This window comes from Indolivaga macrotermitis (genome assembly GCF_900128985.1).
GTDB classification, from domain to species: Bacteria; Bacteroidota; Bacteroidia; order Bacteroidales; family Dysgonomonadaceae; genus Dysgonomonas_A; species Dysgonomonas_A macrotermitis.
The window spans coordinates 1-115,343 of the sequence record NZ_FQUC01000012.1 but is presented as its reverse complement, the minus strand read 5'-3'; the positions used below and the strand labels follow the sequence as shown (position 1 = coordinate 115,343).

Annotated in this window: 104 protein-coding genes, 1 pseudogene and 1 riboswitch; of the genes and pseudogenes, 66 read left to right on the top strand and 39 right to left on the bottom strand. The window is 39.3% G+C overall.

Translation table 11 applies throughout. The features are described from left to right. Positions 1-447: 447 nt before the first annotated feature. Positions 448-1,329 (bottom strand): bifunctional methylenetetrahydrofolate dehydrogenase/methenyltetrahydrofolate cyclohydrolase FolD, encoded by an 882-nt coding sequence (gene folD, locus BUC12_RS14815; RefSeq protein WP_062180700.1) that lies wholly within the window; start codon positions 1,327-1,329, stop codon positions 448-450. Between the two features lie 74 nt (positions 1,330-1,403). Beyond that, positions 1,404-2,738: a signal recognition particle protein gene (ffh, locus tag BUC12_RS14810; RefSeq protein ID WP_062180703.1), complete on the bottom strand. Its 1,335-nt coding sequence runs from the start codon at positions 2,736-2,738 to the stop codon at positions 1,404-1,406. Between the two features lie 200 nt (positions 2,739-2,938). Here ffh and BUC12_RS14805 point away from each other — a divergent pair, with 200 nt between their 5' ends. The 14 genes from BUC12_RS14805 to BUC12_RS14740 all read left to right on the top strand — a co-directional run bounded on the left by BUC12_RS14805 (position 2,939) and on the right by BUC12_RS14740 (position 18,863). Further along, entirely contained in the window at positions 2,939-3,406 is a 468-nt protein-coding gene (locus BUC12_RS14805; RefSeq protein ID WP_062180706.1) for a MaoC family dehydratase, read from the top strand. Positions 3,407-3,487: 81 nt separating this feature from the next. Next, entirely contained in the window at positions 3,488-4,480 is a 993-nt protein-coding gene (locus tag BUC12_RS14800; protein WP_062180709.1) for a coiled-coil domain-containing protein, read from the top strand. Continuing rightward, positions 4,477-5,226 carry a hypothetical protein gene (locus BUC12_RS14795; protein ID WP_062180711.1) on the top strand — a complete coding sequence of 250 codons (750 nt, stop codon included), beginning with the start codon at positions 4,477-4,479 and terminating at the stop codon, positions 5,224-5,226. The genes BUC12_RS14800 and BUC12_RS14795 overlap by 4 nt, the downstream gene beginning before the upstream one ends. 31 nt (positions 5,227-5,257) lie before the next feature. Continuing rightward, a complete protein-coding gene (locus BUC12_RS14790; RefSeq protein ID WP_062180714.1) occupies positions 5,258-6,352 on the top strand; it encodes a Nif3-like dinuclear metal center hexameric protein in 1,095 nt (364 codons plus the stop codon). A 177-nt stretch (positions 6,353-6,529) separates the two neighbouring features. After that, positions 6,530-7,288: a zinc ribbon domain-containing protein gene (locus BUC12_RS14785; RefSeq protein WP_062180717.1), complete on the top strand. Its 759-nt coding sequence runs from the start codon at positions 6,530-6,532 to the stop codon at positions 7,286-7,288. A gap of 159 nt (positions 7,289-7,447) precedes the next feature. Beyond that, the gene (locus tag BUC12_RS14780) at positions 7,448-8,221 is read left to right on the top strand and encodes a polysaccharide biosynthesis/export family protein (RefSeq protein WP_070808595.1); all 774 of its coding nucleotides are present in this window, start codon (positions 7,448-7,450) and stop codon (positions 8,219-8,221) included. Between the two features lie 25 nt (positions 8,222-8,246). Continuing rightward, a complete protein-coding gene (locus BUC12_RS14775; protein ID WP_062180724.1) occupies positions 8,247-10,565 on the top strand; it encodes a GumC family protein in 2,319 nt (772 codons plus the stop codon). Positions 10,566-10,574: 9 nt separating this feature from the next. Then, positions 10,575-11,981 carry an O-unit flippase-like protein gene (gene wzx, locus BUC12_RS14770; RefSeq protein ID WP_062180727.1) on the top strand — a complete coding sequence of 469 codons (1,407 nt, stop codon included), beginning with the start codon at positions 10,575-10,577 and terminating at the stop codon, positions 11,979-11,981. Continuing rightward, positions 11,978-13,102, top strand: coding sequence for a hypothetical protein (locus BUC12_RS14765; RefSeq protein WP_062180730.1), 1,125 nt, complete (start codon positions 11,978-11,980; stop codon positions 13,100-13,102). Before wzx ends, BUC12_RS14765 begins: the two co-directional genes overlap by 4 nt. Beyond that, on the top strand, positions 13,099-14,256 hold the full coding sequence (locus BUC12_RS14760) for a glycosyltransferase family 4 protein (RefSeq protein ID WP_062180733.1): 1,158 nt from the start codon (positions 13,099-13,101) through the stop codon (positions 14,254-14,256). Before BUC12_RS14765 ends, BUC12_RS14760 begins: the two co-directional genes overlap by 4 nt. Continuing rightward, on the top strand, positions 14,249-15,361 hold the full coding sequence (locus tag BUC12_RS14755) for a glycosyltransferase (protein ID WP_062180736.1): 1,113 nt from the start codon (positions 14,249-14,251) through the stop codon (positions 15,359-15,361). Before BUC12_RS14760 ends, BUC12_RS14755 begins: the two co-directional genes overlap by 8 nt. 6 nt (positions 15,362-15,367) lie before the next feature. Then, entirely contained in the window at positions 15,368-16,498 is a 1,131-nt protein-coding gene (locus BUC12_RS14750) for a radical SAM protein (RefSeq protein WP_082141915.1), read from the top strand. Positions 16,499-16,500: 2 nt separating this feature from the next. Continuing rightward, a complete protein-coding gene (locus tag BUC12_RS14745; protein ID WP_062180741.1) occupies positions 16,501-17,595 on the top strand; it encodes a glycosyltransferase family 4 protein in 1,095 nt (364 codons plus the stop codon). A 179-nt stretch (positions 17,596-17,774) separates the two neighbouring features. Then, positions 17,775-18,863 (top strand): HU domain-containing protein, encoded by a 1,089-nt coding sequence (locus BUC12_RS14740; RefSeq protein WP_062180744.1) that lies wholly within the window; start codon positions 17,775-17,777, stop codon positions 18,861-18,863. A gap of 186 nt (positions 18,864-19,049) precedes the next feature. Here the strand turns inward: BUC12_RS14740 and BUC12_RS14735 are convergent, their stop codons facing one another. The 5 genes from BUC12_RS14735 to lpdA form a co-directional block, all read right to left on the bottom strand. Then, a complete protein-coding gene (locus tag BUC12_RS14735) occupies positions 19,050-19,559 on the bottom strand; it encodes a flavodoxin (RefSeq protein ID WP_062180748.1) in 510 nt (169 codons plus the stop codon). A 93-nt stretch (positions 19,560-19,652) separates the two neighbouring features. After that, the gene (locus BUC12_RS14730) at positions 19,653-21,686 is read right to left on the bottom strand and encodes an alpha-ketoacid dehydrogenase subunit alpha/beta (protein WP_062180751.1); all 2,034 of its coding nucleotides are present in this window, start codon (positions 21,684-21,686) and stop codon (positions 19,653-19,655) included. A 49-nt stretch (positions 21,687-21,735) separates the two neighbouring features. Beyond that, on the bottom strand, positions 21,736-23,055 hold the full coding sequence (locus BUC12_RS14725) for a dihydrolipoamide acetyltransferase family protein (RefSeq protein ID WP_062180754.1): 1,320 nt from the start codon (positions 23,053-23,055) through the stop codon (positions 21,736-21,738). A 40-nt stretch (positions 23,056-23,095) separates the two neighbouring features. Further along, positions 23,096-23,872: a lipoate--protein ligase family protein gene (locus BUC12_RS14720; protein ID WP_062180757.1), complete on the bottom strand. Its 777-nt coding sequence runs from the start codon at positions 23,870-23,872 to the stop codon at positions 23,096-23,098. A gap of 13 nt (positions 23,873-23,885) precedes the next feature. After that, the gene (gene lpdA / locus BUC12_RS14715; RefSeq protein WP_062180759.1) at positions 23,886-25,235 is read right to left on the bottom strand and encodes a dihydrolipoyl dehydrogenase; all 1,350 of its coding nucleotides are present in this window, start codon (positions 25,233-25,235) and stop codon (positions 23,886-23,888) included. Positions 25,236-25,519: 284 nt separating this feature from the next. On the opposite strand from lpdA, the gene BUC12_RS14710 reads away from it, so the two are divergent. After that, a complete protein-coding gene (locus BUC12_RS14710) occupies positions 25,520-27,061 on the top strand; it encodes a S41 family peptidase (protein WP_062180763.1) in 1,542 nt (513 codons plus the stop codon). Positions 27,062-27,122: 61 nt separating this feature from the next. Here BUC12_RS14710 and BUC12_RS14705 read toward each other — a convergent pair whose 3' ends face one another. After that, the gene (locus tag BUC12_RS14705; protein WP_062180766.1) at positions 27,123-27,659 is read right to left on the bottom strand and encodes an HDIG domain-containing metalloprotein; all 537 of its coding nucleotides are present in this window, start codon (positions 27,657-27,659) and stop codon (positions 27,123-27,125) included. An 89-nt stretch (positions 27,660-27,748) separates the two neighbouring features. Here BUC12_RS14705 and BUC12_RS14700 point away from each other — a divergent pair, with 89 nt between their 5' ends. The 5 genes from BUC12_RS14700 (at position 27,749) to BUC12_RS20105 (ending at position 31,272) form a co-directional block, all read left to right on the top strand. Continuing rightward, on the top strand, positions 27,749-28,915 hold the full coding sequence (locus BUC12_RS14700) for an exo-beta-N-acetylmuramidase NamZ family protein (protein ID WP_062180769.1): 1,167 nt from the start codon (positions 27,749-27,751) through the stop codon (positions 28,913-28,915). Positions 28,916-28,938: 23 nt separating this feature from the next. Next, positions 28,939-30,084, top strand: coding sequence for a hypothetical protein (locus BUC12_RS14695; RefSeq protein ID WP_062180772.1), 1,146 nt, complete (start codon positions 28,939-28,941; stop codon positions 30,082-30,084). Next, the gene (locus BUC12_RS14690; RefSeq protein ID WP_062180775.1) at positions 30,059-30,427 is read left to right on the top strand and encodes a nuclear transport factor 2 family protein; all 369 of its coding nucleotides are present in this window, start codon (positions 30,059-30,061) and stop codon (positions 30,425-30,427) included. Before BUC12_RS14695 ends, BUC12_RS14690 begins: the two co-directional genes overlap by 26 nt. Positions 30,428-30,712: 285 nt before the next feature. Beyond that, positions 30,713-31,117, top strand: a complete 405-nt coding sequence (locus tag BUC12_RS14685; protein WP_157257531.1) for a CPBP family glutamic-type intramembrane protease — start codon at positions 30,713-30,715, stop codon at positions 31,115-31,117. Positions 31,118-31,134: 17 nt separating this feature from the next. Continuing rightward, complete coding sequence (locus BUC12_RS20105) at positions 31,135-31,272, top strand: hypothetical protein (protein WP_157257533.1); 138 nt, start codon at positions 31,135-31,137, stop codon at positions 31,270-31,272. Between the two features lie 74 nt (positions 31,273-31,346). Here the strand turns inward: BUC12_RS20105 and galE are convergent, their stop codons facing one another. The 4 genes from galE to BUC12_RS14665 all read right to left on the bottom strand — a co-directional run bounded on the left by galE (position 31,347) and on the right by BUC12_RS14665 (position 35,126). Then, positions 31,347-32,381, bottom strand: a complete 1,035-nt coding sequence (gene galE / locus BUC12_RS14680; protein WP_062180781.1) for a UDP-glucose 4-epimerase GalE — start codon at positions 32,379-32,381, stop codon at positions 31,347-31,349. A 32-nt stretch (positions 32,382-32,413) separates the two neighbouring features. Beyond that, positions 32,414-32,875: a GNAT family N-acetyltransferase gene (locus BUC12_RS14675; protein ID WP_062180784.1), complete on the bottom strand. Its 462-nt coding sequence runs from the start codon at positions 32,873-32,875 to the stop codon at positions 32,414-32,416. Positions 32,876-33,074: 199 nt separating this feature from the next. Further along, on the bottom strand, positions 33,075-34,529 hold the full coding sequence (locus BUC12_RS14670; RefSeq protein WP_062180787.1) for a DUF3868 domain-containing protein: 1,455 nt from the start codon (positions 34,527-34,529) through the stop codon (positions 33,075-33,077). 15 nt (positions 34,530-34,544) lie between these two features. Then, the gene (locus BUC12_RS14665; RefSeq protein ID WP_062180789.1) at positions 34,545-35,126 is read right to left on the bottom strand and encodes a DUF3575 domain-containing protein; all 582 of its coding nucleotides are present in this window, start codon (positions 35,124-35,126) and stop codon (positions 34,545-34,547) included. A 215-nt stretch (positions 35,127-35,341) separates the two neighbouring features. On the opposite strand from BUC12_RS14665, the gene BUC12_RS14660 reads away from it, so the two are divergent. From BUC12_RS14660 to BUC12_RS14650, 3 genes are all read left to right on the top strand, one after another. Then, positions 35,342-35,914, top strand: coding sequence for a Crp/Fnr family transcriptional regulator (locus BUC12_RS14660; protein ID WP_062180792.1), 573 nt, complete (start codon positions 35,342-35,344; stop codon positions 35,912-35,914). A gap of 98 nt (positions 35,915-36,012) precedes the next feature. Next, positions 36,013-36,402, top strand: a complete 390-nt coding sequence (locus BUC12_RS14655; RefSeq protein WP_062180795.1) for a pyridoxamine 5'-phosphate oxidase family protein — start codon at positions 36,013-36,015, stop codon at positions 36,400-36,402. Between the two features lie 337 nt (positions 36,403-36,739). Next, positions 36,740-37,723, top strand: a complete 984-nt coding sequence (locus BUC12_RS14650) for a ketoacyl-ACP synthase III (RefSeq protein WP_062180798.1) — start codon at positions 36,740-36,742, stop codon at positions 37,721-37,723. A 61-nt stretch (positions 37,724-37,784) separates the two neighbouring features. Here BUC12_RS14650 and BUC12_RS14645 read toward each other — a convergent pair whose 3' ends face one another. The 6 genes from BUC12_RS14645 to BUC12_RS14620 are packed head-to-tail and all read right to left on the bottom strand — an operon-like array spanning position 37,785 to position 42,064. Further along, positions 37,785-38,201, bottom strand: coding sequence for a hypothetical protein (locus BUC12_RS14645; RefSeq protein ID WP_062180801.1), 417 nt, complete (start codon positions 38,199-38,201; stop codon positions 37,785-37,787). Between the two features lie 16 nt (positions 38,202-38,217). Further along, on the bottom strand, positions 38,218-38,745 hold the full coding sequence (locus BUC12_RS14640; RefSeq protein WP_139262072.1) for a hypothetical protein: 528 nt from the start codon (positions 38,743-38,745) through the stop codon (positions 38,218-38,220). A 59-nt stretch (positions 38,746-38,804) separates the two neighbouring features. Continuing rightward, on the bottom strand, positions 38,805-39,233 hold the full coding sequence (locus BUC12_RS14635; protein WP_062180807.1) for a hypothetical protein: 429 nt from the start codon (positions 39,231-39,233) through the stop codon (positions 38,805-38,807). Between the two features lie 13 nt (positions 39,234-39,246). After that, on the bottom strand, positions 39,247-40,026 hold the full coding sequence (locus BUC12_RS19750) for a DUF6973 domain-containing protein (RefSeq protein WP_062180810.1): 780 nt from the start codon (positions 40,024-40,026) through the stop codon (positions 39,247-39,249). A 4-nt stretch (positions 40,027-40,030) separates the two neighbouring features. Further along, complete coding sequence (locus tag BUC12_RS14625; protein ID WP_062180813.1) at positions 40,031-41,413, bottom strand: T9SS type A sorting domain-containing protein; 1,383 nt, start codon at positions 41,411-41,413, stop codon at positions 40,031-40,033. 60 nt (positions 41,414-41,473) lie between these two features. Then, positions 41,474-42,064, bottom strand: coding sequence for a hypothetical protein (locus BUC12_RS14620; RefSeq protein WP_139262070.1), 591 nt, complete (start codon positions 42,062-42,064; stop codon positions 41,474-41,476). 451 nt (positions 42,065-42,515) lie between these two features. Between BUC12_RS14620 and rnpA the strand changes: the two genes are divergently transcribed. The 7 genes from rnpA (at position 42,516) to gcvH (ending at position 46,852) form a co-directional block, all read left to right on the top strand. After that, positions 42,516-42,935: a ribonuclease P protein component gene (gene rnpA / locus BUC12_RS14610; RefSeq protein ID WP_062180822.1), complete on the top strand. Its 420-nt coding sequence runs from the start codon at positions 42,516-42,518 to the stop codon at positions 42,933-42,935. Continuing rightward, the gene (gene yidD, locus BUC12_RS14605) at positions 42,928-43,149 is read left to right on the top strand and encodes a membrane protein insertion efficiency factor YidD (RefSeq protein ID WP_087880259.1); all 222 of its coding nucleotides are present in this window, start codon (positions 42,928-42,930) and stop codon (positions 43,147-43,149) included. Before rnpA ends, yidD begins: the two co-directional genes overlap by 8 nt. 33 nt (positions 43,150-43,182) lie before the next feature. Further along, a complete protein-coding gene (locus BUC12_RS14600) occupies positions 43,183-43,683 on the top strand; it encodes a pyridoxamine 5'-phosphate oxidase family protein (protein WP_062180829.1) in 501 nt (166 codons plus the stop codon). Further along, positions 43,611-44,327, top strand: a complete 717-nt coding sequence (locus BUC12_RS14595; protein WP_157257535.1) for a hypothetical protein — start codon at positions 43,611-43,613, stop codon at positions 44,325-44,327. The genes BUC12_RS14600 and BUC12_RS14595 overlap by 73 nt, the downstream gene beginning before the upstream one ends. Before the next feature lie 119 nt (positions 44,328-44,446). After that, positions 44,447-45,298: a deoxyribonuclease IV gene (locus tag BUC12_RS14590; RefSeq protein WP_062180836.1), complete on the top strand. Its 852-nt coding sequence runs from the start codon at positions 44,447-44,449 to the stop codon at positions 45,296-45,298. Positions 45,299-45,374: 76 nt separating this feature from the next. Then, entirely contained in the window at positions 45,375-46,349 is a 975-nt protein-coding gene (locus BUC12_RS14585) for a lipoate--protein ligase (protein ID WP_062180839.1), read from the top strand. Positions 46,350-46,471: 122 nt separating this feature from the next. Beyond that, entirely contained in the window at positions 46,472-46,852 is a 381-nt protein-coding gene (gcvH, locus tag BUC12_RS14580; RefSeq protein ID WP_062180842.1) for a glycine cleavage system protein GcvH, read from the top strand. A 56-nt stretch (positions 46,853-46,908) separates the two neighbouring features. On the opposite strand, the gene BUC12_RS14575 is transcribed toward gcvH, so the two are convergent. Next, on the bottom strand, positions 46,909-47,562 hold the full coding sequence (locus tag BUC12_RS14575; RefSeq protein ID WP_062180845.1) for a metal-dependent transcriptional regulator: 654 nt from the start codon (positions 47,560-47,562) through the stop codon (positions 46,909-46,911). A gap of 110 nt (positions 47,563-47,672) precedes the next feature. Here BUC12_RS14575 and BUC12_RS14570 point away from each other — a divergent pair, with 110 nt between their 5' ends. From BUC12_RS14570 to feoB, 3 genes and pseudogenes are all read left to right on the top strand, one after another. Continuing rightward, a complete protein-coding gene (locus BUC12_RS14570; RefSeq protein ID WP_062180847.1) occupies positions 47,673-49,931 on the top strand; it encodes a TonB-dependent receptor in 2,259 nt (752 codons plus the stop codon). Between the two features lie 11 nt (positions 49,932-49,942). Beyond that, complete coding sequence (locus BUC12_RS14565) at positions 49,943-50,176, top strand: FeoA family protein (protein ID WP_062180999.1); 234 nt, start codon at positions 49,943-49,945, stop codon at positions 50,174-50,176. Between the two features lie 2 nt (positions 50,177-50,178). Further along, positions 50,179-52,359, top strand: a pseudogene (gene feoB / locus BUC12_RS14560) (ferrous iron transport protein B). A gap of 6 nt (positions 52,360-52,365) precedes the next feature. Here the strand turns inward: feoB and BUC12_RS14555 are convergent. Next, on the bottom strand, positions 52,366-53,295 hold the full coding sequence (locus BUC12_RS14555; protein ID WP_062180856.1) for a LysR family transcriptional regulator: 930 nt from the start codon (positions 53,293-53,295) through the stop codon (positions 52,366-52,368). Between the two features lie 106 nt (positions 53,296-53,401). Here BUC12_RS14555 and BUC12_RS14550 point away from each other — a divergent pair, with 106 nt between their 5' ends. The 4 genes from BUC12_RS14550 to BUC12_RS14535 all read left to right on the top strand — a co-directional run bounded on the left by BUC12_RS14550 (position 53,402) and on the right by BUC12_RS14535 (position 57,803). Further along, positions 53,402-53,992: an NAD(P)H-dependent oxidoreductase gene (locus BUC12_RS14550; protein ID WP_062180860.1), complete on the top strand. Its 591-nt coding sequence runs from the start codon at positions 53,402-53,404 to the stop codon at positions 53,990-53,992. A gap of 138 nt (positions 53,993-54,130) precedes the next feature. Further along, positions 54,131-54,952, top strand: a complete 822-nt coding sequence (locus BUC12_RS14545; RefSeq protein WP_062180863.1) for an aldo/keto reductase — start codon at positions 54,131-54,133, stop codon at positions 54,950-54,952. Between the two features lie 206 nt (positions 54,953-55,158). Continuing rightward, positions 55,159-56,454 carry a cobyrinate a,c-diamide synthase gene (locus BUC12_RS14540; protein WP_062180866.1) on the top strand — a complete coding sequence of 432 codons (1,296 nt, stop codon included), beginning with the start codon at positions 55,159-55,161 and terminating at the stop codon, positions 56,452-56,454. Between the two features lie 134 nt (positions 56,455-56,588). Continuing rightward, entirely contained in the window at positions 56,589-57,803 is a 1,215-nt protein-coding gene (locus BUC12_RS14535; protein WP_062180868.1) for a DUF6051 family protein, read from the top strand. Positions 57,804-57,862: 59 nt separating this feature from the next. Here the strand turns inward: BUC12_RS14535 and BUC12_RS14530 are convergent, their stop codons facing one another. Further along, on the bottom strand, positions 57,863-59,794 hold the full coding sequence (locus BUC12_RS14530; protein WP_062180871.1) for a heavy metal translocating P-type ATPase: 1,932 nt from the start codon (positions 59,792-59,794) through the stop codon (positions 57,863-57,865). Between the two features lie 165 nt (positions 59,795-59,959). Between BUC12_RS14530 and BUC12_RS14525 the strand changes: the two genes are divergently transcribed. From BUC12_RS14525 to BUC12_RS14510, 4 genes are read left to right on the top strand one after another with little or no spacing between them, the layout of a single operon-like run. After that, the gene (locus tag BUC12_RS14525; RefSeq protein WP_062180874.1) at positions 59,960-60,670 is read left to right on the top strand and encodes a hypothetical protein; all 711 of its coding nucleotides are present in this window, start codon (positions 59,960-59,962) and stop codon (positions 60,668-60,670) included. A 6-nt stretch (positions 60,671-60,676) separates the two neighbouring features. Beyond that, positions 60,677-63,667: an ankyrin repeat domain-containing protein gene (locus tag BUC12_RS14520; RefSeq protein ID WP_062180876.1), complete on the top strand. Its 2,991-nt coding sequence runs from the start codon at positions 60,677-60,679 to the stop codon at positions 63,665-63,667. Further along, positions 63,664-65,346, top strand: coding sequence for an ankyrin repeat domain-containing protein (locus BUC12_RS14515; RefSeq protein ID WP_062180879.1), 1,683 nt, complete (start codon positions 63,664-63,666; stop codon positions 65,344-65,346). Before BUC12_RS14520 ends, BUC12_RS14515 begins: the two co-directional genes overlap by 4 nt. Next, positions 65,343-66,851, top strand: coding sequence for an ankyrin repeat domain-containing protein (locus BUC12_RS14510; protein ID WP_062180882.1), 1,509 nt, complete (start codon positions 65,343-65,345; stop codon positions 66,849-66,851). Before BUC12_RS14515 ends, BUC12_RS14510 begins: the two co-directional genes overlap by 4 nt. Positions 66,852-66,865: 14 nt before the next feature. On the opposite strand, the gene BUC12_RS14505 is transcribed toward BUC12_RS14510, so the two are convergent. Continuing rightward, positions 66,866-67,192: a hypothetical protein gene (locus BUC12_RS14505; RefSeq protein ID WP_073357325.1), complete on the bottom strand. Its 327-nt coding sequence runs from the start codon at positions 67,190-67,192 to the stop codon at positions 66,866-66,868. 83 nt (positions 67,193-67,275) lie between these two features. Between BUC12_RS14505 and BUC12_RS14500 the strand changes: the two genes are divergently transcribed. Then, positions 67,276-68,058, top strand: coding sequence for a HipA family kinase (locus BUC12_RS14500; protein WP_062180888.1), 783 nt, complete (start codon positions 67,276-67,278; stop codon positions 68,056-68,058). Continuing rightward, positions 68,036-68,419 (top strand): DUF3037 domain-containing protein, encoded by a 384-nt coding sequence (locus BUC12_RS14495; protein WP_062180891.1) that lies wholly within the window; start codon positions 68,036-68,038, stop codon positions 68,417-68,419. Before BUC12_RS14500 ends, BUC12_RS14495 begins: the two co-directional genes overlap by 23 nt. A 50-nt stretch (positions 68,420-68,469) precedes the next feature. Here BUC12_RS14495 and cobT read toward each other — a convergent pair whose 3' ends face one another. Continuing rightward, positions 68,470-69,507 (bottom strand): nicotinate-nucleotide--dimethylbenzimidazole phosphoribosyltransferase, encoded by a 1,038-nt coding sequence (gene cobT / locus BUC12_RS14490; protein ID WP_062180894.1) that lies wholly within the window; start codon positions 69,505-69,507, stop codon positions 68,470-68,472. A 458-nt stretch (positions 69,508-69,965) separates the two neighbouring features. On the opposite strand from cobT, the gene BUC12_RS14485 reads away from it, so the two are divergent. Together BUC12_RS14485 and BUC12_RS14480 are read left to right on the top strand one after the other, a co-directional pair. Then, positions 69,966-70,838: a helix-turn-helix domain-containing protein gene (locus BUC12_RS14485; RefSeq protein ID WP_062180897.1), complete on the top strand. Its 873-nt coding sequence runs from the start codon at positions 69,966-69,968 to the stop codon at positions 70,836-70,838. Positions 70,839-71,333: 495 nt separating this feature from the next. Further along, positions 71,334-71,615 carry a putative quinol monooxygenase gene (locus BUC12_RS14480; RefSeq protein ID WP_062180900.1) on the top strand — a complete coding sequence of 94 codons (282 nt, stop codon included), beginning with the start codon at positions 71,334-71,336 and terminating at the stop codon, positions 71,613-71,615. Positions 71,616-71,648: 33 nt separating this feature from the next. On the opposite strand, the gene BUC12_RS14475 is transcribed toward BUC12_RS14480, so the two are convergent. The 5 genes from BUC12_RS14475 to BUC12_RS14455 form a co-directional block, all read right to left on the bottom strand. After that, positions 71,649-72,074: a C-GCAxxG-C-C family protein gene (locus BUC12_RS14475; RefSeq protein WP_062180903.1), complete on the bottom strand. Its 426-nt coding sequence runs from the start codon at positions 72,072-72,074 to the stop codon at positions 71,649-71,651. A 185-nt stretch (positions 72,075-72,259) separates the two neighbouring features. Further along, entirely contained in the window at positions 72,260-73,744 is a 1,485-nt protein-coding gene (locus tag BUC12_RS14470; RefSeq protein WP_062180906.1) for a phage tail sheath family protein, read from the bottom strand. A gap of 217 nt (positions 73,745-73,961) precedes the next feature. Continuing rightward, positions 73,962-74,732, bottom strand: coding sequence for a hypothetical protein (locus BUC12_RS14465; RefSeq protein WP_062180910.1), 771 nt, complete (start codon positions 74,730-74,732; stop codon positions 73,962-73,964). 95 nt (positions 74,733-74,827) lie between these two features. Continuing rightward, entirely contained in the window at positions 74,828-75,754 is a 927-nt protein-coding gene (locus tag BUC12_RS14460) for an amidohydrolase family protein (RefSeq protein WP_157257537.1), read from the bottom strand. A 46-nt stretch (positions 75,755-75,800) separates the two neighbouring features. After that, entirely contained in the window at positions 75,801-76,967 is a 1,167-nt protein-coding gene (locus BUC12_RS14455; protein WP_073357324.1) for an MFS transporter, read from the bottom strand. A gap of 861 nt (positions 76,968-77,828) precedes the next feature. On the opposite strand from BUC12_RS14455, the gene BUC12_RS14450 reads away from it, so the two are divergent. The 8 genes from BUC12_RS14450 (at position 77,829) to nadC (ending at position 90,939) form a co-directional block, all read left to right on the top strand. After that, entirely contained in the window at positions 77,829-80,621 is a 2,793-nt protein-coding gene (locus BUC12_RS14450; protein WP_236689397.1) for a TonB-dependent receptor, read from the top strand. A 59-nt stretch (positions 80,622-80,680) separates the two neighbouring features. Continuing rightward, complete coding sequence (locus BUC12_RS14445; protein WP_073357328.1) at positions 80,681-82,183, top strand: hypothetical protein; 1,503 nt, start codon at positions 80,681-80,683, stop codon at positions 82,181-82,183. A 267-nt stretch (positions 82,184-82,450) separates the two neighbouring features. Next, on the top strand, positions 82,451-84,844 hold the full coding sequence (locus BUC12_RS14440; RefSeq protein ID WP_062181002.1) for a TonB-dependent receptor: 2,394 nt from the start codon (positions 82,451-82,453) through the stop codon (positions 84,842-84,844). Between the two features lie 28 nt (positions 84,845-84,872). Next, a complete protein-coding gene (locus BUC12_RS14435; RefSeq protein WP_062180926.1) occupies positions 84,873-86,096 on the top strand; it encodes a DUF4374 domain-containing protein in 1,224 nt (407 codons plus the stop codon). Between the two features lie 700 nt (positions 86,097-86,796). Next, positions 86,797-87,801, top strand: a complete 1,005-nt coding sequence (nadA, locus tag BUC12_RS14430; RefSeq protein ID WP_062180929.1) for a quinolinate synthase NadA — start codon at positions 86,797-86,799, stop codon at positions 87,799-87,801. Continuing rightward, on the top strand, positions 87,798-88,430 hold the full coding sequence (locus BUC12_RS14425; protein ID WP_062180932.1) for a hypothetical protein: 633 nt from the start codon (positions 87,798-87,800) through the stop codon (positions 88,428-88,430). Before nadA ends, BUC12_RS14425 begins: the two co-directional genes overlap by 4 nt. 55 nt (positions 88,431-88,485) lie before the next feature. Next, complete coding sequence (gene nadB / locus BUC12_RS14420) at positions 88,486-90,075, top strand: L-aspartate oxidase (protein WP_062180935.1); 1,590 nt, start codon at positions 88,486-88,488, stop codon at positions 90,073-90,075. A gap of 3 nt (positions 90,076-90,078) precedes the next feature. Continuing rightward, positions 90,079-90,939 carry a carboxylating nicotinate-nucleotide diphosphorylase gene (gene nadC / locus BUC12_RS14415; protein WP_062180937.1) on the top strand — a complete coding sequence of 287 codons (861 nt, stop codon included), beginning with the start codon at positions 90,079-90,081 and terminating at the stop codon, positions 90,937-90,939. A 20-nt stretch (positions 90,940-90,959) separates the two neighbouring features. Here nadC and BUC12_RS14410 read toward each other — a convergent pair whose 3' ends face one another. Both BUC12_RS14410 and BUC12_RS14405 read right to left on the bottom strand, forming a co-directional pair. Next, positions 90,960-91,670: a DUF4919 domain-containing protein gene (locus BUC12_RS14410; RefSeq protein WP_062180938.1), complete on the bottom strand. Its 711-nt coding sequence runs from the start codon at positions 91,668-91,670 to the stop codon at positions 90,960-90,962. Positions 91,671-91,992: 322 nt separating this feature from the next. Continuing rightward, on the bottom strand, positions 91,993-93,030 hold the full coding sequence (locus BUC12_RS14405; protein ID WP_062180939.1) for a bifunctional transcriptional activator/DNA repair enzyme AdaA: 1,038 nt from the start codon (positions 93,028-93,030) through the stop codon (positions 91,993-91,995). A gap of 395 nt (positions 93,031-93,425) precedes the next feature. On the opposite strand from BUC12_RS14405, the gene BUC12_RS14400 reads away from it, so the two are divergent. The 3 genes from BUC12_RS14400 to BUC12_RS14390 all read left to right on the top strand — a co-directional run bounded on the left by BUC12_RS14400 (position 93,426) and on the right by BUC12_RS14390 (position 96,028). Beyond that, on the top strand, positions 93,426-94,007 hold the full coding sequence (locus BUC12_RS14400; RefSeq protein ID WP_062180940.1) for a hypothetical protein: 582 nt from the start codon (positions 93,426-93,428) through the stop codon (positions 94,005-94,007). Between the two features lie 142 nt (positions 94,008-94,149). Beyond that, a complete protein-coding gene (locus tag BUC12_RS14395) occupies positions 94,150-95,286 on the top strand; it encodes a sensor histidine kinase (RefSeq protein ID WP_062180943.1) in 1,137 nt (378 codons plus the stop codon). Positions 95,287-95,302: 16 nt separating this feature from the next. Then, positions 95,303-96,028, top strand: coding sequence for a LytR/AlgR family response regulator transcription factor (locus BUC12_RS14390; RefSeq protein ID WP_062180946.1), 726 nt, complete (start codon positions 95,303-95,305; stop codon positions 96,026-96,028). Between the two features lie 232 nt (positions 96,029-96,260). Here the strand turns inward: BUC12_RS14390 and BUC12_RS20100 are convergent, their stop codons facing one another. The 3 genes from BUC12_RS20100 to BUC12_RS14380 form a co-directional block, all read right to left on the bottom strand. Further along, positions 96,261-96,413 (bottom strand): hypothetical protein, encoded by a 153-nt coding sequence (locus tag BUC12_RS20100; protein WP_157257539.1) that lies wholly within the window; start codon positions 96,411-96,413, stop codon positions 96,261-96,263. 332 nt (positions 96,414-96,745) lie between these two features. Continuing rightward, on the bottom strand, positions 96,746-97,255 hold the full coding sequence (locus BUC12_RS14385; protein ID WP_062180949.1) for a hypothetical protein: 510 nt from the start codon (positions 97,253-97,255) through the stop codon (positions 96,746-96,748). Between the two features lie 39 nt (positions 97,256-97,294). Continuing rightward, complete coding sequence (locus BUC12_RS14380) at positions 97,295-98,701, bottom strand: B12-binding domain-containing radical SAM protein (RefSeq protein WP_062180952.1); 1,407 nt, start codon at positions 98,699-98,701, stop codon at positions 97,295-97,297. Positions 98,702-98,987: 286 nt separating this feature from the next. Here BUC12_RS14380 and BUC12_RS14375 point away from each other — a divergent pair, with 286 nt between their 5' ends. Together BUC12_RS14375 and BUC12_RS14370 are read left to right on the top strand one after the other, a co-directional pair. Further along, positions 98,988-100,079, top strand: a complete 1,092-nt coding sequence (locus BUC12_RS14375) for a type I restriction endonuclease (protein WP_062180955.1) — start codon at positions 98,988-98,990, stop codon at positions 100,077-100,079. A gap of 309 nt (positions 100,080-100,388) precedes the next feature. Then, positions 100,389-100,598: riboswitch (cobalamin riboswitch) on the bottom strand. A 451-nt stretch (positions 100,599-101,049) separates the two neighbouring features. Then, on the top strand, positions 101,050-101,967 hold the full coding sequence (locus BUC12_RS14370) for a PfkB family carbohydrate kinase (protein WP_062180959.1): 918 nt from the start codon (positions 101,050-101,052) through the stop codon (positions 101,965-101,967). Between the two features lie 85 nt (positions 101,968-102,052). Here the strand turns inward: BUC12_RS14370 and BUC12_RS14365 are convergent, their stop codons facing one another. Next, on the bottom strand, positions 102,053-102,475 hold the full coding sequence (locus BUC12_RS14365; protein ID WP_062180962.1) for a helix-turn-helix domain-containing protein: 423 nt from the start codon (positions 102,473-102,475) through the stop codon (positions 102,053-102,055). A 454-nt stretch (positions 102,476-102,929) separates the two neighbouring features. Continuing rightward, on the bottom strand, positions 102,930-104,114 hold the full coding sequence (locus BUC12_RS14360; protein ID WP_175552635.1) for an MFS transporter: 1,185 nt from the start codon (positions 104,112-104,114) through the stop codon (positions 102,930-102,932). Between the two features lie 1,309 nt (positions 104,115-105,423). Between BUC12_RS14360 and BUC12_RS14355 the strand changes: the two genes are divergently transcribed. Next, the gene (locus BUC12_RS14355) at positions 105,424-106,293 is read left to right on the top strand and encodes a cation diffusion facilitator family transporter (RefSeq protein ID WP_062180969.1); all 870 of its coding nucleotides are present in this window, start codon (positions 105,424-105,426) and stop codon (positions 106,291-106,293) included. Positions 106,294-106,350: 57 nt separating this feature from the next. On the opposite strand, the gene BUC12_RS14350 is transcribed toward BUC12_RS14355, so the two are convergent. Next, positions 106,351-107,151 (bottom strand): hypothetical protein, encoded by an 801-nt coding sequence (locus BUC12_RS14350; RefSeq protein WP_062180972.1) that lies wholly within the window; start codon positions 107,149-107,151, stop codon positions 106,351-106,353. A 148-nt stretch (positions 107,152-107,299) separates the two neighbouring features. On the opposite strand from BUC12_RS14350, the gene cobS reads away from it, so the two are divergent. From cobS to BUC12_RS19890, 4 genes are read left to right on the top strand one after another with little or no spacing between them, the layout of a single operon-like run. After that, entirely contained in the window at positions 107,300-108,061 is a 762-nt protein-coding gene (gene cobS / locus BUC12_RS14345; protein ID WP_062181005.1) for an adenosylcobinamide-GDP ribazoletransferase, read from the top strand. Positions 108,062-108,095: 34 nt separating this feature from the next. Beyond that, complete coding sequence (gene cobC / locus BUC12_RS14340; RefSeq protein WP_062180975.1) at positions 108,096-108,626, top strand: alpha-ribazole phosphatase; 531 nt, start codon at positions 108,096-108,098, stop codon at positions 108,624-108,626. A 39-nt stretch (positions 108,627-108,665) separates the two neighbouring features. Then, positions 108,666-109,241, top strand: coding sequence for a rhomboid family intramembrane serine protease (locus BUC12_RS14335; RefSeq protein ID WP_062180978.1), 576 nt, complete (start codon positions 108,666-108,668; stop codon positions 109,239-109,241). A 15-nt stretch (positions 109,242-109,256) separates the two neighbouring features. After that, on the top strand, positions 109,257-109,718 hold the full coding sequence (locus tag BUC12_RS19890; RefSeq protein WP_074877042.1) for a hypothetical protein: 462 nt from the start codon (positions 109,257-109,259) through the stop codon (positions 109,716-109,718). Here the strand turns inward: BUC12_RS19890 and BUC12_RS14325 are convergent. Next, entirely contained in the window at positions 109,684-110,733 is a 1,050-nt protein-coding gene (locus BUC12_RS14325; protein ID WP_062180981.1) for a DKNYY domain-containing protein, read from the bottom strand. The genes BUC12_RS19890 and BUC12_RS14325 overlap by 35 nt on opposite strands. Positions 110,734-110,960: 227 nt before the next feature. On the opposite strand from BUC12_RS14325, the gene BUC12_RS14320 reads away from it, so the two are divergent. The 3 genes from BUC12_RS14320 (at position 110,961) to BUC12_RS14310 (ending at position 114,010) form a co-directional block, all read left to right on the top strand. Further along, the gene (locus BUC12_RS14320; protein WP_244893475.1) at positions 110,961-112,085 is read left to right on the top strand and encodes a phage portal family protein; all 1,125 of its coding nucleotides are present in this window, start codon (positions 110,961-110,963) and stop codon (positions 112,083-112,085) included. Positions 112,086-112,099: 14 nt separating this feature from the next. Further along, positions 112,100-112,630 carry a DUF6712 family protein gene (locus BUC12_RS14315; RefSeq protein WP_062180987.1) on the top strand — a complete coding sequence of 177 codons (531 nt, stop codon included), beginning with the start codon at positions 112,100-112,102 and terminating at the stop codon, positions 112,628-112,630. 138 nt (positions 112,631-112,768) lie between these two features. Beyond that, positions 112,769-114,010, top strand: coding sequence for an MFS transporter (locus tag BUC12_RS14310; RefSeq protein WP_062180990.1), 1,242 nt, complete (start codon positions 112,769-112,771; stop codon positions 114,008-114,010). 6 nt (positions 114,011-114,016) lie between these two features. Here BUC12_RS14310 and BUC12_RS14305 read toward each other — a convergent pair whose 3' ends face one another. Beyond that, positions 114,017-114,673: a suppressor of fused domain protein gene (locus BUC12_RS14305; protein ID WP_062180993.1), complete on the bottom strand. Its 657-nt coding sequence runs from the start codon at positions 114,671-114,673 to the stop codon at positions 114,017-114,019. An 81-nt stretch (positions 114,674-114,754) separates the two neighbouring features. Beyond that, the gene (locus BUC12_RS14300) at positions 114,755-115,288 is read right to left on the bottom strand and encodes a DJ-1/PfpI family protein (protein ID WP_073357327.1); all 534 of its coding nucleotides are present in this window, start codon (positions 115,286-115,288) and stop codon (positions 114,755-114,757) included. Positions 115,289-115,343: the final 55 nt, after the last annotated feature.

Genomic DNA, 115,343 nt, shown 5'->3' with positions numbered 1-115,343 from the left:
GTATTGCCTTCCGGTTGTATTTTATTGGTTTTTATTGGCTGCAAAGATAATATATAAACTTATAGTGTGAAAATATTAAGAGCCTTCACTTTCGAGATATTGTTATCGGAAACGGCTTTATAATAAAAGATATATTATGTTGTAAAGCAGACTAATTTATTTGGCTGTAATCCTAATCAAAGTTAAATAATGGGTTTTTAGTGTAAAAAAAACTCTATTTCCTTTTAAAAGTCATTAGACATCTCTATATTTGCATTGTGTTTTTCATAGTATTAGATTTAAGGTTAATAATTGAGAATTAGGTTGTCGTGATGACAACCTTTTCTTATTTTTAAAGAGGTTGAGAGTTTTTGTATCAAAATATTTTCTTTCTAACCTTTTATATGTTAAAAAGAAAAACGCATACCTGAATATGCGTTTTGTTAACAATTCGTATCTGTCAGTTGGTTAATTGTATATCTCTTTTTTTCCTGCCAATAACGTATTTTTCATTAATGATATGATTGTCATCGGACCTACGCCTCCGGGTACAGGAGTAATATAGGCGGCTTTAGTTGATACTTCATTAAAATCGACATCTCCTTTCAATTTGAATCCTGATTTGGTTTCGAAAGAAGGTACGCGGGTTGTACCGACATCAATAACTGTCACGCCCTCTTTGACCATATCTCCTTTTAGAAATTCGGGAACTCCTAATGCCGCAATAATAATATCGGCTTCGAGGCATATCTCTTTGATATTGGGTGTCCGGCTATGGCAGACGGTTACGGTAGCATCACCCGGATATCCTTTTTGCATCATCAGATTAGCCACCGGTTTACCTACAATATTGCTTCTGCCCAGTACAACACAGTTTTTACCGGCGGTTGGTATTTCGTAACGTTTGAGCAGCTCCAATATTCCGGCAGGGGTAGCTGATACGAAACACGGTAATCCGATAGACATACGTCCTACATTGATAGGGTGAAACCCGTCCACATCTTTCCTGTAATCTATGGCTTCGATCACTTTTTGCTCTGAAATGTGTTTAGGCAAGGGTAATTGTACGATGAATCCGTCTATGTCATTATCATTATTCAGCCTTTCGACACAGGCTATGATTTCATCTTCGGTGACATCACTTTCGTATCTGATAAGGGTCGATTTAAATCCTACCTCTTCGCAGGTACGGACTTTGTTGGCAACATAAGTTTCGCTTCCTCCGTCGTGCCCGACCAATACTGCTGCAAGGTGAGGAGTCTTCCCTCCTTTGTCTTTTATTTGTTTTACTTCTTCTGCTATCTCTATCTTTATTTGTGCAGAAACTGCTTTTCCGTCAATTAGAATCATTTGGCTTATAGGTTTTCTGGTATATAAAGTAAAAGAGGAATACTGCCGTGGCGATATTCCTCTTTATGTTTGTCTTATCTTTTCATTCCCGGCATTTTGGACATCAGCTTTCCGGCGCCTTTCATTTGGGTCATCATCTTCATCATTTTACGGGTTTCGTCAAACTGTTTGATCAGTTTGTTTACTTCCTGTATAGATGTTCCACTACCTTTTGCAATCCGCTGGCGACGGCTTCCGTTAAGTATTTCGGGGCTGGTCCGTTCTTTCGGGGTCATTGAATAGATGATAGCTTCGATACTTTTAAAAGCATTATCATCAATATCGATATCTTTCATAGCTTTACCTACTCCCGGTATCATCGCAGCCAAATCTTTGAGGTTACCCATTTTTTTGATTTGCTGGATTTGAGAGATGAAATCGTTAAAGTCGAACTGATTTTTTGCGATTTTCTTTTGCAGGCGGCGGGCTTCTTCTTCGTCGTATTGTTCTTGGGCACGTTCTACAAGTGATACGATATCACCCATACCCAATATACGGTCGGCCATACGTTCGGGATGGAATACATCCAGTGCATCCATCTTTTCGCCCATGCCGACAAACTTGATCGGTTTATTTACTACCGAGCGGATCGATAAGGCAGCACCACCACGGGTATCCCCATCGAGCTTGGTTAGTACGACTCCGTCGAAGTCTAGCTTATCATTAAATTCTTTAGCTGTATTTACCGCATCCTGTCCTGTCATAGAGTCGACAACGAATAGGATTTCGTTAGGGTTTACGGCATTTTTTATGGCAGCGATTTCTTTCATCATCGCTTCATCGATAGCTAAACGTCCTGCGGTATCAATGATTACAACATCGTTGCCGTCGGCTTTAGCTTTCTTTATGGCATTCTGTGCTATTTCTACAGGATTCGTATTGCCTTCTTCGAAATATACAGGCACATCTATTTGCGTACCTAATACTTTGAGCTGTTCGATTGCGGCAGGACGATAGATATCGTCGGCAACCAACAGAGGTTTTTTCCCTTTTTTTGTTTTAAGAAGGCTAGCCAGTTTTCCCGAAAAAGTGGTTTTTCCCGAACCTTGTAGTCCCGACATTAAAATAATAGAAGGAGTACTTTTCAGGTTGATGTCAACAGCAGTTCCTCCCATCAGTTCGGCAAGTTCGTCGTGTACGATCTTCACCATCAATTGTCCCGGCTTAACTGCTGTGAGAACATTTTGACCGAGGGCTTTCTCTTTTACTGTTTCGGTGAATTGCTTGGCTGTCTTAAAGTTTACGTCGGCATCAAGCAGTGCACGGCGTACATCTTTCAGTGTTTCTGCAACATTGATCTCGGTGATTTTACCTTCACCTTTCAATAGTTTAAACGATCTGTCTAATCTGTCACTTAAATTTTCAAACATATAATTATGGTGTATTCTTTTGTTATATTCAAGAATAATTTGCTAAGTGGCACAAAGATAATAAAGTTTTTTGATCCCTGCTTCGGATTTGTGCATACGTCTAAACTGTCATTAATGAAATAGCTGTTCTTTTCATTAAAAAATGTATATTTGTCCTATTGGAAAACATGCTAATGGAAAAGTTGAAAAAGTAATAGATTATGAGTAAAGTAATTATCGGTTCATTCGAGGAATTTGAAAAGTACGTAGGACAAGAATTAGGTGTATCGGATTATCTGAAAATTGATCAGGATAGGATTAACTTGTTTGCTGATGCAACATTAGACCATCAATGGATACACACTGACACAGAAAGAGCTAAAAAGGAAAGTGCATTCCATAGCACTATCGCACATGGGTATTTGACTCTTTCGCTACTTCCTTATCTGTGGGATCAGATTGTAGAGGTGCATAACCTGAAGATGATGATTAACTACGGAATGGAGAAGTTGAAATTCAATCAGGCGGTAGTTGTTGATAGCGAAGTACGTATCCGGGTAAAGCTTTTAAGCCTGAAAAACTTACGGGGAACGATTAAAGCGGAAATGGAAGTAGTAATGGAGATAAAAGATTCTCCAAAAAATGCTTATGAGACAAATGTCTTGTTTTTATATCATTTTAATGATTAATTTTGAGAGAAAATAAGAGTAGAGGGGATATCAATGGTTTATCCCCTTTTTTAATTTTACAAAACCCTAAATAATTCTACTATGAAAAAAGGAATAATACTTTTGTCTCTAACATTCCTGAGCTTTGCCGTAAAAGCACAATGGACAAGTAACGGAACAACAATTTCTACAACACAAAATGTGGGTATAGGCACTGCCGCTCCGGGATATAAACTGGATGTAGTTGGAAATAGCCGTTTTTATAATATTATATTGCCAAGAGGGTATATGCTTGCCTCACGGTTAGATGATAACTTTACTTATCAGGAAAAAGCTGTAGGTCATTATTCATTTGGTTGGAATTCCGATTCGTGGAATACAACATCCGGAACTTTATGGCAAAGTAGCTATGGTGGGATGAAATTCTTTACTGGAGGTCAATGTCGAATAGGAATTAATAGTTCAGGAAACGTTGGTGTTGGTACTGATAATCCTGCTTATTTGTTAGATGTAGCTGGAGATATTCGTTCTCAGAATTTTGTATTGCCAAGAGGGTATATGCTTGCCTCACGGTTAGATGATAATTTTACCTATCAGAATAAAGTAATAGGTCATTATTCGTTTGGATGGAATTCAGATTCGTGGAATACAACAGCTGGAACTTTATGGCAAAGTGGCTATGGTGGGATGAAATTCTTTACTGGAGGAGAATCTCGTGTAGCAATAAATAAGATAGGAAATGTAGGTCTCGGAACAGACAACCCACAAAACAAATTGGATGTCGTAGGTACAATCCGTGCAACGGAAGTAAAAGTCGAAACAGGCTGGGCAGACTTTGTCTTTGCGTCTGACTACAAACTTCGTCCGTTAGAAGAAGTAAAAGCCCACATTGAAGAACACAAACACCTCCCTGATATTCCATCGGAAAAAGAAGTCAAAGAAAATGGAGTGAGTCTCGGCGAAATGCAAGCTAAGTTATTACAGAAAATAGAAGAATTGACTTTATATGTAATAGAACTTAAAGGAGAAAACGAAGAGATGAAAAAAGAAAATAAAGAAATAAAGCAACAATTAAGAAACTTACAGGATCTATGAAAAAGACAGTATTAACACTAATTGCATGCACCATAGCTGCAACATTATCTGCACAATGGACGAGTAGTGGAACAACAATTTCTACCACTCAGAATGTTGGTATAGGTACTACCGCTCCGGGATATAAACTGGATGTAGTTGGAAATAGTCGCTTTTATAATATAATATTGCCATCAGGCTTTCAGATAATGCGTCAGATGAACGATAACTTTACCTATCAGGATAAGACTGTAGGTCATTATTCATTTGGTTGGAATTCTGATTCATGGTACTCCGGTGCAGGCTCTTTATGGCAAAGCGGGTACGGTGGAATAAAGTTTTTCACGAAAGGACAATATCGAATGGGTATTCATAACTCAGGTAATGTCGGTATAGGTATAGATAACCCCACTCAGAAATTAGATGTAGCTGGTAATATTAAAGCAACTGGAGCTTATATAAATGGTATTGTTTATGCTAATGAGGTAAAGGTAGAAACTACCCAATGGTCAGATTTTGTCTTTGCTCCTGATTACAAACTTCGTTCGTTGGACGAAGTAAAAGCTCACCTTGAAGAACACAAGCATCTTCCCGATATCCCATCAGAAAAAGAAGTCAAAGAAAATGGAGTGAGTCTCGGCGAAATGCAAGCTAAACTTTTACAAAAGATAGAAGAGTTAACACTGTATGTAATAAAGCAGGAAGAAAAAAACAAGGCTTTGGAAGAAGAAATACAAAATTTAAAAACTATTTTAGCAAAAGAATAATAATTTACAGCTAATTAATTAGTTTGGAAATATGAAAATAAAAGAGGTTTTAGCTGCGATAGAAGTTTTAGCTCCGCTGCCTTTGCAGGAGAGCTTTGACAATAGTGGGATACAGGTCGGAGACGCTAATCAGGAGGTGAGAGGTGTTCTTATATGTATAGATGTAACAGAAAGTGTAATGACCGAAGCTGTACGTTTGGGTTGCAATCTGGTTATATCGCATCATCCATTGGCTTTTCGCAGCTTTAAATCCCTGACCGGACGAACGTATGTCGAACGGTGTATGATTCAGGCTTGTAAACATGATATAGTTGTGTATGCGGCTCATACCAATTTAGATAATGCAACAGGTGGAGTTAATTACGAACTGGCTAAGATATTAGGTTTGGAACAGGTTAAGATTCTATCTCCACAGAAAAAGGTTTTATCAAAGCTGGTAACATATGTTCCTCAATCTCATGCCGAAAGTGTGAGAACTGTGCTTTTTAATGCCGGGGCGGGTAATATCGGCAATTACGATGCCTGTAGTTTTAATGTGCTGGGAGAAGGAACTTTTAGGGCAGGGGAGGGAACTCATCCTTTTGTAGGCGAAAAAGGTAATTTACATATCGAAGCCGAAGTACGTATCGAAGTGGTATTGCCTGTATATAAACAGCGCGAGATATTGAACGCTCTACTGGCTATTCACCCCTACGAAGAGCCTGCTTACGATTTTTATTTATTGGAAAACCCGTGGGCGCAGGCAGGTAGCGGTATTGTAGGAACATTACCCGAACCGATGGAAGAAGAGGATTTTCTGTATCACCTGAAAGATACTTTAGGGTTGTCTAGTATTCAGCATTCGCCATATTTAGGGAAACAGATTCATGAGGTCGCTTTATGTGGCGGAAGTGGAGCATTTCTTATTCCGCAAGCTATAGGCTATGGAGCTGATATATTTATAACCGGAGAGGCTAAGTATAATGATTTCTACGATGTAGAAGATAAAATTCTGCTCGCAACCGTAGGGCATTATGAGTCGGAAATATGTACAAAAAACATATTCTATAATCTGCTTTCGGAGAAGTTTCCGGAGTTGGAATTGAATTTATCACAGTTTGACGAGAATCCGGTTAAATATCTGTAAAAGACTATGGATGTTTCGGCTCGAATTATTATCTTTGCATCCGGATAATAAATAGTTATCCGTTGTACGAAGGCAGAGATATACTCCTGCAAAAGTATAAGATGTAGTAAATAAATAGTATAACTGTTTATATACTGCATTTTTTTATAGAGAAAATTAAAATAATCAATACAAAAAATGGCAAAGAAACAAGCTGAAAAAGAAGTACAGGTGGAAGACAAGTTGAAAACACTTTACAGCCTGCAAACTAAATTATCGGATGTCGATAAAATTAAAATTCTTCGCGGAGAGCTTCCTTTGGAGGTTGCCGACCTTGAAGACGAGATTATCGGTCTGAAGACACGTATCGGAAAATACGAGTCGGATCAGAAAGAGTTTGAAACAGCTGTTGCTCAACAAAAACAAAAAATTCAGGATTGTACCCTGAAAATAGAGAAATATAAAGAGCAACTCGATAATGTACGTAACAATCGCGAGTACGACCATTTAAGCAAAGAAATCGAATTCGAAACACTTGAAATCGAGTTAGCTGAAAAACGTATCAAAGAGTTTACTCAGAATGTGAAATCGTTAAAAGAGCAAGTTGAGAAGAGTAAATCTTTTCTGGAAGAACGTTCTGCCGACCTTCACCAAAAGAAAGATGAGTTGGACGAGATTATCTCCGAAACGAAACAACAGGAAGAACAGCTTCGTGAGGAAATTAAAGGTATCGAAGGCGAAGTTGAGCCCCGTTTGCTACAGGCATTTAAACGTATCCGTAAAAGTGCCCGCAACGGATTGGCTATTGTAGCTATCGAACGTGGTGCGTGTGGTGGATGTTTCAATAAAATACCACCTCAAAAGCAAATGGATATTAAATTAGGAAAGAAAATTATTGTTTGCGAATATTGCGGACGTATTATGATTGACCCTGAACTGGTTGGTATCGAAGAATAAATGTATTTAACTGCATTTTTATAAATAAAGGCAGCCTTTGGAAAATATTCCGGAGGCTGTTTCGTTTTTCTTATGATTTGTTATTTTTTCTCGTAAGAAATGGTAACTCACATCGAAAGAAGTATCTTTGTTTTTTCAGAAATTACAGATATATTGAGAATGGGAAAGATTCACATATTGATTTGCTTGTTATTAGTCGTGTTAATGAGTTCCTGCGGCTCATCCAAGAACATATCCTATTTTCAGGATCTGGATGCTTATTTACAAAAAGAAATAGCATTGTCCGATTCTTTGAATCCGGTGAAGATAAAGACCGGAGATGAACTGGCTATTGTTGTCTCTTCTATCGAACCTCAGGCTGTAACTCCGTTTAATCTGCCTTCGGGACAAGGAACAATATCATCATATATTATAGATAATGAGGGAGAAATAAATTTTCCTACTCTGGGTAAAATCCGCTTAAGGGGCTTATCAACAGACGAAGCAGTGGACCTGATACAGACCCGTCTCGAAGATTATGTAAAAGATCCGATTGTAAATGTTCAGATTATGAATTTCAAGGTTTCGGTATTAGGGGCTGTTAATGCTCCGGGGCCTGTATTCTTTACGGGGCAGCGCTTGTCTGTCCTCGATGCTTTGGCTAATGCCAGAGATTTAACATTATACGGACGAAGGGATAATGTTTTACTGATCAGGGATAATGATGGTAAAAAAGAATTTATACGTTTTGATTTAACTAAAAGTAGCCAGGTGTTCTCTTCACAATATTTTTATCTGCAACAAAATGATATTTTGTATGTTGAATCTAATAAAGAGCATCAGAAGGATGCACAGATGAGTCAGCAGAAGCAATTTAACCTGACTTTGATTACGACTGCTATTACAACCGTTATCAGTACGGTTTCGTTAATAATAGCTGTGTCAAGAAAATAAAAAGCATCCTTACGTTGAAAAAATTATGAGTACAAAGAAAAAATCAGAGTTTGTCAATGTCGGAGATGTTATTCTCAAATATAGTAAGCACTGGAAATGGTTTCTGGGTTTTATCCTTTTGTGCCTTTTTGTTGCCATAGCTTATATAAAGACTGTAGATCCGACCTATTATATAGTTTCGAATATTAAATTAAGGTCGAACGAAGAAGGTTCTAAAATAGCTTCGTCGCTGGTTCGTAGTTTTGGGCTCGGAAGTATTGCCGGTTCGGAAAATATATCGGATGAAGCTGCCGTTATTGCCTCGCAAACTCATATGAGGGATATGATTTACGAGTTGGGGCTACATACAACCTATGATCTGAAAAAGTTTCCGTTTGATAAATCGTTATATAATACTTCGCCGGTAATATTGGATGTACCCCGTAGCGTGATGGATACTCTGACCATGCCAATCGCATTTACGGTTAAAGTAAATGAAGACAAATCGGTGGAAGTAAAAGCCGAGGCTGATGATGAAAAGATTGGCGAAACTAAACTGGCTACTTTGCCGGGCGAGATTAAAACTGCATACGGTAACTTCCTTCTAAAATATTCCGGAAAATCTATTGGCGAAAGTTCTTATAAGCTGAATGTAAACCTGTTTGGTCTGGATTACGCAGCTGAAAAATACAAAGAACGTATAATAGTATCTCCTACAACAGATAAATCGGATATCATTTATTTGAGTATAAAAGATGTAGACCGTCAGCGGGGAAGGGATATTCTGAACAAACTGGTTGAACTTTATAATGAGGATGCCAAACTCGAAAAGAATGAAGAGGCTGAAAATACTGCTTCGTTTATAAAAGAACGTATCGATTTGTTGGCTATTGAGTTAAGTGCTCTCGAGAAAAATCTGGAATCTTTTAAAAGAGAAAATAATATAACAGATATAACAGTAGAGTCGAAGGCTTTTATCGAAAAGTATCACGATTTGCAGGAAAAAACGACAGAAGCAAATATTCAGATGGATATTGCTTCTATGCTGGATAAATATGTAAACGATCCGAAGAATAAATATGAATTGATACCTACCAATACAGGGGTACTACCCGGAACGTTGGAGGCAATAAGGTCATACAATAGTGCGGTGTTGGAAAGGACGCGGTTATTGCAAAATACGAAAGAGAACAACCCTGTTATCATATCATTGAATGAGCAGGTCGATTTGCTTCGTAAGAATGTACAAATAAGTGTGAGTAATGCTAAACGTGACCTTACCATACGTAAGCAGGATTGGTCGGGTTTGGAAGGCGAAATGCAATCACGTATGTCGGAAATGCCGAAACAACAACGCGAATATATTGAGATAGAACGTCAGCGTCAGGTAAAATCCGATTTGTATGTTTTTCTTCTTACCAAGATGGAAGAAACGCAGTTAACCTTGGCTTCGACTACTCCTAAAGCGAAAGTAATAGACGGGGCATATAATATATGGAAACCGATCGCCCCCCGAAAAATGATGGTGCTGGCGATAGCCTTATTGCTGGGAGTATTGTTTCCCGTCGTGATTCTCTATCTGATAGATGTGTTCAAGTTCAAAATAGCCTCGAAAGAAGAATTAACGGAAGCAACCTCTGTTCCTGTTCTTGGGGAGATTTGTTTGGATAAGAATGCCGGAAACATAGCTATTGCAGAGGGAATAAGTACATCTACAGCAGAATTGTTCCGCTTAGTCCGTACTAACTTGCAATTTCTGATGAAGAAAGACGAAAAAGTGGTGCTTGTAACCTCCAGTATTTCGGGTGAAGGAAAATCGTTCTTTACCGTGAATCTTGCTTTGTCGTATTCTCTGATTAAAAATAAAAAAGTAGTATTGGTCGGGTTGGATATACGTAACCCCAAACTTAGCGAATACTTATCAATCAACCGGAAAGACGGAATGACTGTTTATCTCGCTTCAGATGATATGAAACCCGAGGATATAATAATCCATCGCCCCGATTTGCATGACAATATGTATGTAATACCGGCAGGTCCTATTCCACCGAATCCGGCAGAGCTATTATTAAATGACCGTTTGGATGAGATGTTCGATTACTTACGCGCCAACTTTGATTATATAATTGTAGATACAGCCCCTGTCGGTATGGTTTCGGATACATTCAGTCTCGATAGGGTGTCGGATGCTACGATATATCTGTTCAGGGCTAATTATACAAACAAGTCTCACCTGAAATTTGCCGAATCTATTGTCGAAGATAATAAACTGAAAAATATGTCGATCGTAATTAATGGCACAACTACCAAAGCGGCATATGGTTATGGATACGGACACCAGTCGGATACCGGAAATAAGAAATAAACAGAAACTTTGAGTAAGATAGTTATCACCCGGAAAGATGTTATATGGGGATATGTAGCTCAGTTTTGTAATATAGGGGCTAATATTCTGGTATTGCCTGCTATATTCAGGTTTTTGCCTTCCGATACATTAGGTATTTGGTATGTGTTTGTCAATCTGGGAATGTTTTCCACTTTGATAGGGGTTGTTTTTCAGATCACTTTCTCGCGAAATATAGCTTATGCATTCGGAGGAGCGACATCTTTACTCAAGGATGGTATAGACGAGAATGCCCGGGTATTGGACGAACCGAATTATCCTCTCATAAAGTCCCTGATACGTACCATGCACAAGTTTTATAGCTATGTATCATTGGCTATGGCTTTGATGCTATTTTCGGCAGGGTTAGTATATGTGTATTATCTGTCGAGAGACTTTCCCGATCAATCCTATATTTTGTACTCATGGTTATTATATTCTGCAAGTGTAGTGTTCGGGTTCTATTGTATCCATTTTGCCTGTATTTTGCAGGGAAGGGGATATATTCAGGAGCATAACCAACTAATGATAATCAACCGTTCGATATATATGTTACTCACATATATATTCCTTTTTTCGGGTTATGGGCTTATTGGCGTTGCTATCGCTAACTGCATTTCGGGTATTGTAAACTATTTTACAGGACGATTACTGGCTTATAAAGACGGATTGGGAGCAATACTGAGAAATGTAACGCCCCTCAATTTTAATCTGAGAGCGGTGGTTTGGCGCAATACATACCGGCAGGGCATAGCCAATCTGGCAATGTATATCTCAACTAAAGGGAGTTTGTTTTATGCCTCGTTATTTATTCCTCTGGCCACTATCGCTAAATACGGACTCAGTTTGCAGGTTGTAAATGTGCTGACTACCATTTCGTTATTGTATTATTCCAGTTATGCGCCTTATGTAGCTCAGAGTTGGGTTACTCATAATGTAACGAACATACGGCGGATTTATACCAAAAGCCTTGTATTGATGTTGATATTGTATATTGCAGGTTGCGTTGGTGTATCGTTGTTCGGAGATTGGGGTTTGACACTAATTGGCAGTGGTACTACTCTTTTACCGACTGTTCCGTTGGCACTTTTATTTATAGTCTATCTGTTTGACTCGAATCAGGCTTTGGCTATCGGGCTGATATCATCAAGCAATAAGATTCCGTACATGACATCGGCTATTGTATCTGCTTTGGCTATATTTATACTGATGCCTATATTTATAGTTTTATTTAAGTGGGATATTTATGGAGCTATTCTTTCGGTAGGTATTGTGCAGTTTTGTTATCAGAATTGGAAATGGATTCAGGTAGTGTCTAGGCGTATAAGGCTCAATTACCTGCAACAAATAAGATTAGGTGTACGTTATTGGTTAACAAGTGATAGTACGAAACGATGACCGATATTCTTGAAAAAATACGGAAACCCAGTTTGTTTATCCTGTTATTGATTCTCAATTTCAGGTTCTTGTTTACTGTTGTTCTGAATGACAGGGTGGAGATATTGTCTGTATTGACAATTGTATTCTTTCTTCTCTCGTTTGATTATTCGACTATACGCAAAGAATACGTGTATTGCTTGGGTATATTTATTTTGATATCGGCATTCGATTTCACAAAATATAAACTGAATGTACTGACTCCGCTGATAGTGATGCAATGTGTATCGACATTTAGCCTGAAAGAGTATCTGCGGTTTAATATTATTATTCTGGGAACAACGGTTATAGGTATGCTGCTGGTATTTGGTACGGGGCATATCACTCAATCGGATGTTTTCAGTTTTATCCGGATAAGGAACGATTTTGGTTACGGGCATCCCAATATTGCCATGATTTATTATTGGGGGTTGTTTATGTCTGTCCTTTTATATTGCTATATTTCTAAATACCGGAACTTTATCTGGTTGTTATTGGGCGGCTTTTTATTAATCAGTATTTATTTGTATCTGGAGACGGATTCGCGGAGTTTTATTTTCGCCGTGTTTACTTTTTCTCTGGTACTTATTTATTATAATTTACGCAAAAGGTCGGTAAAGGATTATCGGATAGGTTATTCACGATATGTCTTGTATGCTTTGCCTGTACTATTTACTGCACTTACGCTCTATTTCGGGATATTTGCGAGTGAATATCCGAAGATTAATATTCTGTTCAGTACCCGTCCGTCTTTATATCACGAACTATTGGCCGGGTTAACTCCTTTACAATACCTGCTTGGAACATCTGCTTTCGACTATATAATTATCGATAGTACATATATGCACCTGTTATTCGAAGCCGGGATTCTTTTGTTTGTATATTTTATATGGTTATATTATTTTGCAATGAAGAATATTGTTCGCCAGCAGAATTTTATAGTCATAGCAGTTATGGTCAGTTTCTTGGTATATGGCTTAATGGAGTCTTTGCTCTTATTCTGCGTAATTATCGGGAATAATCTGTTTTGGGTGCTGATGTATCGCTATCGTTACGGGATAGAGGAAGGGTTTGATACGGAACAAAAACTATTGGACGAATGAAAATTGTATATTGTCTTATAGACTCTTCTCCATCCGGTGGAATGGAACGGATTGTTTGCGCTAAAGCTAATTATCTGGCTGACCACATGGGGTATGATATTACAATTATAACAACGGACAGGGAAGGAAAAGCAAACTTTTTTGATTTCTCACCTCGGATCCGTTTTATAGATTTGGATATTAATTATCGTTATTTGCACGGAAAAAACTTTGTAAGACGACTTCTTGAGCAGCTGAGAAAAAGAAGGCTGCATAAGAAGCGACTTGAGGATATACTGAAAGAGTTAAAGCCTGATATTTGTATTTCGACTTATACGCATGAATTTACAATTTTGCCTAAAATGTCGGATAGAAGTAAAAGGGTTGCTGAGATTCATTTTTGTAAACACTACAAAGAAATTGAATATAGTTTGCTGAATGCTTCTTTTCTTAGAAAACAAAAGGCTCTTTGGGCTGAAAAGAATAAGAGCCGGTATGTAAACCGTTACGAAGCTTTTGTTGTTTTAACAGAAGACGATGCTGCAAAATGGAGCAAATTCAAAAATGTGAGAGTTATTCCCAATGTTTTACCATTCGTATCTGAGCGGATAAGTCTTCGTCAGGAGCGAAGGGTTATAAGTTTAGGGCGGCTGACTCCTCAGAAGGGATTTTCGAGGTTGATTGATATCTGGAAGATTGTAGTATCTAAATGTCCTGATTGGCATCTGGATATATATGGAACCGGAGAAGAATATCAGGTCTTATCCGAAAAGATTATAAGCCGGCAGTTAAGTAATGGCATAACTATACATTCGCCGGAGGAAGACGTTGAGAGTATTTATACTCAGGCTTCTGTCTATGCTATGTCTTCTGTTTATGAGGGGTTTGGATTGGTCTTAGCTGAGGCGATGTCTTGCGGATTGCCATGTGTAGCATTCGATTGCCCGAGTGGGCCGTCTGAGATAATCTCGGATGGGGAAGATGGATACCTTGTTCCGGATGGAGATATAAACCTTTTTGCCGATAGGCTTATCAGGCTTATAGATGATGAGGCTTTAAGAAACCGGATGGGCGAGAAGGCTTGTGAGAATAGCAAACGCTTTTTGCCGGAAAATATAATGCCCCGTTGGGTCGAACTGTTTGAAGATGTAAAAAATAACCGACGAAATGGATGAAAATAAAAATATAACGATTGTTGCTTGTTACTTCGGTCCGAAGCTGGGAGTAGGAGTCTTTATTGAAAAGTTATTATCGTATCTGCTGCCTTTATTAAAAGAAGGTGGCTATAATATTACATTGGTAACAAACACGAATGTTCTGGAACATTCTCCGTTGATTGATACAGATGGTATAGAGGTTGTTTGTCCCGAAGAACTGCAAAAAACAATCTCGTCGAAGGCTTATTTTTTGAATACATTCCCTGATACTTCTTATGTGAAAGATGCCAAATATGTGTTGTTCACTGCAGATTCTGTTATAGGAAAAGGTGTTAAAAATGCCATATCGGTGGTGCATGATATAAATGAATTCGATGTACATAATAAATTTGGAATAATACGAACTTGGTTCCGGAAGAGGATGATACGCTCGGTTATTTCCCGGGCGTGTAAGATTGTCGTAATCTCGGGATTTGTAAAAGATCAGATAATAAAGTATTTCCCGAATGAGCAATTCGACGGGCGTTTATCCGTTATCCATAATGGAATAGATCTGGTCGAATCCGAAGATCTAAGTGTTACGCATAAGCAGAAAGAGCCTTATTTCCTGATAGTAGGGCGTATTGACCCGAAAGGGAAAAAATTATATGAAGCATTAAAAATATATCAGGCATATAAATCTCAGAATCCCGAATTCGAATTAAAAATAGTAGGTGGTATTAATAGGTTCTGCGAAAAAGAGGCAAACTCATTTCTATTAGATGCCAATCGGATTAGTGGTGTGCAATATCTTGGCTATGTAGAGGATAAAGAATTAAATGCGCTGTATGAAAGTGCCTTTGCGACCATCTTCTATTCGGAATTTGAAGGATTTGGTTTCCCTATTCTTGAGGCCTTTGGGAGGGGATGCCCCGTTATAACAAATCCTGCTAATAAAGTAAATGATGAATTGGCTAATGGATACGATGTAAAAATAGCCGAATCGGACCTCAACAATGTAGAAATGATCTGCTGGAAAGTAGATTTAATCCGGAAAATGGATACTGAAGTACTGAAGGCTACAGCTCTCCGTTTTTCATGGAAAAAAACTGCCCGCCAGTATTTTGACTTGCTAAATGATTGAACTTGGATGAATAAAATACCATTACCTACCGATGTTTCTATTATAACAACTTATCGTTGCCAGATGCGTTGTCAGATGTGTAATATCTGGAAGTATCCGTCTGATGCGAAGCTCGAAATATCGGCTCGTGACCTCGAAATATTGCCAAAGCTTAAGTTTGTAAACATTACGGGTGGAGAACCTTTTCAGCGAAAAGATATCAGTGATATAGTCGCTGTTTCTTTCGAGAAGGCTCCAAGAGTTGTAATATCTACTTCGGGTTGGCATTACGATAAAATAATTGATCTGGCTAAACAGTATCCGAATATTGGAATCAGGGTAAGTATCGAGGGGCTTTCGCAACTCAATGACGAACTCAGAGGTAGGGCAGGCGGCTTCGACCGGGGATTAAAATTACTGCTGAGGCTTCGCGAAATGGGTGTGAGGGATATTGGTTTCGGCATAACTGTTTCAAACCGGAATTCGAAAGATATGCTTGAACTTTATCGTCTGGCAAAGGAACTGAAGCTTGAATTTGCAACAGCTGCTTTTCATAATTCGTATTACTTTCATAAAGACGATAATAAGATAACAAATCAAGATGAAGTGATTGCCGATTTCCATACTCTGATAGATGAGTTGTTGAAAGAAAACCATCCTAAAAGTTGGTTCCGTGCATTTTTTAATCTAGGTTTGATCGGCTACATACAAGGACAGAAGCGCATGTTACCTTGTGAGGCGGGTACAGCCAATTTCTTTATTGAACCTTATGGCGATGTATATCCTTGTAACGGGCTGGAAGACCGTATCTGGAAAGAGAGCATGGGGAATATTCGTGATTATTCGTCATTCGAAGATCTGTGGTATAGTTCTCAGGCAGAAAAAGTACGGGCAATGGTGCGCCAGTGCCCAAAAAACTGTTGGATGGTGGGAACTGCCGCTCCTGTAATGAAGAAGTATATCAAACATCCGGCTATGTGGGTGCTTAAAAATAAACTAAACAGTATCAGAGGAAAAAGCGTTGATATCAGCGCAATACCTTACTATAATGTTGGACAGGATATTCGGCAGGGAGATTTGGATTATTCGCGCATGAAACCGTTTACAGATACTCATGGAGTGAAACCTGATACGGACTTACCTCTGGTTGAAGAATAATTATGAAGATTTTTGTTACAGGTACACGTGGAATTCCTGAGATACAGGGTGGAGTAGAGACTCATTGCGAAAATCTTTATCCCCGGGTTGTATCGCTTGGTGGTGATGTAACCTTAATCAGACGGTTTTGTTATGTAAAGTCGGATGAGCGTAGAACAGAATTTGAAGGTGTGAAACTGAAAGATATTTACGCTCCCCGTAAGAAAAGTATAGAAGCTATTATACATACCTTGTTATCCATAATATATACCAGAGTAAAAGGAGGCGATGTGATTCATATTCATGCTATTGGACCGGCTTTGCTGACCCCTTTTGCCCGGATTCTGGGGTTAAAAGTCGTGGTAACCCATCATGGCGCAGATTACAGACGGGATAAATGGGGACGGTTGGCAAAACGAATACTTCGTATGGGAGAAAAAATGGCTGTAAAATATGCCAATCATCTGGTAGTTATATCCGATGGTATCCGGAAAGATATTCTGGAAGAATATGGAAGGTCAGAAAATATTCATTTAATATATAATGGTGTAAATAAAGCAGTTGTAATTGAAAGTGCAGATTATATAAATACTTTGGGATTAGCGAAGCATAAGTATATTTTTGCTCTGGGACGTTTTGTCGAAGAGAAAGGTTTTCATCAGTTAATAGCTGCTTATGATAAAAGTTCTTGTAAAAAAGACTACAAACTGGTTATTGCCGGCGATGCAGACCATAAAACCGAATACTCTGAAATGCTGAAACAAAAAGCAAAAGATTCGGGAGTTGTTTTGCCCGGATTTGTAAAAGGTGACAATCTTAGCGAACTTTTTTCTCATGCCCGTTTATTTGTATTGCCTTCTTTTCATGAAGGAATGCCGATAGCTTTACTCGAAGCAATGAGTTACGGGCTCGATGTGTTAGTAAGCCATATTCCGGCAAATACCGGATTGATAAGTGATAAAGAATCATTATTTGATCCGTTTGATACTAAGGATGTAAAACAAAAGCTTGAGATAAAGCTAAGTCAATCTTTTTCCCCGAAAGAATATGATATGACTGAATACGATTGGAATACGATTGCAGAAAAAACTCTGAAAGTCTTAACATTAAACAACTGAACTTTTAGTGTTACTGATATGTTTAGAGTTTTAGATTGGGTTTAAAAGTAAGTAAAATATATCTGCGTATTTTTTTTGTCAGACCTTTTAATCTTATACTCACTTCTATAAATAAATTCTATAAAACTTTGCATGTTAAGGTAGGCTATTGCTTGAATAATAACTCTTATATTTGTATTATGAAAGAATTCTCTTTACATATCGACTATCTGATTCTGAAGCACGATTGTGTTATTATCCCCGATTTCGGAGGATTTGTAGTGCGTCGTGAAGCTGCTAAGGTAACAGAGAATGGTGTTATTACCCCTCCTCAGGTATATGTAGGCTTTAATCCTGATCTTAAATATAATGACGGATTACTGGCAGAATCATATATGACTGTTTATTCCATTTCGTATGATATTGCCTGTAAAAAGATAGGTGATGTTGTGCAACGTCTCAATACTGTATTGGGATTGAGGCAACCGGTAGTTATCGGAAAAATAGGGAAATTGCTTTTGGATGATGAAAATCGTTTGAGTTTTATTCCAAACAGTGACTTCTCAATATCTCATCCGGAGACATTTGGCCTTGAAGCTTTAGATTTTAAGCGTTTGGCTGTTGTTGCTGAGATAGAGAAGAATGAGGTCGTTTCGAACCGTAAATCTTTGTATCAACGTGTTTTTGCCGGTATTGGAGCTGCTGCCGCTGCCGTTCTGGTTTTTTTCGTCGCTTCTACCCCAATATATGAAACGAATAATGAAAAGCAACGGTCGGGATTCTTTACAGATGTTTTGTCTATAACTCCTTCTATCGCTAAGAAAACGACAGTGTTATCAGAAAATAGTACTGTGAATAATGATGGACTCCAGCCAACTGTTGAACTCCTTGAGAATCGAGTAAACGAAACCGTTGAAGCCAGTGGTTCGGTATCTTTAGCTCCGAATGCTATTGAAACGTCTGTGAGTTTGCCTAAAGCGGATGAAACAGAAGTGGTTAAGGCTCAAAAAGAAGAGAAAAAACAATCTGCTGTTAAAAAGGAAGTAGTTAAAACTCCTCGATATTATGTAATAATAGGTAGTGCAACTTCTAAGAATGAAGCACAAAAGCTTTTGCGTCAATTACAGACTGAAGGTTATAGAACTGCTTCTATTCTTAATTCAAACGAAAGACCACGTATCTATATAAGTGCTTTTTCTGATAAGGCCCAAGCGGAGACTTATGCCGCTAATTTCAGAAATAAAAATCCTCGCTTAAATGATGCTTGGGTTTATACAAAAAGAAACTGATTCTGATCGGTTCGAAATTGTGAATAATTCTACTGTGTTATATAAGTTAAAAGCCGAAAGTTATACTTTCGGCTTTTTTAATTGTCTGAGGATTCTTGTTTTATGACTTTTGTATTCTTCTGTTATAGAAAACTGATTAAATATGTATGTGTTTCGTTTTTCTGTTTTCTATAATTATGGTTTTATTTAGTTGAGTTCCTTTTTGAGTTGTTTTACCCATTCAGAAATACGGCTTTCATTTTTGTCTGCCTGATTTTCGTAATCGATAACCAAACCTAAGAATTTGTTGTCTCTTACAGCTGCCGAATGGTCGAATTTGTAACCTTCGGTAGATGTAAAACCTATTAGTTTAGCTCCGTTTGATTCGAAGAAACCACCTAAAATACCTACACCATCAGCAAAGTTATCTGGATATTTCTTTTGATCACCCAGTCCGAAGATAGCGACTTTCTTTCCTTTCATCTTCAGAGTTTCAAGGTCGGGTAACAGTTCATCCCAATATGTAGGAAGTTCGCCATCAAACCAAGTTGATGCTCCGGCAATGATATTGTCGTATTTTTCAAAATCTTTTGCAGATGCGTCTTCTATCGAGATGATATCGACTTCTGCATAATCATCGATAGCGTCTTTGATCTTCTGTCCGACTTTCGCAGTTTTTCCAGTTTCGCTTCCAAAGAATATTCCAATCTTTTTCATGACTCTTGTGTTTTCTTTCTATTGTTTTAATTCTGTTTAATCAAATTATAGGATATGCTTGATTTAACTAAAGTAATTCTAAGGTACTAGACCTTAGAATTCCAAAAGTTTTTTAGCTGCTTCGTAAATTTTTTCTTCACTGGGTAAAACCGCCTTTTCTAGAATAGGGTGGAATCCTACCGGTGTGAAAGTTGAACCTACTCGTTTAACAGGTGCATCCAGATATTGGAAAATTTCGTCGTTGATGGTCGATACAATTTCGCCACCGAAACCTCCAAATACTTTATCTTCGTGTACGATCAATGCTTTATTGGTTTTCTTTACCGACTCGAAAATAGCTTCTTTGTCGAGAGGCATAAGTGTACGTAGGTCTATTACCTCTACATCCCAGTTTTCTTTAGCCAGGCGTTCTGCGGCATTTAAACTCAACAGGAGAGTATTTCCGTAAGTAACGATGGTAAGGTCTTTGCCTTCTCTTCTGATACGGGCTTTACCGAAAGGAACTTCGAAGTCGTCAGGGATAACAGCAGATGCTTCTACCGAATTGTATTGACATTTAGGTTCGAGAAATACAGTTAATCCTTTTGACCGTAAGCTGGTGCGGAGTAATCCGGCTGCATCGTCGGCAAAACAAGGATATACTACACGCGATCCCGGTAAGCTGGTGAATACTGCCTCAAGATTTTGAGAGTGATATATACCTCCTCCAATATAACCGCCTGATGCCAGACGAAGTGTGATATTGGGAGAGAATTTACCATTGCTTCTCCAATAGTCGTGTGTACATTCGATATATTGTTCCATAGCAGGCCAGAAATAGTCAGCAAATTCGGCTCCTTCCACTACAATACGGATTTTAGGATCGAAACGGCTCATACCATTTGCTGTACCTACAATAAAGTCTTCTGCGATAGGAGCATTGAATACCCGGTCTTCGCCAAACTCTTGCTGCATACCCTTCGATACGTTGAAGACTCCTCCTTTGTCTTTATTGGCAACATCTTGCCCCCAAAGGAAAGTATCCGGATTGTGGCGAAACTCGGCTTTCAGTGTTTCGTTGATAGCAGTAACCAGATTTTTCTTTTCACCCTGTTCGTTGTGTGTTCCGTCTGTGTATTTTTGAGGTACGTAGGGATCGGGAGTTACAAAATCAAAGATCGTTTTAGGATCAGGATCAGGCGCAGATAATGCTTTGCGGTTAGCCTGGCTTAATTCTTTCTTGGCATTAGCTTCAATCTCTTTCAGTTCTTCATCAGTAAAACGTTTGTAACGTATCAGCATTCTGCGGAATTTCAATAACGGGTCTGCAGCTTTAACGTATGCTAATTCGTTTTCGTCGCGGTACAACGTATGTTTATCGGAATTTGAGTGTGAGCCGATACGTACACAGTTTGCCTGAACGATTACCGGAGTCCGGTTTTCGATAGCATACTCACGTGCTTCGGTCATAGCATTCATCGAATCGAACACGTCTTTACCGTTACAATGTATGATACGCAGGTTTTTGAAGCCTGTGAAATTATCAGCTACCTTGCGGTTGGCTGTCTGGTCTTTTTTCGGAACAGAGATACCGTAACCGTTATCCTGAATTACAAATATAACAGGGAGTCTTTCTTTTGATGCTCCGTTGATTGCTTCGTAAACATATCCTTCGGATGTTGCTGAATCTCCGTGTGAAGTAATGGCTACTCCTTTTTGTTTGTAATATACCAAAGCACGTGCAACACCTACTGCATGCAGGTCGTGGTTACCTGTTGCCGACGATACGTTTTCGATATGCCACTCAGGCTTAGCGAAGTGGTTCGACATATGACGTCCTCCACTGGCGGGGTCGGTAGCTTTCGAAATACCATTCAGAATTAGTTCTTCTGCGGTAACTCCTGCGGATAAAACTGTAAGCATATCACGGTAGTACGGGAACATAAAGTCTTTACCTTTGGTAAAAACCTGTCCCATAGCTAACTGTATGCCATCGTGACCAGCATATGGTGCGTGGTACGACCATCCGAGCGATTGAAGGAGGTAAGCGGGTGCTTTTTCGTCGATAGCCCGTCCTAATGTCATCAGGTGATACCAGTTGGCTAAAGTTTTTTTATCGGTGCTTTTTATATCGTATTTCTTTTTCATGTCTTTTTAATTTAAGAAAATTGGAAATAAGAAGAGTAAGGCTAATGCCTTATTCTTCCCAGTTTTCGAGGTACTCTGCAATGCGGTGAAGGAAGTTTCCTCCAAGCATTCCGTCTACTACCCTGTGGTCGTATGACAATGACAGATACATTTTTTCTCTGATCGCAATAACAGGACCGTCGGGCGTTTCAACAATCGAAGGCTTTTTCTCGATAATACCTACACCAAGTATAGCTACTTCGGGCTGATTGATGATAGGTGTACCGAACAGGCTCTTGAATGACCCGAAGTTGGTAATAGTAAATGTACCTCCCTGAATTTCGTCCGGCATCAGTTTGTTTCGTCTGGCTTTGTCAGCCATAGATGCGATTGATGTTGCCAGTCCGGTAATATTCAGTTTATCCGCATTCTTAACTACAGGCACGATAAGGTTACCGTCAGGTAAAGAAACTGCGATACCTACATTGATATATTTCTTTTCGATAATGTTATATCCATCTACAGATGAATTAACACGAGGGAAATCTTTCAGTGCTTTAGCTGATGCTTCTACGATTGCAGGCATGTAAGTAAGGCTTACACCTTCACGTTTCTTGAATGCATCTTTGTTTTTCTCGCGCCAGCGAACCAGTTTAGTAACATCTACTTCGATTACATTGGTTACGTGTGGAGATATCTTTTTCGAAGAAACCATACGGTCGGCAATAATACGGCGGATCGGATCCATTGCTATTACTTCTGTATCTTCGCCTGATGTTACAGGAGCTGCTGTCTTAGGCGTACTTTCTGCAACTGGTGCTGATGCAACCGGTCTTTCTGCCGGAGCCGGAGCTTTTGCAGCCGGAGCAGAAGCCGGAACACCTGATTTTTTGCTGGCAATATAGAGGTCGATATCGCGTTTGCTCAATCGTCCTTCGTATCCTGTACCTGCGATAGAATCCAGTTCTTCTTTTCCTATATTAGCGGTTTTTGCGCTTTGAAGTACTACCGGCGAATACCATCTGTCTCCACTGGCTTTAGTCAGTTTTTCGGGTGCTGCATTTGCTGCCGGAGCTTCAGTCTGAGGAGCTTCTTCTGTTTTCGCTGCAGATTCCGCAGGTGCTGTGGTTTCTTCTGCGTCGCCTTCTCCATCCAGAGCTACAAGGGCCACAACTGTACCTACGGCTACAGTATCGCCTTCGTTAAATAAAATCTTAGTTATTTTTCCGGCTACAGGTGAAGGTATTTCCGCACTTACTTTAGCCGTGTTTACTTCGAATAAAATGTCGTCTTCTTCGATATTATCTCCGACTTTAACAGACCACGAGATAATAGTTCCTTCTGTGATACTTTCGCCCAATTTGGGCATTTTTATTTCAAAAGCTGCCATAGTTATAATTTATTGAGGTCTCAGACCTTTTGTTATTTCTTTAAATATTTGCAGGAATGGGAAATGGCTCGGGAATCCGTTTTTCTGTTTTTCCGTGAAAATTCCATTCCTTGGTTGCGTATTTTTTGTCTCTTAGAATGTTGATAGCCCTGATGTCTTCTTCGTTGATCTTGTACATTCCGTTACCTTCTTTTTCGTGTAGAAAGTAATCGAAAACAAAGTCTTTCAGATAGTCCAGATCCATTGGTTCAGCCAGGTTCTCCAGAATATTTGTTACCGGACTTTTTACCGATTGAACATATATTTTCGAATCCTTATTGTTCTCAACCTGTTTAGGATCACTGTCTAATGTCGCGGTCAGGGTTTTCAGGTCGGACGAAAAGAGTAGAGTAGCGTGGTACATTACCTTGTCTTTATGAACGCACTGTGCGCTCCCCGATATTTTTAGCCCGTTTACATTGATTGTCCGGCGGTTGTCGGCCTGAGCCTGTATACCTAATTTCGAAAGCAGGTCTACTGTCCGTGCTGTAAAGCGGTCGAAATCGGCATTTGTATTCCGTTCGATAAATGTAAGGTTGATGTTTCCGAGATCGTGAAATACACTTCCGCCTCCGGTTAAACGCCTGACTATTTTGATTTGTTTCTTTTCTACGAAATCAAGATTCACCTCAGCCAATACATTCTGATATTTGCCGATGATCACAGAGGGTTCGTTTTGCCAAAGCATAAAGATATCTTCCGAAAAGTTTTTCAGCAGATATTCCTCTGTAGCCAAGTTGAAATAAGGATCAGTATATATATTGTTGATGCAAAGCATATCCGTTGTTTTTTTAAGAGAATAATACTTCGTGAAGAATTTCTCCGACAGTTGGATGTGGGTATACATGTTTGCGGAATTCTTCTACTGTATCTCCGTTCTCGATAGCTATTCCGGCTACCAGAATAATTTCGGATACAGGATTACCCAGCATATGACATCCGATGATCTGGTCGTTAGGATTTACAATGATTTTGCAAAGCCCGCTACCGGTCTCATTTTCTGCTATGAAACGTCCGGAGTGTGCCATCGGCAGTTTTAATACACGGAAAGGTTCTCCGGCGGCAGTGAGTTCTTCTTCTGTTTTACCTACACCAGCTATTTCGGGGTTGGTATATACTACGCCCGGAATTGCCTTGTAACTCATAGGGTCGTCGATGCCTACTATATGATGTATTGCAACTTCGCCTTCCCTGATAGCTGTATGCGCCAACAGAGAGAATCCTGTGATGTCTCCGGCTGCATATACATTAGGGTGCGATGTCTGCATATATTGATTTACGGCTACGCCATTTCCTTTCATCACAATATTCAGGCTTTCAAGGCCTAAACCTTTTGTGACGGGGCGGCGTCCTACACTGACTAGTACTTTTTCGGCTTCTATAGTCTGTGACTTACCGTCTTTTTCTACTGTAACACCTTTTTTACTTACTTCGGTTACTTTGGTGTTCATGTAAAACTTAACACCTTTTTTAGCATAGTCACTGCGGAGCATAGCAGATGTCTCTTTGTCCATTGCTCCCAGTATTTCGGGCATCATTTCTATAACATGTACCTGAACTCCCATGCTGTTAAAGACAGAAGCAAACTCGATACCGATGACTCCACCACCAATAATGGCTATGGATTTAGGTAATTCGGTACTTTCCAAAGCTTCTTTGGATGTCCAGTATGGAATATCAGAAAGCCCTTTGATTGGAGGGATAACCGTTTCTGATCCTGTACAGATCAGCAGGTATTTTACCTGATAGGTTTTGCCTGCCGCCGAGATTTGGATAAGATCGCCTTTTTCTCCTTCGATAGTGGCTGTATCTTTGATAACGGTTACACCGGCTGTAGATAGTTTGTAGCTGACACCACCGGTCAGTTTTTGTACAACTTTGTCTTTTCTTTTGATAATTTGGGGATAATCGGCAGTGGTTTCACCCTTTACCGAGATACCATACTTATCGGCACCCTTGATACTGTCGTATATTTTGGAAGAGTACAATAAGGTTTTAGTAGGAATACAACCTTCGTTAAGACATACGCCTCCAAGATATTTTTTCTCGAAAAGTATAGTCTGTAATCCGTTTTCCGCAGCTTTTTCAGCAGCATTATAACCGGCAGGTCCTCCTCCGATAATTGCTAAGTCAAAATCCATGGTTTTATATTGTAAATTTTATAGTTATTAATAATATATACTAAACAGATAGGCTTGAAATATGTTTAATAAACTCTGTTTATGCTATATATGAAAAACCAGTATTATGGATGACCGGGAGAAGATGCCTTTGGCGGTTTTATGCGATGGATTATCTATAAATCAGGTCTATATGTCGATCGGATTATACATTTGGTCGTCTTTTTACTATATTTGTAAGTAACCGGACAGGCTTATAGAGCCTGTTGTTTTTTATCGATTATTATTGATATTTTTTATAGACAATGAAAACAAAATTTATTTTTTTTATATTCCTGCTCGGATGTATATATCTGGGATTTGCTTGTAGTGACGACGATGAGAGTACCGAAACCCCGACAACGGGAACCGATACGGATACAGACGACGAAACCGACTTGTCCGATAATGCTTATGTGAATAATTGGATTTATGAAGAAATGGATGAGTGGTATCTGTGGCGTGATCAGATGCCCGAGAAAACGAGCCTGAACTTTGAATCAGATCCTGAGACTTTTTTCAGTAAGTTGCTTTATTCAGAGGAGAGTTCGAAAGGATATACTTTCTCTGCAATTGATACAAGTCATGATGGTTTACTGGCAACGGCTTCTATGTCAGCATCTACAGTTTCGTCTTCTATAGGGTTTGAATATATTGCAACTCAGACTGCTATGGCGGCTTATCCGGTGGCGTTTATTGTAACCTATGTATATCCCAATACCGATGCAAAAGCTAAGGGGCTGAAAAGAGGCGATGTTATTTTCACGGTTAATAACCAGTCTATTACACTGTCAAATTATTCGACTATTCTTTCGGGAAATAGCAGTTATACATTTTATGTGAATAATTATGCCGATAGTTCCGGTTTTGATTTAACGGTAATGACAACTGCCGGCTATGAGGAAAACCCGGTATTGTTAGACAGTATTTATACAGTGAATAATCACACTATCGGTTATCTGGTATATAATTCCTTTACTCCGAAAGACTTGGTAAACAGGGCGTATGATGTGGAGTTGCTTGACAAACTGGCTGATTTTAAATCGAAAGGAGTTACGGATGTTATTCTCGACCTGCGATACAATGGAGGTGGATACCTTGTTTCGGCTCAGGCTTTGGCCAGTGCTTTGGTTCCTACTCTGAATACTAAAAATCTTTTTGAAATATTGACTTATAACTCGGTAAAACAAGCTGAACTGGATAAACTATCAGATACGAATGCTACAAAGATCAGCTATATGTATGATTATTTTATTGACGAACTGTTGAGTAGTTCCAATAAGAAGCTTGCATCTATACCGACACTTGGTTCGCAATTGAATAATCTTTATATAATCGGAACATTTCAGACAGCATCAGCCAGTGAGTTGATAATAAATTCTCTGAAACCATATTATTCCGAAGCATCTAAAACTTTAAAGGTTGTGGGTGAGAATACTGTTGGGAAAAACGTGGGTTCTATAGCTTTTTCCGAAGATAATGACAGCCGTAATACTTATGTGCTTTGGCCTATAACATTTAAGGTGCATAATAAGAATCTGGAGTCGGATTACTCCGGAGGTTTTGATCCTGATGTTCCTGCCGATGAATTAAAATACCTTACAACCGAAGGCGTGGGACTTAAGGAATTAGGCGATCGGGAAGAAATATTACTCGATGCTGCGATTAAAGATATAACCGGAGTGACAAGCGTATCTGCACAACTGCGTTCGTCTTCTGCATTCAGTATTAAGGCAATAGGATCATCTAACGATAAGAAGGCTTTAAATAAGAAGATACTTGATACTAAGAGTAGGGGAAACCTTTAATTTTGTTTGATATTGATTCGCATAAAAAATCCCGGACTTTTATTTAAGTCCGGGATTCTTTTTATAAAAATATTTTACACCATTCGTCAAACTGATTGACTGACCGTTCTCCGAACCGGGATAATTTTTTCTTGATAGTTTCAATTGATTTTTCTTCTCCCAGATGCGTTTTGGAGAAGAAACAGTCTGCAAAACAAATTACTTTTTCTTCGATGCTTAAAGGCATCATTTCACGATGGGGTACAGGTAGGTTCTGGTCTGTTATTTCCTGTAAAGTAAGCCCCGCCCCGGTGTGGCGTTCGCATACCAAAGCATGTTTTGGGAAGCCTTCTTTTTGCAGAAGTTCGCTGCCTAAGTAGCCATGTGCCATATACGGGTATTCGCCGTAACAGTCTATCGAAGGCGCATGTGTCTTAAAAATACCGATATCGTGCAGCATACCCGCTTCGCGTACAAAATGTACATTGATGTTCAGTTCGGGGTGGTTGCGGGCTATATCCAAAGCTTTACGGGTAACATCCGAACTGTGATTGATAAGGATGTTATAGAGATTAGAATTTTCTTCGTAATATTTATTAATAATATCTATTGGGTTCATATTCTTTCTTTTTATCCAAATGTCACTTATCTTTTGTTATTAGAATCATAGAATAACACTTATCTTTACGTCATTAAATAACGAAATTCATGAAAAAAGGTTTTTTACTACTACTCTTTTTTATATTGTTTGCCGGGCAGATGGATGCGGCAGATAAAATCAGGGTTGGAGCTGATAAAATAGAAAAACTTTTGCCTCTGGTAAACAATAAGAATGTGGCGTTGGTTATAAATCACACCAGTTGCCAGACAAACGGAACACACCTTTTGGATGCGCTGTTGTCTGAACACGTAAATGTAGTGAAAATATTTGCACCCGAGCATGGTTTCAGAGGAAATGCCGATGCCGGGGAACGCATCATAAATGGAAAAGACTCTAAAACAGGTTTGCCTCTGGTTTCGTTATATGGTAAAACCAAGAAACCTACGGCTGAAATGCTGCAAGGTGTCGATATTGTGATCTTTGATATACAAGACGTAGGCGCCCGTTTCTATACATATATCAGTACTATGCATTATGTAATGGAGGCTTGTGCCGAAAATGACAAACCGTTGATTGTTTTAGACAGGCCTAATCCACACGATTATATAGACGGACCGGTTTTGAAACCGGCTTATAAATCGTTTGTAGGGATGCATCCTATACCTATATTACATGGTTTGACTATCGGTGAACTGGCACAGATGGTCAATGGCGAAGGGTGGCTCTCAGGTAAAGCTAAATGCAACCTGACTGTGATTCCGGTGGATGGGTGGAAGCACGGAGACAGGTACCCGTTGCCTGTAAAACCGTCGCCTAATTTGCCGAATGAGCAAGCTATCAACCTATATGCTTCATTATGCTTTTTCGAAGCTACTAATGTTAGCGTAGGACGCGGAACGTATTATCCATTTCAGGTGGTAGGTTATCCCGATTCGCGTTTTGGCTCTTTTACATTCACTCCGGTTTCGTTAGAAGGATTTGATAAGAATCCGTTGCAAAAAGATAAACTATGTTACGGAGTTGATCTCCGGGACTTGAAATTCGATCAGGGGCTTACTCTTAAATATCTGATACAGTTTTATAAGAAGTCGGGTTTAGGGGCAAAATTTTTCAAGTCTCCTAAATTTATGAATATGCTTGCCGGATCGGACCAGTTACAGAGGCAGATACTATCGGGGATGTCGGAAGAGGCTATCCGGAAAACATGGGCTGATGACCTGAACCGGTATAAGGCTAAAAGGAAAAAATATCTTCTGTATGAGGATAAAGAATAGTTGAGGTTAAATGAGAATGAAAAATGAGTACAAATAAGTATTGTTTACTCTGTGGAAAACCTGTAGAAGAAGGACAGGAATTTTGTGAAGATTGTAGAGACCATATGGAAAACCAGTATGCTACCGATTTTCTAGATAATAAACCTGATGTTGTTCAGCCGGAAGATGAGAATGAAAAACCTGAAGATATTGAGCCGGAAGAGCATCAGCCTGTTGAGGAAACAGAGGTAGAACAATCCGGAAGTGAACCGACGAAGAAAGGGATGTCGAAAGCCGTTATATTCATTTTAATGGGATGCTTTATATTGGTGGCGATAGGTGTTGTTGGGACTATAAAGGTAATAGAACAACGCGAGTCGGAAGAAAAAGAGCTTAAATTCTGGAATAAAAGTGTAGATGAAAATACAGTTTTGTCTTACTCTAAATATCTGGTAACCTACCGCAATGGTAAATTTGTTGATGAGGCAAACGAGCGTATAAGGAAGATACGGAAGGAGGAAATAGCTGCTTGGGAAAAATTGAAAAAATCGTCTGACCTTAACGCTTTCTACGCTTATATAAGCGAAAATCCTAAAACTCCGTACTTGTCCCAGATCAGGGATATTATGGATTCCCTTACATGGGTGTCGACTCTCAAAGATGATTCAGCAGATGCTTATAAGGCTTATCTGGAAAATGTGAAACTTGAAAATATTTCGGGAAAACATGTCGATGAGGCCAATGAACGATACCAATACCTGTCTTCCATTGTTGTGGTAGAAGGTGCTTCGTTGGAAAGCCTCAAACTTGATCTGGATGATTTTTTCAAAAAGCTGGCACAAAATAACCAAAGGGAGCTGCTGAAAGAATTTACATCGTCTGTATATTATTATACCGGTAAAAAAACTGCCACCGAAATTGTAGCTGATATAACCAAAGAGCGCAAAGATGATAAGGTGAAAAAAATAACTTATAATCCGATACACGATTCCCTTTATGCAAAAAGGGATAATCAAGGAATCGTTTTCGCCGAGCTGTCGGTAAAGAGTGTAACATCTTTCAATGTAAGGAAGAAAAAAGATGAAACAGATACTTTAAGCTTGCTTATTGAGTTAGATAAAGATAAAAAAATACGGTCGATTAAGACTAAAAACAACACAACGAATGGAACTCAAACAAGAAATAATTAAGTGTGAAGAAACTTTACTCGAAGCAATGAGAACTGCCGATCTGGCGACTTTAGATAAACTGATCTCTGATGATTTGATCTTTAATGTTCCCGATGGGAGCATGATCACCAAACAAATGGATCTGGATGCTTATAAATCCGGTAATATGGTTTTGGAGACAATGGATTGTGTCGACCGGGAGATACAGGTATCGGGAGATACTGCTGTTGTTTCTACTCAGGTGTTTATGAAGGGCTATTTTATGCAGCAGCCTATGGAAGGAAGAACCCGCTTCTTCCGTACTTGGAAAAAAGTAGACGGAAACTGGCAGATAATAGGTGGCGCCAGCATATTTATAGGATAAGAATATATTCCTATCCCCCCACTAAAATAGAATAACAGAGGTGTATCAGTAACAGATATGCCTCTGTTGTTCTATTGAGTTGTTTTAGGCATATCTCAATTTTTTCTTTTCAGACTGAAAGTTTAACTGTAAACTGTTATAAAAAAGGGAAAGTTCTATTATGTGTTGTTAATATGTATGTTTCTAGTTTTGCTGTTGATGGAGACAGCACTCGATTCAAGGATAAAAGTAATACGGTTCATTGAAGGGAGAAGGGGAGTTTTTCTCTTTTACTACTTGTTACTGATGCTTAGTTTTTTTATCGTTAATGGTATCGATTACTATTTCGAAATTTTATATCAATACCAATCTCCTCCTAAAACGATCTATAATGAAATTGTCGCTCCTATAATTGTCGCTCCTGTTGTAGAAACCATAATTAATCTGGTAATACCCTATTTGGTTCTTTCTCGGTTTTTGGGTATAAACAACTTTTTCACTCTTATTATCATAGCTGTGTCATTCAGTCTGGCGCATAAAACTCATTATGATTTGTATGAGTTTCTATACTTTTTCATTGCCGGTTCTGTTTTGGGATGGTATTTCATTAAGTTATATGAAAATGGTTCTATGATACATGCTATAATTGTTTCTATTCTATTGCATTCGATATTTAACTTAACAGTAACAGCTTTAATTCATATATTCTAAATTTATAAAACTACATTATGAAAACAAAAATCAAACAATTGAACAAGACTGAGATGAATAAATTGCAAGGTGGCGCGTGTAAGGTGCTGCAATATACTATAAAGTATGGAGATGCGCGAGGTGATATTCCTTTTCAGGCACTAAAAACAAGATAAGAGGGAATGTTCTTTATGTAGAAAGAAAAGGCTGAAATTTATATTTCAGCCTTTTTTTATGATTATTTCTATTATTACATAATTCCTTTTTCCCTTAGCTTTTCCTGCCACTTCCAGGCAGAAGCCATTGTGTCAGATATAGGAGTTTGAGCAGTCCACCCCAAAACTTTATTCGCTTTTTCGGGATTAGCCCATATTTTGATAATGTCTCCTTCGCGGCGTCCTACAATCTTGTAGTTTACTTTCACTCCGGTTACTTTCTCAAATACATTGATAAGCTCCAGTACAGATAGTCCGTCGCCTGTGCCGAGATTGAATACTTCGACTTTTTCATTCGACTTGTCTTGTAGCATACGGTCAATTGCGATGACGTGGGCTTTAGCCAGGTCTACCACATTGATGAAGTCGCGTACACATGATCCGTCAGGAGTATCATAATCGTCTCCGAATATGCTCAGCTCTTTGCGGATTCCCATAGCTGTTTGTGTAATGAAAGGCACAAGGTTCTGTGGCACTCCGTTGGGTAACTCTCCGATTTCAGCCGAAGGATGCGAACCTACCGGATTAAAATAGCGAAGGATTATGCTTTTGATATTGGCTCCCGAACGAATGAAGTCCTGAATGATTTCTTCATTTATTTGTTTGGTATTACCATAAGGCGATGCAGCCGGCTTGATCGGAGCTGTTTCGTCAATAGGATTTACATCAGGCTCGCCATAAACGGTGCATGATGAAGAGAATACAATACCTTTTACATCGAACTGGGGCATCAGTTCCAGTAGATTTATCAGTGATACGATATTATTTTTGTAATATAGTAAAGGCTTCTGTACCGATTCGCCTACGGCTTTGCTTGCTGCAAAATGGATAATTCCGCTTATAGGAGCATATTTTGTGAAAATATTTTTCATAGAAGCCTCGTCGTTGCAATCTACATTTTCGAAAGCAGGACGAATTCCGGTTATACGCTCAATACCATCTATGCTATCGGCTGTCGAGTTCGACAGGTTATCAACCACAATCACATCGTATCCGGCGTTTTGAAGTTCTACAACTGTGTGAGAACCAATGTATCCGGCACCACCTGTTACTAAGATTTTTTGTTTCATAACTATGCTTGTTTTTTTTAGATGTTATATTTTTACTTCTTTTCCATTCGGATATGAGGAATATCGTCCTCGAGATAGGGTTCGCCAACTTGTACAAAACCATGGCTTTCGTAAAACGCTTTCAGATATAACTGAGCCGAAATAGTGAGTCGCGTCTCGTTAAACTGTACTCTGATTAGTTCTATGGCTTTGTCCATCATTTGATGTCCGTATCCGTATTTGCGGTAATCTTTTGCAACCACCACACGTCCTATACTGGCTTGCTCAAAATAGTCTCCTTTACCGAATAAGCGGCAATAGGCAATGAGCCTGTTTCCGGCATAGCCTTGAAGATGCCTTGCTTTTTGGTCTTTAAAATCGGGATCGAGATAAGGGCAGTTTTGTTCCACAACAAAGATATCGGCTCTGAGATGAAGAATTTTATACAATTTATCAAGAGTTAATTCTTCAAACCGGTCTACTTCCCACTTTATAGATTTATCACTATGGGGCATTCGTTATTAAATTAAAAGCGAATTACAAAGTTATATTTTTTTTTAGAATGTAAGAGGTTGTTTTATTTTTACTGTCGAAATTTAAACAGATTACTTATTATAAAAAAGAAGGAGATAGCGATTCTCTGATCAGCTATCTCCTTTGCTTTAGTGAAGATAAAAATGAATATTTAGTTCCAAGTACGGTTTGCCGATATCTTTATTTTGCGGTTTCGAGCTGCTTCAAATTTACTTTAGCGGCAGGTATTCCGGCTTTCGATGCTTTTTCGAACTCAACTTTGGCTTTTCCGGTATCTTTCAGAAGTAGATAATATACACCCAGATTGTTCGAATACTCGGGGCTGTTCTTGTCTGACTTGTCGAGATATATCTTTGCGTTTTGAGTATCTTTTTGAGACAATAATGCGGCTGCATAGTTCAGATTGGCTATAGCATTGTCCGGATATGTTTTTGCTGCTGTTTCGAATGCTTCGGCAAACGACGGGCTACCTTCGGGATAAGTGTTAGCCAGTTGGTAAATTTCGGAAAGGCTCAGTTGGTTGGCCTTATCTTTCAGATTTGCTTTAGTTTCGTCTACAGTATAATTTTTAACAGTATAATATGCTTCTCCGACTACCTTTCTCAGTTTGGGATAGACATTTGTAAGTAGTTCTTTGTACGCCGAGCCTCCTGCAAATGTTTTCAGTTTGCTTTTTCTTGAATCAACGTTATCTGTGTTCCGGATAATATCCAGTATTCCTTCTTTACGGCTTATATCGGAAGCATTGAGTAAGGAAACCAGCCCGTCCCAGTTTTCGCCACCGTATTGTACCTGATAAATATCAGATGGCATTGCCAGCTTTTGTGCAAGATAATTCTTAAGGGCTTCGGCACGTTCCTTAGATAATTTTTCGTTGATGGCTACCGATCCTTCGGGTGAGGCAAAACCTGTGATAATTATTTTTGAAATCTGGATACTGTTATCTGATTTGATAGAATTTATTTTTTCTTCGACTTTACTCAACTCATACAAATTGTTCATATAGTTGGGAAGGATTGTCGATTGGTTCACCGGAAAATCTAAGGCTGTTTCCCATTTCGATGAACGTTCTTTTATCTCTTCCTTACGTGGTTCTATATAAGCTAATATCGGGATATACGGTTGTGCTTTTACCTCCCCTGCAAAGTTAGCAGCCAGTGTTTCCGTATATGTTTCCTGTTGATGTCCTCCACATCCGCACAGGTCTTCTTTTACTTGTAACTGAGAGGTTTCCATCCAGCTTTCGTAAGGAATGACGGTATTGTATTGTATCGTGTTGTTCAGGGAATTCTCTTTTACGACCTTATAGAAATCGAGCTGTTCCGCCTGATCTTTTTTCAGGTTGATAGATCTTTCGTACACTTTGTGCCGGGTCGATCCGTTGATCAGTACTGGGGGCAATGTGCGCTGGTTTCCATTACTCGAAAGCAAAGGGGTAAGGGTCAACGAACGTTGGTTGTCGATGTCGAGCTTCTCAATGTCTATCTGCATGCTGACGTACAAGGAGTCGCCTTTTTGTTGCAGTTGGCTTGAGTTTACATTGATCTGTTCTTTATATATATTCTGAGCGGATAAAACTATAGGAGTACCCGAAAATAGTGTGGCTATGAATATACTGTATATAATCTTTTTCATGTTCTTTCCGACTGTTTATTTGAAAATATAAATAACGCTGAGACCTACTTTGGTTGGCCCCCAATAGTTTTTGGAATCGCTTTTTAATTTAGTTCCGCATTCTTCGCATCTGTATTTATCGTAGTCGATGTGGGCATAGCCGGCACCTACTGTTGCTTCGAGGCTCCAGCGATTGCTCAATACCCACTGATATCCGTACGAAATACCTCCGCCGTACAGGTTGCCTTCGTAACGGTGCTCTTCAATTCCGAGCATTTTAATCCCTCCGACATTAAATTCGGAATAATGTCCGTGGAATCCGATGAAATGTCCGTTAAACCTTTCGCAGAACCAATACCGGATTTCCGGTTGAACAAGCCAGTGTTTTATTTTTTTGTTGTCACCAAAATCCCACGGGTTATAATTCCCCGAGATGTCTAAGGTGAATTTATCTGATAATCCTATTTCAATACCGAGGTTGGGTGTTGTTGTTAACCAATACAAAGCATTAGTTTTGATTGCAAAACTTGGTTTATATAGATTTTCTTGTGTGTTTTGTGCGTTTACCCCACATACGGATAAGAAGAAAATGCATATATAAAATAGCTTTTTTTTCATGTTTTGTGAATTTTTTGAATTATTTAGTTCTTTCTTATTTCAAAACAGAATCAGTTAAAAAAAGTTTGTAAAATCTTAAATATTAACAAATGTTAAGGGTTCGGGGTTTGTGATTTCTATCTGCGTTGTATCCGGTCTGTTTTCCGTATATTTTATGACAGGGTTTTAAATCTCTTGTTTCTTTTGATTAGTTTTGTTTTTCATAACACAGTAATATGTACAAGAATCTTATAGATCATATAGAGAAATATGTCCCGCTAAAGGATTCGGAAGTTGAAACGGTTTGCGATTGTTTCGGTTCTTTTTCCTTGAATAATAAGGCTTTCCTGCTGAATGAGGGTGAAGTCTGTAAGTCGTATTATTTTACGGCTAAGGGTTGTCTGAGAATGTTTTTCTATAATGATAAGGGTATGGAGCAGACTGTACAGTTCGCTCTTGAGAATTGGTGGCTGACCGATCTTTTCAGTTTTATGGATCAGATTCCATCATCTTATAGTGTACAGGCTATCGAGAAGTCCGAGATATTAGCTGTCGATGCAGCTAATTACAATCGGTTACTGGAAGAAGTTCCTGTACTCGAACGTTATTTCAGAATTATGTCTCAAAGGGCGTTGGCGGCATACCAGTTTAGGATGAAACTGATATACAGCTTGTCGAAGGAAGATATGTACTGGCATTTTGCCTCGTCGTTTCCTCAGTTTGTACAGCGGATACCTCAATATATGCTGGCTTCTTATTTAGGCCTGACTCCGGAATACTTGAGCGAGTTAAGAAAAAAGGTACGGTAAAAAATGGTCTTATGAGCGTTTCTTAAACCAGCTTAATTTTTATACCGAAGGGCTTCCATACTTTTGTAACAAATAATAAATAACGAATAAGAAGAAGTATGGATACCCAGAAGAAATTATCAGACAAATTTTATGAAGTGTTGAGTCACGAAGGTGTGGTTGCTATTGTTTCGTGGACACCCGAAGGGGCTCATGTTGCTAATACGTGGAATTCGTATCTGGTGGTGACCGAAGATGAACGTATATTGATTCCTGCATATGGTTTACGTAAAACCCAAAAGAATGTAACAGCGAATAATCAGATACTTCTTACACTGGGCACACGTGAGGTGTTAGGATACAAAGATTATCAGGGAACGGGCTTTCTGGTAAGCGGTACAGCCCGCTATTTCGATTCGGGTGAAGAATATGATATGATGAAAGAGAAGTTTTCTTTTTTGTCCAGAGTTTTGGAAGTAACCATAACGAAGGCAAAGCAAACTTTGTAAACCAATATAGTTGATAGATATATGATAGCGGGTCTCGAATAGGATCCGCTATCTTTTTAATGGCATAGGCTGTGTCTTTCTATTTTTTATTGTTAATGGGGTTGTTAAAATTCTATATTTCTTTAGCAAAAAGTATCGAATTCCAGTGGGGACATATATTGGGTTTTGTATAAACTTTTATATTTGCCGTACTTTCGGAGGATTGGTTTTCTGTAGTGCGTTGAACTGTTTGGAGACTTGATAAATAATCCGGATTGGAAGAGAATAAAGACTTGTTTAATCCTTTATGGTGCTAATTAACAGAGCGAAATCGGTTATCATATAATAAGAAACGATTATGAATGCAACAATAAGTTCTATCGGGATATATCATCCCGAGAATGAAATTAATAACTCTTTTTTTGAACAATATATAGAAACATCTGATAAATGGATCAGAGACAGGACGGGTATCGAAAAACGGTATTTTTCGGCTCCGGATGAATTTACGAGCGATATGTGCGTAAAGGCGGCGGAAAACCTCAGCGATAATTATGGCAAAGACCTGAGTGATGTTGATTTTGTTATAATTGCCACTACTACACCCGATCAGCTTATACCGAGTGTAGCTAGTCAGGTACAATCCCGGTTGAAAATTAAAAATGCGGGAACAATAGATATTGCTGCTGCCTGTGCCGGATTTGTGAACGGCTTGATTTTGGCTAAAGGACTGATTGCAGCGAACACCCATAAAAAGATATTGGTGATTGGTGCCGATGCTCTTTCGAAGAAGATCGACCTTGAAGACCGTACTACCTGTGTGTTGTTCGGAGATGGGGCAGGTGCTGTTCTGGTCGAAGCTTCGGATGAGAGTCGCATGTTTGAAACTATAACAGGTACAAATGGCGATTATGGAAAAGATTTGTATTTGTCTTATCAGAATGCCCCTATCAGTGGGGTTGAGGTGATAGCTAATGATAAGTTCCATCAAAACGGACGTGTAGTCTATAAATGGGCTGTACAGACATTAAGTAATGGCTTGAAAGAACTTAGCCGGAAGAATGACATGTCGCTGGACGATGTGGACTACTTTGTACCTCACAGTGCCAACTACCGCATGCTGGAGGCGGTTTTCAGCGAATTGGATATGCCTATAGATAAGTGTCTGGATAGTGTACGTAGCTATGGTAATACTTCTGCGGCTTCTGTGCCTTTGGCATGGTTCGAGGGAATAAAAGGTGGTAAGGTCAAGCGGGGCGATAAGCTTATGCTTATTGGCTTTGGCGGTGGTTTTACATATGCAGGGATATGCATAGAAAATCATATGGAGGCAATTTCATAATTTATATTTACCGGCTTTATTCGCATTCTTAAATGGTATAAAGCCGGCGTTTTCTTATCGGTTAATCAATCAGGCTTACTACTCTATTCTCATCCAAAATGAATTTCTGTTTGGGTGAGAAGTAGTTTATGGAATCTATTAATGGGAAAAAATCTACAGCAGTGTAGGGAATCATGTAATGCTGTACCATTCTTTTATTTTTTATAAAAGCAAAAGTCGCATTACCCTCGTAAGATGTTGAAACCATCAAAACATTCTTATCTCCTTCAGAGAAATTCACACCTCTAATACTATCCAATCGTTCATAAGGAGCCATAACATATAGAGTGTCCCAATCTTCCTCAAAGATTGTATTTAATTGAAATGGTTGATTAATAGCTATATTGCTCAGCTTGTTAGTGAAGAATTCATCTTTGTTTAAGTTGCTGCAACTTAATATTGAAATAGAAACAATAATACCGATTGTCCAATTTTTCATTTATGATTAGTTTTAGTTACAATGTAATTATATTTGATGTAAGTTCTAAAGAATATTTTTTTTGTGTTTGCATATCAAAATAATTAATATTGGCCTTTACTTGAACCTTTTTTATAATAGCTTTATCTTTTACTGATACTGAAAAAGCTCTGGTAGGTCCATAGTCTACACCAAATAATTGATAGGATTCTATTTTTGATGATTTAGCTGGTATAGGTACATACATCATTCCTTTTTCTATGTCCTTAGGGTCTGTTTCTTTGGTTATAACGATTATTCTACTTTCTTTTTGAGTTGATTCTTTAGGATTTCCAATGAAAGTATAATATGATAGTGGGGATTTTAAATATTCTCCCATATTTCCAGGCCATTGTGCTCCATTAAAGACAATAATTTCAGATGCATTATTATTGTTAAGAGACACTTTAAGATAAGTTTCGTTATTTTTTATTTCTTTCGAAATGGTTAGTGTAATACTCGTTTGGGTTTTCGAGACTATTCCGAAAGCGAATAACATCATGGTAAGTAAAACGAATCTTTTCATAGATCATTTTTTTGTATATAAAGCCTGAATAATCCTTTATTCAGGCTTTGACTATTTGATTACTCTACCAAACTTACCACCCTTTTTTCATCCAAGATAAACTTCTGCTTGGGTGAAAAGTAATTTATCGAATCTATTAATGGGAAAAAGTCTACAGCTGTATAGGGTATTCGATGATAATTAACCATTTGCCTATTCTTTATAAAAGCAAAAGTTGTATAACCCTCATAGGAAGTCGAAATCATTAAGGAACTTTTATCCCTTTCTGAAAAATTTATTCCGACAATACTGTCTAACTCTTCATAGGGAGAGATTATATAAAGGGTATCCCAGTCTTCTTTTATAATAGTTGACAAATCAAAGGATTGGTGAATCCCAATACTTTCTAAACTGTATATGATTTTTTCCTTTTCTTTGTCTTTACAGCTAAAAAGTATGATTATAACCAATACTATCGTGCTATAGAAAATTATATTTAGAATTTTCATTACTTGTTTATATTTATGGATTAATTATTGAAAGTTTTCCTGCTTTATATGCATTCATTACTTCATTCAAAACTTTCTGATCATCCCATTTGGGGTATGTACCTGCACGTTCTCCTATATCATAGCCGATTCCATTATTGTGTAAGTCCATTGCTTTTACTGCAGGATCATTAAAAGGGTCGCTTTCATGTGCATTTCCAAACTTTTCAGCTAATGTACGACCTTGATCCCTAGTGTTTAATGCAGACCAATAAGCATGTCTTACCGCATCAAGAGGTCCATCTGTCGCTCCAGGTAAGCCTGTAGAGGCAGCACCAGCTTTAGCTTTAGTAGCATTTAGACTGAAATTTTTAGCTGTTCCTGGGTAGTTTTTTACAAATTCTTTCTCAGCTGGAGTTAAATCATTCCAATCCTTTTTGAATTGGTCATAACTACTTTGTTGTCCTCCTCCTTGATAATCAAGACTTGCGAGATAATCTGAATAATACATATCATAGAAACTATCATCAACATAGCTGTCATCCCAACTAGTATCGTTTGACCAGGCATAAAAATCGTTCAGCCAATTATTCCAGCCATCGTCGTAATCTGTAACGGTTACTTCATTCAGCCAATTGTTACCACCAATGCCATAGGTGTCGTTCCACCAATCATCTTCGTTTCCCCAGCCATTGTTATATGAGTTATCGTCGTTGTCTCCCCAACCGCCGTTATTATCCCAAGCTTTGACGGGCTGTAATGCAAATATGCAAATAAATAGTATTGCAATCAATTTATGATAGTGTTTTCTCATAGCGCTACTTTATTATAATTGTTGAATACTTCGTGCTTTCGCCGGCTAACCGTAATACATAACTACCTTTGCTTAATTGGGAGGTGTTTATGTTTATTTGGTTCTCTCCAGCGGATACGTTACTTTCTTTCTGATTATATACTTGTTTTCCTGCTATGTCGAAAATGGATATTTGGATATTTTCGCTTTCTACTGCATTAAACCGTATTGTCAACATATCGGCAAATGGGTTAGGGTATGCTTGTGCCGTCTTTTTTGCTTCGTCCGCTATTATAGGCTGGCTAACAGTACTGCGTTGTAGTATTACATAATTGGGCGGGGTATTTTCGCGGGTTACCTCGCTATATAAAGATATATTGCCCACCAGATAATCGATTCCGTCTTTGTATTCGAGTTTAAACTGCCCGTTTTTCATTTCCAGAGGGCGTTTGTTTTCGTGTAACAGAGTATTGTCGAATATCCATGTCGAATCAGTGCTTATGGCACTGATTTTGATCGGATTTTCTTCATTTTCGACCCATAGCCCGTTGATGTTGTTGTTGTCGTTTTCGAATACTACTTTCAGCTCCGTTTCTTCTTCAATTATTTCGCCCGACCAGTCGTATGTTATTAGTTTTCCGATCCATTCGCCGGATATATTTTGTACTATATTACTTGTATTTTCTACAGGCAGGCATCTTAGCGGAATTTGTGCGCTTAACTTATCATCGGGATTTGCTTTCAGCCTAGTACGAGGTTTTCCGTATTCGTGAGGGTCTACTCTGGCTATAAAGTCTACTGCGCGGCTCATACCCTTGTTTGCAGCCTGTTCGATCCAGAACTTTCCTTGTTCCACATTACGCTCTACACCGTATCCTTTCAGGTAACTGTATCCTAAGTAAAACATACAGGAAGCGTTCCCTTTTTCGGCTCCGGCTTCGAAGTATTCTATAGCTTTTTTATAGTTTTGTTTCCGGCCTTGCCCTTTGTGGTAAGAATAAGCTATGGCATAATCGGTATCTTTGAATCCCATTTCGGCAGCGCGGTCGAAAAGCCGGGCCGCTTTAGTAAAATCTTGCTCGACGCCGTGTCCATTCTTATATGCTATACCGAGGTTGTAAGCTGCTTTTGCATAACCTCTTTGCGCGGCAACGGCAAACATGTGCAATGCCTTAATATCGTTTTGCTTTACTCCGAGTCCGTGTTTATACATCATTCCTAAAGCATTACAGGCTTCCGCATCCCCGTCTTCGGCCAGTTGCTTGAATATATTGTATGCTTTCATATAGCTAAGAGTGACGCCTACTCCATTAAGATTCCGATAAGCATACTTTATAAGTTGGTTGCGGGTAGGTTGGATGCTGTCGGCCTTATTCTGGGCAACAGAAAAAGTGATACTAAATATCATTAGAAATATTAGTATACATATATTGTTTGGTTTGAATTTCATAAGTGTTGATTTATAGGTTTACCACTTATACCCGTTTTGGTATGTTATTCCCTGATGTTTTGCTTTTTGCAAAGCATTGGCTGTTTTTAGAGTTTGTGGTTCAAGCTTTTTTAATTGTGCTATATTTTCTTTCTGGCGTTCTATGTTGTACCTGTCGTTTACGTAAACAAATTTTTCCAACATAAAATATTCGAATATCTCTTTATGTGCCTGCTCGAGATCGCTGTCGTTATAATCTCCCGACTTCCGCAGAATCTTAATCTTAGCTTCGGTTTTCATGGTTATTTCCGAGAAGGAACTGTGTCTGATATATTCGGCTTTTTGTTTATCAGATAATAACATCATGAAACTGTCATTAAAGTTTCTCTTTGCTTTGAATATTAGATCAGATGCTTCATCGATATTCTCAATTTGGTAGATAGCCGAGTCCATTCGCTGTTCAAACATATAATTGAAAAAGAGGAGCTTCGACTGCTGCTCGTTATCTAATTTTACCATTTTGGTAATTTCGGCTACCTTCACTGGAAGTTCTGAACTGGTTTGTGCAAACATAGTTGTCACTCCGCTAATGCTTAAAAAAAGCATTAACGACAAAATTTGTCTTTTCATGGGTTAACGTTTAAATAGTTTGTAAAATCCTATATTTTAGGAATAATGTTGTTTGTTATTTTATAGGTTGATTTTTAATTTATGAGTGTTGTTTTGTATATAAATAAATACCAGTTCAGTTTGTCAGGCAAAGTATTAGTAATAAGTAAAGTGGTTAAGCTTAATATATGCGTTATTGGCAAACATAAGAATAATGTTCAGATAGAAATAATTGGGGTATATGTTTTGCAACATTTTATCTATAAAGAAATATTCGATGCAAATAGATAATAAAAATAAAAAAAACGAATTTAAGTGTTACTTTTGTCACCTTTGTCACTTTTTTAGCTCTGAAGCTTTGAAAGTGAGTTTGTTCCGCAGGTGACAATTTTGTGGGCAGTGTTACCTTTTAGTACACCTTTTTGTATACCTTTGTTACCACCCGGTACAGTATCGTATAAATAGAGAAAGATTGAATAAGATAGAATATACATTATCAAAAGAAGAACGGATATACGCCCAAAAGCGGATAGATTCATTATTCGCCGGAAGCGATAGCTTTATCGCATACCCGCTGCGGATAGTCTATACAATGCGCGAGCCCGAAGAAGGGCTGCCTCCGGTCGCTATTCTGGTAAGTGTTTCGAAAAAGAGATTTAAACGTGCTAATAAACGGAACAGGGTAAAGCGATTGGTCAGAGAAGCTTTCCGACTGAATAAGCAAGCTTTTGTAGAAATTGCACTCAGCACAGGGAAGTCGTTCGATATTGCCTTTTTGTATCTGAAAGACGAATTACCCGATTATGCTGCAATAGAGAAAGCCATGCTGAAAACGGTGGCTGTGTTGAATGAAAGGCTTGTAACAGGAACTGGTAATGAAAATAATTCGTAAGATATTATCGTCCATAGTATTGGGTTTGGTTTATTTTTACCGTTACTCGATATCACCGCTTAAGCCTCCTACATGCAGGTATAGCCCTACTTGTTCCGAATATGCGATAGAAGCAGTTAAAAAGTACGGTCCGTTTAAAGGTACGTGGCTGGCGATAAAAAGAATAGCAAGATGCCATCCGTGGGGAGGACATGGGTTTGACCCCGTTCCCTGATTAATAACAAATGAAGTATCAGAAGATTTTAAGATGGAAGAAAATCAGGAGTTTAGGGCGATACGTCGCAAAGACAGGGTTCTGGATGATCAAAGAATAGAGGAGTTACTCGATACTGCAGAATTTGGATACCTGAATTTGGGTAATTCTGATAATGGTTATCCATACGGAATACCTATCAGTTATGCTTATGATAAGGCCGCAAATGCCATCTATATACATAGTGCCACTGCCGGACAGAAGGCAGAGGAACTGATAAAAGGAGGCAAAGTCTCTTTTTGTATAGTCGGTCGTACCGAAGTATTACCTGATGAATTTGCGACCGAATACGAGAGTGTGATTGTTTACGGGCATGTCGAAGCCAGCCTTTCGGACGAAGAAAAGCGGACAGCTTTGATGGCTCTGGTATATAAATATTCGAAAGATTTTGTACCCGAAGGAGAAGCGTATACCGATAAACTATGGAACAGGGTGATGGCTGCGAAAATATCGATAGACCATATTACCGGAAAAACAAGAGCGCAAAAGAAATGAATGTTTTGATAAAGAGAAGTAGTGTAATTCTCTTTTTGTCTCTGGCATTGATATTTTATTTTCAGGTTCGAAAGAGTTCCGGAAAACCCAATTTATCAACAATTGATTTTTCAAAAGATGGATCGGAGAATCTCTTTTTAGTTCAAGACTCTCTTGTTACATATCTAGGTCCGATAAAAAGGGTAGTTAATCAAGGGTATAGTAAAAACTCAAATGATACATTGAAGTGGGATGATATAATAAAAATATATCATATCAGCGGGAGTGACACAATTTTAGAAGATAATATAACCTTTTTACGGCAAGAGAATGAAGGACGTATTTTATTAATGGATAATTCTTTAATTCCTGATGAGACTGTTGATGAAAACTCTTTTATAATTCAGACAGCAATTTCCGATAAGGGTAATTTTTCAGAAAATGCATTTACCTTTAATAACGAAAAGAAAAAATATGAGTTTGTTAAACGGGTAAATTATATGGACTATATGAGTAATGATACGTTAGGAATTAAAACTGTATATTTCATAAAAAATACAATTAATATTGATTCTACAGAAATGCATTCAATATTTATAAGCGAACATGAAATATATAATGGTATTTATTCTGCAAATTCGGAATGGATAATTCGTGAAAACTAAAATCTATATCTTGATTATCAATAAAAATTATATTACATAGAGGTTTATTGGTGCTGTAATGGCGAAAAATAGGCTTACCTTTATAACACATTCAAGAAAACTATTTAAATAATACATATATGCTAAATATAGGATGCCACCTTTCGTTATCGAAAGGATACGAAGCAATGGGTAAAGATGCTTTGGCGATTGGAGCCAATACATTCCAGTTTTTCACACGTAATCCTCGTGGAGGTAGCGGTAAAGAGATTGTACCTAAAGATGCCGAGGCTTTGACCCGCTTGGTTGAGGAGAATAATTTTGCCCCATTGTTGGCTCATGCCCCATATACAATGAACTTATGTTCGGCAAAACCCGAAACAAGGAAGTTCGCCCGTGAAATGATGGCTGATGACCTTGCCCGTATGGAGATGCTTCCCTGCCACTTGTACAATTTCCATCCGGGAAGTTATACTACTCAGGAGCTGGAAGAGTCTATCGAACAGATTATTGATGCGTTGAATCAGGTTATCAAGCCCGAACAAAAGACAATTGTGCTGCTGGAAACGATGGCCGGAAAAGGCAGTGAGGTCGGACGAACTTTCGAAGAGCTGCGCCAGATAATAGACGGTGTAAAGCTTCAGGAAAAGATGGGGGTTTGCCTCGATACCTGTCATATATATGATGCAGGCTATGATATAGTAAACGATTTGGATGGAGTTATTGAGCAGTTCGACAAGATTGTCGGACTTGACCGTCTGAAGGCTATTCACCTCAATGATAGTATGAACCCGATGGGAAGCCACAAAGATCGTCATCAGAAAATAGGCGAAGGCAGCCTTGGCTTGGAAACTTTCCGTAAGGTTATCAATCATCCCAAATTGCGTCACCTGCCTTTCAATCTCGAGACCCCGAACGAACTGGACGGGTATGCCAAAGAAATAGCTCTGCTTCGTAGCGAATATCGTGAGGTTGTAGCTCAACCGGTTTGAGTTTAAATCAGATTGTAGGGAACAATTCTTTAGCGAAGGTTGTTTCAGTACTTGAAAATAAATCAAAATATAATCTATGATATATATAGCATTACCCGACGATAAGGTCAGAAGGCTGTCGTTCTATCTTTCGATGGAAGAATACATAGCCCGGTATATTGATGCAGACGAATGCTTTTTTATGTGGCAGGTGAATCCTACAGTTATCTTCGGACGTAACCAATTGATGGAAAATGAGGTTAATCTCGAATATGTACGGGCCAATGGTATCGAAACATACCGGCGGAAATCGGGTGGCGGATGCGTTTATGCCGATTTCAGTAATATTATGTTTTCGTATATAACCAAAGACCGTAATGTTAGCTTTACTTTCCTGAGTTATTTGCAACGGGTGGCTCTGATTTTACAAAAATTGGGTATTAACGCAATTGCTTCCGGAAGAAACGATATTACTGTCGATGAAAAGAAGGTTTCGGGTAACGCTTTCTACCGTACTCCCGAGAAAAGTATTGTACATGGAACCATGCTTTTCAATACTGACCTCGAGAAACTCGTAATGTCTATCACACCGAATGACAAGAAGCTGATAACAAAAGGAGTAGAGTCGGTCCGTAAGCGTGTGACCAACCTGTCGGAATACATCGACCTGAGTATTGATGAGTTCAAAAACTTTGTCCGTACCAATCTATGCGACAGTGAGCGTGTTCTTACGGTAGAAGAAATAGCAAAGATCGAAGAAATAGAGAAAGAATATCTGAGCGAAGAGTTTATCTTTGGTAACAATCCCCGCTATACATTAGTGAAACATAGTTACGGTGATGCCGGAGAGATTCAGATACGTTTGGAGATAAAGAATGGTGTTATCAAAGATATTAATATCGTAGGTGACTATTTTTTGGTTGGCGACATCGATACACTGTTCAAGATGCTTCGCAATGTACAGTACGAAAGGGCTGTGGTGGAAGATATTCTGAAAGACGTCAAAATTGAAGATTATATATTTAATTTAGATAAAACCCGTTTTCTGGATATCTTGTTTCAGGAAGGATAATTAATGACAATTTAAATTAAACAATAAGTGTTTAATGATGTATTTTTGGATCATGACAACTTATTGTAATTACATTAACCAAATAAATAAAAAGGTCTGAGACTTTAAAACTACATTAAATTATGGCAAAAGTAGTAGATGGATTATTATATACCCAATCTCACGAATGGGTAAAAGTAGAAGGTGAATATGCGTATGTCGGTCTAACCGATTTTAATCAGCATGAGTTAGGTAATATTGTTTTTATAGATCTGCCCGAAGTTGGAGAAGATGTATCTCAGGGTGATGAGTTTGGGGCTGTAGAAAGTTCAAAAGCAACAAGCGATCTTTTGTCTCCCCTTTCGGGAAAAGTGGAAGAAGTGAACAGTAAATTATCGGAAAAACCGGCTTTGATTAACAGCGCTCCTTTCGATAGCTGGATCATAAAAGTTAAACTTACAGATAAGACTCAGTTAGAAAAACTGCTTGATAGTAAAGCTTACGAAGCTCTTTTGAAGAAATAAGCTTATAGTGATATAAAATACGAAGCGCCTGTTAATTCCTTTAGCAGGCGTTTTTTTTATTTGGTAACCAGAAGTTTGTCGCAAACTATCCGGCTCAATACTTCATTCTTATTCCCATTGTAAGAAACCGTCATGCTACCATCGAATATTTCGATAGTAATAATTTTGATAATGACTCCCAGTGTAAGGTTGCGCTTGGTAAGGAATTGCAGAAACTCTGCATTAGAATCTATTACAGCCGAGAATCGAACCTGCTCACCTTCACAACAGTTACTTAATTTCAAAAAATTGGTTGGTTTGATATTGCCATCCTTGTCCGGTATCGGCGAACCATGAGGATCGGCTGTCGGATGATTCAGCAATTCATCTATCTTTTCGAAGAAGACCGGCGATTGTATATGCTCAATCTGCTCCGCTATGGCATGTACCTGTTCCCAGCCGAATCCCATCTTTTCCACCAGATACATTTCTACTAAGCGGTGTTTACGTAATATTAATGCTGCCTGTTTCTTTCCTGTGTCGGTGAGTGTTACAGGCTTATAGCTTTCGTAATGGACAAATCCTTTTTCGGCTAACTTCTTCATCATGCTGTTCACTGTAGACATTTTGATGTTAAGCAGCTTACTCAAGTCATTGGCTGTAGCTTCACCTGTTTTTTCTTCCAGATGGAGTAGAGTCTTTAAGTAATTCTCTTCTGTTGATGATATCATACAACAAAGATATTAAAAAAGGAATTTTTGATGAAAAAAACATCAAATAAAATTGTTTTGTTAATCTAACTTTGTAATTTTGTTTTTCTAATAGTTTTGTTTTGGTTGTTATGAGATTGGTAATGTTGCTTATGGTGGGCTTTGTTCTGTTTGTTCAGAATAGTTTAGCTCAGAATATAATAAAAGGAGTTGTGAAGAGCGAAGGCAAACCTTTGGACTTTGTGTCGGTGAGTTTGCCAAAGCTAAATATGGGTACAACTACCGATTCTATGGGCTATTTCGAGATAAAGAAAGTCCCTCAGGGAAATTATCAATTACAAGTCAGTAGTTTGGGGTATAAATCGCAAAAACAAAATATTACAGTGAAAAACGGAAAGGAAGATACTTTATATGTAGAACTTGAACCGGACGACAGTTCTCTGGCTGAAGTGGTGGTTACTGGGACTATGCGTCCTGTAAGCAGACTCAACAGCCCGATTTCGGTTGAAGTTGTCACCCCTGTATTATTCCATAAGAATCCGTCGCCTTCTTTGTTCGAATCTATCGGAATGATAAATGGAATAAAACCCCAGATCAACTGTAATGTTTGTAATACCGGCGACATACATATTAACGGGATGGAAGGCCCATATACAATGATCCTGATAGATGGGATGCCTATTGTCAGTGCCCTGTCTACGGTTTATGGTTTGAATGGTATCCCTAATAGCCTGATCGAAAGGGTAGAGGTTGTTAAAGGTCCGGCTTCGTCGTTGTATGGCTCAGAAGCTATGGGAGGGATTATAAATGTAATAACAAAGAATCCCGAGAATGCTCCTTTGGTTAGTTTTGATGCCTTTGGTACTACATGGAACGAATATAATATAGATGGTTCTTTTAAATTTAATATAGGGAAGAAGGTAACATCTCTGTTAGGGATAAATTATTTTATTTATAATGATAAGAAAGATAAGAACAACGACAACTTTACTGATATAACGATACAGAATCGCATTTCGATTTTTAATAAATGGAATTTTAAACGCGATGATGGTAAGATTGCGAATATAGGAGCGAGATATGTGTATGAAGATCGTTGGGGAGGAGAAATGAACTGGAACAAAAGCTGGCGTGGAAGTGATTCTATCTATGGCGAGAGTGTATATACCAATAGAGTAGAACTATTTGGCGCATATCAGTTACCAACAGCCGAAAATATCTATACACAGTATTCTTACAACTGGCACGAACAGGATTCGTGGTATGGCAATACTCCGTATATGGCAAAGCAGCAGGTCTTTTTTGCCCAAGCATATTGGGATAAGCCGATAGGGGCTAAAAATAACTTGCTTCTGGGTGTATCATTCCGTTACAATTATTATGATGATAATACTCCGGCTACAAGTTCGGCGGACGGAATGAAGAATAAGCCCAACAAAACACCTCTTCCCGGTGTTTTTATACAGAATGAGTGGAATATTAACGATAAAAATACATTGTTGGTAGGATATCGGTACGACTATGACAAGAATCATGGAAGCGTACATTCGCCCCGGTTTGCATACCGCTTGTCTCCTAATACGAAAAATACGATCAGGGCAAGCTTTGGTACAGGATTCAGGGTTGTCAATTTGTTTACAGAAGACCATGCCGCTTTAACAGGAGCACGTGAGGTGGTGATAAAAGAGGATCTGAAGCCCGAAAGATCTTACAACACAAATTTGAATTATGTGTTGAAGGTGAATACCGATCCGCTTTTTCTAAGTTTCGACCTGACGGGCTTTTATTCGTATTTTACGAATAAGATTGTCGGCGATTTCGATTCCGATCCCACTAAAATTATTTATGCGAATCTCGATGGGCATGCTATCTCACAAGGTGCATCTCTCAATATAGATATGGTATTTAATATACCTATGAAAGTGTCGTTGGGCATCACTTACGAAGATGTTTACTCTAAAGAAAAAAACGATGAGGGCATAATGCAGCGTATACAACAGCTGCATGCGCCTAAGTGGAGTGGGACGTTCACGGTTGATTATGATCTGCCGAAGGATTTCTCTGTTAATCTTACAGGAAACTGGACAGGGCCTATGCGTTTGCCTGTACAGCCGAATGATTACCGGCCTGAATATTCACCCTGGTTTACACTTGCTAATATACAGCTGCGGAAAGTATTCAAGGGTACAGGTTTTGAAGTATATGGAGGAGTGAAGAATATATTTAACTTTAAGCCTAAATTTTCTTTGATCAGGTCGGAAGACCCTTTCGATAAGAATGTGAATGATCCAATAAATAACCCGAACGGGTATACTTTCGACACCAGTTACAATTATGCCCCTTTGCAGGGAACAAAGCTGTTTCTGGGTATAAGGTATAACCTGTGGTAAAAAATAAAGGAATGAAACTCTCGGATTTGAAATATGGCGAAACGGCCCGTATATCAGGCATATCGGAACAATGTCAGGGCGAAGCCCGCCGCAGGTTGCTCGATTTGGGTTTTGTACGGGGGACAATTGTTACTGTTCAGAATATAAGCCCATTAGGTAATCCGGTAGCTTATAGTCTGAGAGATACTCTTATAGCTCTGCGCCATGAGCAAGCTGAACAGATTTTTATAGAGTTGGAGGAATAAGTATGAACGAAATATGCAATACATGCAAATATAACACAGCGTCCGGCCTGAAAAAATTAGGTGAGAAGGTTACCGATTATGACTATGTTGTAGCTTTGGCCGGAAATCCGAATACGGGAAAAAGTACCGTGTTTAATACATTGACTGGCCTGAGGCAACATACGGGTAACTGGCCGGGAAAAACCGTGGCGACAGCTATGGGAAGCTTTTCGTATCTGGATAAAACTTTCAAGTTGGTTGATTTACCCGGAACCTATTCTTTGTTGTCGACATCGGAGGATGAAGAGATAGCCCGCGATTTTATCCTCTTCGGAAAACCTGATGTTACTATTGTAGTTGCAGACGCAGGGCGGTTGGAACGTAACCTGAATCTGGCATTACAAATATTGGAGATCACAGACAAGGCTGTATTGTGCCTGAACCTGATGGATGAAGCGGCGAGGCATGGCGTAGAGGTAGATGATCGCACATTGGCTCGCGATCTGGGTATACCTGTTGTACCTACTACTGCCCGTTCGAATAAAGGGATGGACAACTTGTTACAGACAATATATGATTTGGCTGAAAACAAGATCGTAACTCAGCCGCACAGAATTAAAAATGTTTTGGGTGAGACAGCTACAGCCATAGAAAAGCTGAGCAACAAACTGACCGATTTATACCCCGGTTTGCCTAACAGCCGGTGGATAGCTATGCGTTTACTCGAAGGGGATACCAGTATTATAACTGCTTTGAAGGAGGGGCGTTTAGGATAAACTATGGAAGATAAGAATAAACAATTGGATAATCTGTTGAATGAAGCGGAAGATCTGAGGAAAAATATAGGAAACCGCCTGCATGATGACCTGACGGAGGGTATTTATGTAGATGCGGCAAAAATAGTAGGGGATTCGGTATATACGAAAGATAAAAAGAGGGCTTTCCGTATGGATCGTGCGATCGATAATATCGTGACTAGCAGGATATGGGGCTTTCCTATCATGCTTCTTTTGCTGGGAATAGTTTTATGGATTACAATTATTGGAGCAAATTATCCGTCCCGGATGCTTTCTACTCTTTTGATAGATATCGTTTATCCTTTTTTGAAAGGAGTGGGCGAAAGCCTGCATTTTCCGGTATGGCTTAGTGGTATACTGATTGATGGCGTATATCTGGCAACCGCTTGGGTGGTAGCCGTGATGTTGCCACCGATGGCAATATTCTTCCCATTGTTTACATTGCTCGAAGACTTTGGTTATCTGCCCCGTGTAGCATTTAACCTCGACAATTTGTTCCGTAAAGCCGGAGCGCATGGAAAACAGGCTTTGACTATGAGTATGGGATTCGGATGTAATGCTGCGGGTGTGGTCGCAACCCGGATAATCGATAGTCCGCGTGAGAGGTTGATAGCCATTATCACCAATAATTTTTCGCTCTGTAACGGTCGCTGGCCTACTCAGATACTGATAGCGACCATCTTTATCGGTGCTGTTGTACCCGAAGGATTGTCGCATATTGTGGCAACAGGTTCCGTTATCGGTATTGCTGTTTTGGGTATTGGCTTTACATTTTTGGTATCATGGTTTTTGTCTAAAACGATGCTGAAAGGCGAAGCTTCGTTTTTCGTACTCGAACTGCCACCATATCGTCCACCCCGTATATGGCAGACTATTTATACTTCGATCATAGACCGTACTTTGGTAGTATTAGGTCGTGCGGTAATGTTTGCTGCACCAGCCGGTGCTGTTATCTGGCTTATCAGCAATATCGATATAGAAGGGCAAAGTATTGCCGTGTGGGCTATAAATGCTTTCGATCCTTTTGCGTTGTTTATCGGGCTCAACGGGGTTATTCTTCTTGCCTATATTGTAGCAATTCCAGCCAACGAAATCGTTATACCTACTATATTGATGCTTACTGTGCTTAGCATCAATTCTATAACAGGAGGAAGCGGAGCCGGAGTCCTTTTTGACGGAAATGAGCCTGAAGTCGCCAATATACTCCATGCCGGAGGATGGACATTGCTTACAGGTATTAATCTGATGCTGTTCAGTTTATTGCATAATCCATGTAGTACTACAATCTATACTATATATAAAGAGACAGGTAGTGTTAAATGGACTACCGTTGCCACAGTGTTACCAATTATTATGGGTTTTATTGTTTGTTTTCTGGTAACACAGTTATGGCATCTGTTTGCTTAGGGCCTCTTAATATTTCAGGCTTTCGGCGAACGAAACCTGAGGTTCGAATTCTTTAATAAAAATATCTTTCAGTATTTGCAGTTCCTTTTCGTATATAGTTTTCTTTCTGTGAACGAAATAGAGAGTGTTTTCGAGGGGGGCTTTTCCTTCCCAAAGGAGTTGTAACTCTCCGTTCTCGATTTGTTTTCTGCATAGAAAATCGGGAAGGATAGCCAATCCTTTTTTGTTGGCAAGGCAACGGATGATCGACAATTTGTTGGGAACAATATAGTTAAGCTTAAGGTCGGGACGCTTCCTGAAATTGGCAATCCAGAAGTTCCTCAAGGTTTCCATATCGCCTGTAGTACCGAACCACGACTGATTATTAAGCCAGTTTTCACAGGCTTTCCAGTCTCCTTTGCTTATAATGCCTTTAAATTCGGCGGTGTCGGTTGCTGCCCCTGCAATCAGTACTATTCTTTCGGAAGAGAAAGGTGTGTACTGCATGTTCACAGATTCTATCTTTTGTGGAGAGATAACAAAGTCCAGTAAACCTTTTTCCAGATCAGAGAGCATTTCGTCATAACATCCGAACCGCGATATCAGATCAAAAGGCAGTTCACTTATATAAGGTTCGAGCGTTGCCTGAAATGTCTCGAAGCACATCCCGATGCTGATACTGGCTTTATCGGAATGGGTATTCCTAAAAAAATGCTTTTCGGCGGCTTCCAGTTTATCCACTCCTTCAACTATCGAGTTATACAGAATCTTTCCGTGTTCGGTAGGAATCATTTTACGAGTTCCTCGGTCAAATAGCTTGTATCCTACATGAGTTTCTAATGATGTGAGGTGAAGGCTTACACCCGGTTGCGAGATAAATAGCTTATTGGCAGCCGATGTAAGCGACCCTGTCTCGTATATTGCTTTAAAGGTTCTGAACCATTCCAGATTGACCATAATCTTATTTATTATAATTATGATGCAAATATATAATTTATATTATTTTATTTATTGAAAATGTCTGCTTATTTTTGCATCAGAAATTATAAAAAGACATAATGATATGAAAAAAGTATTTGTAATAAACGGCGGACAGAAGTTTGCACACTCAGGAGGAGAGTTCAACCACACATTAACAGGATGGACTGTGGATTTTCTTAAAAGCCATGGATATGAAGTGAAGGTAACCGATATAAATGAGCCATACGATTTGGCGGAAGAAGTTGAAAAATATGTATGGGCAGATTTAATTATTTATCATACTCCTATCTGGTGGTTTCAGGTACCTTATGGATTGAAAAAATATATCGATACGGTATTTACTGAAGGACATGGGAAAATTTATATAAGCGATGGGCGTCACTCGATCAATCCTACCCGTCATTATGGAACCGGAGGAGCTCTTCAGGGTCGTAAATATATGTTGACTACAACATGGAATGCTCCTTTGGAAGCATTTACTCTCGAGGACGAATTTTTCAGACAGCATGGTGTAGACGAAGGGGTAATGTTCGGGTTCCACCAGATGAATTCTTTTATAGGATTAGCAAGAACCGAAGGTTTCCATTTTTATGATGTGATGAAAAACCCTAATGTTGACGCTTATCGCAAAGCGTATTTGGAGCATCTTGAAAATCAAGTAAAAACATTATAATATGACGGATATTATCCGTATTATAAACTCTGGGATCAGGCACTTTTGTGAAGGTCTCAGTTTTTTTTTGTTAAAAAGACTTTTTGAGTCGGCTAAATCTGTATCTTAAGTGTTCTAACTAAAATGAAATATAAAAGTATGAAAGAGTTTGTTTTGAATAATGGCATTAAGATACCTGCTGTGGGGGTGGGGGTCTTTCGTGTAGAAGATGCAAATATTGCTTACGAAACTGTAAAGCTTGCGTTATCTGTAGGATACAGACATATTGATACTGCTATGATATATGGTAACGAAGAAGCTGTAGGAAAGGCGATACGAGACTCGGGCGTTCCACGTCAGGATATCTTCCTTACTACAAAACTATGGAATGCCGATCAGAGGTCGGGACAAATTCAGGAAGCTATAAATGCCAGTCTTAAACATCTGGATACTGATTATGTAGATCTTTATCTGGTGCACTGGCCTGTAAAAGAGACATACGTGTCGGTATGGAACGAAATGGAACACATCTATAAACAAGGTAAGGCACAGGCTATAGGTGTAAGCAATTATAATCCGCACCATCTTGACGATCTGTTGAGGCACGCGAACATCGTTCCGGCAGTTAATCAGATAGAATGTTATCCGTATCTGACCCAGGAAGATGTGGTGAGTTATTGCAAAACAAAAAAAATATATCCTCAGGCATGGGGGCCTTTGGGAGCCGGTAAGTCCGATGTACTGAGCAATCCGGTAATATTGGAGCTGGCAAAAAAATATGACAAAACACCGGCTCAGATCGTTCTACGGTGGAATCATGAGAGAGGCGTTATTGTAATACCAAAATCGGTGCGCCGCGAAAGATTGATTGAAAACCTGAGTATTACAGATTTTCAGCTTTCGGCCGAAGATGTATCCCGGATAAGTGCATTGAATAAGAATCAGAGGCTGGGGTCTGATCCCGAAACATTCGATTTCTAATTTTTGTATAAATAAGATATAGCATTTGATATTGTTTAAATAACAGTTACTTAATGCTTACTTTTGATTAATTATTCAGTTAATGGTTTTTATCTCCAGGCGGCTTGTCGTTTATCGGCGAGCCGCCTTTACAATATGGATGAAAATTTCTGTACAGAAAATCTGTTTTGTACTATCTTTGTAAGTATAGTAAAACTATACATTTTATGAGTTCACGATTTCTAATTTCGGCAACCACTTCTGGGTCGGGCAAAACAACTCTCACTTTGGGATTGTTGAGGGCCTTGAGAAAAAGAGGATTATCTACACAGCCATTCAAATGCGGTCCCGACTATATCGATATTAAATACCATGATCTGGCTTCGGGTAATAAGTCTGTCAATCTGGATCTATTTTTGGCGTCCGAATCTCATGTCAAAACTATTTTTGCGAAGTATGCCCACGATAAGGATGTGTGTGTGACCGAAGGTGTAATGGGGCTTTTCGACGGGTATGACCGTATGCAGGGCAGTAGTGCTTCTGTTGCCCGTTTGACAGGTCAGCCGGTGATATTGGTTATTAATGCCAAATCGATGGCATATTCTGCTGCTGCATTACTTTACGGATTTAAGAATTTCTATAAGGATATCAATATTGCAGGTGTTATATTTAATTTTGTGGCGTCCGAATCTCATTACAGCTTTCTGAAAGATGCTTGTACTGATGTAGGATTGGAAGCTTTAGGCTATATGCCGAAAAATGCCGAAGTGGAGATTCCTTCCCGGCATTTGGGATTAAATATCGATGAGCAGTTCGTATTTGATGAATTTGCCGATAAAGTAGCCGGGCTGGTTGAAAAACATATCAACATTGATCGTCTGTTGGAGATTACTCAGGCTAAGCCTCTTGAGTATATGAAAGAATCGGGTAGGGATACAAACAAAGCATTAAATGTGGCTGTCGCTTTTGACGAAGCCTTCAATTTTGTATATCAGGAGAATATATCTGCACTCGGAGAAAAATACAACGTGCACTTTTTTAGTCCGCTAAGAGACAGATACTTACCCGATGCTGATTTGATATATCTTCCCGGAGGGTATCCCGAATTATATTTACTCGAGTTGAGTGGCAATAAACAAATGCTCGCAGCTATGAAAGATTTTGCAGATCGAGGAGGTAATATCTGGGCCGAATGTGGTGGTATGATGTATTTATGTGAATCTATTGTAGATAAAGAAGGGATGAAATACCCTGTTGTTGGTATTTTCCCTCAGGAAGCAACTATGCAAAATATGAAGCTGAAGCTGGGGTATCGTGCATTTAAGTATGCAGGGTTGAATGTGAAAGGGCATGAGTTTCATTATTCAAGGATAGAAAATGACGGAAAATTGTCCTCTGAGGCTACTATATATACAGCCAAAGGAGTGGCGACCGATACCGGGCTTTTGCGGTATAAAAACGTTTTGGCCGGTTATACCCATATCTATTGGGGTGAATTTGATTTGATAGATTTGTTCGGGTAGATTTTTTTATAAAATGAGTATTACAATTCTTAACAAAACAATGCTAGGGTTAATTGTATAGCTCAGTAAATAATATGTAACTTTAAAGTCAATACAATAAAGTGGATTAAACTGTTTTTTTATTTGAAAGGCCGATGAAATACATTGATTTATTCAATCATCTTAAAGCAATCGAAAATTATACAGATGATGAGATAGCAATAGATGAAAATCTCGTATTGCGAAACTTCGATTTTGAAGTGAAAAGCTGTTCAATCCTTCCCGGAGGAGAGGATAATAAAACCGATTATGAATATCCGCACGGAATTTCGGAAGAATATGAGCCTGATATTATTCAGGATATGCTGAATAAAACAGATGCTGAAATTACCGAGAATCTTAAGTTCCGTTATCATGTAATTATGCGGAAAGACCAGAAGAAAGCAAAAGACATAATTCTGTTTTTTCATGGTTTTAATGAAAAATACTGGAGCAAATATTTGCCTTGGGCTAAATATCTGGCAGAAAAAACCGGTAAAGGAATTGTAATGTTCCCTATTGCTTTTCATATGAACCGTGCCCCTGCAGTATGGAGCAATGCTCATGAAATGTACAAGATAAGCGAACAGCGCAAGCTGAGGCATCCGCTTGTTATCAGCTCAAGCTTGTCTAATGTAGCTATCAGTACCCGTTTACATAATAAGCCTCAGCGGTTTATCTGGTCGGGGTTACAAACCTATTATGATGTGATCCAGTTTGTGGAAAACATCAAAGCCGGAAATCATCCTGCAATTGATGCTGATGCCGGAATCGACTTTTTTTCATATTCCATCGGGACTTTCTTGGGTGAAATATTGATGATGAGTAACAAAAACGGATACTTTTCGGACTCCCGGTATGCTACTTTCTGTGGTGGAGCTGTTTTTAACCGCTTATCGCCCGTTTCAAAGTTTATACTTGATAGTGAAGCCAATGTGAGCCTGTATTCGTATGTGGTGGAACATCTGGATAGCCATATGAAAAATGATCCGCTTCTTCACAAATATTTGAATGTACCCTACGAAGAGGGGGTTAATTTCAGATGTATGCTCAACTATAAAACTTTGACTAGTTACCGTGATGAAAAATACCGTTCCATGAGCCATCAGTTCTATGCTGTGACTTTAGCTCAGGATGAGGTTGTACCTGCCTATGAGGTTATTAATACACTGAAAGGCAGTAAACGCGATGTGCCAATTAGAGTCGATATACTTGATTTTCCTTATAAGTACAAACACGAAGATCCGTTTCCGTCACTGACAAAAATTGCTGACGAAGTAGATTATCAGTTCAGATTAACGTTTGACAAGATAAGCGATTTTTTGAAGTAAGAAATAATAAGATCAAATCACCTCAGTCTTTCGGTCGAGGTGATTTGCTTTTGATATGGTTAAAACTTTTTCTTCATAATGCGGACTGCATTCAGTATGGCAAGTAGTGCTACACCCACATCGGCAAATACGGCTTCCCACATACTGGCAACAGCGAATGCCCCTAGAAATAGTACTGCAACCTTTATAACGATGGCCAGTATGATATTCTGAAAAACAATTTGCCGGGTTGCTTTAGCTATATTTATGGCTGTGGCTATTTTGGACGGCTGATCGGTCTGTATTACCACATCGGCTACTTCTATAGCTGCATCGCTTCCCATACCTCCCATAGCAATGCCGATATCGCTGAGAGCTAATGCAGGAGCATCGTTAATGCCGTCTCCTACGAATGCAATAATATTCTCTTTGTCTGCTTTTAGTTGTTCCAGATAATGAACTTTGTCTTCGGGTAATAAATCTCCGTAGGCAGAATCTATACCAAGGCTTCGGGCCAGTTTTTCGGTTATAGAGGTTTTATCTCCACTCAGTACAACTGTTTTCCGTATTCCTAAGCGATGCATTTCAGCAACGGCTTTTTCCGCGTCTTCTTTTACTTGGTCGGCAATAGTTATGTATCCTGCATACTGATTATCGATAGCCGCAACGACAATGGTTTCTACGATAGTATCAATTACCGGATCGTACGAAATACCGTATTTCTTCAACAATTTGGTGTTTCCGGCCAAAACGGTTTGTCCGTTTACTGTACCCTTTAACCCATGTCCCGGAATTTCTTCTACCTCCGATACTTCCAGTAGGATTTTGTCTCCACGATATGCAGATATGGCTTTTGCTATCGGGTGGTTGGAGTTGTTTTCGAGTGATGCTATTATCTCCAGAAAACTATCACTGTCTCTGCTTATCGTTTCTACTCTCTGCACTTTAAAAACACCTTCCGTAAGTGTACCTGTTTTATCCATGACAACAGTATTAACCTTCGTCATCAGGTCGAGATAATTGGCTCCTTTGAATAGTATCCCATGAGACGATGCTGCACCTATCCCCCCGAAATATCCTAAAGGAATAGAAATTACCAGTGCGCAAGGGCACGATATAACGAGAAATACAAGCCCACGGTACAGCCATTCGCTGAAGATATAATTATTTACGATAAAGAACGGGATAACGGTTATCGCTACTGCCAGAAAAAACACAATCGGAGTATAAACTTTAGCCAGTTTACGGATCAACAGTTCTGTCTTGGCTTTGCGGGATGTGGCATTTTGTACCATATCGAGTATTTTGGCTAGGGAACTGTCGGAATATACTTTTTCGACCTCTATTTCGATCACCTTATCAAGGTTAAGCATACCTGCAAGTACAGTTTCCCCTTGTTGTATGGTTTTGGGTTTGCTTTCACCTGTTAAGGCAGAAGTATTGAAACTGCTTCTCTCGGATAGAATCTTACCGTCGAGCGGTACTTTTTCTCCGGCTTTTACTTGTATCCGTTCCCCGATACTGACTGTTTCTGGTGGTACCTGAGTGTATTTTCCATCTCTGTATACAAATGCGCTGTCGGGGCGCACATCCAGTAATGCCTTTATATTGCCTTTTGCCTTATTTACAGCGGCTCCCTGAAAAAGTTCGCCTATGGTGTAAAATAGCATAACGGCTACACCTTCGGGGTACTCCCCGATAATAAATGCACCTAATGTCGCAATGAACATCAGAGAGAATTCGGTAAAGAATTCTTTTTGCATAAATCCTTCGATCGTTTCCTTCAAAACCGGATATGCTACAGGTATGTATGCAGCTATATACCAAAACAAGCGAATATAACCGTAAAAAAATGGAGTGTCGAAGTAATCGAATCCGATACCTGCAAATAATAATATGAGGCTGGCGGCTACAGGTAAGTATACTTTCCACGAGGAACCATTCCCGTGATCATGTTCGTGTTCATTAGTTTCGCAGTGAGACTGACAGCTGCAACTATGTGAATGTGACATATATTTGATATTTATAGTTATTATTTAGAATTAATGATACAAAGATACCGGATAACGAATGCAACTGTGTTGCAAAGTGTTGTTGGTTGAATATCAGTACTCAGATTTTCAGCTTTCGAAAAAGTAACTTATCTTTGAGAGGCAACACTTATTCTGAATAAACGTATGATACTGAAAGGGATAATTTTAGTAGTAATCTGCATTTTGTGCGGTATTACTGTTCTGGCTTCATTAATAATAGCTGTAGTAAAGCGGCGAAACCGCAATACCCTGTCTCTCTCGCTAGGTATAGCTTTTCTTGCTATAATCGGAGGGATTTCTTCTGCCGGATATTTGAGTTATATGCTGGGAACCGTATTGATGAAAGAAACTAAAGACGGAGCTAACGTGTTTGTGGAAGCTATGAGCGAGGTTTTGTCATCCCGTTTTCCGGAGTCTTCTTTTATGGATAGTATCAAATCATTGCAACCTACGGCCGGAAAAATACCACCTCCGTTTTTCTATTCTTGTGGATTCAGGGATTATTACCGCATGCCATTGGTCTATCCTTATTCGATGATAGTGATAGATGCGGATGACTATGCAAGTATTCAAGACGAATCTCTTGTGAAAAATGCCTTTGCAAGTACCAATAGTGCCGAAACGGTATTAAATGGAGTGACGGAATTTACTTTCGACCGCAAACACTTGTTGGCTTGTTGTGAGTCGAGATGGGATAGTGCAAAGGTTGAATATGTTGTTCTTGATTTTGGATCAAAAGATATCTCTAAATTTAAGTCAAAGGCGCAAATGAACGATTATTTAGACAGTATCGGTGTCGAACCTTATGTGCCCCGGTTTATGCCGATGCAGTATTATAACCGTTTTGTTAGGTAATCGCCTATGAGGTTTATCCGTGCTCACAAGCCATTGTTTCTGCTGATTGCATTTATAGCTTTCGGTTTGCTAGCTTGTGTCCGGAAACCGGCAGTATCCGAATCGGAAAAGGAATTGCTGAGAGCAGTTCAATATGGTGATTATGAGTCTGCTGCTTATTGTCTGGATATAGGAGTGTCTCCTGATATTACCGATATTTATGAGCAAAGTCTTTTGATGCTGGCTGTACAAGATGAATATGAAGATGTAATCGAATTGTTACTCTCTAAAGGTGCTGATGTAAATTATAAGATCAATACTAGAAATACCGAAGGGATACAGAATGTCCGGAATATAAATACCGAGTTATTCGGTTTGAATGTACTTTATTTTGCTGTTCAGACAGGAGATACGACTATTGTGGATATGTTGTTGAAACGAGGAGCAGAACTTAATCCTGAAAATGAGTCAGAAAGTCCTTTGCTCATAGCCTCTGAGAATCTCGATTATGAGATGCTTGGATACTTGTTCCGTAACAAGGCGAGGGTTTCTGACAGAATAGCTTGGGATATACTGGGTACGACGGTTATTTCTAAATATCAGGGAATTCTACTAGTTGAAGAATCTTTTTTCAGGGTTGTGGATCTTTGGAAGAGCTATCAAAAGCTAGCTATTGTTCCCGCAAATTTAGAACAGTCGGCACGGATTTATTATAATATGCCATCTTCGATGAGAAGATACGACAGGGAGTGGAGCACAAGGGCAATAGATGACTTTATGTTTGCTTATCATGAAAGGCACGCCAGAATAGATGAAGAGTCACCTGAGGAAAAAGAGTTTAGAGACCAAAGGGCTGTATGGGAAAAAGAGAAGTATATCGCTCAATACTGGAATGACCGTGAAATCCGGAAAACGCACCAATCAGCGACAGCATATGAGGATGAGAAAAGAGAAGCTCGGGAAATAGAACTTTATAATTTTAGCGTTTGGAGGAACCTCGTTATCGGGATAGTGCTTATGTTATGTGCTTTGGTATATGTGTATAATAGATACGGGCTTGTACGAATAAGAGAGTTCCTGCATGAAAGAATATTTAAGAAGGTCGCATCCTTTATAAATAGGCGTACGATAACAGGTACTCAGACCGAAGAGAAGCCTGCATTACTACAGAGGCTTACAAGAAAAAAAGAACTACCGGAAAATCCGAAAGGATGGTCTGTTGATAATACATTTAATATAAAAGTAGATATTCTGACAATAGAAGATATGATCAATCCTATCCGGCTGTGCAATGAGCACGAAAAAGCTGTTCGACGGATGATGTGGTATATGCGCCGTTTGGAGCAACATACCGATGAGGCTGTTGCCGGGAGATTAGGGGAAAAGGGATTACTTCCTCATCTGGATCTTCTTCTGGAGAAGGTTGATATGTCTGTAATCAGGGATGTGTATAAACGCTCTCTTTACCTTATGGTCAAAGATTATGGACAGAGGGACGACAGGGTATTTAAATTCTTAAAAAGGATGGATAGAAGAAAGAAAAGGTCAAAGGTTAAATGGTTCTTTCTTTCGATTATGTTTATCCTCTCTTTGTTTTCATTCCATAGTTATGCTCAACAGGAAGCGATTACCAGAGAAGAAAAGATCTTATTGACAGCTGTAGAGGAAAATAAGTATAAGGAAACAGAGTCTTTTCTCAGATCCGGTCTTTCGGCTAACCTGACAGACGAATATGGAGTAAGCCTGCTTATGAAGGCAATTGAAAACAAAGATCAGAAAATGATTGGATTACTTATTCGTCAAGGGGCTAATGTAAATTACAGAATCGATAATATCTCGGCCTATACGAATGCTAAGGTCAGGTCTAAATTGTTAGGACTGAAGGGCACATCTGTACTTGACTTTGCGGTAGATAGCCGTAATACGGTTATTGTAGATCTTCTTTTGGAAAAAGGTGCAATACTTAATCTGAAAGATGAAATGGAAAGTCCTTTGGTCAAAGCATCCCAGAATAAAGATTATAGTATGCTTATCTTTCTTTCGGATAAAGGCGCCCGTGTTTCACGAAACAGGGCTGAGGACATTGCAATGATGGCTATTGATTTTATATTATTATCGCCCGAGGCCAGTTCTTATTTTATGGTGATTAAGTTTTGGGAAGACCATGGTGTTGAAATCACAGAAGATAATTTATCGAAGTCTGCATACTATAAGTTTTATGATCATCCGGAAGGCGAATTGAGTAAATTTGTCAAGCAATATGATATATGGAAGAAAGAAGAAGCAGTAAGACTGCAGGAGCAAGAGGGGCTTTATGATGATTTGAATTTGTATCGTTTGGATGTGGATAGCCTCATAACAGCCCATCAACGGCAACAGGAGTCAGAAAATGAAGAAGAGTCTCTGACGGAAGAGGAGGCTTCGGGTGTCAAAGCTCCGGAAATAATTATGATCGTTATTCTCAGTTGTGTTAGCATCCCTCTTTTTGTGTATGTCAGATATGGATCATTTGATGTATTATGGAAAACTATCCGTACTAAATTTGTAAAGAAACCGGTTAATCCGAATCCTCAGCCTGTGGTTCAGCCAAAGCCTGTCCGCGAAGCCAGACCGATTAAACCCGTGCAGACTCCAAATAAGCAACCACGCAACAATCTGCGGGGATGGTCTGCCGATAATACATTTAATATAAAAGTAGATATTCTGACAATAGAAGATATGATCAATCCTATCCGGCTGTGCAATGAGCACGAAAAAGCTGTTCGACGGATGATGTGGTACATGCGACGTTTGGAACAACATACCGATGAGGCTGTTGCCGGAAGGTTAGGAGAGAAGGGATTATTACCTCATCTTAATACTCTGTGGCGAAAAATAGATGTGTCTATGGTGCGTGATGTTTATAAACGGTCGTTTAGGATAATGGTCGAGAATTATGGAACCAGAGACGATAGGGTATTGGTGTTTTTGGAGACAATGACGAAGAAGAGAAATAGCAAAGTAAAAAAGAAAAGATGAACCGATCGTATTTATATATATTCTTATTATTTTTTATCGTGCCGGTCTGTGGATATGCTCAAAAAGAAGCGTCGACAGCCGCCGAAATGGCATTGTTGGAGGCTGTAAAATCAAACCGGTTGCAGGATATCAGATCAGCATTGGATGCAAAGGTCTCTCCCGATATTACGGACGATTATGGTGTCAATCTTTTGATGTATGCAGTCCGTAATGAAAATAAACCGATCGTAAAGCTATTACTCGAACGGAAAGCCAAAGTGAATTATAGAGTCAATACAAAAGCAGATTACGGGACGGATAAAAGTGCAGTGAGGATGCTGATGTTAAGCGGTTTATCGGTACTCGATTTTGCTGTTGATACGCGTGATACCGATATGGTGGATATGATATTGGATGCCGGAGCCAAGATTAATCCATCGGAGGGAATCTTGAATCCTTTACGTAATGCTTCTCAAAATAATGATTATGCAATGCTGATGTACCTCTCTGAGAAAGGAGCTAAAGTGTCGAAAGCGATAGCACGTGATATATTAGTAATGAGTATATTGAGAAATACTCAGATTTCGGCTGTCCGGGGTAATTCTTTGAATGTACATATTGTTAATTTTTGGGATAATTATGGGGTTGAGATATCTGAGGAAAACTTGTTGAAGTCAACATTTGCAAAAAACATTTCCTCATATCAGAAATCAGCGATTCCTAATATGGTTAATAGCTATAACAAATGGTTGACTGATAAACAAGACCAGGTTGTAGAGGAGAGGAGTGATGAGCCAACCGTTACTCGCCGTTCGTTGAATAGTCAGAGTAACCGGATTCCAATGAGTACCGGGTACGAAGATTCGAGGTCCGAATCCGAAATAGATAGCTTATTCAGCGAAGCCCATAAGAGAGCTCAGGAGAATCTGTTTGAGAAAGACTTGTTATCAGAGAAGGAGAGTACGTACCGGCGGGGAATTTTGGCAGGGCTGGGTATCTGCGTTTTTGCTCTGATGTTATTTGTCTATAAAAGATATGGTTCTTTGGAATGGGCTGTATGGGTTTCGTTTTACCGAAAATTGTCGGGACAGGCTCCGCCTCCTTCAAGAAACCGGAATAATCAAAATCAACAGAATCAAAATAATACACAGAATAACCGGCAAAATCAGAATCAGAACAGAAGAAATCAGCAAACCAAGCCGAAACCGGCCAATGTTCAGCCTGCTAAGCCTTCTCCCGTGCAAGAGGAGAAGCATAAACCCAAACCGACAATCACAACTATATCTGCTAATAATAAGAGAGGATGGACGGTTGACGATACTATAGGTCTCAAAGTGGAGTATCTTACTATCGAAGATATGATCAATCCGATCCGTTTGCAAAACGAACACGAAAAAGCTATCCGCCGCATGATGTGGTATATGCGCCGTCTGGAACAATATACAGATGAAGCGGTAGCCGGGACATTGGGCGAAGCAGGTCTATTTCCTCATCTCGAGTTATTATGGGCAAGTGTAGACGTATATATGATACGTGAGGTTTATAAACGTTCGTTGTATCTGATGGCCGAAAATTATGCAACAAAAGACAGCCGTGTACTTTCATTCTTGGAAACAATGAATAAGCCTGTGCCTAAACCCCGCAGAGGAAATAAGCCTATGCGCAAATCGGAGAAGAAGAACAGAAAGAATAATCAGTGAGCCGGTTGTATTTATATATATTGTTTGTTGTCGGTGTTCTGCCCTTAAATGGATATGCCCAACAAAGAGCAACTTCAGAGATGGAGCAGGGGTTGCTGTCTGCTGTTCGTCAAAATAATTATACCCAGGTCACAAACTATCTGCTTCAGCGTGTATCACCTGATATAACCGACTATTACGGGCAAAGCTTGTTAATGTTAGCGATAAGGGATAAATCTAAACGTGTAGCCCAATTGCTGGCCTCAAAAGGTGCAAATGTAAATTACAGGATTAAACAAGAGGGAAAATACGGAGATACTGAGGCTAATGAAATTATGGCAGGACTGCAAGGGCGTACAGTACTTGATATTGCTATAGAAAGCGGAGATACGACACTTGTAGATATTCTTGTACGTAAAGGTGTTAGCCTGAATCCCGAAAATGAAGCAGAAAGCCCGTTGTATGTGGCATCTCAAAATCTGGATCCTGTAATGCTTCACTATTTATCCCGCCATGGAGCCAAAGCTACCAGCCGTACAGCACGCAGTATATTGGCGACTGTGGCACAGGCTACCTATACCGAAGGAATGTACCGGGAGGTGTTATTCAGGGTAGTAGATTTCTGGGTGGATCAGGGAGTGGAAATAAGTGTGAGTAACCTGTCGGTGGCTTCCCCTTTCCGCGCTCGAATTATCGACGGACAAAATTCTATAGACTGGGATATTGACGAAATGGTCGATTTTGTAGAAAGTTATCGGAAGAGAGAAATCCGGAAGTTTAAAGAAGAGGATAATGAGATCAGAAAAGGCGAAAGAGACCAAATCGCCGATGCCGAAAGATCGGTTCGTATTTTGTTAAATGCCAATCAGGTCAAGCTACAAAAACGAAAAGAATTGGATGTTGAAAAAAGAAATGAAGAACGGGAGCAGACAGCAGCCAAGTCTAAGCGCTATAACGATATACTGACTATAGCTGTAGTTGTTATAGTACTGATGTTTGGTGTAGTCATTATTATATATTTGAAATACGGGTCGCTGGGACTTAGGGTCTGGATATCAGTTTTCAGAAGACTATTTGGGAAGCAGGCTAAGCCAATAGCAACTACTAGCGTTTCGACTACAATACAATCTGAGAATAAGCTCGCAGAAAAACATACACGTCATAATACAGCATTATCAGCAGCAGAAATAAGAGGATGGAAAAAGGATAATACAGTAAATATTACTCTCGAATATCTGACAATCGAAGATATGATCAACCCTATCCGTTTATGTAATGAACACGAAAAGGCTGTGCGAAAGATGATGTGGTATATACGTCGTTTGGAACAATACCCCGACGAATCGGTCGCGCAAACATTAGGATCGAAAGGCTTATTGCCTCATCTTAAATTACTCTGGAAGAAAACAGACCAATCTATGGTGCGTAACGTATATAAACGGTCGCTCTACCTGATGGTTGAAAACTATGGAGCAAGGGACAAAAGGGTTCTTTCTTTCCTTAAGATAATCCGCAAAGATTATTAAGATACACCAGTAAGTTATCCCTGAAAATAGAATATCAGTATATAAACAAGCCTCAGAAAGGAGAATGCACCTATCAGGTAAATAAGATAAGCTAAAAAGAAGTTCTTCCTCAAACCGTTTCGGATACCATATATTACAGCTAATAAGCTTATAAGAAAATAGATAACCGACAGCACCAATGTACCGTCGGCATTAATATTGCCTGCGGCTTCATCTTCCGGAAACTCGTAGATGTTTGCAAATATGGAGAGAAAAAGGAGCCCTAGTATCGCAATTAAAGTAAATGTTCCGTAAGTTTTCATAGTCAGTTGTTTAACCAAACGTTTTCCAAATATAGTCATTAAAATAGTTTGTGGACGGAATATATCCAATCAAAAAGAAACCCCTATCTTTACTACCCTAAAAAAAGAAAGGTTGTAAAAAGATGAATCTACGTACCGTAAATGTTATCCGGTATATAATGCCTCTACGTGAAGGCGGATCGCTGCCGGCATTGGCTGATGCCGACGACGGATTCAAATATGTACTGAAATTCAGGGGCACAGGGCATGGCACGAAAGCTCTTGTCTCCGAATTGCTTGGTGGGGCGGTTGCCCACACTCTGGGATTCAGGGTTCCCGAATATGTTTTTATACACCTCGATGAGGCTTTCGGACGTACCGAAGGCGATGAGGAGATACAAGACCTCCTGCAAGGCAGCCGCGGTCTGAATCTAGGATTGCACTTCCTGTCGGGAGCATTAACTTTCGATCCGGTGATGACCACTGTAGATCCCTTGCTTGCTTCGCAAGTTGTATGGCTGGACGCTTTCCTGACCAATGTAGACCGTACAGCCCGTAATACCAATATGCTGTTTTGGCACAAAGAGTTGTGGCTGATAGACCACGGAGCATCGCTCTACTTCCATCATTCGTGGGTCAATTGGGAAAAGTATGCCCTCAGCCCCTTTCCACAGATCAAAGACCATGTGTTATTGTCTCAGGCTTCGGAGTTGGATAGGGTCGATAAAGAATTCAAAGAATTGCTGACCGATAAGAAGATCAGGGAGATTGTAGATCTTCTGCCCGATGACTGGTTGAACTGGGGTGGGGAAGAAGAGACTCCCGAAGATATTAAGAATGTGTACTATGATTTCTTAACAGAGCGAATCCGGCATTCCGGTTTGTTCGTAAACGAAGCTAAGCATGCCAGAGAAGCACTTATATGAATATGCCGTAATACGTATTGTGCCCAAAGTCGAACGAGAAGAGTTCGTCAATACAGGCATTATACTGTTTTCGAAAAAGGCGAAGTATATCAGGATGTTATATGCTTTTGACGAAAACCGCCTCGGCCATTTCTGTAGCGAACTGGATTTGGATGCGGCAAGGGAAGCTTTGATCGCATTCGAAAAGATCGCTAATGGAGACAAAGACGGAGGAGCTATTGCCCGGCTTGATATACCCGAACGGTTCAGATGGCTGACCGCCGTGAAAAGTGCTTGTATTCAGACATCGAGACCTCATCCCGGATTTTCGGAAAACTTAGACGATACAGCCCGGTGTCTGTTCAAAGAACTGGTGTTGTAATAGAATATAAAGAACGGGAGGACTTAAGCATCGAGTCCTCCCGTTTTCCATTAAAAGTATTTAGTCACCTGTATTTTCTTGAACGAATTCATCTCGTTGATCATCCGCACGGATGAATCAATTATAGGATATGCACACAAAGCTCCGGTTCCTTCTCCGAGGCGGAAGCTTAGGTGAAGTATTGGTCTTGCATTCAGGTGCTCCAGTATCAGTTTATGCCCTGTTTCGTCTCCCTGATGTCCGAATATAGCATAATGGAGAACATTAGGATTTAATTTGGATGCAGCCAGAAGGCAGTTGGTCATGATAAACCCGTCTATAAGGATAAGCATTTTCAGTTCGGCAGCTTTCAGCATAGCACCGACTGCCATTACCATTTCGAATCCACCGAAATAACGGATAATATCTTCGGGCGAAGCATCGCCTTTGTAGTTTTCCTGAGCCTGTTTCAGTACTTTATACTTGTGTTCGATTATCTTACCCGAATCGTCACAACCTGCACCTACACAATCCGCTAAAGGTACGTTTGCCATATAAGACATCCAAAGGGCAGAAGACGATGTATTGGTGATTCCCATCTCGCCGAAGCCTATGATATTACAACCCTTGTCGAAACAAGCCTGCGTACATTCGGCGCCACGTGCTATGGCCGACTCCATCTCTTCGCGGGTCATAGCAGCCTCGTGCAGGTAATTGCAGGTACTTTTACGTATCTTTTTGTCGATAATAGGATCTTCGGGCTTGAAGTCGAAGTTTACACCTGCATCCACCACCTGTAGATCGATCTGGTGCTGACGTGCCAGAAAATTGATGCCTGCGCCGCCTGCCCAAAAGTTGGCGACCATCTGGTACGTAACTTCCTGTGGAGAGGGACTGACACCTTCGGCGGCAATACCGTGGTCTCCGGCAAATACGATATGACACGGATGGTTCAGTTTCGGTTCCAAAGTCTGTTGTACCCAGCCTATCTGCATGGCTAGTTCTTCCAGTACCCCGAGGGAGCCTTTAGGCTTGGTAAGGTTATCTATTTTTTCTTGTAAATAAGGACGGATTTCGTCTTTCGGTTTCTCGATATTGAACTGTAACATTTTGTTATATATGGGTTTTATGATTTTCTGTTTTAGCTTGGTTTACCGGGTGACAATAAGTAAACAACCTTCTACAAAAAGGTGACACCCGTGTCACTTTTGTCACCCTGTCATGATTCTTGTTTTCAGTGATTTATCCTCTGTAAAGTGACAAGTGTGACGCATTTTCGTTATTTTTTATTTATCTGTTGTTTTTGACCAGTCAAGATATTTTATCCTTTTCCTTATAGATAAAACATCCCGGCAGATTGGTTCTTCCTGTCTTACAAAGATACAAAGAATGGCTTGGAGTAATTCCTTTTTTCGTACCATTTATTGCTGTTTATTATAATTATATAGGATGGAAGAAAAGATACCCGATTTGTTTACCCGAGAACATACCCTCCGAAATTGTCCGCCACATTATTTCTTTGCATATTTGTAAGACAATTCGTGTTTTAAGACCTTGAACAACGCATATGAAGTACCCTAAAGTTCCGGCTTTTTTTATGCAGTCTCCCTCCAATTACGGTTTGCTGAGGGTTTCCGACTTTCTGGCTATCGCCTCTTTCGAGCATACCCGCGAGAGTACAGGAAGCATGTTTCTCGAAGAGCATTTGCTGTTATTCGTATTAGACGGGGAGAATACCCTGACTAACGGAGGGCGAAAGCATGTGGTAAGTAAAGACCATATGATATTGTTGGAGAAAGCGACTATATGGGATTTCAGGAAGGAGGGGAATCCCGGCAATAATAATATTTACGGTTGTATGTTATTCTTTTTGAAAGATGAATTTCTGAAAGATTTCGTAAAAATGGCAGATGTAAAACTAACCCCGACGGATGAGCCCGTAGTTACTTGTCCAAAACCGGTAAACCGGCATCTGAAAGCATATCTGAATTCTATAAAGCCCTATTTCGATAATCCCGAAAATATCGATCAGGGATTGTTGCGGCTGAAGATCATGGAATTATTGTATGGTCTTGCGTTGACTGATAATGGCTTGTTGAGACAGATTCTGCAACTCAGGCAACCAATCAAGTCTGACATTATATCCGTGATGGAACAAAACTATACTAAGCGCATCTCTTTGCCAGAATTGGCTTTTCTATCGGGCAGAAGTTTATCCAGTTTCAAACGTGACTTTATGGCTGTTTGCAGTCTCCCTCCATCGAAATGGATTAGGGAAAAGAGACTCGAAAAATCAAAAGAACTGCTTCTGAATACTGCATTAAGCATAACGGATGTTTGCTATATGGTTGGGTTCGAAAATGCAACGCATTATTCACGCCTCTTTAAGCAAAAATACGGATATGCCCCATCCGAAAACAGACAAAAAATGAAAAAATGAGCTGAATAGAAAGATTCTTTGAATTATACAGAAAAGTCCCTCATATAATCTGATATTACTTTTGTTGTATTAAATAATGCGATTCGGTTGTAGGAAAGGAGCTTTTACATAATATTTATTTATTTATTTACTAACGCACCCTATCGGGTTTGTTCTTCATTTTGAGTCGCCTTGGCTCCTCGATTGTTAATTGCCTTGATGCAAAACGAAGCAAAAGATCAAGATTGCACCTGCAAGCCCGACCCGTTACGTGTTCGAAAGCTAAGACAAAAGAATACGTTTTTTGTAGCAGTCCTTTTGTCTTTTCACGCTTTCTTCTCACAACGGGTGCCCCGAGCTTTACGTCGATGTCAGAACCTGACGGGCGTTATTAATAAAATAGAGTGAAAACAATCTCCTATTACGCGCAGTAAAGAAATAAGTATTAATAATTGAAAAGAACTCCTTTCAACTACTGATGGATATTAACAATAAAATTAAACAGAAATATTGACTATGAAACAGAAAAATGTATTAGCTAAAGTGCGTATTGTTAAAGGCAAAGAGAACGAATATTTATCATTGGTGTCCCCATTGATAGAGGCAGCCAAGACCGAATCCGGAAATTTGTCTTATAACGTGTACAGGAATGTGGAGAATCCTTCGGAATTTATTGTATATGAGGAGTATATCAACGATGAAGCTTTCAGCGCACATTGCAATACCCCGGCTTTTCACGATTTTGTGCAGCAGGTAAAACCTTTACTTGATGGGGAAATCGACATCCGGCAGTTTTAACCGATTGTCGAAAGGGAGGTATAAAATATGGGATTATGTGTTTTGTAATAAGTTTTCCTCTATCAGTTGGGCGCAATAACGGATATACTCATTACAAGGTTTCTTTTTGACAACCGTTGCGCACTCTTCCAGACCTAAAAGTTGTTTGCAGATAATAGAACCGTGCTCTTTTTCGAATTTTTCAGCTAAAAGTTTCACCTGTTCATAATTTTGCTTTTTGCCTTCTTTATCATGGGGAGTAGATGTTCCGGTTTCGAGTCCGGCAATCATAGCCATGCCCGAAACCGCACCGCACACATGGCGCATGCCGCCGATACCTCCGCCGAAAGAAGTGGAGAGGCGCAAAGCCGTATCGTTATCGAGATTATACAAGTCGGCGTAAGCTGCAAAAACCGATTGCGCACAGTTAAAACCTTGTTTGTGAAGTTCCAGAGCTTTGTTTATTCTATCTTCCTGCATCGATAATATTGTTTAGGTTATGACAAATATATGAAATAACTGCTTTATTCGGTTGCTATTATACTTTCAAAATGAATTGAACCCAAACCCGATAAAAAAAGAGTTGTGGTATGTACCGCAACTCTTTTCGTTTTTAAGTAATTTGATTTTATAATTAATACAACCCGGAAGTTTATATATAATTGTTAACTCTTTTGCATTTGTTGTTGGAATGTAATTTCAAGAAATTCAGCAGGGCGTACAATGGCAACTAATACCGTTATGCGCATTGTACCTTCGAGTATATCTTCGGGAGTCATTGTTTCTCCTAATCCTACATGTACGCTATAAGCGTCGTCAGGTACAGCACCGGCCAATCCTCCACGTTTCCATATACTATTGAGGAAATTGGATATCATGCTTTTTACGCTAACCCATGTATTGGCTTCATTCGGTTCGAAGACATATGCGAGTGCAGCATTTTTTACAGATTCCTGCAACATAATCATTGTCCGCCTTACATTGATATATCTCCAATCGAGAGAATTTCCATCCAGAGTACGTGCTCCCCATACTTTTATACCTTCTCCTGTGAATGTGCGGATAGCATTTACCGCTTTTCCGCTTAACGGCACATTCAGATCTTCCTGTCCTTCGTGAGAAATATTTACAGTCGGACTGATTGCCGCTGAGATTCCGGTATTTGCAGGAGCTTTCCAAACGCCTTTGGTATTATCTACCATTGTATATATGCCTGCCATGGCAGCCGATACCGGCAGCCGATTAAGTGTTATCCGTATTTCGTTCATTATATTTCTGTATAATGGGCTTAATTGGGATAGTACTTTGTGAAGTGTACTTTGTTCAACATCTGACAATCCTTTTTTCAATCCATCAATATAGGCTTGTATTGTGGCTTTCTTATCCTGATCAAAAGAAGTCAGTTCCAGCTCTTTTTTTAGTAAAGCCTGCAAGTTAGCAATATCCAAATTCTCGAAATTAAATTCGTTCTCCTGTACGATAGATGCATTGATCCATGGATAGTATGCAGCTCCGGAATCAAGAAACTCATTGCCTATATTATTTCTAAATAGATCAATAACGTCTCCATCAGGAGAGTTCCTTTCTTTGTATCCATTATGGATATCAAGTATGGCAAACCGGTTTTTCGTTTCATAACCGCAATGTTTTAACATAGAGGCTTGCAGTGCGTAACAGTCCTCAGCTTTAAGTGTTACTGCTTCGGGTATAATTACCATTGTAGGTTCTGACTCTTTAACTAAAGGAATCATGCCTTGCTCCAGCTTTTCTTTTTCTATATCAGCAGTATAATCACCAACTGACACCACATAACATGAACCTCCGCCATTAGCATAAAAAAGTAGCATATTATAATACAGTATATACTTATCTGTACGATCCAATGCATAACTTTTTCCGTTGAAGATAAGAGATGGAGTTTTCGTATCCTCAGTTAAGGTAAATTTAGGTTTGGGCGCTTCACCGAAATATGTCCTGAATTCTGCCATAGACGTTATACGCCATGGTTTGTTCAGCAACGATTTATTATCACTCATCGCTTTCTCGGTATAACCTATAAAAGCAGGGATGGCCGTAGCTACTTCAACTACCGAATTGGGGAATGCATTTTTTTCTACGATATACACTCCGGGTGTTTTCATTGCACTCATAGTCTAACTTTAAGTTATTGGTTTTATATATAATGTAGTACTTTGTTTATGCTATTTTTCTGTCTCGGTTGTGTTATTTAGGTTATGGCAAATATACTCAATAACTATTTTATTCGGTTGGTATTATACTTTCAAAATGAACTGAATTTGAAGTTCGTAATAAAAAAAAAGAGTTGTGATAAATACCACAACTCTTTCCGTTTTTAATTGCTTTGATTTAAAGCAATTTGATTTTGACTTGTACATGGGCGTACTGTCCCGAAGGATTAAAATTAGGGCTAATCGTTAGCGGTATCTTATAGTTACCGATTTTAATATCCTTACTGAGAGAAACACCTACATTCACAACCCTAAATCCATTGAAATGTGACCCCGAGTCGCCAACAGTAAGTACTGTATAGTGACCTTTGGCTCCATTCAGGGCAAAGCCGCTCCCTACAAAAGGATTGATCGCTACATCGTATGCCGTAAACGGATAACTGAATTCGAGATAAGATGTATATTGCTGCTTCGCTTTATTCTCACTATCGTACCTGAGGTCATGTTTACCGAGTATATAAACATTGTAATTTATGGTAAATGCGTTGTTTCTAAACGGTTTTCCTATTGTTATTATTTCGAGAAAATGATTGGTCTTCTTTTTGCTGAAATTAAAGTAGTTGCCATCCGGATCGAGAGCAAAGTTGTAGATGCTGAATAATGCCAGATAAAGACGCGGCTTTTCGTAAGCCAGAGACCAGAGGATTTCCTTATAATGGCTGCCGTTTTTTTCGGCAATTGCAGCCCGTCCTTCTCCCGTGATCACAAAAGATGGTACTACCCTGTACTTAAGATAACCCTCTACTGTGGGCATATCCGAAATAACCTGTCCTTCGATAACATGGCTGGTTTCGAAATTCAGCCCTATTTCGAGCTTATCACTCTGCGAATAACCTAACACACTGAAGCAAAGAAAACCTAGAAGAATAAAACATCGAGTGTTCATCATAGTATTAAATTTAAGGTTAAAAAAGAAACAGGCTGGTGTTAGTTATATCGGAATCGCTATTGTATAACGCACCAGCCTGTTGTAGTAAGTGTGTTTTAGATCATTTGCATAATCTTGGCGGCGTTAGTGTACATTATTTTTTCGGAAAGGGCAGTCCATTGTCCGAAGGCTTCGAAACAGATTTCAACCGATGTGTCTGTACGGCTGAAAGGCCTGTCTACACCGAACAATACCCTGTCTTCGCCAAAAACTTTGACCAGTTTCTTCATACCGTCTACCGAGCGGAAAGTAGTATCTACCCACAGGTTGTCGTATCCTTTCATTCCTTCTGACAGAATATCCTCTTCGCCTCCGGTCAAACCTCCTGCATGAGCAGCGACCATAGGAATCTTCGGGAATTTCTTAGCCAATTCTATGAAGTACTTAACGTCTCCGTTTTCGGGCACCTCATTGTCAACAGAAAGAGCCGGCGGATAATAGGAGTTGATACCTGTGTGGCTGACTACGCATAAGCCTGTTTGTTCCCATGCTTCGAGGGCAGCTATAACGCGTGCGTCGCTCAATGATAGCTTTTGCAATATCGGATGTATCTTCAATCCTTTTGCTCCCCTGTGATAGTCGCGAAGAACCTGTTCTCCTACTTGTTCGGGGCTCAGGCGAGGGTCTATACACGTGAACGGAATAATCCGGGTTTCGATTTTTGATGCAGCCAGATAATCTTCGAAGAAGATATTCGGTGCAACCGGATACATACAAACATTGGTAATGTTACTTGCGTCCAGATGTCTGGTAAGTCTTTCCAAAGTACATGTCCAGCTAACAAGGGCTGTCATATCGATAACATTTTTCACCTCTTCGGGTTTATTGGGATCGAGAAAAGGGCCTTCGAACCTGTCGAGAGCGTGTTGATCGAACGGATCGTAAGAACCTGCCGGCAACTTGGTACATGGATCGTAAATAACATTTTTGCGATACATAAAGATGTCTCCTAAATGCGAATGAAAATCAATAATTTTGTGCATAATCATAATTTTTTGAGGTTAATAAAAAATGTTTTTTGGTAAGTAGTTAAGACTGAATTTTGACCCGCGTGGCAAATGCTCCACCGATAAGAGCAATGGATGCAAATAGTATGGATGCGCCTGACCAGCCGAACGATTCGACAGACCAACCTGTTACCGGCGCACCGATAATAGTGCCTAAATTCAAACCAATATTTAATACACCGAGTGCAACACCTGCCAATTCGGGTCTTTTTGCTATTTGTGGCCCGAGAGTCCATAACGTACAGGGTATCTGTGCGTCGAACATCGGGTAAATAAATACGAGGGCTATAATCATAGCAGTAGCTTTGGCTTCGAAGCACAAGAATGCTACCAATGCGTAGATTATGAATCCGATAACGAGGAATTTTGTCCTGTTTTTTACTTTATTGAGAATAAAGCCGACTATAATGGCATATGCAATCTCTACAGTATAGAGCAGGCTTATCCAGCTATTTGTCTCATTAATAGACCAGCCTGTAATACTGCTCCAGTAAGATGAAATCCATGTAACGAACCCAAACGAAATGAAAGTAAAGCAGGTAGCTACAAGACCCAGTATCCAGACGGTTTTAGAGTTGATTCCTTCTTTGATAGAAACGGTTTGCGATTCGATATTCGCGTGGTTTTCTTCTTTCGAAGGCGTATCTATAAAGATAATCCACAGGACAGCCATCAGTATACAGACTCCCAGTCCGAACCACCACATCCCTTGCCATCCGTACCGTTGTGTAAGAGGTGCATTGATAATGAAGAGTACAGCCTGCGACACCATCATCCACGATCCCCATATACCCATTGGTAAGCCTCTTTTGGCAGGCGGAAACCACATCGAGATGAGAGAAGGTGCGATAACCGCAATGACACCTACGCCGAATCCTTCGATTACACGGCTGATAATAAGAACGGTTACACTACTAGTTGTGACCCCTACCAAAGAGCCTACAATAGCGAACAAAAGAGAAAACAGTCCGGCTTTTTTTACTCCGAGCTTTTTGATGATGATAGATGAGGGCAATGCAGCCAGCATACCCATAATAGCGAAGATAGAACTTAATAATCCGGCTTTAGACATACTGATGTCGAAAGCATCCATTATAAGAGTAATACACGGGGAGACCTTGTTCTGTACAAGAGCAAGCGAAATCCCTCCCAAAATGCCAATGAGGCAGACAGTCCATTTTTTACTCATAATATTAAATTTAAGGTTTTATATAAGGTGTTGATAACCAATGTGTAAATAATATGGATCATTGCTCTGTCTTTCACATGGAAAAACAAGAGGATAGCACCATATGTTAAAAATAGGATGGAATGCCTTGGTCGAATTTGATAACTAATCCAACAATCAATGGTATCTTTTAAATTATAGGATATAGCAAATGGCTGCTAATCAAATAGTTTAAAAATACCGGAGTACGTAAAAAAAATGAAATACAATTAATGGATCACGAAATTGGTATACACAATATCCTCCAACGGACGTACATCAGCATTTCTTGATGTAATACTTTGTGAGGGGCAGATCGACGGATGTGTTTTTCTTGTTCTTTTATACATAATGTTTGAGTGTTTATAGTACAAAATGTATTTTAAGGTAATATAGTATTCCGATTAGAATATTTTGATATTTCGGTTATAAGAGGTTAACAGCTTATATGGGTAAATTGTTTTTCTAAATTTTATTTTTAACTTATTTTAATGATTTATGATTTCTGTATTTTGTTTATGTATTTGATAATTAGCTGATTGTTTAAATGTCTATGAGTTATAAAAATAATTTATATATAACTGTTTTTGAAAAAAGATAAGAAAAATAATATCAACGAGAAACTGAAAATAATAAACTTTTCTCCCTCCTGAATTTGTATTTTCTTGGTAATGAGCTGTAAACCGAAACGTAACATTTTCTTTAGTTTTTCTTCTTACGGATGTAAATTAAGCGTAACAAAAATAAAGGTGCTTTGTGTAGTCAAAATTTGAAAATTATATGCACCTAAAAAGATCCGTATTAAAAAATAAGCCAGATTACGTTTTGTTACGTGCGGCTTTCATGTTAATCTTACTATTCTGTTCCTTCTCATTATTTTCTCAAACTTCGATTAAAGGAACCGTTGTCGATGCCAAAAGCAACGAAACGCTTCCCGGTGTTGCCATTTCGGTGAAAAACGCATCTACAGGAGCATCGTCTGACGTAGATGGTAACTACGAAATGCGCCTTGCACCCGGAAAATATACGATAGTAGCTTCGTACCTGTCGTATACAACACTTGAGATTACCGATGTAGAAGTAAAAAAAGGTGAGGTTACAACATTAGACATTCCCATGTACGAATCGGCTCAGGCTCTGAATGAAGTAGTCGTAGTAGGGCTCGGACGTATCAACTCTGAAGTAGCGCTACTCAACTCAATGAAAAATTCGACGAGTGTGGTCAGCGGTATATCGGCTCAGCAAATATCTAAAAGTCAGGATAGAGATGCTTCCGAAGTAATCAAGCGTATTCCCGGAATATCTATTCTGGATGATAAGTTTGTGGTAGCCAGAGGTTTGTCGCAGCGTTATAACAATGTCTGGGTAAATAACAGTGCGATACCCAGTTCCGAATCGGATACACGTTCATTCTCGTTCGATATTATACCGAGTTCGCAGATCGAGAATATCATGATCGTGAAATCGCCTCAGCCCGAGCTGCCCGCCGATTTTTCGGGAGGATTCATAAAGGTCGAAACCAAAGGTATCCCTAACGAAAACGCTATGCAAATCAGTTATGGATTGGGAGTAAATACCCAAACTCAATTTAATGATTTTAAGTATAATAAAGGTAGCGGAACCGATTTCTTAGGATTCGACAGCGGAATGCGCTCACTCTCGGGATCTGTAAAAGGAAGTCTCGATAACAGTGATGCAGCAGCAGTTACGGATGCCACACAAAACGGTTTCAACAATGACTGGGCTGTTAAAAGCAAAAAGCCATTGCCCGATCAGCGTTTCAGCTTCCTTATCAATCGTAAATACCAGACAGGCGATAATAGTCTCTGGGGATTGATAGCTGCCCTCAACTACAGCAACACAACTAAAACTTATACCGATATGGAAAACTCCCGTTACGGAGTGTACGATTCGGCAAAAGACGAACCTGTGTACCTGTATAAATATACCGACGACCAATACACTACCGATGTTAGGGTAGGAGCTTTGGCTAACCTGATATACAGGCCGAATGACAGGAATAAGTTTGAGTTCAGGAATATATTCAACCAGTTGGGACGCAATCGTTATACCGACCGCGACGGGTACCAGTACATCAGTGCATTGTATATACAGCGCAAGGCTGAATATATCTACAACAGCCGTATGACCTATTCGGGACAGTTTGCCGGTAACCACATGCTTTCGGACAAGGATAATCTGGACTGGACACTGGGATTTTCGTATGCCAATAAAAAACAACCCGACCGCAGGATGATTAACTGGGACGAGAATGGTTTTGTAGGTGATGCTTACGAAGGACAACTGATGATAGACCAGAACCAGATAAGCCGCGATTTTACCAATGTAGATGAATATACTTATTCGCTGGGAACAAACTACTCGCATACATTCAGTTTCGACAACGGTTTGAAACCGGTACTGAAAGCCGGGGCTTACGGCGAATACCGTGACCGTAACTACAAGAACAGGGCATTCTACTACCGTTGGAACCGCAACAATATGCCTGAGGATTTTGCATACAGGGACGTAATTAACGAAATACTGATCCCCGAAAATTACGATGCCAATAAGTTGTACATCTATGAAGATACCGACAACCGTAACAGCTATTCGGGTACAAATACCCTTGCCGCAGGATATGTAGCAGTAAACCTGCCCATCGATAAATGGAATATATATGCCGGAGCACGTATCGAGCATAACAAGATGGAGCTCGAAAGCTACACGACCATAAAGGAAAATACAACTAAAACAGCCGATTATACCTATACCGATATATTCCCGTCGCTGAATATCTCTTATACCATCAATAAGCAGAATCTGCTAAGATTGGCTTACGGGCGTTCGATCAACCGTCAGGAGTTCCGCGAAGTATCATCATCGGTTTACTACGATTTCGATATGTTTAGTGATGTGAGGGGGAATGCCGATCTGAGACCTGCCTATATAAACAATTTCGATGTACGGTACGAGTTTTATCCATCCTCATCGGAGATCATCTCGCTCGCGTTGTTTTACAAAAATTTCAAAGATCCTATCGAATGGACATATCTGGATGCAGGTGGTAGTTATACCTATACATTTATCAATGCCAAATCGGCAAACAACTACGGTATAGAGCTTGATATCAAAAAGAGCTTGGACTTTATAGGACTGAAAAACCTGTCGCTGACATTCAATGGGGCAATAATAGACAGTAAAGTGAAATTTGCCGAAGATGCGATTAATGACCACGACCGCCCGATGCAAGGACAATCGCCATACCTTATCAATACAGGGTTGTTCTATCAGAATGACAATTGGGGACTGACATCGAGCCTCCTGTACAATATCATCGGTAAGCGTATAGTAGGTATCGGTAAAGTAGATACCAGTGAAGGATCGAGCATCAATAACGATATCCCCGATATGTACGAAATGCCCCGCAATACAATCGATTTTTCGATAACCAAAAAGTTTGGCAAAATGTGGGAGATCAATGCAGGAATCAAAGATATATTGGCACAGAAAGTGCAATTCAAACAATTTCCCAAGTTCGAAGACAGCGAAGGGAACTTACAAGAACGTGAACAGGTTACCAAAGAATTCAAACCCGGACGAAATATCTCGGTAACGGCAAGACTGAATTTTTAAGAATCATATAAAAACAGACTAATAAAATGCAAACCTTTTTAAATAAAAGATTATTCAAGATGAAAACATTTAATTTTTTCGCTAAGATGTTATTTGTTATGTCAGCAGTCGTATTATCGGCATGTAGTGACAATGGTGATGATAATTCCGGTGGCGGCGGTGGTACGACCGAGCAGATCCTGTTTGGTGATGGTACTCAGATCGGTAATGGTGATCAGGAGTTTACGATAAAAGAAAGCCATACCCTTAAAAAAGGAACCTATGTACTGAAAGGATGGGTGTATGTAGACGCAGGTGCTACACTAACTATAGAGCCGGGAACTATAATCAAAGGTGATAAAGCGACCAAAGCTGCCCTGATCGTTCAACGTGGCGGTAAAATTATGGCTGAGGGTTCGGCAACCGCTCCTATTATATTTACTTCTAATCAGGCAAAAGGAAGTCGTAAACCGGGTGACTGGGGTGGAGTGATTCTTTTAGGTAAGGCTAAAAATAATGGAAATGTAATGACCATAGAAGGTGGACCTAATGCAGACCACGGAGGTAGCGACGACACTGATAACTCGGGAGTACTCAGCTATGTACGTATCGAATTTGCAGGTTATCCGTTCAAAGAAGACCAGGAGATCAATGGTTTGACTTTGGGTTCGGTAGGTAGCGGAACAAAACTCGACCACATTCAGGTATCGTACAGCAACGACGACTCTTACGAGTGGTTCGGAGGTACTGTAAGTGCAAAATATCTGGTAGCATACCACGGTTGGGACGATGATTTCGATACCGATAACGGTTTCAGCGGAAAACTTCAGTTCCTGTTGTCGGTACGTCATCCTAAAATAGCCGATTACTCTTTGTCAAACGGTTTCGAATCGGACAATAATAAGGATGGTGTAGCAACTACACCTTTTACATCAGCTGTATTCAGTAATGTAACATTTATAGGGCCGATCGGGCAGGATGCTTCTTTCGCCAACACAACTCAGTACATTACAGGTGGAGACATGTTTCCTGATAACGGTTCTAAACTGGGAACTTTCCAGGCTGCTATGCATATCCGTCGTAACTCACGCCTGAACTGTTTCAACTCGGTAGCTGTAGGATTCCCTGTAGGATTGATCCTTGATAACGAAAAAGGTACTACACAAACAGCAGCAACCGATGGCAACCTGAAACTTCAGAACCTCTATTTTGCGGGTATGACTATCTTGGGTAGCGATATCAACAAGAACTATCTGGATCAATTGTCAACCGATGGTAAGACAATCTCAGATGCAGGCAAGCCTTCATTCTCAAGTACATTCTTCCGTTTGACAGCCAATAACAATAAAGTATACGATAATATTTCAGACCTGAAACTGAAACAACCCAACAGCCTGATTGCAAGCCCGAGCTACGCTCCTTCGGCAGACAGTCCGCTATTAGGTGCAGCGGCGTTTACGGATGCGGCATTACAGTCGGGCTTCGATAAAGTATCTTACGTAGGAGCTTTCGCCAGCGATGCAGCTGCTGATAACTGGTTAGCTGGTTGGACAAATTTTGATCCACAGAATACGACTTACTAATTTTTTCAAAGAAAAACGGTTCAGAATTCTTCTAAATCAGTTTTGACATTTGGGGAGGTTACTTCGGGAGAAGCAGCCTCCCTTTCCGTTTATATTGTTTATACCGTATCCCTATATGCAGGTATTCCGGTGCTCTAAAATACATATAAATGGTGATTGCGTAAAGCTCTCGTTTATCATACTTTTGCAATCTGATAATGAATTGAAATGTATTATTTTACAAAAGTATCTATGCTAACTAATGCAATAGCAAGGTTAAGGCCTTTAATGCAACATAAACACTTATTCGTATGGTGTTTGTGTTTTTTTATTTTTAACCAGTACTCATTTTCCCAGAATAACAGAGCCGGAGCCATCGAAGGACGTGTTGTCGACGAGCGTTCCCAACCTGTAGAAACCGCTCTGGTTCAGGTAAAAGGTACTACCAAAGGAGAATATACAAACGATAAAGGATATTACCGTATATCGGGAATCCCTGCCGGAAACCAAACCTTAGTGATAACAGGTATGGGTCTCAAAGAAAAGAACGTAACGGTAAACGTCGCTGCCGGTACTATAACCAAAGTGTCCGATATAGAGATCGAAAACTCGGTGTCTCTCAAAGAAGTAGCCGTAATCGGGAAATCCGAAGCCCGTAAGCAACAGGAGTTGGCTTATGCAGTTTCGGTATTAGATGTGAAAGAAATGTATAATACTACAGCCTCGCTGGGTAAGCTGCTGAATAATATATCGAGTGTTCGCGTACGTGAAGATGGAGGTGTAGGTTCCAATTACACTTTCAGTTTGAACGGATTTTCGGGCAATCAGGTAAAATTCTTTCTGGATGGTGTGCCGATGGATAACTTCGGTTCGTCCTTCAACTTGGGGAGTATCTCTACCAGTATGGCCGACCGTATAGATGTTTACAAAGGAGTATTGCCTGTCAATCTCGGGGCCGATGCTCTGGGTGGGGCGGTGAATATAATTACCCGTAAAACAGCCAACTATCTCGATGCATCTTACTCATTCGGGTCGTTCAATACGCACAAGGCCGCACTGAATGGCGCATATACCGATGCCAAAACAGGTTTTACGTTCCGTTTGAACGGATTCTTTAATTACTCCGACAACGATTATAAAGTATATGCCCCTATCGTAGACCTCAGCACCGGTAAACAAGTGGACGAAAGATGGGTAAAACGGTTCAATGACGGCTACCGTTCGGGTGGCGTACGTTTGGAAACAGGACTTACCGATAAATCTTATGCCGATTATCTGTTGTTCGGTTTCATCTGGTCGAAAGACGATAACGATGTACAAACAGGTGCTACAATGGATGCCGTGTATGGTGGTGTAAAAACCAAAAGCGAATCGATGATACCTTCGCTCCGCTGGAAAAAAGACGATTTGTTTGTCGAAGGGCTTTCGGCTTCTCTATATGGAGCATACAGCAGTGTAAATACATTCACCGTAGATACATTGGCACGTAAATATAACTGGCTTGGCGAGTGGGTGCCTAAGTCGGCCCATGGCGAAAGAAGCAATACCGACTCTAAGATTAAAAACCACGAGTGGACAGTCAATGCAAACGTCAGTTATATGATAGATTTGCACCAGTCGCTGACTCTAAATCACATATTCTCATCTACTGAACGCAAGATACACGACAAGGTAGACCCCGATAATGAATCGAATAAAATACCTCAGAAACTGAATAAAAATATAACAGGCTTAGGCTGGCTGATAAAGTACGACCGCTGGAATGCCAATGTATTTGCCAAACTGTACAACCTGAGCAGCGATTCTTACAAAATATTCGATCAGTTTACGGACGACGAAAGACTCGAAAAAGTATCGGACAGTAAGACCGAACTGGGATATGGAGCTGCTTTTACTTACTTTATATTACCAAAGTTGCAGGCGAAAGTATCTTACGAACACGCTTACCGTTTGCCCGAGAGCAACGAAATGTTTGGAGACGGGCTGGTTCAGCAACGTAACCCCGACCTGAAACCTGAGCAAAGCGACAATGTGAATATCGGCTTGACGTTCGAACAAACCATACAGGATCATACATTCCATATCGAAGCAGGAGGTATTTACCGCAATGCCAAGGATTTTATCCGCAAAGGAGTAAGCCTTACGTCGAATCCTACAACAGGATACGAGAATCTGGGTAAGGTTCGTACTTTCGGTTTCGAAGGAAGTATCGATTACCGTTGGAAAAACCTTCTACATGCCGGAGCGAATATTACTTATCAGAATCTGAAAGACAGGCAACGTTTCGAAAAGAATGACGGCTATACAGGTGACGGAATTATCGAACACCTGACATATGGCGAACGTATACCCAATGTGCCTTACTTATTTGGTAACGCATTGGTAGGATTGAGTTTTCAGAATTTTGGGATGAAAGATTCGGAGCTGACATTCGATTATTCGCTGAACTGGATCAAGGGATATTACCTTTCGTTCTCGGGACTGGGCGCAGGAGCATCTAAAAAGATCATTCCAAGTCAGGCTTCACACGATATTTCATTAGGATATGCAATGGAGAAAGGAAAATACAATGTAATTCTGGAATGTACTAATCTGGGCGACCGCAAACTGTATGACAATTACAGGTTGCAGAAACCGGGAAGAGCGTTCAATGTGAAATTCCGTTATTATATCAACTGGTAAGGTCTCAAAAATTAAACAAGAATAAAAAATGAACAGCATATATAAAAAACTAAGTTATTTAGTAATGGCAGGGGTTGTACTGGCTTTTTCAGGATGTGATGACCTGTCCGAAATAGAGGAAACCCCGAACGCACCTTATGTTCTGAGCCTCGGCATAACATCCAGCGGTACTACTACCTATTATGTGGTTACAACTGACGACCTGATGAATGGTACTATCGATGCAAAAGGCAAAGGTATCGAACAAAGCGGCTACCGTGACTATACTATCGCTAACAATACTATATTCAGTATCGGAGGTCTTGGTGTAAACTATGTGACCGGGATGACCCGTAATGCAGCCGGATATTTGCAGGAAACCGACAACTTTATATTCGACTCTAAGTTAAGTGCTTTTGCGCAGGCTGATAACAATACTATGATAGGAATGGAAATTCCGGATAAAGCTGCCTCCGGTAACCAGATCAAATTTTACACAGTAGATATCAACAGTGTATCTATCACCAAAACTACAACTGTGCCTATTGCCCCTATATCGGAACTCGAATGGCCAAGTATCACAGGTATGGAAATTAGCGGTGGGAAAGTGTATGTGTCTTATATCCAGATGAATCCTAATACTTATGCTACGTCGTATGTAGATACAGGATTTGTGGCGGTATATTCGTATCCCGAACTGGCTTTTGAGAAAGTAATGCAGGACACACGCACCGGAGCAGTAGGTTCTTGGGCAGCTTCCAATGGATTTATTAAGGTAGAGAACGGCGATTTATATACCATGTCGAATTTGTCTATGGCAAATGGTTTTTCTAATGGAGGAACCAAACATGCAGGTTTTCTTCGTATTCCGGCAGGAACTACCGGTTTCGATTCCTCTTATTTCTTTGATTTCGAAGCGGGTTCGGGAGGTTTGAAACCTGCTCACGCTGTATATCTGGGTAACGGGCTGGTATTTGCAGAAGTAAGTACACTCAATCCACAGACAAGTGCTGACCGCTGGTCGGACAAAGACCTGAAATGCTCTATTGTCGACCTCTATAACCAAACAATAACCGATGTAGAAGGTATTCCTGTACATAACGGATCGGGAGGGCGCCGCTTTGCCGTTCTTGTCGATGGCGGATATGTTTATCTCCCCGTATCTACGGATGATGGTATCTATATATACCGTACCGATATTTCGACAGGGGTAGCCGAACGTGGAGCAAAAGTATCGGCAAGTTTTGTTCCCGGTATCTTTAAATTGAATTAAGCAGGACTTCTCCTTTTCAATATACAAACTTAATATAGACACTCCGGATAGAAAGCCCTATCCGGAGTCTTTTTTTATAATGTTCTTTTCGTTTATACTGACGCGCCCTCTTAGGCTTGTCTTTCATTTTGCCTTGATGCAAAACGAAACAAGAAATCAAGGCTGTATCTTCTGTCTGACCCACTTCGTGTTCGAAAGCTAAAACAAAAGAAAACGTTTATCCTAGCAATCCTTTTGTTTTTTTCACGCTTTTCTTCTCACAGTGGGAACCCCGGACATCCGGCAAGGCCCAGAACTTGACGGACGAAAATCACATATGCTTTTGTAATTGGGCGTTAGCCAAGCGGCGTTAACTTTAAGGGCGAGGTATCCGTTCTGTGAAGCGGGCGCAAAGAATCAAATTCAAAAAGTCCGATAGGACGTCTTATTTGATTCCGCCTGCAATCAGTTAACGGATCGCCCGTAAGTGTGGCGCAATGACTTTTTGCTTCCTTTTGCGGCTTTGGGCAAAAGGAAGGCAAGCAATCTGTGATTGCGCGCAGTAAGGATTAAAGTAAATTTAATTGAACATTTCAATTCAGCAACAAACTAGCATAAGAAAAATAATGATGTATTTCCCCCATCGTAAACGCACAAAAAGAAAATTATAGGTCAGATATTATCGATAATGCTTATCTTAGCATCCTCTTACTGAAATATTATGTCAACATTAGAAAAAGCATTGTCTACACTGCCTGTAAAAGGGTATTTAGATGTCGAAATACCACAGGGCATAGATTTGGTTGCCGAAATCAACCGCATGCGTAAGGAAAAGAATGCTATAATCCTTGCCCATTACTATCAAAAAGGAGAAATTCAGGATATAGCCGATTTTCTGGGCGACAGCCTTCAATTGGCACGTGCCGCTGAAAAGACAGATGCAGATCTGATTGTCTTTTGTGGTGTGCATTTTATGGCGGAAACAGCCAAAATACTCAATCCTACAAAAAAAGTAGTTCTGCCCGATACATTAGCCGGATGTTCTTTAGCAGACTCGTGTTCGGGCGAAGGATTACGTGAACTGAAAAAGAAACATCCCGGAGCGATTGTAGTCAGCTATATCAATTGCGATTCGACAGTAAAAGCCGAGAGCGATATTATCGTAACCTCATCCAATGCAGAACATATAATAAGGTCGCTGCCCGAAGATCAGGAAATAATATTTGCTCCCGATAAAAATCTGGGACGTTATATCAATCAGGTTACAGGGCGGAATATGATACTTTGGGACGGAGCATGTATCGTACATGAGGCATTCTCATTAGAACGTATCGCACAGCAGATGCTCGACCACCCGAAAGCCAAACTGATAGCTCATCCCGAGGCTCAGAAACCTGTATTACAGGTAGCGCATTATGTAGGTTCTACAGCCAATATGCTGAACTATGTGGCTACCGACGATTGTCAGGAATTTATCGTAGCTACCGAAGAAGGCATATTACACGAAATGCGTAAGCGTGCCCCACATAAAAAGTTGATACCGGCTCTAACTATAGATGATACCTGCAATTGTAGCGAGTGCCACTTTATGAAGCTTAATACTATGCAGAAACTATATCTGTGTATGAAATACGAGCAGCCCGAGATAACAATGGATGAAGAACTCAGGGTAAAAGCATTGAAGTCGATCAACAAAATGCTGGAGTTATCTAAAAATATAAAATGAAAACAGGTAGCCAACTCACAAACAGGGACAGAGGAGATATCCTGAGATATTCGAACCGGCTTTTGTTTTATGTGATTTGGTTTGGTGGGGCTTTATTGATGGCAAGTTCAACCCTGTTGATGTCGGATTATGATTGGAATATCTTCTTTGAACGCTATCCGGCCTTGTCTGATAGTTTTGGCATATTCGTCTTGTTTTTCGTGTATATTGCTTTGATGATTTTTCTATTCCCATTGTCTGTCGCTTTGGTTGTTACAGACCATAAAGCTGTAGTTGCGTTCGGAGAGAATTTAGCAGAGATACACAAAAAGAGGAAGACCATAGCTGTTGATTACCATAATATTACACAAATAGATTTTGTGAATGAAATAAGTCTAGGTAAAGGTTTTTTATTTTCATCCCAAGGTGTTGAATGGCGTGCAAAAAGTTTATCTGTATATGGAGCTAGAGGTCTGGGGCCTTATCAATATTCGGGTGTAATATATACAGGTGATAAGAAATACAGAATCTATGGTTCATTCATGGAAGCCTGGCAATGCCGGAAACGTAAAAGATATCCTACTATATATAATATTATGAAGCAGTTGGAAGAATACTCCGGATGCGAAATACGTTATATTACTAAATAAGTAAAAAAGAAAGGTCTGTGACCTTATTTGGGGTTAATCCAAAATAAATGAACAAATGATTTACACAGATGTTTTGGTCATCGGTTCGGGAATTTCCGGATTGTCGTATGCACTGAAAGTAGCCTTGAAGAGCCCTCAGTCTAAAGTGACTGTCATTACAAAAGGGGACGAAGACGAGTCGAACACAAAGTATGCGCAGGGAGGAGTTGCCGTAGTAACCGATTTTCAGAAAGACAGTTTCGAAAAACATATCGAAGACACATTGCGTGCCGGAGGCGGTATGTGTAAGCGCGAAGCTGTAGAAGTAGTTGTGAAGGAAGGGCCCGAACGCATTCGCGAGATAGTGGAGTGGGGGGCGAACTTCGATAAAAATGATAACCAGACTTTTGATCTCGGGCGAGAGGGTGGCCATACCGAAAACCGTGTGGTGCATTACAAAGATGTTACAGGCGCCGAGATAGAACGGGCTTTGCTCGTTGCCGTATCCAGCCTGCCCAATGTAGAGTTGCTAAACCACCATTATGTAATAGACCTGATAACGGAGCACCATATACCCAACGAATCATTCGACAAATATAACCTCAACTGTTACGGGGCGTATGTACTTGATCTGAAGACCGAACGTATAAAAAAAATGTCTGCCAAAATAACCCTTATGGCAACAGGAGGCTGTGGGCATGTATATAAAAATACGACCAATCCATTGATCGCTACTGGTGATGGTATAGGGTTGGCACACAGGGCGAAAGCCAAAATAAGCCACATGCAGTATATCCAATTTCATCCCACAGCTTTTTACAGTAACAGGGCAGGGCAATTGTCGCTGATCTCGGAAGCGGTACGGGGATTCGGCGCTAAATTGCGGACGGCATCCGGTGAACCCTTTATGCACAAATACGACGAACGGGAGGAACTCGCTTCGCGCGATATTGTAGCCCGTGCTATCGATAGCGAAATGAAACTCAGAGGCGATGATTATGTATGTCTCGACTGCCGTCATCTCGATCATGATAAGTTTCTGGCACACTTCCCCAATATATACCAGCAATGTAAAGACGACGGTATAGATATGTTTACAGACCTGATACCTGTAGTACCGGCGAGCCATTACCTGTGTGGGGGAATCGATGTTGACCTGTACGGGCAAAGTACGATCAAAAATATGTTTGCCGTAGGGGAATGTTCCAATACGGGACTTCATGGGGCGAATAGGTTGGCATCCAATTCATTGCTCGAAGCGTTAGTGTTTGGGCACAGGGCAGCATTGAAAACCGTGGAGAGGCTCGAAGAAGACCACTTCAATTACGAAAATTTGCATAAAATTCCCGAATGGAATCAGGAAGGATTGAAAGTAACCGAAGAAATGGCTTTGCTTAATTACTTGCGCAAAGACCTCCAGAGCTTGATGAGTGACTTGGTTGGTATTGTACGGAGCGATAAACGACTGCGGATAGCCAAGCAAAAAGAAGAAGAGATATACCGTTCGGTGAAAGAATTATACAAGCTATCGATACTTTCGCCCCAGCTGTCGGAATTGCGAAATCTGGTTAGCGTAGCATTTCTGATTATTACCCAGAGTATCGAACAAAAGGAAAACAGGGGAGCTTTCTATAATAAAGATTTAGACACTAATACGCATAATTGAAAAATGAAAAGACCAGCATATGTAACCGACGAGCGTTTACGCCACTTTATAAGTGAGGCAATAAAAGAAGATGTAGCCGATGGAGACCACTCTACATTGGCAAGTGTGCCGGCAAATATGATACGGCGCGCGCATCTGATTATCAAAGACAATTGCATACTTGCAGGGATAGATCTGGCACAAGAGATATTTCACTATTACGACAGGGATCTTCAGATTGAAGTACTGAAAAAAGATGGTGAAGCTGTTAAAAAAGGCGATATTGCTTTTATCGTATCAGGCTCAGCCCGGTCTATTTTAACTATGGAGCGCTTCGTGCTGAACTGTATGCAACGTATGAGCGGAATTGCCACTTATGCCCATGATACGGCCAAATTAGTGGAAGGGACTAAAACAAAGATACTGGATACTCGCAAAACAACCCCCAACTTCCGCATGTGCGAAAAGTGGGCTGTATATATCGGTGGGGCTCAGAATCACCGTTTCGGGTTATATGATATGATCATGTTGAAAGACAATCACAACGATTATGCCGGAGGTATAACAGCCTCGGTTACATCTACGGTAAAATACCTGAAAGAGAAAGGTAAGCAAATGCTGATAGATGTCGAAACCCGTAATCTGGATGAGGTGAAAGAGGCTTTGGCAACTCAGGCAGTAGATATTATCATGCTCGATAATATGTCTTTAGCCGAGATGAAAGATGCTGTAGAATTAATTGGCGGTGCTGCAAAAACCGAAGCTTCGGGAGGAATCACCAAAGAAGGAGTGCAGGCTATAGCTGCGGCCGGTGTAGATTATATATCATCGGGAGCCATTATTTATGCAGCCCCCGTGAAAGATATGAGTTTAAAAGCCTTTTAATCAAAAAGGATTTTGCTTTTTTATTGTTGTTGTTCGGCTTTCTTACGTGCTTTTTCTCTGGCGCGTTCTTTGTGGATATTATTCAGTTTCTCAGGGATTTCGAAATAAATATCCTCCGATTTGTATAAAGCACTGGGTTTGATCTTGAAATAATCGTATCCGGCATTCACCAGTTGGTGGCGGAAAACGATTTCGGGAATTTCGAAGTGAGAGAACATGATATTGTATTCGTCGGCCACATAAATTACCTTGAATGAGGTTAACGGGCTCTTGCCGTCGCCACTCTGTGTGATAATGTCTACAAAGGTCTTGTAACGGTTGCGGTATGGTTCGTATTCGGCTTCGGGTTTATTTAACTGGAACATGGCATAAGCCAAGGCATTATTAGCCTCGAGGCTTACCGGATTTTTTTCGAGTATTTTATTACATTCGGCAATAGCATCTTCGTACTGGCCTTTTTCCATCAGCTGGTTCATACGTTCTTCGCCGGGTTGGTTTACCAGATAGTCTTTCTGGAAAGCAAAACCGTAATAGATGTACACATAGTCGGTTATGGTCAGCGAAGGATCAAAGGCATTGTATCTTTCGAGTAATTTCGGATAATAATAATTACCATCGGGATTGATTACCGCATCTTCTATATCCAGAAAATTAATCTTCGGAATATCCTGTGATCTGATTGATACTGAAAATAGTAACAACCCGATTATTATAAGTGAATTTTTGAACATAATTGTCAGTTAATCGTAAGTTTAGCATTCATATACTTCACAAAAGTATAAAATAATTGCTATATTGGCGTTTATAAAATCTAACAAATAAGATTATTCGTCGATCAGATGATTATTTTTGTCGAATGAATTTGCTCAGATAAAAATAAAGCAATATTTTTAGTGTTAATAAATCAAAAGGACTTTTCTTAATAGAGAAGATAAACTCAATTTTTTCTCTTTATTGAAAACCTTTTAGGTTAGTGTTAGTTAGTGTGTTTGAAGAAAGCCCATGTTGCGAAACAAGGGTTTTCTCATTTTTATACAGATATGTAAACCTGTTTTAAAGATTTTCCTGCTCCAGATCGAGTAGTTTCTTTTTGCGCCACAGACCACCCCCGTATCCGGTCAGCGATCCGTCGGATCCTATAACCCTGTGACAGGGAATAATTATTGATATTTTGTTCATACCATTAGCATTGGCAACAGCCCTTATTGCAGCCGGGTTTCCAAGTTTGTGAGCTTGCTCTGCATAAGAAGCGGTGGTTCCGTAAGGTATTTTCATCAGGATATCCCAAACTTGTTTCTGAAAATCTGTACCTATTGTATCCAAAGGAATGTCGAATGTTTGTAGTTTACCCGAAAAATACAAACCGAGTTGTTCCCTTAGTTTTACGAAATGTTTGTTTTCTCCTTGTATGATAGGTGCTTTCAGGCTTTTTGTGAGTATCTTGAATTCGGTTTCGAGCATCTTTCTGTCCGAAAATTCGAGCAAACAGATGCCTTTGTCAGTGGCACAGGCTATCATAGTTCCCAGCGGAGTTTCGATACGGGTAAGATTAATGACCTTTACTTCCAGACTGTTTTGAGGAGAGGTGCCTATCAGTTTTTTGAACGACTCATTAAATCCGCTGAGAGATTCGTATCCCGATTCGAATGCAATGTCGGTGACACTATTCCCTTCTTTGTACCGCTTGAATGCCTGATTGATACGGAACATCCGCTGATAAGCATGGAACGTGATGCCATGGTTGTGCTGAAACCACCTCCTTACCTGACTTGGCTCTATATCCATAGAACGGATATCCCAATCTTTGAGCTTTTTAGTAGGATCGACAGATAATGCGCTCAGTACCTTGTGTATATAGTCGGGAGTGTGTCCCGGTGTTTCCATCGGATGGCATACCTTGCAAGCTCTGTATCCTTTTTGTATCGCTTCTTTGGTCGAAGGAAAGAATTCGACATTTTCGCGTTTAGGCTTGCGGGCATTACATGTAGGGCGGCAGAATATGCCTGTGGTTTTCACTCCTACAATAAACACACCTTCGAATGTGCTGTCTTTTTCGACCAGTGCTTTATAGAATATATCGTCGTTATCCATTGCCAATATGCTTTATAGGTGACTGTAAAGGGCTTCATGAGACCCTAATCTTATAGATGTAAAAGTATAGATATCGGAAAAACTGTACAACCGAAAATTTTACAAGCATTTTTTCTTTTTGTCGATAAAAGGTTGCTGTATGTCGATTATAATTGTCGCCGGAAATTGTATTTTTTATATTTGTTTTAATAATACTTATGAATCGGTATTCGAAAAACGTTCTTTTAAATAATACCTGTTTTTTACTGCGCGTGATAGGAGATTGTTTTCATTCTATTTTATTAATAACGTCCGTCAGGTTCCGACACCGGCGTAAATCACATAAGTAAATAATCGAAAGGTAAAGAAGAGCATCCTTCAAAAACAGATTAATATATTCAATTTAAACATTGTAAATGATGAAAAAGATTTTGATAGCTTTTGTTGCAATAGCATTTGGTCTTCAGATATCGGCACAACCCCCGATGGGTGGTGGCAGGCCGGGAGGAGGAGGACGCCCACCAATGGACGGACGTGGTGGCCCCGGACGGATGCAGGGAAACGGATCGGGTGAGGTCGGTATAATGAAGTTTCCTGAAATTATAGGATTGACAACCGAACAGCGCGAAAAGCTGGTGAAGGCTGTTACCGATGAACGGAAGGAAGAAATGAAGCTGATGCAGAAAAAGCACGAGTTGCGTGAAAATGCTAAAGAGTCTGAAAAAGATAGAAGTAAGCTGGCTAAGGAAACGAAGAAGGTAGATGAAAAAATAGAAAAAAATAAAGCTAAAGCCGAAAAGAAATACCGTTCGATACTTGCCCCTGAACAATATCAGGATTTTCTCGGCAAGAAATCGCAGATCGAATTCACCGGAGGACGGAGAACAGGTGAAAGACCTCAGCGTGGTGAAAGACCTCAACGTCCCGAAGGAGAAGATACCCGGGGAGATGAAATGCCACCACCGCCTGATATGCAGATGGATGAAGGTGGATTTTGATATTAAGTTACCGGAATATATTTGATGCATAATAGTTGGATATGAAATTCGTTAATTAGAAGTTCATTGTATAGATAAAAATATATTCCTTTGTGTATATGGTTTATAACCAAATTAGAGTTTATCCTGTATTTTTGTTCTTATGATAAAGGTAAAGAGTCATATAAAAGTATTTTCGCACATATTGGTATGGTGTATCATATTGCTGGTTCCTATCTATATCATGTCCAAAGAGGGTACATTCGATAGTAAGCCATATATATCGTATCTGGTGCGTACCAGTATTCTGGCGATACTGTTTTATATCAACTATCTGTTTCTGATAGATATATTCTTGTTCAAGAAACAGTTTTTAGGATATGTAGTCTCTAACTTTGTACTGGTTTCGGCATTGGTTATCATACAAACGATGACATTAAGCGTATTGATGCCTCCGGATAGTTCGTCAAAGCGACAGTTTGGTTTTAACCCTCAAAAAGAACAGCGGCGCGAAGAACAACCTCCTCATGGAGGGACGCTTCCTCCGCCCCCGATAATGCAGGATGAAAGGCAATTGCCTCACCGGCCGCCATTCGCTATGCGGATATATTCAGATTATCTGATGATTGTTTTTGTTCTCGGACTGAGTGTTGCGATGAAAATGACTGTACGCTGGTATGGCGATTCTATTAAATTCGAACAAGAGAAAAGCGGACGCCTCGAAGCAGACCTGCGTAATCTCCGTAGCCAGCTCAATCCCCATTTCCTGTTCAATACGCTGAATAATATTTATTCGCTGATAGCAATAGACCAGATGAAGGCACAGGATTCGGTACATCGTTTGAGCAATTTGCTCAGGTATGTGTTATATGATAATGACCAGAAGCTGGTTCCGATAGAAAAGGAACTGGAGTTTACCCGTAACTATATCGACCTGATGCGGTTACGCGTAAGTTCGAATGTCAGGCTCGATGTATTGATCGAAAACAAAGGCAGTAGTGATATGGTTGCCTCACTGATGTTTATGACGCTGATAGAGAACGCTTTCAAGCATGGATTGAGTAGCCGTGGCGATTGCTTTATCGATATAAAGATTTTAGTTGAAAAACAATCCGGTGTATTGTGCACTGTCGAAAACAGTTTGCCCGATACATCAACAAATATAGAGTCCGCTAATTCGGGCATCGGCTTGGCAAACCTGACCAAGAGGTTGGAACTGATTTATCCCGGTAAACATGAGTTTATTGCAGAAAAAAGGGATGATCGCTTCTTTACCCTCCTGAGAATAGACTTTACATGATTATAATCGATTGACTATGAAACTAAGATGCGTAATAATAGATGATGAACCTTTAGCTATAGATCTATTGAAATCGTATGTTGTACAGACTCCTTTTTTGGAATTGGTAGGTACATACGAAAATCCTTTGTCTGCTCTAGAAACTGTACGTTCGGGGAGTGTAGACCTACTTTACCTCGATATAAATATGCCCCAGATAACGGGTATTGAATTTTCGAAGACACTGCCGCCTTCTACACGGGTTATATTTACTACGGCTTACGATCAGTATGCAGTAGAAGGATTCAGGCTTAATGCTCTCGATTATTTACTGAAACCGATCAGCTATTCCGAATTTTTGCAGGCATCGGATAAGGCTATGGAGTGGTTCAGGCTGACGCAGGCCGACAAGGTGAAACAAAGTGGAGCAACTGGTTCACAGTCGAGTATCTTTGTTAAGTCGGGTTACCGGATGGAGAAAATAGATTTCGATAAGATACTGTATATTGAGAATCAGAAAGATTATGTCAAATTTCATCTCGATGGAATTTCCGAACCTGTCAGTTCACTAATGAGTATGCAGTCTCTGGACGAAAAACTTCCCAGCCAGCAATTTATGCGTGTACACCGTTCATTTATAGTTAATTTGGAAAAGGTAAAAACGATAGAGCGTAATTGTATTGTTTTCGGGAAAGAATATATTCCTGTATCGGATTCGTACAAAGATCGTTTTATGGAATTTTTGAATAAGCATTTTTTTTAAGGCCGCAAACTTATTTGTTAATGTATACCGAAACGGGGTTATAGACGGGTTAATGACGTCAATAACCCCGTTTCTTCCTCCAATAACTCGGTTAATACTACCTGTAATACACAAAGTAAAGTAAACTAAATAAAAAGAAAGTAAAGCAGATAAAAGTAAAGCATCTTATTTTTATCCATTGGTATAAAAATTTTATCTATACAATGGAAGATAGGTTGGGTGATAGTTTTTATTAAGAGTCGGTATTGGTAGAATCTTCGTATTCGACATGTTTTCTGTATTGCTCAAGTAAAGCTGTCGAAAGAACTATGAATAAAGGAATGTTTGCAAATACAGCCAAAACGAGACCAAGAAATTCGTCTTTTACAAAGATTGTTATAAACATAACGAAGTTCAGAATAAATGCAATTATCAGGAATAAGATGAAAACGTATTGGACAGGTACCGGTGCAGTTTCTTTTTTGTATGACGATACAAAGTAAGATGCTATGCAACAGAAATATAAATAACTCTTTCGATAGTATTGATTCTAAAGGTTCGGTTAAATTCATTTCTATGGCTATCCAAGGATATACAATAAGTATCACAACTTCGAAAGGTAGCTTGAGTATAAAAGGAATCCGATAATTAGTTTTATAATAAATAATGAAATCCATGACCCAGATAACTGTTTGACCGAATATGAAGAAAAAAAGATGAATCCCATATTTGTTTAAGTTAAAGGTTCGAATAAGTTCCATAAAATTTATTCCACTTATAAGCTTTGGAGCATCGCTTTCCGCTTTTTATCAATCCCCGGGTAAGTAAGAAAAATATAGGTGTGCTCCCTATAAATAAAATGAAAAGGAGAAGACCTTCCAGATGCTCTGTTTTAGATATTAACAAGATGGTTATGATGATGTTGAAAACCCAACCGGCTAATATGAATATAAAGAAAAGGGATTCGGTCAGTAGAGAAAATACATTCTTAAAGTATGTTGATACAAAATAAAAAATAATGCAAAGTACGCTTATACTGTAAAATGCTTCGACGGTAATAGTTTGTTCCAACTCTTTGGTAAATTCAAACAGGATTGCTAGTGCAGGTATTAATAAGAAAGATATGAGCTCTATCGGTATTGTTATCAAAAAATGGAATCTCTTTTTAGTACAGTAATAACACATGAAGTCGAGAATACATACCGCCGATTGTATCATAAGGATTAATATAATAAATAGAAATTCCATGATTATCTGATGATTAAAAGTGATTTTTTATATTTAAACTTATTGGATAATAGAAGGCTGAATTATTTCAGAATGTTTTGTTTCCTTCTGATTCACTTTAGACAGGATTGATTCCAAAAGCGGCAACATGGTATTTAGTCCTCCCGTTTTGATAATAAAATTCCAGAGAGGTTCGAATTTCTTCCAGCCTCCTGTATAAAAAAGATGTTTAAGTTTGTGTTTCAAAGAATCGTGTTGCCACGATGCCTCGAATATATTCGACCACGAGTAGAACTCGTCGTATGCCCAGTTGTATCCTTCTTCCAGTTCTTTTATAGTGAGATTAGTAGTGCGGTAAACTACGTGGCGAGTATCATACAGATCCCAGTTTCGGGAAGTTATACGCCGTGCCTGTTCCATATCGTTAAACAAACGGGTACCGGGGTAGGGTGTGAGGATATGGAAAGTAGAAGTAGTAATTGCGTTTTGCACACCCCAGTCCACAGTACGTTTGAACACATCTTTATCGTCGTGGTCGAGCCCGAATACAAAGCTGCCGTTTATCATTATTCCCAATGAATGTAGTCGCTCAACCGCTTCGGTATAATCCCGTGCCAGATTTTGTTTTTTGTTGCTCATTTTCAGGTTTTCGTGCGAAAATGTTTCGAAGCCCACGAAAACACTGCGTAGTCCGGCTTTAGCCGCTTTTTCTATCAGGTCTCCATCGAGAATAGACGCTATAGTTGCTGCTCCCTGAAATACCCGGTTCATTCCTTGCATACCTTCGAAAAGTTCGGAAGCAAATTTCTTGTTTCCTAGGAGATGATCATCCAGAAAATACAGGTGTTTGCCGGGTAAAGCATCTATTTCGGCTAGCGCATCGTCGACCAATTGTGTGTAGAACGATTTGCCTCCTTCGTAAAATGCATCTTTATAACAAAAATCGCAATGATGAGGACAACCTCTGGTTACTACAATCGAATTGGGTACAAGATAGCGGTTACGTTTTATAAGGTCTCGTCTTATTTTCGGAATATTGTGCAGGGTGCGGATGGTCGATCGGTATATTTTCTGTGGAACTTTGTTCCTGAAATCTTGCAGAAAACGAGGAAACGATTCTTCGGCAGGTCCCAGAAAAATACTGTCGGCATGTGCTGCTGCCTCATCGGGCAGGGCGGTGACATGTAACCCTCCGAGAATCACGTATGCACCTTTTTCCCTGTAATGGTCGGCTATACGGTAAGCACGATAAGCATTGGTGATATAAACCTGAATGAGAACAAGGTCGGGTTCGTCGTCCAGATTCAGCACTTCTACATGCTGGTCCTGAAGATCCACTTCATCATCGGGAGAGAGGTAAGCCGCGAGTGTAGCTAAACCCAGAGGTGGAAAAAGTGAATATTTGATAGGTCTCCATAATGGACTTTCGGCCTCTGTTAATGCAGGTAGAATCATCTTTACTTTCATGATCGATATTTTAGAGAGTTATTTTAAAAGTATAATTATAATAAAAGAACTTTGAAATGCAAAGTTATTGTTAATTTTGAATTTTCAAATTTATTTGGATAAAAATTTTAAGGGAGAGAAAATTTATAATGAAGCAAAAAATATATCTTTGTGCATAATACACAAACTGGAAAACGTAATCCCTTATATTAGAAACAATCTACACAAGTGAATGCCTTTTATTCTGTTTGTTGTATTTTATGTGTTTGATACAAGCTGAAATTATACAAATTAAAAAAGCAACATTATGGACTTTAAAGATGCGATTAAACAGTTGGCAGATAGGGTTGACAAAGTGAAAGATAATCTTCAAACAGAAGAAGCTACGAAGAATGCTTTAATAATGCCTTTTCTTCAAGCTATGGGATATGATGTATTCAATCCATTAGAAGTGATGCCTGAGTTTACGTGCGATATAGGCACAAAAAAAGGGGAAAAGATTGATTATGCAATTTTTAAAGATGGACAACCTATAATCTTAATTGAGTGTAAACATTGGAAGCAAGATCTTACGTTGCATGATAATCAGTTACTACGATATTTTCATGTATCTAATGCCAAATTTGGATTACTAACAAATGGCATCATTTTTAGGTTTTATACTGATCTTGAGATACCTAATAAAATGGATGAGAAACCTTTTCTGGAGATAAACCTGAATGATTTGAAAAGTAACCATATCGAAGAATTGAAAAAGTTTCATAAAGCATATTTTGATGTCGATAATATACTTAGTTCTGCCAATGAATTGAAGTATACAAGTGAGCTGAAAAATGTATTAAGTCAGGAATTTGCTAATCCAAGTCCAGAGTTTGTAAAATTATTGGCTAAACAAGTATATGATGGAACTATTACTGCAAAAATACTGGATCAATTTACTACTCTTGTGAAAAAATCTGTTGCAGGACTGATTAGTGATACAATATCGGATAGGTTGAAGACGGCGTTGAAGACAGAGAGTATTCAAGAAGAGAAACCAAAAGAAGAAGCTGCACCCGTTTTGCCAGATAATGTTGTATTTATGTCTGAAGATGGAAAAATAGTGACAACAAAGGATGAAGTTGATGGATTTAATATTGTTCGTGCTATTTTATATGAGATTGTAGATATTAATAGGATTGTAGACCGTGATACTAATTCTTATTTCGGGGTATTATTTGATGATAATAATAGGAAACCTGTATGTCGATTATACTTTAATTCTCCTACAGTAAAGTATATCGCTACTTTTGATGATAATAAAGTTGAGACTAAAAATAAAATAGAATCTCTTAATGATATTTACAAGTATGCCAAAGAACTAAAATCAATTGTTGAATTTTATTTAAGTAATGATTAATAAGAGAAGAAAATATATTTTTCTTTTATACGAAACACAGAAAACCCCAAGCAATCCCTGCTTAGGGTTTTCCTAATACTAAAACACTATGTTGGAATATTTCTTAGCTGTATATCCCTTCACATTTAGTCAAATAAAAGTAATATCTATAGAAAAATAAACCTCATTACTGAAAAAGGTTTCGGGACAGCGATATTTATGAAGATGAGAACAGACCGATTGTGAGGTTGCTTCACAATTCGTACAAATCAAAATATGTTACTGATAATCTGTATATCCGACGTCTTCAGCTTTATTTCCCGAAAGCTTTGTACTTCTATTTATATGGCAGGTCTTCTGACTTTTCTCTATCCTTCGGACGTCCTTCCCGTTTCATGTTTTGGTAAACAGTGGAATTAAGTAGTGTCCGGGGACTTGTATAGAGATTACAGCAGCGGGTCTGTTCAGGACTTTCACCTGATTCCCTTTTCAGTAAATTTGCCGGATGACAAATTCACCACCATAACTAGTTGCAAATATAGTCAAAAAAACGAGAGCACGTTTCTATAATGGAAGAATGTATAAAAAAATTCCCTGACAATCGCAGCCAAGGAATTTTAGATATTGTAGAAACTATGTACTACTATTATGGAGAATGAATTGAAAATGTTTTCTAAATATTATTAACTGACATAGGTAGCCGCTGTATATTCACAACTCGGTCATCGATGTCGGTTTGTATTACAAAAAAATGTTTTGTGAAATAAAAATTCGTGCTTATTTATATCAATAACTTATATTGGGCATAAATTGTTCATGTTAAAAGTAAGTTTAAAGTGATTTATTTTCTATTGTGTTGATATCTAGATGATAGTAATTTGTTAAAGTATTCATCTCCGGTGTCATTAAAAAATAAAGGATGCTTTGATAACCGGTTTTTGCCCGATTGAATGTATCTTTGTAGCTATTTTGAATATTTGAATAATCAATAATGCATAATTACGAAATTTGTTGTGTCGGGCACTTAACCCTTGATAAGGTAGTTACTCCAAAAGAAACCGTTTATATGTCGGGTGGGGCATCATTTTACTTTTCGCATGCCGTCAGTAAACTCAACTCTGATTACATTCTGGTAACCGGTTTAGCCGAATCGGAACTGAAAGCAGTAGAAATTCTGCGAGCTAAAGGGATAAAAGTAGAAGTAATGCTTTGTCAAAATAGTGTTTACTTCGAAAATACATATGGAGAAAATCAGGATAATCGTACCCAACGTGTTTTGGCCAAAGCAGATCCTTTTATAATAGAAGCGATGGGCAATATACATGCCAGTTATTTTCATGTAGGGGCTTTGCTGGCAGACGATTTCTCGAATGAGTTTGTCGAAGAACTTTCTAAGAGAGGAAAGATTTCGATCGATTGTCAAGGCTACCTCCGCGAAGTGCGTGGCGATAAAGTTTTTCCTGTCGATTGGGCTGATAAACTCGAAGTGTTGAAATACGTAGATGTGCTGAAAGCTAATGAACTGGAGATGAAAGTTCTTACCGGAACAACCGATGTGTATAAAGCAGCACGTTTGCTCAATAGTTGGGGAGTGAAAGAAGTATTACTCACCTTGGGTAGTATGGGATCGGTAATTTATGATGGGCAGACTTTCACTATGATTCCGGCTTACCAAGCCAATGTTGTAGATGCTACAGGTTGTGGTGATACATATATGGCAGGTTATCTTTATAAGAGGGCGAAGGGTGCTAGCATGGAAGATGCTGCTAAGTTTGCCGCTGCTATGGCAACGATAAAAATCGAAGCTTTCGGTCCTTTTACGGGAACGGAAGAAGATGTACTTGCTGCGATGAACAGTCGTGCAGCAAAAATTCCGACCGACGAAATATTGGCATCGCTTGTTATTTAATCAAGCGCCGTGTATCAAATAAAAAAGGATTGAGCCCGATATTGACAAATATCACGGTTCAATCCTTTTTCTATAGCGATGTACCTTATTTCTTTTCTCGGTTTTCGTAATAGGCAAGTTTTCTTTCCAGCTCCAATATTCTTTCATACAGCTCGGTTACTTTTTCCAAAGGGTTTATTGTTCTGTTATCCACTGTCTGGTTATAACGATGATTACCGATGGAGGAAGATTCTCCGCTGAAAGTATTGTTAGAGAATATATAATTTACCGTAGACTCACTGTCGAAATTCCGGATAAACTCAACAGACACACCTAACCCCTCAGCTATTTTAGCCAAATCTTTCGTCGGTATTTCTTTCATCTTTTCTAACTTGCTGAGTTTAGGAGCCTGCATGTCTATCTTTATAGCAAGGTCAGCCTGGCTTATACCAACTATGCCTCTAATCCTTCTCACCGATTTACCATCATGTCCATGATGAGCAGCTTCCGTTATATTGTCTATTTCCATATTTCGAAGATAAATTTATTCTAGGTTAGATACTTAAAAAAATGATATAAGCATAAACATTTTTAGGGCTAAATAAGTTTCTTGACTCAATATGGAAATAAAATTACAAAAAACTGCGGTTTTAGGTGCAGGAAAGAAAGTTAATTTCCTTTTGTTGGGGTAAGTTGCTGAAATATAGATTAATGAAATAAACGAAAATAATAATTTTATTTCCTGCAACCGTATTTACTTTTGTCTTAGTTAAAACAACGGACGGTAATTAATAATAATTTGGTTAAAGTGATATCATCCGATAAATAATAAAAGGACAATCCGGTTTGTAAGTAAGTTTTTTTCACCTCTTTACTCTACAAATTATAACCGTGATGGCAGGATTTGTCTATAACCGACATACGGGGAAACTTGCTTCGCTACCATTTTATTTCGAAGATACTTGTTTCCTCGTATGTTCATTTTATTTCTTCTCGGGGCTCATCGCATTAGTGAATGTAGTCATCACAACAATAAGAGCACCTACGACCCCGATTACCATATAAGCATATTTCATATCCTTCAGGTGGGAGATGTATCCGATCAATAACGGAGCTATGAGCGATCCGATAAAACTGATCGTAGATAAAATGGTTAATGCTATGCTCGTCTTTGTTTTAGATTTTTCACCTACCACACTGTATATCGTTGGAACTATGCAAGAGATACCGAGACCGACCAGCATAAAACCGATGGAGCAGGGGATAACACTGGGAAAAAGCCCTGCGATAAACATGCCCGCAAATATAAAACTACCGGCAATCTGTATTGTTATTTTCTTCCCGAAACGGTTATATGCAAAATTAGTAAGGAATCGTCCGGTTGTCATCATAACCATAAATACAAGAAATCCGATCTGTAGTGTTGGCGGAGCATGTACAATAGATTCGAAATACAATCCTCCCCAATCGAACATCGCACTTTCCACTATCAGGGCAAATAATCCGATAAGTCCGAGTTGGAGTAAAACCATTTCCGGCATTCTGAATTTTTTCTCTTTTTCACCTCTGGGCACTTCTTCAATATTTTCTTTACTTTCAGTTATGGTATCATCTTGCAGATACTTTCTGTTGATTAACCAGACAATTAGCATAAAGATAAGTACTGCTGTAAAATGATATGTTTGGAAGATATGCAGATTAATCATGACGAATCCGATTAATGCACCGAAGCATGCAGCCAGACTCCATGTTCCGTGGAAGGATGCCATTATAGTGCGTCCAAAAAGTTTCTCAATACCTATTCCTTGCGTATTCAACGATATGTCGGTGAGATTCCAAAATATGCCGAATAAAACTAAACTTGCTCCTAATATATAAATGTTAGCACTCAGTCCGATTAGGAATAAAGCGGTTCCATATCCTATAATGCTTATTTGTACCATAATACGGCTGCCAAATTTCGAAACTGTATATCCGGCTAATGGGATAGCAGCAAATTTTCCGACCGGGATGAGAAATAAGATTAAGCCCCAGATTCGGGTATCGCTAACTCCCAGATAGTCTTTGATGTCCGGTATACGGCTGGCCCAGCTTGCAAAGCAAAGCCCTTGGAGAAGATAAAAAGCGAGTACTCCTATTCTGATTCTTTCTTTGGAGTAGTTATTCAGACTGTTTTCCATTATTTCTTTTGTATTTCATAAACAGGCACAAAAGTACGAAAGATGTATCGATATTTGATGATAAATTACTTATTTGCTTCTTGTTTAGGCTATATTTTGATAATTAGTCTATTATGGTTTGTATTCTACTTTTATATATGTATGTATTTAGTATTCTGAGGTGATGATTGATTGCTTGTTTTGTTTGTATATATGGTATAGATATATATGCGTGTTGATATATGTTTATTATAAATTATTTCCATGTTTAACTTTTTGTAATATTTTGATAATTAGTTATTTGCTGTCTTAATTCTATTAAAGCAGAGTATTGTTTTTACGTGAAAACCTAATTGTATATAATAGTAGGGTATTATGGTTTTGATATTGTTCTTGAATTTGGTTCTTTTATTTGCCTGAAGTATGGCTACTCTATATACTTCATTGGTGCTGTTGTTGCTTATTTGGTAATAACTTGAATATCAGATTTGTTATTATAATTCTTTTTGGAGATAAATTATACAGATATGTTTACCTCTTTCATCTCCATGTTTTAATACTGTTTGATTAAAAGTTTGGTTATTAATATTTTATGGTTATTTGTCTTGTCGGCTTTAACTTGTTTAATTGAGGGTTGAGAGTCCTGTTTTTTTGATTAATATTCCTACCTGACCTCTTTTATCAAAATCTCAGGCAGTTTAGTTTTGGTATAAATTGTCGAAAGTTCACTTGAAATGGCTTGTTATCAATGGTTATCATTCCCAAACAGTGATTTTTATGAAATTACTATTATTAATCTATTTCGGATTATCATTAGCTAAAGTTTTGTAGTACAGGTATTTATTGCTATATTTGTAATCCTCTATCAACTACATACAGTGAGTTCATTCTTTCTATTTTAGACCAATCAAGTTAATTTTAGTGATCTGATTACGTAGGGTTTATCTTGCGTTTCGTTATTATAGTGTTCTATTTTTATGGTTTGTCTTGTCGGATAGTTATACTTGCGATACTTTCGGTCAATTAATAATATTTATACAACAAAATAGTACTATTCATGCAACGAATCGTTCTATTTTGCATCTTCAGTACATATGCTTTTTCAAACACACTAACAACTATTTATTCAAAGCATTGTTTGTCATTATTGTAAGGTTCTGTCAAGACTTTTGTATAGTAAGACATGCTAAAATTAAAGCCGGGAAGCGAATCGTATTGATTATTGCTTTCCGGTTTTTTCTTTCATGATGTTGTTATATTTTCTATTCATTATACAATTAAAAATGTATCTTTGTTGAATATTCATGGTGAATATTTGATGACAAAAGAAAAGACAGCCATAAAGGCTACATACTTCAGTATTGCCGGTAATTCGGCTCTGGCATTAATAAAGTGGTTAGCTGGTTATTTTGGTAACTCATATGCTCTGATAGCCGATGCTATAGAATCAACAGCTGATATTTTCTCCTCTCTTTTAGTTTTATTGGGAATCCGTTATGCAAATAAACCTGCGGATAAGAATCACCCTTATGGTCATGGACGCATAGAACCACTGGTTACATTTGTTGTTGTAGGTTTCTTAATCGTGTCTGCTACCATTATAGCTTATGAGAGTATTGACAATATCCGTACGCCGCATGCTGTTCCGAAGCCATTTACCTTATATATTCTGGGTGCGATCATTATTTGGAAAGAAATTTCTTATCAATTGGTTATCCGAAAAGCTAAACTGACGCAGAGTACCGCCCTGAGAGCTGATGCCTGGCATCATCGGAGCGATGCTATTACATCAGTGGCAGCTTTTATAGGTATATCGGTTGCTTTAATAATGGGAGAGGGATATGAGGCTGCTGACGACTGGGCAGCGTTGTTCGCATCTTTCATTATTTTATACAATAGTTATCGTATTCTGAAACCTGCACTGGGCGAAATCATGGACAAAGATATGTATGATGAGATGGAAACCAATGTTTGTACATTTGCGAAGACTATTGATGGTGTTTTAGATACAGATAAATGCCGTGTAAGGAAAACAGGTATGACCTACTACGTTGATCTGCATATTATCGTTGATAAGAATGTAACGGTAAAAGAGGGTCATGATATTGCCCATAGGCTTAAAGATAGTATTAAAGAGGCGATGCCTGAAATAGCAGATATATTGATACATGTAGAACCTTCGTGGTGATCCTGTGTTCTATTTGTCTATAGTTTTGTTTATTTTTGTAATTATGCACTAATAGAATTAGTGTTCTCCACTACTGTTCAGAGCCCAGATAGCAATATTGCCTATGACTGTTGCTGTTACGCCTGCTACCTTTAAAGTTCCTTCTCCTATTTTCTTTAATCTCTTTTCCTTTTTGTGCTTTACAAGGAAAATATCACCCTGCCCGTTCTGAAAAGAATCAGGTTTTGTAGATTTTTTACCTTTGATTAGTTCTGATATGTAAAAATCCGATTCATAGATTAAAGGATCTGATATATATGATGATTCTTCATATATAGACAAGTATGTTTTCATAAAGAGAGGGCTGTCTGCTTCGGTATATTGTAAACTGTTTAGAAGCCTGTTTTCCCCATTGCTGTCTGCTTCGGTTTCCCGCTTTACAAATTGCTCATCTGGTATCTGATGGAAGTTGAAGTTAGCTAATTCCATAACTTTCTGTTCGTATCTGGAATAGGGACGGATATAACTCAGCCCGTCAGGATTGTTCATATACAGATTGAAATTGATAAGATCATCTTGATCATATTCAGAGTCAAAGTTTGGTGCGAAAGGAGAAGGAGTATCATCTATGACAACGCCTGATCTTCGCCAATCGATATATATAGGGATAGACATTTTATTTACTACACAGATTGTTATAGGTGCATTTTCTCCATAAAAACTGTATAATACATCTATGCTGTCTCCTTCTTGTACAAAGCGGCCATATTCGTCTTTATATGTGTAAGGATCATTTGTATTTATTGTTGAGTAGAAATAAGTCGCAGAACAGGATGTGAAGAGGGTAAGTATCGTGATTATTATAGTCAGTGTTTTCATATTAACTAGGTATAGCTTCTAAAATTATACAATAGTACGTTTTTTCAGTTGTTTATACAAATTTAGGAACGTCTGATTTTCTAGTGATTGTCTGTGGATAAACGGCTTAATGTTGTATCTTTGTTACAAAGATTTCGATATAATTCTTATGAATAATCTTGCAGCTGCCCTTATTTTCTTTACACGCATACCGTTTTGGCGGATATTTAAAGTTCCGGATGAGAATTTTAAGCAAGTTATCAACTATTGGGCTGTCGTAGGATGGCTTACGGCTCCTGTTATGGCCGGTGTCTTATGGTTTGCAGCATTGGTGATGCCTTTTGGTGTGGCATGTGTGTTAGCTATTATAAGCCGTTTGCTTATTACCGGAGCTCTACATGAAGATGGATTAGCTGACTTTTTTGACGGATTTGGGGGTGGATCTTCCAAAGAGCGTATTCTCGCTATTATGAAGGATTCTCATATTGGTACTTATGGCGTTCTAGGCTTGATTTCTTATTATCTCTTGCTGTTTCAGACGCTGTCTTTAATTCCTGTGTACTGGTCTTGTATAGGAATATTGGTGGCGGACCCGTTGTGTAAATTTATAGGGTCATTAATAACCTTGCGATTGCCTTATGCACGTAATGAAGAATCGAGTAAGGCTAAGGTCGTTTATAATAAAATGGCTGTTTATCCATTTCTTGTTTCGGCTGTTTTTGGTCTTCTTCCTTTAGTTCTTTTGTTGCCATATATAGTCTGGACTGTTGCTGTATTGCCTGTTTTGGTATTCTTTGGTTTAACGTGGCTGATGAGAAATAAAATAGGGGGTTATACTGGAGATTGTTGTGGGGCATTATTCCTTCTTTGTGAACTTTCGTTTTATTTAGGCTATACTATTGTAGTCTATAATTCTGGAGTTGATATTTGATTTTTCTAATTAATTATTATTGTATGATATAATTATGGAATTGTTTTTCGTGAGACATACTTCTGTAAATGTTCCTAAAGGTATTTGCTATGGTCAATCTAATGTGCCTGTGTGTGAGACTTTTGAAGAAGAAGCAGAGGCCGTTAAGCTAATGCTTGCAGGCGTCCAGTTTGAAGCTGTTTACTCCAGTCCATTGAGCCGTTGCAGAAAATTGGCGAGGTATTGTGGGTTTGAAGATCGTATGGTTCTGTCCGACCGTTTAAAAGAAATGTATTTCGGCGAATGGGAAATGAAGGAATGGCATAATATTGATGATGGTAAAATATCCCTTTGGTACGAAGATTGGATCAATCATCCGGCAGAAGGAGGTGAGTCTTTCCGTATGCTTTATGGTAGGGTAGCTTCTTTTATAGACGAAATTAAAGTTGCGGATTTCTCTAATGTCCTTATCTTTGCTCATGGTGGGGTAATTAATTGTGCTAGAGTATATGCAGGGATTACAACCTTCGATAAAGCTTTTGATTCAACTCCTGCATACGGGGAAATTGTCCGTATAAAGATTTAAGGACTATATATTTAACAACACTCAAAGATACCGTTTACTATGGATCGTTATAAGAAGAACAGTATACTGCAGGCAGCTAAGTATTCTTTTATTTTTGTCGTGATTTTCTGGATAATAGAGGCAGTGCAGTACGTAGGGATTGACCTGAGTACATGGGGAATTTTGCCCCGTTCTGTGAATGGGCTGGTAGGTATACTTACTTCTCCCTTTATTCATGGCGATTGGGAACACTTGATAGCTAATACATTACCCTTTTTTGTGTTGAGTACCATATTGCTTTCGTTTTATAAACGTAATGCGTCTATGTATTTTATCTTATTATGGATTACAACTGGTATTCTTACCTGGATTATCGGCCGTGGTGCATGGCATATAGGGGCAAGTGGGGTTATCTATGCACTTGCTTCGTTTCTGGTATTTGGAGGTATTGCAAGCCGTAATTGGAAATTGATATTGCTATCTATAATAGTAGCTTTTATGTACTCCGGTCTGGTTTGGGGTGTATTTCCTCAAGATACGCGTATTTCGTGGGAAGGCCATTTGTCGGGGGCTATAAGTGGACTTATTTGGGCATATCTTTGCCGCAAAAGCCTTCGTGTAAAATCTAATTTTTAATCATTTTCGTTCATTATGAGCAAGTATACAGTGCTTCTGGTCTGTATTCTCCTTAACCTGATAGTTGGAAATTCGATTCTGTTTTTTGGAACTGATTCTCCCAACTATTATCTTATGGTGGGTATGTCGGTGGCGTGTATTTCTGGATATTGCGTGCTTTATTGCGCTTTTCCGATAGAGAAAATGCCGGTTCCGGTGTTATTGTTATTATCTGTTCTTACCTGTATCGTTATAGAATTGCTCGGATGCTTTATTGCCTCCTCCCTTACATCTCTGGAGCAAGCTAGAATAATCTCTTTAGGAGATATCTTTATAAACAATATTGTTGGGTTGGTGCTAGGTATACTAGGGAACATTTTAATGTTTCCGGTAACTATTGTATTAGGAGTGGCTAATTTTGGCTTGCTTCTTTTTTATGTGCGTGGAGTGAAAAAATCAACGGTTAATCTTTCTTGTCAGGATCCTTTCCGTAATTGAAATCTGGCGGATAGCGTCCCCATTTATCAGAGACAAATTTTTCGGAGCTATAACCTTGCAAAATCTTTCCTCTGGTATAAACATGTTTCTTATCTTTTGCGTATCGGTCATCCAGAATGGCAAAGGTCTTAGGGTCTGATCCGTAAATGGGGATATTCTTGTAATACACCTGATTTTTATCTTTACAGTAGGGGAATGACACTATCTCGAAACTGACAGCATCCACATTATTGTCGGTAATCTGCAATCCAGTAACATAAACTACGCTGTCTACGCTGAAAGTATTGTACTCGTTGTCGTAAAAACGTAAGGATTCGATGTCTTTGTACGGAATTATAGTAGCGGCACTGTCACAATTGGCTATATAAACTATCTGTTCTTCATCATAAACCATTTTTTCGTTAGCGACAGTCAGTTCTCCCTTGTAGGATAGGGCTGATATTTTCCCATCCTTCTCATAAAACACATACCGGTTGTCGTGAGGCAGATATGGCGAATCGAATTTCATTGTACTTACGTTGGCGTTTGTTTTTTCGTGGTCGAAAAAGTAATGGTATCTGTCTTTATACCATTTTTTACAGCTGATGGGCAAGTCTACCCGTTCGTATGTTTTCGGGTCTGCATATTTTATTACAACCAGATGGTCTGTTTCCGTTTTGGGGAGATAAACATGCCTGCGGTCTTTCGGCAGTTCGTTAATCGAATCCCAGTAGAACGACTTCCTGTCGACGTTCATTACTATTTTGTAGGTATAAAATATACGCTTCTTGTCTTTTGCAAATTCGGAGCTCAAGACTTCGAATGTAGCTGCATCGGCTGGTAATTCTATATATTGTTGCCTCCATAGGCTTTCTAACGAGGTTGAAGGGATAACATCATACAGAATTTTGCTACGGTCGACAGAATAGAAGTAATGGGTGGATTTATATCCGTCGACAGCTTTTTCTTTCCTGCACGAAATTAACGAAAAGGACAACAAAATAAGTAGGGAAAATGTAAGCCGTGCGAGGATCATAATAACAAAAAGTATAACCTATAATAAAATTTGTTAAGCTACTGAAATCAGACTGTTAAGTTAATGATTTTCGGGATAAAATACATTAGTTCGGTGGAAAAATGTAAAAATATTCCTTTCAGACTGAATTTTGATATCCTTTAGCCTCTTTGCCCGGAATTTATCTATATAGAAAACGAAAATCTATATTGGAAATGAAACAAAAACGTCAAACACAAACTCGACCGATGAAATATTCGGTTATAAATCTGGCTTCGCAGGTTCCGTCTTATCCGCAATTTACCCGCAATAGCAGAGGATGGATTAATTATGGAGAAGGAAATAACCTGCCTCAGCGGATTATTGATTTAAATAATGAATCGGCTGTAAACAAGTCTATTATCGAAAATAAGGTTACTTATATATGTGGAGCCGGAATAGATGATACCAACTATTGCGGACAGCCTAATACTCAGGAAGATTGGGATAGCCTTATCGAGAAACTGGCAAAAGACTATGTGACTTTCGGAGGATTTTGTTTTCAGGTAATTGTAAATAAGAACGGGGCGAGTACCAGCCTTTATCATACCGATTTTAGTAAAGTACGAGTAGGGGATACAAATAGCTATGGGGAGCCTCTTGGCTTTTATCTTTCCAACGACTGGAGAAAAACCGCAGGACAGTATGCTCCTACCGGAATAAAGGCTTATGGAGCGGAAGACCTTCAGTCTGGAGTTCCTTATCTGTATTACTACAAGGATTATGAGCCCGGACTCGATTATTATCCTATACCGCATTATTATTCTGCATTTAATTATATTGAGGCCGATGGGCTGTTAGGACGCTTTTACCGGAATTCGATCAATAATGGATTTGCTCCATCCGTGATTATAACTATACCAAGTAATCCTGCCGATGAAGCCAAAGACCAGTTTAACAGGGATATGCAGGCTTCTTTTGCCGGAACGAACGGTGCTAACTCCATTGTGATATTGTATGGCGAAAGTCAGGATATAAAGCCCGAGGTAACTCCTTTTACAGCCAGTGGCAATGCCGACCTGTATAATAACGTGAATGATGTTATTTTTCAGAAGATCATTTCGGCGCATCGCCTCTCGTCTCCTACTTTAGCCGGATTGTCGGGATCGGGTAACTTAAGCGGAAATGCGGGCGAGATTATAAATTCGTTTATACTCTACAACTTTACCGTTATTCACAAACTGCGTCGTAAGCTACTCGATATACTGAATGTATTCTCTATAAATAATGGCTACGGAGCTTTAAGGATAAAAGAGCTGGAAGTAATTAAACGCATCAAGGAATACGAAACCGGAGAATCTCCGTCCGAAACAAAGCAATCCGAAAATATTTAATAAAATACCTGACTATGTACACACCTATTGCATTAATAAACGAAGAATTATTTAAATTACATTCGCCTGTTACGGGTAATACCGATCTTACAGAATTTATGCCTTATATCTCTATTGCTCAGGAGTTATATCTTGCTCCAGTACTTGGAGAATCGTTGATGACTGAGTTGAAAGACCAAATAAATCTGAACACGCTTTCGGTAAAAAATAGCGACCTGATAATAAAGATTGCTCCTGCACTTGCGTTTTTTGCTGTTTATCAGGGGTTGCCTTTTCACTGGGCAAGTATTGTAAACAAAGGAATTACGATTCGCGAGAGCGAGAATAGCAAGGGGATAAATATCAACGATGTGGCTCAGTTGCGAAGATGGATTCGCGACGATGCCGGAATCTTTATAAAACTGTTAGTCGAATACCTTTGCTCGTCGAGGGAATATTATCCCATGTGGAAGCCTGCACCCGATTGCGATTGCCGGAGTATTCTTACAGAAGGTTCTGCTGTAAAGCGGTTCGATAGCGGATTTTATTTTCCCCGGAACAAATAACAAAACATCTTATTGTTTTTAAAATGATTGCCTGATTAACAATGTTTATCAGGCAATTGTTATATCCTTTAGTTATATGTGTATAGTATCTGTTTGCAATAAAAGTAGTACCTTTGTAGCCCTTTTTTAGGTGGATGTATGGATAATTGGAAAAAGACGTTTGCAATCATATGGTCAGGTCAGTTCTTTTCGACCTTAACAAGTTCTGTAGTAGGGTATGCCGTAGTATTTTGGTTGAGTTTACACACTAAGTCGGCCACAGTGTTGGCTTATGCGATGATGGCCTCATTGCTGCCCCAACTTGTATTGGGATTGTTTTCGGGTGTGTTTGTCGATCGTTGGAACCGTAAGCTGACCATGATACTGGCTGATACTTTTATTGCTGTATGTACAGCCGTATTAGGATTGATGTTCTATATGGGTACGGTAGATGTCTGGCAAATATATATTCTGTTGGCTTTACGATCGGTAGGGAGCGCCTTTCATACTCCGGCCATGCAAGCCAGTATTCCGTTGCTTGCACCGGAAAGTGAACTTATGCGGATATCGGGAGTCAACCAGATGATCTATTCGGTAAGCAGTATTACCGGGCCGGCTATTGCGGCATTGCTTATCAGCCTGTTTGATATGACATACGTATTGATGCTCGATGTTATAGGTGCAGCTATTGCGTGTATTTCCTTGTTATTTGTATTTATACCGAACCCCGAGAGGAAGGAACATGATGAAGAACGGAATATACTGAAAGAAGTAAAAGTGGGCCTACATGCCATCTTCTCGCAACGGGGGCTTGCATGGCTGTTTCTTTGCGAAGTAATAGTTATGTTTTTTATAATACCTGTTTCGGCATTATTTCCTTTGTTCACAATCAATTATTTTCTGGGTGGTTCGTATGAGATGAGTGTCGTCGAAATAGCATGGGGAGTAGGGATGCTTATAGGTGGTGCATTAGTAGGCATCAAGCTGATGAAGCAGTTCAATAAAGTAGTGCTGATTGCGGTTACCTGTATTATAGTCGGGCTTACTTTTCTGTTCTCGGGAGCTTTACCTCCCACTGGTTTTATAACTTTTGCCGTACTGACCGGAATCGGGGGGATAGCTGTAGCTATATGGAGCAGTTCTTTTACTGTAATTTTACAGACTAAAATAGATCAGGCGGTATTAGGCCGTGCATTTTCCATTTACGACAGCCTTACGCTTGCCCCGTCTATACCGGGACTATTGGCGACAGGGGTTATTGCAGAAGTAATCGGGTTAAATAATGCTTTTATTTACTCGGGGCTGATAGTTTGTATAGTTGGAGCCGTCTTGTTCTTCATTCCCACAACAATGGCTATGGGTAAATCTACAATCGGGGTGGGGGAGAAAAAAGAGATCTGATAAAGCTTATCGCCTCATCAGATCTGTTATAAGTAAAGGATTATCTTTTCTTAATTCGTCAAGAAGTTTTTCAACTTCACCCGTTTTCGGGTTTTCTTTCAACCGTTCCAGTTCGTTAGCTGTAAGCCCTACCATTTGCAGGAAAGCAACTTCACCGTTGGGTGTTTGTATTGTGCCTAGCTCAGGATCGGGAGTAAAAGCTATGCCTACGATGCCGATATCTTTTTTCGATTCGAGCCTGATCGGTCCGTTTGCAGGAATAAAGTGATTTGGTTCGAACCATTTTCCACTCTCGAATACATAACGAGCCAGATTGTTCATCAAATTGATAGCCCAGATGGGATCTTCCTCATCCTCGTCAAAAGGTTTCAAGCGGAATGTAAATTCAAATCCCCATTTGCTGAATTCGGCTCCTGCGGCATCTTCATTGTAATACAATTCAGACATACCATAGCTTACAAAGTGGCGGTGAAACTCTTGTTTGTGCGAATCGTAGATACTCGTCCCGTCCAAAGGGTCTTGCCCTCCCAGTATGTAATGAAGCGGTGGCGCATAGTGCCGTGGCTTTTGGTCACCGTATATTTCTTCTACTTTTTGGTCGATAGCCAGCCAGCCTACAGCATCGTCTTCGTCGAACTTTTCTTTGTATTCTTTCTTGGTCATAATTAATAAGCAGATAAAATCTTATCAGGCAAAGATAGATTTTATCTGCTTTTATCCGCTATATCTATTGGTATTTATCCTTTATTTTAGAGCTTTTACAACCTCCGGTATCAATAGGTGGAGCGTATTTTCGGTTTGTGCTGTATAGAGGTTGCTATCTATAACAAACTCGCTATCAACAGGAGTTCCATTTGCTATTGCTGTTTGAGCATATGGATGCCCGGCTACCTTTTTGCCTTTGGTTACACCTGTTTTATCGAAAATAAGCCCTCCGGCACAATGTCCTATCAGAAGCTTACCTTGCTCGTTAAATGTATTGATTACGGCAAAAGCATCCTGCCAGAAGGCCTTGTCAATATTTTCTGCCAGCGATATTATGGCATCACCGCAGGCAAATACAAGGGCATCGTATGCCGCCTCATTCCCTTTCAGGTTATTTATAGTTTCGTCTAGGGTAATGGTTATGCCCGAATTGGTTTTGATTGTTGCCGACTCGGAAATGGCAAAAGTTTTATATTCTATCTTGTTTTCGAAAAACGCTTCCAGATATTCGAATAATCCCAGACCATTTACAGGTGCGCCCGTAAGGGTATATAATAAATATAGCTTTGGCAAGCTATTAGGTTCGCGTTCTTTGAAAAATAACCTATCATCACCCGGCTTATCCGTC

Bases quoted from the DNA above. Each gene is read 5' to 3' on its own strand.
- folD (WP_062180700.1), bottom strand. From the start codon at position 1,329: ATGATTCTAATTGACGGAAAAGCAGTTTCTGCACAAATAAAGATAGAG.
- ffh (WP_062180703.1), bottom strand. From the start codon at position 2,738: ATGTTTGAAAATTTAAGTGACAGATTAGACAGATCGTTTAAACTATTG.
- BUC12_RS14805 (WP_062180706.1), top strand. From the start codon at position 2,939: ATGAGTAAAGTAATTATCGGTTCATTCGAGGAATTTGAAAAGTACGTA.
- BUC12_RS14800 (WP_062180709.1), top strand. From the start codon at position 3,488: ATGAAAAAAGGAATAATACTTTTGTCTCTAACATTCCTGAGCTTTGCC.
- BUC12_RS14795 (WP_062180711.1), top strand. From the start codon at position 4,477: ATGAAAAAGACAGTATTAACACTAATTGCATGCACCATAGCTGCAACA.
- BUC12_RS14790 (WP_062180714.1), top strand. From the start codon at position 5,258: ATGAAAATAAAAGAGGTTTTAGCTGCGATAGAAGTTTTAGCTCCGCTG.
- BUC12_RS14785 (WP_062180717.1), top strand. From the start codon at position 6,530: ATGGCAAAGAAACAAGCTGAAAAAGAAGTACAGGTGGAAGACAAGTTG.
- BUC12_RS14780 (WP_070808595.1), top strand. From the start codon at position 7,448: ATGGGAAAGATTCACATATTGATTTGCTTGTTATTAGTCGTGTTAATG.
- BUC12_RS14775 (WP_062180724.1), top strand. From the start codon at position 8,247: ATGAGTACAAAGAAAAAATCAGAGTTTGTCAATGTCGGAGATGTTATT.
- BUC12_RS14765 (WP_062180730.1), top strand. From the start codon at position 11,978: ATGACCGATATTCTTGAAAAAATACGGAAACCCAGTTTGTTTATCCTG.
- BUC12_RS14760 (WP_062180733.1), top strand. From the start codon at position 13,099: ATGAAAATTGTATATTGTCTTATAGACTCTTCTCCATCCGGTGGAATG.
- BUC12_RS14755 (WP_062180736.1), top strand. From the start codon at position 14,249: ATGGATGAAAATAAAAATATAACGATTGTTGCTTGTTACTTCGGTCCG.
- BUC12_RS14750 (WP_082141915.1), top strand. From the start codon at position 15,368: ATGAATAAAATACCATTACCTACCGATGTTTCTATTATAACAACTTAT.
- BUC12_RS14745 (WP_062180741.1), top strand. From the start codon at position 16,501: ATGAAGATTTTTGTTACAGGTACACGTGGAATTCCTGAGATACAGGGT.
- BUC12_RS14740 (WP_062180744.1), top strand. From the start codon at position 17,775: ATGAAAGAATTCTCTTTACATATCGACTATCTGATTCTGAAGCACGAT.
- BUC12_RS14735 (WP_062180748.1), bottom strand. From the start codon at position 19,559: ATGAAAAAGATTGGAATATTCTTTGGAAGCGAAACTGGAAAAACTGCG.
- BUC12_RS14730 (WP_062180751.1), bottom strand. From the start codon at position 21,686: ATGAAAAAGAAATACGATATAAAAAGCACCGATAAAAAAACTTTAGCC.
- BUC12_RS14725 (WP_062180754.1), bottom strand. From the start codon at position 23,055: ATGGCAGCTTTTGAAATAAAAATGCCCAAATTGGGCGAAAGTATCACA.
- BUC12_RS14720 (WP_062180757.1), bottom strand. From the start codon at position 23,872: ATGCTTTGCATCAACAATATATATACTGATCCTTATTTCAACTTGGCT.
- lpdA (WP_062180759.1), bottom strand. From the start codon at position 25,235: ATGGATTTTGACTTAGCAATTATCGGAGGAGGACCTGCCGGTTATAAT.
- BUC12_RS14710 (WP_062180763.1), top strand. From the start codon at position 25,520: ATGAAAACAAAATTTATTTTTTTTATATTCCTGCTCGGATGTATATAT.
- BUC12_RS14705 (WP_062180766.1), bottom strand. From the start codon at position 27,659: ATGAACCCAATAGATATTATTAATAAATATTACGAAGAAAATTCTAAT.
- BUC12_RS14700 (WP_062180769.1), top strand. From the start codon at position 27,749: ATGAAAAAAGGTTTTTTACTACTACTCTTTTTTATATTGTTTGCCGGG.
- BUC12_RS14695 (WP_062180772.1), top strand. From the start codon at position 28,939: ATGAGTACAAATAAGTATTGTTTACTCTGTGGAAAACCTGTAGAAGAA.
- BUC12_RS14690 (WP_062180775.1), top strand. From the start codon at position 30,059: ATGGAACTCAAACAAGAAATAATTAAGTGTGAAGAAACTTTACTCGAA.
- BUC12_RS14685 (WP_157257531.1), top strand. From the start codon at position 30,713: ATGCTTAGTTTTTTTATCGTTAATGGTATCGATTACTATTTCGAAATT.
- BUC12_RS20105 (WP_157257533.1), top strand. From the start codon at position 31,135: ATGAAAACAAAAATCAAACAATTGAACAAGACTGAGATGAATAAATTG.
- galE (WP_062180781.1), bottom strand. From the start codon at position 32,381: ATGAAACAAAAAATCTTAGTAACAGGTGGTGCCGGATACATTGGTTCT.
- BUC12_RS14675 (WP_062180784.1), bottom strand. From the start codon at position 32,875: ATGCCCCATAGTGATAAATCTATAAAGTGGGAAGTAGACCGGTTTGAA.
- BUC12_RS14670 (WP_062180787.1), bottom strand. From the start codon at position 34,529: ATGAAAAAGATTATATACAGTATATTCATAGCCACACTATTTTCGGGT.
- BUC12_RS14665 (WP_062180789.1), bottom strand. From the start codon at position 35,126: ATGAAAAAAAAGCTATTTTATATATGCATTTTCTTCTTATCCGTATGT.
- BUC12_RS14660 (WP_062180792.1), top strand. From the start codon at position 35,342: ATGTACAAGAATCTTATAGATCATATAGAGAAATATGTCCCGCTAAAG.
- BUC12_RS14655 (WP_062180795.1), top strand. From the start codon at position 36,013: ATGGATACCCAGAAGAAATTATCAGACAAATTTTATGAAGTGTTGAGT.
- BUC12_RS14650 (WP_062180798.1), top strand. From the start codon at position 36,740: ATGAATGCAACAATAAGTTCTATCGGGATATATCATCCCGAGAATGAA.
- BUC12_RS14645 (WP_062180801.1), bottom strand. From the start codon at position 38,201: ATGAAAAATTGGACAATCGGTATTATTGTTTCTATTTCAATATTAAGT.
- BUC12_RS14640 (WP_139262072.1), bottom strand. From the start codon at position 38,745: ATGAAAAGATTCGTTTTACTTACCATGATGTTATTCGCTTTCGGAATA.
- BUC12_RS14635 (WP_062180807.1), bottom strand. From the start codon at position 39,233: ATGAAAATTCTAAATATAATTTTCTATAGCACGATAGTATTGGTTATA.
- BUC12_RS19750 (WP_062180810.1), bottom strand. From the start codon at position 40,026: ATGAGAAAACACTATCATAAATTGATTGCAATACTATTTATTTGCATA.
- BUC12_RS14625 (WP_062180813.1), bottom strand. From the start codon at position 41,413: ATGATATTTAGTATCACTTTTTCTGTTGCCCAGAATAAGGCCGACAGC.
- BUC12_RS14620 (WP_139262070.1), bottom strand. From the start codon at position 42,064: ATGAAAAGACAAATTTTGTCGTTAATGCTTTTTTTAAGCATTAGCGGA.
- BUC12_RS14600 (WP_062180829.1), top strand. From the start codon at position 43,183: ATGGAAGAAAATCAGGAGTTTAGGGCGATACGTCGCAAAGACAGGGTT.
- BUC12_RS14595 (WP_157257535.1), top strand. From the start codon at position 43,611: ATGGAACAGGGTGATGGCTGCGAAAATATCGATAGACCATATTACCGG.
- BUC12_RS14590 (WP_062180836.1), top strand. From the start codon at position 44,447: ATGCTAAATATAGGATGCCACCTTTCGTTATCGAAAGGATACGAAGCA.
- BUC12_RS14585 (WP_062180839.1), top strand. From the start codon at position 45,375: ATGATATATATAGCATTACCCGACGATAAGGTCAGAAGGCTGTCGTTC.
- gcvH (WP_062180842.1), top strand. From the start codon at position 46,472: ATGGCAAAAGTAGTAGATGGATTATTATATACCCAATCTCACGAATGG.
- BUC12_RS14575 (WP_062180845.1), bottom strand. From the start codon at position 47,562: ATGATATCATCAACAGAAGAGAATTACTTAAAGACTCTACTCCATCTG.
- BUC12_RS14570 (WP_062180847.1), top strand. From the start codon at position 47,673: ATGAGATTGGTAATGTTGCTTATGGTGGGCTTTGTTCTGTTTGTTCAG.
- BUC12_RS14565 (WP_062180999.1), top strand. From the start codon at position 49,943: ATGAAACTCTCGGATTTGAAATATGGCGAAACGGCCCGTATATCAGGC.
- BUC12_RS14555 (WP_062180856.1), bottom strand. From the start codon at position 53,295: ATGGTCAATCTGGAATGGTTCAGAACCTTTAAAGCAATATACGAGACA.
- BUC12_RS14550 (WP_062180860.1), top strand. From the start codon at position 53,402: ATGAAAAAAGTATTTGTAATAAACGGCGGACAGAAGTTTGCACACTCA.
- BUC12_RS14545 (WP_062180863.1), top strand. From the start codon at position 54,131: ATGAAAGAGTTTGTTTTGAATAATGGCATTAAGATACCTGCTGTGGGG.
- BUC12_RS14540 (WP_062180866.1), top strand. From the start codon at position 55,159: ATGAGTTCACGATTTCTAATTTCGGCAACCACTTCTGGGTCGGGCAAA.
- BUC12_RS14535 (WP_062180868.1), top strand. From the start codon at position 56,589: ATGAAATACATTGATTTATTCAATCATCTTAAAGCAATCGAAAATTAT.
- BUC12_RS14530 (WP_062180871.1), bottom strand. From the start codon at position 59,794: ATGTCACATTCACATAGTTGCAGCTGTCAGTCTCACTGCGAAACTAAT.
- BUC12_RS14525 (WP_062180874.1), top strand. From the start codon at position 59,960: ATGATACTGAAAGGGATAATTTTAGTAGTAATCTGCATTTTGTGCGGT.
- BUC12_RS14520 (WP_062180876.1), top strand. From the start codon at position 60,677: ATGAGGTTTATCCGTGCTCACAAGCCATTGTTTCTGCTGATTGCATTT.
- BUC12_RS14515 (WP_062180879.1), top strand. From the start codon at position 63,664: ATGAACCGATCGTATTTATATATATTCTTATTATTTTTTATCGTGCCG.
- BUC12_RS14505 (WP_073357325.1), bottom strand. From the start codon at position 67,192: ATGACTATATTTGGAAAACGTTTGGTTAAACAACTGACTATGAAAACT.
- BUC12_RS14500 (WP_062180888.1), top strand. From the start codon at position 67,276: ATGAATCTACGTACCGTAAATGTTATCCGGTATATAATGCCTCTACGT.
- BUC12_RS14495 (WP_062180891.1), top strand. From the start codon at position 68,036: ATGCCAGAGAAGCACTTATATGAATATGCCGTAATACGTATTGTGCCC.
- cobT (WP_062180894.1), bottom strand. From the start codon at position 69,507: ATGTTACAGTTCAATATCGAGAAACCGAAAGACGAAATCCGTCCTTAT.
- BUC12_RS14485 (WP_062180897.1), top strand. From the start codon at position 69,966: ATGAAGTACCCTAAAGTTCCGGCTTTTTTTATGCAGTCTCCCTCCAAT.
- BUC12_RS14480 (WP_062180900.1), top strand. From the start codon at position 71,334: ATGAAACAGAAAAATGTATTAGCTAAAGTGCGTATTGTTAAAGGCAAA.
- BUC12_RS14475 (WP_062180903.1), bottom strand. From the start codon at position 72,074: ATGCAGGAAGATAGAATAAACAAAGCTCTGGAACTTCACAAACAAGGT.
- BUC12_RS14470 (WP_062180906.1), bottom strand. From the start codon at position 73,744: ATGAGTGCAATGAAAACACCCGGAGTGTATATCGTAGAAAAAAATGCA.
- BUC12_RS14465 (WP_062180910.1), bottom strand. From the start codon at position 74,732: ATGATGAACACTCGATGTTTTATTCTTCTAGGTTTTCTTTGCTTCAGT.
- BUC12_RS14460 (WP_157257537.1), bottom strand. From the start codon at position 75,754: ATGCACAAAATTATTGATTTTCATTCGCATTTAGGAGACATCTTTATG.
- BUC12_RS14455 (WP_073357324.1), bottom strand. From the start codon at position 76,967: ATGAGTAAAAAATGGACTGTCTGCCTCATTGGCATTTTGGGAGGGATT.
- BUC12_RS14450 (WP_236689397.1), top strand. From the start codon at position 77,829: ATGTTAATCTTACTATTCTGTTCCTTCTCATTATTTTCTCAAACTTCG.
- BUC12_RS14445 (WP_073357328.1), top strand. From the start codon at position 80,681: ATGAAAACATTTAATTTTTTCGCTAAGATGTTATTTGTTATGTCAGCA.
- BUC12_RS14440 (WP_062181002.1), top strand. From the start codon at position 82,451: ATGCAACATAAACACTTATTCGTATGGTGTTTGTGTTTTTTTATTTTT.
- BUC12_RS14435 (WP_062180926.1), top strand. From the start codon at position 84,873: ATGAACAGCATATATAAAAAACTAAGTTATTTAGTAATGGCAGGGGTT.
- nadA (WP_062180929.1), top strand. From the start codon at position 86,797: ATGTCAACATTAGAAAAAGCATTGTCTACACTGCCTGTAAAAGGGTAT.
- BUC12_RS14425 (WP_062180932.1), top strand. From the start codon at position 87,798: ATGAAAACAGGTAGCCAACTCACAAACAGGGACAGAGGAGATATCCTG.
- nadB (WP_062180935.1), top strand. From the start codon at position 88,486: ATGATTTACACAGATGTTTTGGTCATCGGTTCGGGAATTTCCGGATTG.
- nadC (WP_062180937.1), top strand. From the start codon at position 90,079: ATGAAAAGACCAGCATATGTAACCGACGAGCGTTTACGCCACTTTATA.
- BUC12_RS14410 (WP_062180938.1), bottom strand. From the start codon at position 91,670: ATGTTCAAAAATTCACTTATAATAATCGGGTTGTTACTATTTTCAGTA.
- BUC12_RS14405 (WP_062180939.1), bottom strand. From the start codon at position 93,030: ATGGATAACGACGATATATTCTATAAAGCACTGGTCGAAAAAGACAGC.
- BUC12_RS14400 (WP_062180940.1), top strand. From the start codon at position 93,426: ATGATGAAAAAGATTTTGATAGCTTTTGTTGCAATAGCATTTGGTCTT.
- BUC12_RS14395 (WP_062180943.1), top strand. From the start codon at position 94,150: ATGATAAAGGTAAAGAGTCATATAAAAGTATTTTCGCACATATTGGTA.
- BUC12_RS14390 (WP_062180946.1), top strand. From the start codon at position 95,303: ATGAAACTAAGATGCGTAATAATAGATGATGAACCTTTAGCTATAGAT.
- BUC12_RS20100 (WP_157257539.1), bottom strand. From the start codon at position 96,413: ATGTTTATAACAATCTTTGTAAAAGACGAATTTCTTGGTCTCGTTTTG.
- BUC12_RS14385 (WP_062180949.1), bottom strand. From the start codon at position 97,255: ATGGAATTTCTATTTATTATATTAATCCTTATGATACAATCGGCGGTA.
- BUC12_RS14380 (WP_062180952.1), bottom strand. From the start codon at position 98,701: ATGAAAGTAAAGATGATTCTACCTGCATTAACAGAGGCCGAAAGTCCA.
- BUC12_RS14375 (WP_062180955.1), top strand. From the start codon at position 98,988: ATGGACTTTAAAGATGCGATTAAACAGTTGGCAGATAGGGTTGACAAA.
- BUC12_RS14370 (WP_062180959.1), top strand. From the start codon at position 101,050: ATGCATAATTACGAAATTTGTTGTGTCGGGCACTTAACCCTTGATAAG.
- BUC12_RS14365 (WP_062180962.1), bottom strand. From the start codon at position 102,475: ATGGAAATAGACAATATAACGGAAGCTGCTCATCATGGACATGATGGT.
- BUC12_RS14355 (WP_062180969.1), top strand. From the start codon at position 105,424: ATGACAAAAGAAAAGACAGCCATAAAGGCTACATACTTCAGTATTGCC.
- BUC12_RS14350 (WP_062180972.1), bottom strand. From the start codon at position 107,151: ATGAAAACACTGACTATAATAATCACGATACTTACCCTCTTCACATCC.
- cobS (WP_062181005.1), top strand. From the start codon at position 107,300: ATGAATAATCTTGCAGCTGCCCTTATTTTCTTTACACGCATACCGTTT.
- cobC (WP_062180975.1), top strand. From the start codon at position 108,096: ATGGAATTGTTTTTCGTGAGACATACTTCTGTAAATGTTCCTAAAGGT.
- BUC12_RS14335 (WP_062180978.1), top strand. From the start codon at position 108,666: ATGGATCGTTATAAGAAGAACAGTATACTGCAGGCAGCTAAGTATTCT.
- BUC12_RS19890 (WP_074877042.1), top strand. From the start codon at position 109,257: ATGAGCAAGTATACAGTGCTTCTGGTCTGTATTCTCCTTAACCTGATA.
- BUC12_RS14325 (WP_062180981.1), bottom strand. From the start codon at position 110,733: ATGATCCTCGCACGGCTTACATTTTCCCTACTTATTTTGTTGTCCTTT.
- BUC12_RS14320 (WP_244893475.1), top strand. From the start codon at position 110,961: ATGAAATATTCGGTTATAAATCTGGCTTCGCAGGTTCCGTCTTATCCG.
- BUC12_RS14315 (WP_062180987.1), top strand. From the start codon at position 112,100: ATGTACACACCTATTGCATTAATAAACGAAGAATTATTTAAATTACAT.
- BUC12_RS14310 (WP_062180990.1), top strand. From the start codon at position 112,769: ATGGATAATTGGAAAAAGACGTTTGCAATCATATGGTCAGGTCAGTTC.
- BUC12_RS14305 (WP_062180993.1), bottom strand. From the start codon at position 114,673: ATGACCAAGAAAGAATACAAAGAAAAGTTCGACGAAGACGATGCTGTA.